Origin of the sequence: Priestia sp. TSO9 (assembly GCF_021029645.1) — a bacterium.
GTDB classification, from domain to species: domain Bacteria; phylum Bacillota; class Bacilli; order Bacillales; family Bacillaceae_H; genus Priestia; species Priestia megaterium_E.
The window spans coordinates 1,250,763-1,366,105 of record NZ_JAJEKD010000015.1; the positions used below are offsets into that span (position 1 = coordinate 1,250,763).

Below are 115,343 nucleotides of genomic sequence, written 5' to 3' on the forward strand. Positions count from 1 at the left end.
ATTTGTTTCTAGTGTTGAGACTGTCACTAAATGTTTCATATCGATTCCCTCCATTTTTGCTTTCCTCGCATTTCTTTATAAAAAACACCCTTTCTAACTTAGAAAGGGTGTAAGAAAACAAGCTTCGTCTATAACGCGCTTTTCACACACCCTTAGAAACCTCTCTGGATTTCAATTAAAAGGCGTTCTATGAAATTTTTCGTGCTGACGTTTGTTGAACGTTTTCTGCTTCTTTTATCTTCTCTTTCGGAAGAACTAGATTCAGCAGAACTCCCATGATAGCAGACAGTGCCATACTATCAACCTTTACATGTTCTGAGATATCTAAGTGTGCTCCTCCGATTCCTAACACTAAGATAATCGAAGCAATCATTAAGTTTCGTTTTGATCCAAGGTCTACCTTTGCATCCACCATCATGCGCAAGCCTGATGAAGCAATGATTCCGAATAAGAGAATTGAAATCCCGCCCATGACCGGCGTTGGTATACTTGAAATAAGAGCGTTGATTTTGCCGACAAACCCGAACAAAATCGCGAAGACTGCTGCTCCTGCTATCACAAATACGCTAAGCACCTTTGTGATGGCTAACACTCCGATGTTCTCACCGTATGTTGTATTTGGCGGTCCGCCGATCAGCGCAGCAAGCATAGTTGCTACTCCGTCTCCTAAAATCGATCTGTGCAGCCCTGGCTTTTCAATATAGTTTCGATCCACAATCTTATTTAAGACGAGAATGTGTCCGATATGTTCTGAGAGTGTTACGACTGCTACAGGTACCATGATAAGCACAATCCCCAGTGAAATGGACGGCGTGTATGTGACAAACGGCACGTAGAAGTGAGGTACTTCAATCCACTCTGCTTTCACTACCTTTGAAAAGTCTACCAATCCTTGTGTATAAGCGAAGATGTATCCACCGATAATTCCCATCAGTACCGGAATCAGGCTGATAATGTTTTTAAAGAAGATTGAGCAAGCAACTGTTATCGCTAGTGTCACAAGCGCAACCATCAGGTAAGTTAAGCTGTAATTTCCTTTTGCATCGTTCATTGCCATGCCTACTGCTGTATTAGCTAGTCCTAAGCCTATAACCATAATAACTGGTCCTACTACAACCGGAGGAAGAAGCTTCATAATCCAATTAATTCCTGTTCCTTTTATAATCAAAGCGACGATTCCATAAACAAGTCCGGCTAAGAAACAGCCAACCATCGTTTCTTCAGGTCCAAACGAAGCTTTTGCGAAAATGATTGGCGTGATGAATGCGAACGATGAACCAAGATAAGAAGGAATTTGACCTCTTGTAATGAGCAGGAAAGCAAGCGTTCCTACCCCGCTTGAAATCAAAGCAATTGCCGGGCTGAACCCGACTAGGAACGGCACTAATACCGTCGACCCAAACATTGCAAACAAATGCTGTAGACTCAATGTTAACCAATTTACTGCTTTTGGTTTATCATGTATATCAAGTACAAAATCTCGTTGTTGACTCATATGTTTTTCCTCCTATCACTATTAAAAAACCTCTTTACGCAGAGGCAAAGAGGTTTTCAGTATACAAGGAAGACGCTATACCGCAGTATAGTTTTCCTTGTATAGTGACCCCCCTTTTGCAGCCTCACGGGACTACCATTTAAAAGGGTATATAATTTATTTTTCGTAAATAGACACATGGTCTTTTTCGTCTACTTCCATTAAATGCACCGCAATTTTTTCACTTTTAGCTGTCGGTACGTTTTTGCCAACATAGTCTGCTCGAATGGGCAGCTCGCGGTGCCCTCTATCCACTAAAACAGCCAGCTGAATGAGTTCAGGTCTGCCGATATCAATCAGTGCATCAAGTGCTGCTCGAACCGTACGGCCCGTATATAACACATCGTCTACTAAGATGACGTTCTTATTTGCAATATCTGTCGGAATATCTGATCCTTTTACGAGAGGCTCATCATTGCTTGTCACTTTCGATAAATCATCTCGGTAAAGCGTGATGTCTAGTTCTCCGACTGGCAATGTATTTCCTTCAATTTGTGCAATTCGTTCTGCTAAACGTTTTGCGATATAAATACCTCGCGTTTTAATCCCCACTAGCACACAATTTTCGATTCCTTTATTCTTTTCAATAATCTCATGTGCAATTCGAGTTAAAGCGCGGCGAATAGCCTGTTCGTCAAGTACGGTAGCTTTTACGTTCACTGTTTTTCACCTCAAGTTGTTGACATAAAAAATCCTCTTGCCTTGAGGCAAGAGGATTTGGTTTTAGACATATTTCTTCAAAAAGGCTATAAGTATGCCTTTTCTTCACCGTTTCCTTCTCAGCCTCTCTGGACTGTTCTTAAAGGTTCTTATTAAGTTAATACAAGTATGCCATCACTTATGGCAGTTGTCAACTTCTTTTTTCAATAAGCTCTAGCATCTCATTAAACTCTTTTGGAGCCGGTGCTTCAAATTCCATATATTCATTTGTACGAGGGTGAATAAAGCCTAATACACCGGCATGAAGCGCTTGTCCGTCAATCGGAAGCGTTTTTTTCGGTCCGTACTTCGGATCCCCGGCAAGCGGAAAGCCAATATACTTCATATGAACGCGAATTTGGTGTGTTCGCCCCGTTTCTAGCTTACATTCGACCAGTGAAAAATCTTTAAAACGCTGCAATACAGTAAAGTGCGTCACTGCATCACGGCTGTTTTCATCAGTCACCGTCATGCTTTGGCGATCTTGCTTATCTCGGCCGATTGGCGCATCAATTGTACCGTGATCGTGCGCAATTACTCCGTGAACGATAGCTTTATAACGACGCGTCACTGTTTTAGCTACAAGCTGACTAACTAGTGATTCATGAGCTAAATCATTTTTTGCGATCATAAGTAAACCGGATGTATCTTTATCAATTCGATGAACGATACCAGGGCGCATAACGCCGTTAATACCGGATAAATCTTTACAGTGAGCCATTAGGCCGTTTACAAGCGTACCGCTATGATGACCAGGAGCTGGATGTACAACCATACCGCGAGGTTTATTTACAACAAGCACATCTTGATCTTCATAATAAATATCTAAATTCATTTCTTCCGCTACCACATCAAGCTCTTCTAGTTCCGGCACTTCAATAATAATAGCGTCTCCTGTTTTACATTTATAGTTTCCTTTAACGGTTTTATCGTTCACTTTTGCGTGACCTTCTTTAATCCATTGCTGCACTTGTGAACGTGACCATTCTGCATTTACAGTCGAAAGTACTTTATCAATACGTTCTCCCGCTTGTTCTTCATTTATAACTATTTCAATTACATTCATTCTTTGTGCTCCTTCTTCATTTTCCCTTCAAACAGCGTCATAATAAACATGATGATTACTCCGACGACAAGTGCCGAATCAGCTACGTTAAAAATCGGAAAATCATACGTAAAGATGTATGTATTTACGAAATCAACTACTTCTTTACGGACCACTCGATCAATAAAGTTTCCAATGGCGCCGCCTAACATTAATGCTAGCGCAATACCGAACCATTTATCTTGTTTTTTGAGCTTTTGAATATAAATTATTAAACCGACTACCACAACCACCGTAATGAGATAAAAGAACCACATCTGTCCTTGTAAAATCCCCCACGCGGCTCCTCTGTTACGATGAGAGGTAATGTAAAGAAAGTTTTCAATTACGGTGATGCTTTGTCCATAATACATTTCTTTTACAATCATCCATTTTGTTACCTGATCAATAAGTATAACAGCTAAAGCGATAAGATAATAAAACACAAACGTTTTCCTCCCGCAATAAAATCAAACGAATCCATACTAAAGCATTTTAGCACATAATTCATTTTTTTTCTCGCTTCTCACCATAAAACAAATAAATCTTCATTTGTGCGGGCCGTCGGCATTACTTTTAATTTATGAATAGACATCACTTCGCCAGTTAGTTCATCAATTCCGAACGCACCAACGTCCAGCTTTGCTAACGCGTGTTCTACATCTTTTAAATCGGCTTTAATCATTTCTATTACGTAACGTTCCTTTTCATCTATATAACCAGATTGTTCTGTAGCATATCTCAATAGGCGATCTTGTAATTCTTCTTTAATAAGAGCTAATTCCTGTCCAATGGAAAGATAATTTTCATACATGCAAACGCCTCCTGTGCTGATAAGATGAAGTATTAATGATGTTAGGTTTACCGAGTTTTCCATCGAATCTACAACACAAGTTTTTCCTAAGGCTTTAAATGCTTTATACCATTGTATTTGGGAATTTCGTACAGCAAAAAACACGCCCAAAAAGGACGTGTTTTTGTTAATTACTGCTGAACGTAGTGATTTTTTACAACATCCGCACAGCGTGTACATAAAGTCGGGTGATCTTGATCTTCGCCAACTGTTGGTGATACAACCCAGCAGCGCTCACACTTCTCACCTTCTGCTTTACTTACAACAATTGAAGCATAGCTGAATTTTTGTGCTTCAGCAGGCGCTTCACCTTCTGCCACCTCAAGATCTGAAACGATGAAGAGTTGACCTACATTTTCAGAAATAGATGCTAACAGTTCTTTCGTATCTGCTGTTGGATACAGCGTTAATTTTGCTTCTAAAGACTTACCGATTACTTTTTCATTACGAGCCTGTTCTAGCGCTTTTAATACTTCATCACGAAGCTCCATGAATGCATCCCATTTCTCTACTAATTGATCTGCTCCCTCGATTTCTTGAACCTCTGGCATATCAACTAGCTGCACGCTTTCTTCCGTTAAATTTGGAATGTGAACCCATACTTCGTCTGCTGTATGAGAAAGAATTGGCGACACTAATTTCGTTAACGATAATAACGTTTCATAAAGGACCGTTTGAATGCTGCGGCGCTCTACATTATTTTCTGCTTCGATGTACAATACATCTTTTGCAAAGTCCAAGTAGAATGAACTCATATCAATCGTACAGAAATTATGCACTGCGTGATAAATGCTTGAGAATTCATATGAATCATAAGATTTTTTCACTTTATCAATTAATTTGTTCAGCTTCACAAGCATGTAGCGGTCTACTTCACGAAGGTCTTCAACAGCTACAGCATCAGTTGTTGGATTAAAGTCCGCTAAGTTTCCTAGTAAGAAACGGAACGTGTTGCGGATTTTACGATATACTTCTGCTACTTGTTTTAAAATGTTATCAGATACACGAACATCAGCTTGGTAATCTACAGAAGCTACCCATAAACGTAAAATATCTGCACCTAGTTGTTTCATTACTTTTTCTGGAATTACAACGTTTCCTAATGACTTACTCATTTTGCGACCTTCACCGTCTAAAGCAAATCCGTGGCTAAGTACCCCTTTATAAGGTGCTTCACCCGTTACAGCTACGCTTGTAGAAAGACTTGAATTAAACCAGCCGCGGTATTGGTCAGAACCTTCTAAATACAAATCAGCCGGACGCTGTAAGTCTTCACGTTCTTCAAGAACAGCTTGATGTGAAGAACCAGAGTCAAACCATACGTCCATGATGTCTGTTTCTTTTGTGAAGCGGCCATTTGGGCTTCCTTCATGAGTAAAGCCTTCCGGAAGCAAGTCTTTTGCTTCACGCTCAAACCATACGTTTGATCCATGTTCTCTAAATAGATTTGATACGTGTTCGATTGTTTCGTCCGTAATGATTGGCTCATCATTTTCAGCATAAAATACTGGAATCGGAACGCCCCATGCACGTTGGCGAGAAATACACCAGTCGCCGCGGTCACGCACCATGTTATAAAGTCGCGTTTCACCCCAAGTAGGCACCCATTTTGTTTTTTCTACTGCTTTTAATAAATCTTCACGGAAATCTTTAATAGACGCAAACCACTGTGCCGTTGCACGGAAAATTGTTGGTTTCTTTGTACGCCAGTCATGTGGGTATGAGTGGGTAATGAAACTTAATTTTAACAGCGCGCCTTCTTCTTCTAGTTTGTCTGTAATCGGTTTATTCGCTTTATCATAGAATAATCCTTCAAATCCTGGTGCTTCATTCGTCATATGACCCTTACTGTCGACTGGACAAAGAACTTCCAATCCGTATTTTTGACCAACGATAAAGTCGTCTTCCCCGTGTCCCGGTGCTGTATGAACACACCCAGTACCAGCATCCGTTGTTACGTGATCGCCAAGAACAACTAATGAATCACGCTTGTAGATTGGATGCTCAGCTACTACACGCTCAAGTTCTGAACCTTTTACCGTACGAACCGTCTTATAGTCAGCCCATTCAATTTCTTTAGCAACTGTTTCAATCAGTTCAGTTGCTACTACATATTTTGCTCCATCTGCTTCAACTACGCTGTACTGAAGCTCAGGATTGACAGCAATCCCTTGGTTAGCTGGCATTGTCCATGGTGTTGTCGTCCAAATGATGAATTTTTCATCTTGTTCAAGCACACCTTTACCATCTTTTACGTTAAACGCTACGTAAATAGAAGCTGAACGCTTATCATAGTACTCAATTTCCGCTTCTGCTAAAGCAGATTCACTTGAAGGGGACCAGTACACAGGTTTTAACCCTTTGTAGATGTAGCCTTTTTTCGCCATGTCACCAAACACTTTGATTTGCTGCGCTTCGTACTGCGGCTGAAGCGTTACATATGGATTATCCCAATCTCCGCGTACGCCTAAACGCTTGAACTGCTCACGCTGGCCGTTTACTTGTTCCCAAGCATACTGTTCGCAAAGCTTACGGAACTCAGCTACCGTCATTTCTTTGCGGTTTACTTTTTTATTTTTTGTTAAAGCTGTTTCAATTGGCAAACCGTGTGTATCCCAGCCTGGTACATAAGGTGCGCAGAAGCCTGACATCGACTTATAGCGAACGATAAAATCTTTTAAAATTTTATTTAATGCATGTCCCATGTGAATATCGCCATTCGCATATGGAGGTCCGTCATGCAAGACAAATAGCGGACGGCCTTCCGTACGTTTTTGTACTTTTTCATAAATATTCATTTCAGCCCACTGTTCTTGCATTTTAGGCTCGCGGTTCGGTAAATTTCCACGCATCGGAAATTCAGTTTTTGGCATCAATAATGTATCTTTATATTCCATGTTTTACCCTCCAAAAAAAAACGTAAATTTCATATCTTTTTGTACCATAACAAAAAGACCTCCTCATCCCAAAAAGGGACGAGAAGGCCTCCCGCGGTACCACCCTAGTAGATTTGCTGCACGCAAATCCTCTTTGCATTCGTAACGTGAATAAACCGCCACTGCTTACTATCATCAGTTCAGCAATGGTACTCTAGGGTGATTTTCACTTTTTTGTTTGTTATCGAGCTCGCACCATCCTCGATTCGCTTTGACAAACTAAAAAAGCTACTGTCCCTGTCTCCGTACTGTTTGATATGAAATTTCATCTGTTACCAAATTATATGACAACAAAACGTGAGAAGTCAAGATGATGTCTTGACTAGTCAATTTTTTCTTCTAGCGCTGGCATCTCATAATCCATCAACTGATCCCAGTCGTCGCTGTTTAACATTTCAAGCTGTGCTTCGATTAACATTTTGAAACGAGTTCTAAATACTTTAGACTGCTTTTTCGTCTCCTCAATGTCCATCGCAATTTTACGAGACTTAGACAGTGCTTCATTAATAATACGGTCCGCATTTTTTTCTGCTTCTTTTATAATGAGCTTCGCTTCTTTTTCAGCGTTTCGCTTCACATCTTCCGCTGCTTCTTGAGCAATTAAAATTGATTTATTTAACGTTTCTTCGATGTTAGTAAAATGTCCAAGACGATCTGTTAATTCAGATACTCTTCCTTCTAACTCCTTTTTATCACGCATGACCAGCTCATAGTCTTTAATTACTTGGTCAAGAAACTCATTTACTTCATCTTCATCATATCCGCGAAATCCGCGATTAAACTCTTTGTTATGAATATCCAAAGGGGTTAAAGGCATCTAGGCCACCTCCGTGTTGTCTCATTACGTCATTAGTAATGGTTTATTCGACATATTTTTAAAATTTCCTGCTAGTAGATTTCTTTATTTCTGCTTTCCTACAACAATTCGCCATTTTTCTTTTTTGGTTTTGCCTTCAAGTGAAACGATACGACTTCTGCCGTGACCACGAAGTGACAAAATATCACCTTCATGACATTCAAAAGAAGGCTGTTCAATGACTTTAAAATTCACTTTTACCGCTCCATTTGCAATAAAAGGCTGGACTTTTTGTCTTGATAAATTGTGAATGGTCGACAGCAAAACATCAAGCCTCATTGAAGAAACTGTATAAATGTGTTCAATCAGCTCTTCTTTTACCACATGCAGCTGCTCTCTTTGAATAGAAGAAAGTGAAACTTTGGCTTTTCCAATTGATGTTAAATTCATCTCAATATAAGAAGAAATTTCCTCTGCAGCTACAAGCTGAATATCGTCTCCCGCGACCAAAATATCTCCAAATTTTGAACGGCGCAGTCCTAAGGACATCGCCGAACCAAGAACTTGAGGATGTTCAATTGTCACAAACTTTTTAGGATAATTGAGCTCGTACATACGCAACTGAAAATCTTCGCTTTGAGGTACATAGTAATCCGGATATAGCAGCGCACGCTTGCGTTCAGCAAACGGTTGTCCACCATCAAATGAAACTTGAACCTCTCCTTCAGTCCCGACAATAGCCGTCACAATCTGCTGCTCTCTTGGATCTAAAAAGTCCGTTAATTTTGGGCTGTATTGATGTAGGACATCTTCTTTCCACTGAAGAACCTGGTCAATAAATCCATGTTCTTCTTGCCTAAAATGTTCATAAATAGACATATTATTACTCCTACTATTGGTATGTAAAAAAGGAATCCAGCGATTCCTTTTTAAATAAATCCAACCATACTGTGAAGTGAACGTACCCCTGCTTGCGCAAATCGTAGTAAAAAGATTGCAACAAGAGGTGAAATATCAATCATGCCAATAGGCGGAATGATTTTACGAAAAGGCTCTAAGTAAGGCTCACAAATACTGCCAAGCAGCTGACCAAACTTAGATGCCCTTACATCGGGTACCCAAGACATCAAAATGTAAATAATCAGTGCCCATGAGTAAAGCCCAATTAATTGCCCAAGAATCCCAAAAACGATGTCCAAAAACTACCACCTCTTTACGTTTGTTGTATCGTGTTCTCCCATCATATCTGAAATGCTTCCGCTTACGTCTACATTATCAGGTGTACATAAAAAGATGTCGGTTCCAATTTTTTGAATGTCCCCGCCTAAAGCATAAACTGTACCACTTAAAAAGTCGACAATTCTCACTGCTTGATCTCGTTGAATGCGCTGTAAATTAACAACTACGACTTTACGATTTTTTAAATGATCCGTAATTTCTTGTGCTTCGGCATAGACGCGAGGTTCGCAAAGCATCATTTTTGATGATTTTTGAACGCTTTGCAAGCTAATCACATTTTGCTGCTGATTCAGCTGCTGACTAGCTTTCGCTGCTGGTCTCGACTGCTGTACAGGCTCTTCTACCGACTCTTCTTGTTCGTAATGTTCTTCTACATATTCAGTATCGTCATCAAGAGCAAAAAAACTTCTAAAGCGATTTTTCATACTCATCTTGAATTACACCTCCTTAACGTTCATTCCCAACTAACGTGGTTCCTAGTCGAATGAATGTCGCTCCTTCTTCAATTGCAATTGCATAATCGTTTGACATTCCCATTGATAGCTCTGTACACGGTGCATATGGCAAGTTTAGTTCTTGTATACGACTCTGCAATTTTTTTAGACCTTGAAAACAGCTGCGAAGCGTAGACTCGTCATCTGTGTGAGGAGCCATGGTCATTAATCCGACCACTTGAATATTTGCAAATTCTTCAAGTGATTGAATAAATGGAATTACGTCTTCTACAGCAAGGCCATGCTTGGATTGTTCTTCGGCAACATTAACTTGTACAAAACATTTTATACGATGTCCTGCACGTTTATCAATTTCTTTTGCTAAAGATAATCGGTCTAGTGAATGAATATAGTCAACTTTATCAATCATATTTTTTACTTTTCTTGTTTGTAAGCTTCCGATAAAATGCCAGGTCGCTTTCTTACCGATTGATTCATACTTTTCTAGAAGACCTTCATCCCTGTTTTCTCCGAGATGTAAAATGCCTGCATCCACTGCTTCTGCTGCTCGTTTCGTAGAAACGTATTTTGTTACAGCAATCAGCTCTACATCTTTTTGATTTCGATTAACTTTTTTACACGCTTCAGCAATTGTTTGTTGAACTGCTTCTAGATTTTCACTTACGCTAGCTGTCACTATGTAATTACTCCTCCTTAAAGCCTATGAAGTTAAACATGCGTCCTGTTTTCCCTTGGTCGCGGCGATGTGAGAAGAACAGGTCATCTTCACAGCTTGTACAATACGACGATGTTAAAATTCGTTCCGGCAATACGCCTGCGTTTTGAATCAGCAGCTTATTGACTTTTTTTAAATTAAGCGCGTATTGTCCAGGGCTTACTTCTTGATATCCATTTTGGCCAACCGCTTCGTTTACTTGCGTAATGACACGGTTATCGACAACATAACAGCAATCTTCAATCGAAGGTCCAATCGCCACGTAAATATCTTCAATCGGAACATTTTCTTGCTCTACCCAACGTCGAATCATATTTCCTGCAATATCTTTCACTGTTCCCTTCCAACCGGCATGAGCTAGACCAACTAAATGGTGATCAGGCGCATAGAAGTACAGCGGAACACAATCTGCATAACATAAAGCTAACAAAATATCAGATTCATTTGTATAAATGCCATCCGTTGCTTTTATGCCCTCTTCGTACTTGTAGATTCCTTTTGCACAGTCGGCTTTTGTTACTTTTTGAACAGTTGCTTCATGTACTTGTTCAGCACATACAAAGCTTTCAAAAGACATGTCTAGTTCGGCTGCTAAAATTTTTCTATTTGTAATAACATCTTCTACGTTATCGTTTACGTGAAGCCCTAGGTTAAAAGAAGCAAATGGAGGTTTACTCACACCACCATTTTTTGTGGTGAAACCAGCAACAAGCATATCATTCTTTTCTACCCAAGGGCTCAGCCACATAAACGAGTCGTGATGACTTTTTTTTAATGGCTCAGGATTCATGTATGTGACACATCCCTTGTTTCATTTGTTCTCACATATTGTACCACAGATTGCTAGGTGCTGTTGACAAAAAACTAATTCTCTTCAGGCTGAAATGCGTCTTTATAACGTACTAAAATGACATCAGAACCAATTTTCACAATATTTTTCCACGGAATAACAATTTCATCATCTTTTCCAAAGAAGCCCAATACACGAGAGCCCCCGATAATGACGGCCTGTATTTTTCCCGTTGTTAAGTCAATATCAATATCCCCTACATTTCCAAGTTTTTTGCCATCAGCTACATTCACTACATCCTTCAGCTGGAATTCTGAAATCTTTAACATGCTCTCTCCCCCTATAGCCAACTTTATTCCTTAGCCTATATATATTTTCAAATTTTCATTTCATGAAGGAAAAGCTTATTTTTTCTCTGCCATTCTCGTTCTATAGGCATTTTCTTCACTAATTACACAGCTTTTCATCAAGAGACATTCTCAACGAGTAGCTAAAAGTCCTCACAGTAATAGGAAATCTGATATGAATATCTTTTGGTCATGTATTATACATTGACACATACAAAATAAGCACCGCGTCTTTTTTTATAGACACGATGCTTATTAAGTTGAACATCAAATAAAGTGAATGGTATTAATTGTATGAACGCGAGCAGCTGCCAGTTTAAATAGCTTTTGTTAACTTTGAATATTTTTATTCATCTGTTTAATAGCAGCTTTTTCTAAACGAGAAACCTGCGCTTGAGAAATACCAATTTCTTCAGCCACTTCCATCTGCGTTTTACCTTGAAAGAAGCGCTTTCGTAAAATTAGTTTTTCTCGCTCGTTCAATCTTCTCATACCTTCTTGCAAAGCAATTTCTTCAATCCAAGTTGAATCACGGTTGCGTTCATCACTTAGCTGATCCATGACATAGATTGGGTCTCCACCATCATTGTAAATAGGTTCAAATAGAGAAACCGGATCTTGGATAGCATCTAAAGCAAACACAATTTCTTCATGGGGCACTTCTAGGACTTTTGAAATTTCCTCAGCTGTAGGTTCCTTAGATGTTTCACTCATAAGCCTTTCACGAACTTGAAGAGCTTTATAAGCAATATCACGAAGGGAACGAGAAACACGGATTGGATTATTGTCACGTAAATAGCGGCGAATTTCCCCTATAATCATTGGGACAGCATATGTAGAAAACTTCACGTTTTGACTTAAATCAAAATTGTCAATGGATTTCATTAATCCAATACACCCAACCTGAAATAAGTCATCAACAAATTCTCCACGATTGTTAAAACGTTGAATCACGCTGAGTACGAGACGTAAATTTCCGCTTACTAGCTTTTCTCTTGCTGTTCCATCCCCAGCCTGCATTTGTTTAAACAACTTTCGCATTTCTTCATTTTTTAACACGGGAAGTTTCGAAGTATCTACTCCACAAATTTCTACTTTATTTCTTGTCAACTCTTTCCCTCCTAACAGGAGATGATGTTCTGAATTCAGTATCTCCTCCGAAGGAAAAAATATGCACTTTTACAATTCTGACAATTCTACACTAAAAAAGCTGATGGTATAAGATGCTTATCAGCCCTTATACCATCAGCTTTTTTACTTAAACCATTTTATTAAATTCTTTTCGCAGCCGTTTAATAATTCGTTTTTCAAGCCTTGAAATATAAGACTGAGAAATGCCTAGCATATCAGCTACATCTTTTTGTGTTTTTTCTTCTCCGCCGGCTAGCCCAAAGCGAAGCTCCATAATTTGCTTTTCACGATCATTTAATTGGTGCAGTGCTTTCAACAAAAGTTTTCGATCTACATTGGCTTCCAGGTCTTTTGTGATGATATCTTCTTCGGTTCCCATCACGTCAGATAATAACAGTTCGTTTCCATCCCAATCAATATTTAACGGCTCATCAAATGAAACTTCAGATCGAATTTTATTGTTGCGGCGCAAATACATTAAAATTTCATTTTCAATACAGCGAGAGGCGTACGTCGCTAGCTTAATTTTCTTTTCAGGATTAAACGTGTTTACTGCTTTAATTAAACCGATGGTGCCGATGCTAATTAAATCCTCAATATTGATTCCCGTATTTTCAAACTTGCGGGCAATATAAACAACCAGTCGCAAATTACGCTCAATCAATAGTGAACGGGCTGCTTCATCTCCTGATGGGAGTTTTTTTAAGAGAACTTCTTCTTCATCTTTTGTTAAAGGTGGTGGAAGAGCTTCACTTCCTCCTATATAATACACTTCATCTGTTTTTAGCTTAAGTTTAATTAATAATTTGTACCACCATAATTGAAATCGAATTCGATATGTAGCCATTCTGTATCCTCCTTTATTTGTTCACACCTTTTACGATGCGGAACTTACTTCGCCAATAACAATGAGCTTCGGATGAACAATACATTCATATTGCTTCTCCACTGAAAGCGTTGTATGACTAATACCTACTAATACTTTAGTGACTTCAATCGTATTGGACTGATGCACCAGCCTTACCATATCTGGCTTTAGAGCAAGCAGCAGCTGATTGGCTTGGCCCACGCTTCGATAAGGGACAAAGCGGACTTTTGAATACCACTCTTGATCAATATCTTCGCTGTGTGAAAAGGATTGGACATTTTTGCTTAATTCCATTAAGCCTTCAGGCAATATTTCTTTTAAAGAATCTGCTGTAACAATCATAACCGGGGTTTTCGTCAGCGGATCTACAAGCTGGTTTCCACTATCAATAAGTCCTTTCATCGACAGCGTCTGTTCGTTTAAAATAACTTCCACATCTACCAGCTGATCAAATGTAATGTTTTTCATTCGCAAATCATCAACTCGTGCTTTTGAAAAATAAGATAATAGCGGAAAACCGATAAGAACAAATATCCAGCTAATAGGATCACCAAACTGTGGAGATTTTGTATCAACCATTTGATTAAGAACAAGAAACTGATCTTGAAATAAAAAGTGAACGCCCATTAACCCTCCACCAACAACAAAGGTTGCAAAATAAAACGTTAATAAATTCTCAAAGAAAAAGCGCAGTCGTTTGTAACCAAACGTCATCAATACCATAAAAAAAGAGAATAAAATTTTAATAGCAGGATGAACCATGAGATGAGAAAAAGGCGTAAACATAAGAAGGACAATTAATGAACCGATAAAGCCGCCAAGCAAAAGCCGCCACCACTTGTAATTCCGTTTAAGTACAACTGCACATAACATTAGTAAAATCGTATCTAACCCAAAATTCAGCATCCATATTAAATCTAAATAGATTGGCAATGTTTATAACCTCTCCATTCTTTCTGAATTTTTCTGTTAAAAATTAGTATATAGTACATCCTATTAGAAAGTCTGTCAGTTCATGCCGAGAAACAAGCAGTATTTTTGAGGAAATCATTCGATATTTGTCACACCACTTTTAGAAAGAAAACATAAACCCTTTGAAGGCATCATATTGACCATGTCGAATGTTTTTTATATTCTTTTTGATTTTTCTAGATTCATTGCATAAAAAAAGACCTCTGTATAAAACAGAGGTCTTGGCTTTTTATTTTCTTAGCGTCTACGATTACGGTTTCGTAAGAATGTTGGAATATCTAGCGCATCTTCAGACTGTGGCTGAGATGGACGCGTATATTCTTGCTGTACAGGTTCTTCACGCTTTACTTCACGCTTCGGCTGGGGAGCCGGCTGCTGTGTCGATTGCTGCATGCGATTCGCGGATAACGAAGGACGACCTGGTTTTGGCTGTGATAAATCTTGGTCACTAAAGCCAGTTGCAATAACTGTAACAACAATCTCGTCTTTTAGGTTTTCGTTAATAACAGATCCAAAGATCATGTTCACTTCTTGGTCAGAAGCCGAAGCAACGATATCTGCAGCTTCTTGTACTTCGTAAAGACTTAGGTTTGTACCGCCTGTGATGTTCATTAATACACCTTGAGCTCCATCGATAGATGTTTCAAGAAGTGGACTTGAAATAGCTTTTTTAGCCGCTTCAGCAGCACGGTTTTCACCAGTCGCAATACCGATACCCATAAGGGCAGATCCTTTGTTAGACATAATTGTTTTCACGTCAGCGAAGTCTAAGTTAATTAATCCAGGAACTGCGATTAAATCTGAAATACCTTGCACACCTTGTCGCAATACGTTATCCGCTTCACGGAACGCTTCTAGCATTGGCGTGTTTTTATCAACGATTTCTAATAAGCGATCGTTCGGGATAACAATCAGCGTATCCACTGCTTCTTTCATTGACGCAATACCGCCTGCTGCTTGAGTAGAACGCTTACGGCCTTCAAACGTAAACGGACGAGTAACAACACCTACCGTTAGTGCTCCTAGCTCACGAGCAATTTGGGCAATGACTGGAGCTGCACCAGTTCCAGTTCCTCCACCCATACCAGCTGTTACGAAAACCATGTCTGCACCTTTTAGTGCTTCTTGGATTTGTTCCTTACTTTCTTCAGCTGCTTTTTTACCAACTTCTGGATTAGCACCTGCACCTAATCCTCTTGTTAATTTAGCGCCGATTTGCATTTTTGTTTCAGCTTTTGATAAATTTAATGCTTGTGCATCTGTATTAACTGCAATGAATTCTACACCTTGGACGCCATGTTCAATCATTCGGTTAACCGCGTTGTTACCGCCGCCTCCGACACCGATTACTTTAATCGTCGCTAATTGGTCTACACTTGTATCAAACTCCAACATGATAGTTCCTCCTAATTCTTCGAAATTACCAATCCGTAACGTTAATCAAAGAAGTATCCAAAAAACTTCTTCATTAAATTTTGGTCATTTTTCTTTTTCGGCTGCTCAGCTGATTGTTGCGGCTGCTGTGGTTTCGGGCTAGGTTTGATCATTTCTTGCTCAATCGGCTCTTCTTCCACAACTGGCGCTCCAATTTCCCGGCCTTGTATTTTAGCATTTTTGTATGCAAATTTTATTAATCCTACGCCTGTTGTATAATGCGGCTCACGTACTCCAATATAATCAGGCACTGCTATGCGCACGTTATTCTTTAAAATTACTTGAGCTAGCTCAAGGATACCAGGCATCGCTACTACTCCGCCTGTTAAAACAAATCCTCCTGGAATATCTTTGTATCCTAGGCGATTTACCTCCTGCGTAATCATATCTAAAATCTCTTCTAATCTAGCTTCAATAATATCAGAGATTTCAAGCTGATTAAACTGCTGATGCTGATCGCTTCCAATGATCGGTACACTAAATACTTCTTCTTCAGAAGCATGATCGTAGAAAGCATGTCCATGCTTTATCTTAATATTTTCCGCATCTTCAGTCGATGTGCGAAGGCCAATCGATAAATCCTTGGTAATGTGCTCTCCGCCAACAGCTAGTACATTTGTTACTTTCAAATGTCCTTGGTCAAAGATCGCAACGGTTGTTGAACCTCCACCGATATCTACCAGTGCGACACCTAAGTTTTTTTCATCACGAGATAATGCAATTGAACCAGCGGCTAGAGGCTGTAAACAAATATCACTGATTTCTAAACCAGCTCTTTCTACACAGCGTAATAAGTTATGTAAAACCGTTCTAGATCCCGTTATGATTGTGCCTTCCATTTCTAAACGTACCCCAATCATACCTCTAGGATCATTAATACCTTCTAAGCCATCTACAATAAATTGCTTTGGAATAACATCAATGATTTCACGATCTGGTGGGATAGACATGACTTGAGCAGCATCAATTACTCGATGAATATCTTCGTTTGTAATTTCACGATTCTCGCTTGACACGGCTACTACTCCGTGACAATCCTGTAAAAATACATGATTTCCGCTTATGCCCACTACAACCTTTTTAATTGTAATGCCTACCATTCGTTCAGCTTGTTCTACTGCTTTTCTAATAGATTGAACTGTTGCATCTATATCAACGATAGAACCTTTTTTTAGTCCGTGTGATTTAACATTCCCTACACCAATGATATTCAATGAATCGTTACTCATCTCTCCGATGATTACTTTCACACTGGATGTACCGATGTCTAAACTAACGTATATTTCATTGCTGTTCATTCTTTGGCACCTCCTTTTTCTTTCTGCACATGTCATCTTAATAAATTAAGAAGAACAACAATATTAATTTTTTATTATATGAAAATATTCAACAAATACATCTGTTTCCCTTTTGTAAAATCAATTTTTTTCAAGTTTTTCACAGACTTTATCTCTTTCAAAGAACAAAACGTTCTGGTTTTGACTTTTTTTTAGATTTAAGCCTAAAATCCACTGAAAAAAAGCTATTTAACTACAAGTCTACACTAAGATGTACACTGAGAAAAGCGAAACTTACCTAGAACAAATATTACATTTCCATTTCACAGCAACGGAGAAGAAAATCATATGTATGCAGAATACTTGCATGTGATTATACAATGTACGAGGGCTAGTTTGCCAGTCTCAGCTCATCTATTTCCTTTAATTAACACTTATAAAAAATAATTACTGCTTGCTCTTTTTATAAGGTTTAAATGCATATCCTTCTTCTAAATCAATAATACCTTTTTGATCATCACTCAATTTACTTGCAATAGCTGGGTAATGAACAATTTTATCAGAGAAGTTGCTAATTTTCCCGCTTACTTCACGCGTATCGTTCATAAACACCTCGATGTGAAGAGGTTCTGACTTTGTCGGCGCGTAGTAAATCTCAGAAATAGCCCCTTTTATGCTCTTAGGCGTTTTAGCTAATTCTTGAACCATGCTTTGTATAGCGTCTCCGTCTTTCCAGTCAATTAGCAGCGGAGCGTCGGATGACACTTTCTTAGCACTTACTTCTTTTAAAACTTTTCCATTTTCATTCACAGGGAAATATTTATTCCCCGAGGTTACATATGCAATTCTTGCGTACTCTTTTACGTCGATTACGACCTTATTAGGAAATGTTTTGTGAATGACAGCTTCCTTTACCTCAGGGTTTTTTTCGACTTTTTCTTGAATTCGATCAGCATCAGCTTTCCAGTAGCTGGTTTTTTTGGACAGACCACTCGCTTTGACAATATCCTTATCACTTACATGTTTATTCCCTTGTACTTCAATGTTAGAAACATTACTCAAAGAAGATTGAGAATATACAATAAATAAAATAAGGATGAAAAAGAGTGATAAATACAAAATAAGCCGTCTATTTGCTTTTTGCTTTCGCTGTTCTTGCAGCTTCGGTACCCGATCTTCTAAAACAATTAACTTACCTTTTTCCATTTTTTTCACCCTTATCCATTTGAGAAAATAAACGAAGAATTACCATCTATTTATTTCCAATCTTTGCTTCATGAGAATATCCCCATTATAGCATAGAATAAACACATAAAAGCTACCTTTTCACGCATAACCATACAGCGACAGGCTGAGTAATTAGCGGCCGATAATCTCAACTTCTGTATGAATATCAATATCGAATTTCTCTTTAATTGTTTTCTTAACATGAGCAATTAAATTCAGCACGTCTGAAGCCGTTGCATCTCCTGTATTGACAATGAAGTTCGCATGCTGCTCACTAATTTGCGCACCGCCTACTGAGAAACCTTTTAAGTTGGACTTTTCGATTAAGTCTCCTGCATAATTTGGAAGCGGATTTCTAAAAATACTTCCCGCACAAGGGAAATTCCAAGGCTGTGTTTCGCGGCGATAGTCTTTATTTTTCTGCATGACCGCCACAATATCATCTTTCGTTCCCTTTTTCAAACGCAGCACGGCTTCTACACATACTCCAGGACGGTCTTTTTGTAGAATTGAATGACGATACGAGAATTGAAGCTCTTCATTTGTCAGCCACTCAAGAGTGCCATCTTCAAATAAAATCAGCGCTTTCTCGACTACATGAGACATATCAGAACCATGGGCACCTGCATTCATATAAACAGCGCCTCCCACAGATCCAGGAATTCCACTTGAAAACTCCAGTCCAGACAGACCTTGTTTTGTAATAACTGTTGCAAGCTTGATGCTAGGGTATCCCCCACCTACAGTAACCGTCTCTCCATCTACTGTTAAATCATCTAATCCGGCTCCGAGCTTAATGACCACGCCTTCAATTCCCTTATCAGAAACAAGAAGATTAGATCCTCGACCAATCGCTCTCCATTTCACGCCGTGTTTTTTAATAATATCCATCGTAACTTTTAAGTGATCAACAGAATCAGGTTCTACAAGCACATCTGCTGGACCACCAATTTTCATTGTTGTATGTTTTGCTAGCGGTTCATTTTCACGAACCTTTCCAATATTCGCTTCGACTAACTCTTTTACTAACGCTTCCATAAGAACCTCCTAAAACCCTCTTTGCTGTTATAAAACTTTCATGTCAATGCGCCCTTACTTCTAATGCATAAGAATAATAAGAACAGATTCATAACTAAGCAGCAGCACCTTGTAAGATACATTTTTTCTACGAAGGCACTCTATTCTGTTGTCAATTTCATCATTTTTATTTATCGTATGACATTCACCCATAGAATGTACGTTCATCTGCTATATAAAGTAATTTTGATTGTTTTTTTATCGTTTTTCATTTAGAAGTTAAACACATGCTGACAGTCATAAAAAAACGCTACGCTCATAAGTGCACATACGTTCACCTACTCACTAAGATAAAACATTTAACCTTACACATCATACCATAGTTGGACTCAAAATTGGTTATCACAACATTACATTTTAAAAACATTTCATACAAAAATATCATCTACCTGTAAAAAATCGAAAATAAACCGCCAACAAAATCCGGCGTGCACTTGGATTTAAGATGACGGTTTACTTCAGTAGACCATTGCCTACTTGACATTATACAATTTTTTTCAATTAATAGCGAGAATATCTACTAACATTTAACAAAACTCCAACTGCTGCCAGCATGAGCGTCAGCGATGATCCGCCGTAGCTTAAAAATGGAAGCGTAATTCCCGTAACAGGCATAAGACCTGTTACCACGCCTATATTAATCATGACTTGAATCGCAACCATTGAAATAATTCCTAAGGCTAAAAACGTTCCGTAAAGATCAGGTGCTCCGAGCGCTACTTTAATTCCTCTCCAAAGCAATAAGCTAAACAAAAGTAGAACGAGTGTTCCACCGATGAAACCGAGCTCTTCTGCCAGAATAGCAAAAATAAAATCAGTTTGAGGCTCCGGCAAATAAAAGAACTTTTGTCTACTTTGCCCTAACCCTAATCCAAGCAATCCCCCCGGTCCAATTGCATAAAGAGATTGAATGATTTGAAACCCGCTTCCAAGCGGATCTTCCCAAGGATTTAAAAATGAGGTGATGCGTTTAATCCGATAAGGAGCCGATAAAACAAGTCCTGCAAAACCGGCAACGCCAAGCAACCCAAGACCTGCAAAGTGACTTACTTTTGCTCCTGAAACAAAAATCATGACTAAACAAGTTCCAACAAGCACCGTTCCAGTTCCTAAATCCGGCTGCATCATAATAATGCCAAACGGTAAGAAAACCAATAATAATGCAGGTAACATTCCTTTTCTAAAGGATGTAATTTTCTTCTGGTTTTCTGATAAATATTTCGCTAAAAATATAATCATAGCAAACTTCATAAATTCTGAAGGCTGAATCGAAAACGCTCCAACACCTATCCAACTTTGCGACCCATTTCGTACTAGCCCTACTCCCGGAATCAATACAAGTACCAGCATAACAAAGCAAATGATTACAATTGGCTTTGCCCACGTACGCCACATCCAATAATCAATATTCATGATGACAAACATCGCGCATACTCCAAGCCCTGCAAATAAGAGCTGGCGTTTAGCAAAGAAAAAAGAATCATTAAACTTGTATGTAGCCCATACCGCACTTGCGCTGTATACCATAATAAGGCCGATGGTTAGCAAGGAAAGCGTAACGATTATGAGAAAAAAATCTGGGGTAGACCTTTTTGTCGACACTGTCACACACCTCTAAAAATAGATTAGGGCTAGTGTATTTTCTAGGTGTTTAGACAAGCCCTTATTTCAGTTTATGCACAGATTCAATAAAGATGTCACCACGTTCTTCAAAAGTTTTAAATTGATCCCAGCTTGCACAAGCAGGAGATAATAAAATAACATCTTCTTCATCTGAACAAGCATATGCTTCTGAAACTGCTTGTTTAACATTATCGACACGTTTTACAATTTGTATTCCCGCTTCTTTTGCTACGCGTTCAATTTTAGGAGCCGTTTCACCAAACGTAATAACAGCTTTCACATTTTTAAACTCTTCTTTTAAATCATCAAACTCATTGCCGCGATCGAGTCCACCTGCAAGTAAAATCGTCGGCTGCGAAAAAGCGGAAAGAGCTACTTTTGTAGCAAGCATATTCGTAGCTTTAGAGTCATTATAAAACTTACGTTTGTTGATTGTCGTGACATATTGAACGCGGTGTTTAACACCAGCAAACGTTGTGAGCACGCGGTAAATAGCTTCATTTGAACAGCCGTACAGCTTCACAACGGATACAGCTGCTAAAATGTTTTCTTGATTATGTTTGCCTGGCAGCACCACATCTTTTAAGGACATCACTTCTTCATCTTTAAAGAAAATGGTTTCGTTTTTAATATACGCTCCTTCTGTCGTTTGAGCTGTAACAGAAAAAGGTACTTTTGTCGCTTTAACATCTGCACTAGCTTTCATCACTAGCTCATCATCCGCATTAATAACGGCAAAGTCTTCACTTGTTTGATTGTTAAAGAGATTTGCTTTCGCTTTGATATATTCCTCTTTGGTACCATGATAGTCTAAGTGAGCATCAAACAAATTCAATAATAAAGAGATTTTCGGACGGAATTTTTCAATTCCCATCAGCTGAAAAGAAGAAAGCTCCGTTACAATTACATTGTCCTTTGTTGCTTTTTGCGCCACTTCACAAGCTACTGTTCCAATATTTCCAGCAATCAACGGCTGCTTTTGATCTTCTTCTAACATTTTATAAATTAGCGTTGTTGTTGTTGTTTTCCCATTGCTTCCCGTAATTCCGATAAAAGGCGCTTCGCTAATTTCATAAGCCAATTCTACCTCTGTTAAAATCGGAATATTTCGCTTTAATGCTTCTTGCAATAGAACATTTGAATACGGAATCCCAGGGTTTTTTACAATAACATCCGCTTTGTCTAAAAGCTCAAGCGGATGATGTCCACAGACAACTTCAATGCCCGTTTTTTCTAATTCCTGTGCTGCTACGTTCTCTTCGTACGGTTTTTGATCATTAACGACTACTTTAGCACCAAGCTGTTTAACTAACTGAGCGGCTGCTAAACCGCTCTTGGCTAATCCTAAAATAAGTACTTGTTTACCTTGATACGTATTGACTGATTTCATTTAAATCCACACCTCGATATAAATTCCAAGCATTGCAAATAATAGTCCTACAGCCCAAAAAGTCATAACTACGCGCCATTCCGACCAGCCGCTTAGCTCGTAATGGTGATGAAGCGGGCTCATTTTAAACACACGTTTTCCTGTTGTTTTGAAAGATGCGACTTGAATAATAACAGATAGTGTTTCAATAACAAACACACCACCGATAATAACAAGCAAGAATTCCATTTTCATTAAGACAGCCACCGTAGCGATTGCTCCTCCTAGCGCTAAAGAACCCGTATCTCCCATAAATACTTTTGCAGGATGGGCATTAAACACTAAAAATCCTAACACAGCTCCTACTACAGCAACTGAGAAAATAGATAGTTCAAACTGCTCTGCATTCCAGGCAAGAACTGCAAATGCACCAAAAGCAATCGCACTTGTACCAGATACAAGTCCGTCTAATCCATCCGTTAAGTTAACCGCATTTGAAAAACCAACAAGCCAGATGATAAGGAAAACAACATAAAACCAACCTAAATCGATTGGGTCTTTAATTCCTGGAATCGTCACTTCAGTTGAAAACTCAAACTGTCTTGCAATAAAGTAAAAAATAATTGAAATGACAACCTGACCTAAAAACTTTTGTTTGGATGTTAATCCAAGGTTACGCTTTAACACTACTTTTATAAAATCATCTAGAAATCCTAATAAACCAAATCCGATTGTGACAAATAATAATAGAAACGTCTTATATGTAAGTTCTGCATACTGATTGACCATAATAAGAGTTGCCACAATAATAGATAATAAAATCATGATACCGCCCATTGTAGGTGTACCTGATTTTTTCTGGTGAGATTTCGGGCCTTCATCACGAATACTTTGACCAAACTTTAATCTTCTTAAGAAGGGAATAAAAATCGGCGACAATACAACCGTAATCAAAAAGGCTACGCCGATTGTCAATAAAATTGATTGTTCTAGCACGATGTTCCCTCCTTAACTTCCAACTCATTCCGACTCATTTTGTTCTCTACCCATTTCATTACTACTTTCGCTCCTCAATCATTTTGCGTGCTACTTCTCGATCGTCAAAATCGAATACTTTTTTACCAATAATTTGATAGGTCTCGTGCCCTTTTCCAGCAATGACAATAACATCATCTGCATGCGCTGTTTCCACTGCATAGCGAATAGCTTCTGCACGATCAGCAATCGTCACATAGTTATCTGTATCCAAACCTTCTTCCATATCTTTTAAAATAGCCAATGGGTCTTCACTTCGTGGATTATCAGATGTCAAAATAGCTTGTGTACTGTATTCAGCTGCAATTCGAGCCATGATTGGTCGTTTCGTACGATCTCGATCTCCGCCACAACCAACAATAACATATATATTGCGTTTTGCGAATTCTTTTACAGTTTTTAACACGTTCTCTAAGCTGTCCGGCGTGTGGGCATAATCAACGATAACCGTAAAATCTTGCTCCGCATCAACCACTTCAAAACGCCCAGACACGCCTTCTAACACTTTTATTTCCTCGACAATAACTGACAGAGGGATACCTGATACTAAACATGAAGCCGTAGCCGCTAATACGTTGTAGACGCTGAATTTCCCAATAAGCTTCATCTCTACACGAACCGTTTCTGTCGGTGTTGTCAAGTCGAACGTTGTGCCGCTGTTTGTAATTTGAATATTGGTTGCACGAATATCACTTTCACGGTCAATGCCATAGGTAATCACTGTAGCAGCCGTGTTTTTAATATATTCCTCGGTTGCCGCATCATCAGCATTAAGAACAGCAAATTTAGGACGATTATGGTTATAAGTGTTTCCTAACTGTGCAAATAGCAACCCTTTCGCACGACGATAATCTTCCATTGTATGATGATAGTCCAGGTGATCTTGCGTTAAGTTACTAAATACCGCAACATCAAAGTCGCACCCGTGTACGCGTCCTAAGTCAAGTGCATGAGATGATACTTCCATCATCGCTACTTCTACATTCTCCTCCACCATTTGGTGAAATGTTTTTTGGAGCGTCAGCGATTCAGGCGTTGTGTTTTTCACATCATAAGACGTATCACCAATACGAATTTCGATCGTTCCAATTAGACCCGTCTTTTTATGTTGTGATTTAAAGATATGCTCAATTAAATGTGTAATTGTTGTTTTTCCATTTGTGCCTGTTACACCAATTAAATGCATTTTTTGTGTGGGCTGATTGTAGAAAGCATCCGCTAGCACTGCCATTGCTCGTTTTGTACTCTTCACACGTACAACAGGCACTTCTACATCCACAGGCTTCTCTGCTAAGATTGCTACTGCCCCTTTTTCCACAGCCATCTGTGCAAAGCTATGGCCATCAACTGTATAGCCGTCTATACAAATGAACAATGCTCCAGGCTTAACTTCTCTTGAATCCATTTCAATTGACGTAATATCAATATTCTGTTCAGGAAGCTGAACAAAATCATGTAAATGTGTTAGTAGTTCTCGTAAATCCATTCCTACCATGTCCTCTCTATTTGTAAAGTGAAACGTTTGTTATAAGACGCTATGGCAACTATTCTTCTTTTTCTAGCACCTAACCTATTACATTTTACAGAAAAAGAAGCCCGGAGGGAACACCCCCAAGGCTTATTTGTTGATTTCATGTTCACACGCAGAGTAACCTGCTGATTATCATGCAAGGAAGAATAATGGTTTATAGAGATTTTTATTTTCCCATATAAATTCTAACCGTTTCGCCTTCTTTAACTTTCGTTCCGGCTGCAGGAGACTGCTTGACCACTTTATCTCCTTCGCCGCTCACATCTAATTTTAAATTAAGTAGCTGTTCTTGTAACTCTTTTTTTGACATTCCTACGACATTTGGTACTTTTATCATTGGTGTGTCCAGCCACGTTAACTCTTTTTCAATTTGTCCTTTACGCGGTTTAACGTCCATCACACGCAAACTGTCTTCAATCATTTTACCTACAATCGGAGCTGCTACAACTCCACCAAACTGAATGGTGCCTTTTGGGTTATCAACCGCAACATACACGACAATTTCAGGGTTATCTGCTGGTGCAACGCCGATAAAAGAAACGATGTGATTGTTTTTCAAATACTTTCCATTTTGAGCTTTCTGCGCAGTACCCGTCTTTCCTCCAACGCGGTACCCTTCCACAAAAGCTCCTTTTCCGCTTCCTTGTGCTACTACACTTTCAAGAGCAAAACGCACTTGCTTAGACGTTTCCTCGGAAATAACTTTTCGCTTAGCAACCGGCTTATGACTGCTTACAACTTTTCCGGTAGTTGGATCTACCCACTCTTTGGCAATATAAGGTTCATAAAGCGTTCCACCGTTTACGGCTGCTGAAACAGCAGCTACCTGTTGAATAGGCGTAACAGCAACCCCTTGCCCAAAAGCTGTTGTAGCTTGTTCAACCGGACCTACGCGCTCAAGCGGGAACAATATCCCTTTTGCTTCCCCTTGTAAATCAATACCTGTTTTTTGACCAAAGCCAAATTCTTTAATGTATTTGAACAATTTCTCTTTTCCTAAACGTTCCCCAAGCTCCACAAAACCAGGGTTACATGAGTTCTGTACAACTTCTAAAAAAGACTGCTGTCCATGTCCGCCTTTTTTCCAGCAGCGAAGTCTCGCTCCGCCAACTTCCGCGGCTCCATCATCGTAAAATTGATCTTTTAGTAAATCCACTTTCTTTTCTTCAAGAGCAGCTGCCAGTGTAATAATCTTAAACGTTGATCCGGGCTCATATACGCTCCAGATTGGAAGATTGCGATTATACACCTCAGGCTTCACATTTTTAAAATCCGTAGGATCAAAGCCCGGACGACTTGACATACCTAAAATTTCACCGTTTTTAGGATTCATGGCAATGGCAATCATACCATCTGGATTATAAGCTGTCTGAGCATTATCCAACTCACGCTCCATGATCGTTTGCACACGTGAATCAATGGTCAATCTCAAATCCAGCCCGTCCACAGGTGCTGTGTAGTCATCGGCTATATTGGGCATCTTTTTACCTTTAGCATCCGAATACAATTTAACTGAACCTTTTTGTCCTTTTAGCTCTTTATCATAATATAATTCAAGGCCTGTTAACCCTTGATTATCTACTCCCGCAAAGCCTAATACATGCGACAAATAACTTCCAAACGGATAGTACCGCTTCGAATCTTCAGCTATATATACGCCTTTTAAATTTAAATTTCGCACTTCATTTGCTTTCGCATGTGAAATTTTTCTTCCTTCAGGACGCAAATATACGCTAGAAGAAGCTTTTGTTATTTGTTCATATACTTTTTCTTTCGATGCTCCCAGCACTTTTGCTAACTTTTCAGCCGTAACAGCTGGATTTTCAACTTGTCTTGGCATAACTAAAACGGTCGGTGCACTTTTATTTGTAGCTAGTGCCACATCATTGCGATCTAGTATCTTTCCTCTTTCAGGTTCAAAAGGAATATTCCGACTCCATAAGTCTTTGGCTTTTTCAGTTAGCGTATCCCCAGTCAGCAACTGTACATATCCAAGCCTTGTATCAATAATCAAAAACACAATAAAACCGACAAACAAAACAATGGCTAGCCTTTTACGAACTGTGACTCCTGATACCCGCATATATTAGAACCTCCTCTGAATCGGCTCGTTCCAATATATGCTTGTACAGGATTCACTAGAACTTAATTTCTAGTCAAGTTGCTTATCGTCTTTTTTACTATCAGACTCACTTTTTTCCGTTTCTTTTAACTTATTTAACGTGCTTGAAAATTCTTTAGGCGTTTCAAGTTCCACTTTCAGATACGTTCCTGCTTTTAACGGATCGCCTGCTTTAATACTTTGACTTACAACATAACCATTTTCAAGTGCGCTAGGTCGAACGTTGACAAATTCACTAAAGCGAATAACATCACGATGTGAAAAACCTGTTAAATCAGGCATTGTGGCTTTTCCATTTGTCTTAATGAACACGCGTTGACCAGTGACAATGGTATCGGAAGTAGGTGATTGGCTTTCTACCGTATCTCCTTTACCTATTACAACAGGAACAAGTCCTTTTTGTTTTAAGTCTTTCACAGCACTGTCAACTGATTCGTTAACGTAAGATTTAAGCGTAATTTCTGAATCTACCTTTTTCTCTTCTGTTTTCTTTCCGTCTTCGTCTGTTTTTTCAGGCTCCACCCCTAAGTACTGCAGGCTGTTTTTCATCACCGGATTAAATACGGCTGTAAGCGGTGCAGTACCCGTCTCTTGAGGCGTGAGAGTTGGATTTTTAACGGCTACATAGACAAGCAGCTTTGGATCTTTAGCAGGTGCAAAGCCCATAAAGGAAATGAAATTTTTCCCGTGTCCATGCAAGTAGCCTCCGTTAGGACCAGGAATTTGAGCTGTTCCCGTCTTTCCAGCGACATCATATCCTTCAATTGCGTAAGGTTTCCCTGTTCCGTCATCAGAAGAAACAACGGTTTCTAAAATATCTAGCGTTTCGTTCGCTGCTTTTTTAGAAATAGGTTGTCCTACTACGGTAGGTTTTGTTTTCTTAATCGTTCTCTTATTTGTTTCATCGACTACTTGTTTAATCACGTAAGGCTTCATCATTTTCCCGTCATTTGCAATCGCAGTAGCCGCTTGAATTTCTTGAATAGGCGTAAAAGCAGACGCCTGTCCAAACGCAGTGGTTACGCGGTCTCTCGGGTACTTCGTCACTAACTTGCTAGAAGCTTCGTTTGGCAAGTCAATTCCTGTTTTATCCATAAAGCCAAACTTGTCCAAGTATTTATACAAACGGTCGGTACCTAATTTTTCGTTGGCTAAAATGGCAACCGCTACATTTGAAGACCTTTGAATTCCTTCATTAAATGTAATAGCTCCCCAGCCGACTCCGCCGTTGTGGTCATTAATCGGAACGCTGTTTTTCGTTACTTTATAAGATCCCGACTGATAGCGGTCTTCGCCGTTATAGACGCCTGCATCAATCGCGGCTGCTAGCGTAAAGATTTTCATTGTTGAACCAAGTTCATAGCTGTTTTCAACAAACGGATTACGGTAAGAAGTGATATCACGAATATTTGGGTCAAATGAAGGGCGGTTTGACATCGCCAAAATTTCACCGGTTTTGGGATTCACTACCGTTGCCATTAGCTCTTCTGGTTTATATTCTTTAGCGGCCGCTGTCATTGCATCCTCTAAAAACGTTTGAATTTTTTCATCAATCGTAAGCGTGACGCTGTCTCCATTTTTCGGAGCTACAATTGACTCTTTTGGATCCGGAAGCTTAATTCCATTTTTAGCAGCTTCGTATTTTACATATCCATCTTCTTCAGAAAGCTGCTTATCAAATACTTTTTCGATTCCCATTTTCCCTACGATTTTACCCGTATCATCTTTTTGTGCGTATCCTAAAATACTTGAGGCGAATACACCGTTTGGATAGAAGCGCTTCGAATCGCGTAAAAACGTGATGCCTGGGAGATTTAGTTTTTCAATTTTTTGCTTTAGCACGTTATCAATGTCACGGCCTCCGGGGCCAAGTTCGACTTGGAAGACGTCTTTAGACATCATTTTTTCAAGTTTAGACTCATCCATCTTCAACAATGGGGCTAATTTTTCAGCCGTTTTTTCAGGGTCTACTACGTGCTGCGGGTGATCTTTGTCTTTTGTTTGTTTTTTATCTAAAATCGCCACAACCGTATAAGCACCCGTGTCTTGGGCGATTGCTTCTCCGTTTCGATCGTAAATCGTACCGCGCTGTCCTTCAATTTTGGACGTTCGCGTGTGCTGTTTTTGTGCAATTTCGGCTAAAGCTTCTCCATTTGCTTTACCCGTCGCTTGGATGTAAAAGAACCTGATGGCTAATACAAAAAAGAGCAATGCAAATATTAAAATTAATATTGCTGCTCCTGTACTAATATTGCTATTTTTTCTTGGCGTAGTCATCGCAATTAATCGTTAACGACTTTTACGTTATTTTCATTCAATTTTAGTCCAAGTTCTTTTGCTTTTGTCCAAATACGATCGTATGCACTTAACTCTGTTACCTGTAGTTTTAACTCATTGTTTTTTGCTTCTTGCTTGTCAATCTTTCCATCAAGTGATTGCACTTCTTCACTGATGCTATAAAGCGAAGATTGATTTGAAATGATTTGCACAGACCCAAACAGCATGAGTGCGACAAATCCCGAATACACAATTTTTTCACCAACCGTGATTTTTCTTTTTGTCTTCCGAACAACTTGACGTACCGTCTTTTGCTGCTTCTGCTGCTGATCTTGCTCTCTTACTTTGTATGCTACATTGTTCATTCTCGTCCCCTCCTCTTTGATTAAACCCTTTAATTACACTAATTTCTCAACAATTCGAAGCTTTGCCGAGCGCGCGCGCTTATTTTCTTCTATCTCTTCTTCTGAAGGTAAAATAGGTTTTCTTGTAATAACTTTCATTTTAGGTTTAAATTCTTCTGGAATAATTGGCAGTCCATGCGGAAGCTGCGGAACCGTACTTGCATTTTTAAACGCAACTTTACAAATTCGGTCTTCAAGTGAGTGGAAGGTAATAACACTTACACGTCCACCTTTTTTGATCACATCCATAGACTGTTCAATTGCATCTTCAAATACTTGAAGCTCATCATTTACAGCAATTCGAATAGCCTGGAAAATTCGTTTTGCCGGATGTCCACCCGTTCTTCTAGCTGGCGCTGGAATCCCATCTTTAATAAGATCAACCAGCTCTAGCGTTGTTTCAATTGGTTTAGACTCTCGATATGCTTCAATTTTGCGGGCAATTTGTTTCGAAAACTTTTCTTCTCCGTATTGGAAAAAGATTTTCACAAGTTTTTCATAAGGCCATTCATTTACTACGTTGTACGCAGAAAACATTGAGTTTTGATCCATGCGCATATCAAGCGGGGCATCATGATGAAAGCTGAACCCTCGCTCTGGTGTATCCAACTGAGGAGACGAGACTCCGAGGTCAAATAATACTCCATCTACTTCTTCAATTCCATGTTTCATTAGCTGCTCTTTTAAATAGCGAAAATTACTTTTGATTAGAATAACTCTGTCTAGATACGGGGCCAATTTCTCTTTTGCATTTGCCAGAGCGACATCGTCTTGATCAAACGCAATTAATTTCCCTTTTTCTGATAGCTGTTTTACGATATATTCACTATGACCTGCTCCGCCAAGCGTGCAGTCGACATATACTCCATCCGGCTTAATATTTAAGCCTTCCGCTGCTTCTTTAAGCAAAACAGTTGTGTGATTAAACATTATGACACCTACTTCTTTCTAAACTACTTAGTTATGTATACAAAAAGCAAAAAACGGTGTTTTTCTTTGATATATATACACGTTTATATTATATATCAAAGTTCAACATTATTTCAGCTATTTATATAAGAATTAAGTAGAATTTTGTCTTTTTGTCACAAATAGTGTCATTTTGTTAAAAGTAGGACATATTCGTAGAATAAAATGTAAGGAATATAAGGTTTTTTTGCGCAATTAGAAATAAATACCTTATAAGGATTCAATTGGTTGATATTCACCTTGTAGACTTTTTCTCTTTTCCAAAATAAAAATCCTGCTTTTCAGCAGGATTTTATTAGACATAACAGACTTTTAACTGGTGATTTAATTCGACTTCAGCACTTAGTAAATCTGACACAAATTGCATACCATAACCATTTAAATAATACATAATATTCCACATGCGTTCTTGTGGAGCGTTGTAGGGACGAAGAGCAAGTTCAACTTGAGCATATTTTGAATGCTTCACATCGTGCTTAATTAGCTGTTTGGATTCGACAATCTTTTGAATGGTTTCAAACTGCTTTTGAATAATCGCTCGATTTTTAAGCATGACTTCATCGAATGTTTTGTCTTCTTTTTGAATATTTTCACGAAGAGTTTTATGAATTTTTTCGAAATCTTCTTTCGCTTTTTCAAAATACATTTCATATGGGTTGTGAACTTCTGTCTTAAGCCAGTGCTCCCTCTCTGCATCTACGCCTTCGTTTACTACGTTCGAAAGGTCTAACTGAAGTTCATCCATATACTTCTCGATATGTCTTTCTACGATTGCATAGGATAACCTAGGGACCACGGGAGGCATTTTAAAGCTAAATAAAGAAAATGCTTTTTCAAGCTCTGCCCAATACGCTACTTCCCCCGGACCTGCAATAAACGCAAGGGTAGGAAGTAAGTACTCCTGCATAAGGGGTCGAGTCACAACGTTGTTACTAAGAAGCTCCGGCGTTTGTTTAGCAATTTGAACCAGCTCTTCTTTAGACAGCACGAGTTCATTTTGCTTTCCAACAAACTGCTTTTGTTCTGCATCTCTTTCTAAAAGTACTCTATTTTCGTTGTGTGAATAAAAGAGATGAGCCGTTTCTTCTCCCACTTCAATCATTCGTCCGTATTGTTTTTGAATCTCTGTTTGCTGTTCCATAACGGCTGACGATAATTTGTCATTTTGTTCAATTAACGTCACAAAGAAAGAAGATTCAATGCTGCGTACTTCTTTAGAAGCTGCATCCATTAAAATAAGACCTGACTCTGCGAACATTGTGGTAACCAAATGAGCAAAGAAATCGACATAGGTACGTGATTTGTCTAACGCCTCTAAAACAAGGTGTAATACCTGGTTTGTATGCGCCGTTTCGTTAAACGTTTGAAATACATCACGAACCCAGCTTCTACAGGCTTCATGGTCTAGTTCGATTTGAGAAACCATTTGCTTTTTCTTTAAAGAATGCTTTAACGTTTTCTTTAAAAGCTGGTTTTTATGCTCTGTGTATACATGGTTGATCTCAGCAAAATCATGATCTTCTCCAGCAATCCAAAATACCGGAAGCACGGGCACGTTTAAAGCTTCCTCTTGTTGTTTAGCTAGGAGCACAATTGAAATCACTTTATGAATGGTGTACAAAGGACCCGTAAGCAGCCCCGCTTGCTGACCTCCAACGACCACTACGCTGTTAGGATCTTTTAGCTTTTCAATATTTTCAATCGTCTTAAAAGATGCTCCGTAGCGCTTATTAAAATTAAGCAGATACTCAGCAAGCTGTTCTCTTGGATAAGACTGCTTTTGAACATCCGCTAAACGTTTTTCATATACGTCTTTTTCGTGTATATTATAATGAAAAAAGGAAAGGGCTTGCTTTTCACCTTTTATGTAATCGTTCGTTAGTTTGTTTCCCGCCTTTAAAGAGACGTCTGTAATCTCCATGAAAGAACTTCCTTTCTTTTCCTAATACTTATATTCTCTACATATAGCTTCATTATCCATAATGTAACTGCTCACGTCTAGTAACATGCTTTACAGAGAGGAAATACGAAAAGCGATTCCACCTATATTTAATACAATATGTGCAATAAGAAACAAAACAAAATTCATCCGAAAGAACCCTTTCGCAATCAGCTTCATTTCTAAGTCATGTTTGACCTTCCAATGTACAAACATCATAATCATTGCTACAACTAAAAGGACTAACGCAATCAACCACAAAAAAGAGTGCCCGAAAATTTCGACAGCTGCATAATGCACGGACAAAATAAGAAAAACCGTAGTAATGTACGTTGCTATGTGGACAGATTTCCTTTTATTTTTCGTCAGTTTGCGTAAAAGCATGTATAGAATAAAAAAACCAACGAGCGGCAGAGTGACAAACGTCGCAAAAACTCCAGCAATAAAACTTCCCATGTTAATCACCCTTTTCTTCTTCGATTCCTTTTATTGACCCATATAAAAAGTCAACAATAGGCGTCGACGTTCTTTTTTCAGCAGCTTGTGTTTGAATATAGCCTAAAATAGCATCAATTTCTGTTTGCCGCCCCTCCTGTATATCTTTTAGCATAGAAGATTGATTTGTACTCGTGCGTGAACAAACCCCCAGCGCATTTTCCCAATAATTAAAAGCTGAATCCAGTTTTAACACAGCGGCAATCTCTTCAAACAATAGACGCATCGTTTTATAAAAGTAGCTGTTATGAATCAGCTGCCCATTTTTCACCCGATACAGCGCCGTAAGAGGATTGATGAGCGCATTTACAACTAATTTCTTCACCAGCATCGCATACCAATCTGCTTCAATCACCCAAGGAAAATTTACAATTGGCAAGATAGACTCCATTTCTCCTCTGTACGAAGCAATACGGGTTGTTCCTATTCCTGTATGATGGACGCTATCCATATTGGTACGCATTGCCCCGTGTTCAACTGTACCCAAATAGAGAGTGCGCTGCGGGAGATTTTTAAGAATTTCAATATGGCTCATACCGTTTTGGATAAACAAAAGGGGAGTATGTATAGTAAGGGTTTTGATAAAAGGAATAATCTCTTTTAAATGATACTGTTTTACAGTAATAATGATTAAATCTGCTTCTTTTATGTGTTTTTCCAGAGAGATAGCACTGACTTTTTTAGTGTGATGTTCCTCTTGTCTATGTAAGGTAATTCCATTATCGTTAATACACTTTGCTTGAGTTTTTGTTTTCGTATACAAGGTTACATCATAACAATCTGATAAATACGCGCTAAACAACAGACCTAATGATCCGCCTCCAATAATACCTATAGTTTTCATCGTATTTTTTGTTCCTCTTTCCATTATTGAGTTTCATTTTAGCAAAAAAATGCTTTGAATTAAATGCATTCTTAAAATTTTACCTATTCATATAGCCCGTGTGATTAAAAATCACCGGGCTTATTGTAAATTATTTAAAGTGATCCCGTTTTTTTCTATTATACGGGATACACCGGATGTTTACGACGGCTAAAGGTCACATTCTTTGTTTCATATAATCGAAAGCGGTCAATTAAAGTTCGACGCAGTTCGTTAGCAGGAACGATGTCGTCAATAATAAGTTCAGAAGCCAGCGTATAGATATCGATGTGTTCTTTATACTCCTGCTGTTTCTGTTTAACAAACATAAACCGCTCTTTCGGATCTTCAATTTCATTAATTTTATTAGAATAGACGGCATTTACTGCCGCTTCAGGACCCATTACGGCAATTTGAGCAGTAGGTAATGCAAGGCAGCAATCCGGTTCAAAAGCTGGACCAGCCATAGCGTAAAGCCCTGCGCCATAAGCTTTGCGCATGACTACGGAAATTTTAGGAACTGTAGCCGAACTCATCGCTGCAATCAATTTTGCACCATGTCTAATGATGCCTGCTCTTTCTACTTTGGTTCCAATCATGAATCCAGGTACATCCGCTAAAAATAGCAAAGGAATATGGAAGGCATCGCACAGTTGAATAAATTTTGCTCCTTTATCTGCTGAATCTACAAACAGCACTCCTCCTTTGACCTTCGGCTGATTGGCAATAATCCCTACTACTTTTCCATCTATTCGTGCAAGCCCTGTTACCAATTCGGCGGCAAACAGTTTTTTCACTTCAAAGAAGCTCCCTTCGTCAATAAGGGTATCAATTGCTTCATAGATATCAAATGGAACATTTTGATTCTCCGGAATTAGTTCTACTAAATCCTTTGTCTCCTTAGGCTCTTTAGCTTTTTGTACTTTAGGCTTCTCTTGATAGTTTTGTGGAAAGTAGGTTAAATAAGATTTGGCATAGGAAATAGCTTCTTCTTCAGAATAAGCTAACACATCTCCACATCCGCTAACGCTGCAGTGCATATGTGCTCCTCCCATTTCTTCTAGCGTAACCTTTTCTCCAATAACAGCTTCGGCCATACGCGGCGAACCTAAGTACATAGAAGCGTTTCCATCTACCATCACAACAATATCACAAAATGCAGGGATATAAGCCCCTCCAGCTGCTGACGGACCGAAGAGCAAACAAATTTGAGGAATGACGCCGGAAAGTTTTACTTGATTGTGAAAGATCCGTCCAGCTCCTCGGCGGTTTGGAAACATATCTAATTGATCCGTAATACGCGCTCCTGCAGAATCCACTAGGTAGAGCAAAGGCACATGCAGTTTTTCTGCTACTTCTTGAATCCGAATAATTTTCTCTACTGTTCTGGCCCCCCAAGATCCTGCTTTTACAGTAGAGTCATTAGCCATTACACAAACCGTTTCACCGTTTACTTTCCCAATTGCAGTTACAACACCGTCTGCCGGCAACCCTTCGGCTTTATTATTTGCAAACATGCCGTCTTCTTCATATTTCCCGTCATCAAATAAAAGGGCTAAACGATCTCTTACAAAAAGCTTCTGTTGTTTTGCAAGTTTCTCTTTGTACTTCTCCGCGTTGCCACGCTCTACTTTTTGACGATTTTCATCATATTTTTTCTGAGATTCACCTGTATGTATCATGATATCTCTCCTTTATGAGTTATGAAATAGTCACCAAAACGTCGCCTTCGTTCACAAAATCCCCCACGGCTATATGGACAGTCTCTGCAATACCAGCTTGATCGCTTTCAATAGGAATTTCCATTTTCATAGATTCTAATACAACAACAACTTCTCCTTTGGCTACACTTGCACCTTGCTGAACAAACACATTAAATACCATGCCTGCCATTGTCGCTTTGATTTCACTCATTGTGGTGCTCCTCCTTTATTTAATACGGTTGATAATAACGATGTGTTATAGGTGCCTTTTTCATATAACTCTTCATTTAACAACTGCTTAAATAGAGGAATATTCGTTTTGATTCCCTCTACAACAGCTTCTGTAAAATATGATTTAGCTAGTTCAATTGCATTTGAACGCGTACGACCAGTAATAATAACTTTTGCAATCATTGGATCATAAAAAGGTGTAACCGCATTCATATCACTGTAGCCGCTGTCTACGCGCGCATAGGTTCGCTCGGGCAAGTGATAACCCGTAATTTTTCCCGGAGCCGGTAAAAAAGTAAACGGATCTTCTGCATAAATTCGAAATTCAATGGCATAGTTATTTGCTGCTATTTCCTCTTGCACACGTGGAAGCTTTTCTCCGCGCGCAGCTAAGATCTGCCACTTAACTAAATCGACCCCTGCAATTTGCTCGGTGATCGGATGCTCAACTTGCAGCCGCGTGTTCATTTCAAGAAAATAAAAATTTTCGTCTTCATCCACAATAAACTCCACCGTACCTGCATTATAATATCCGATTGCTTTAGCCGCTTGAACGGCTTGGTTTTGCATGGCTTGTCGCGTACTTTCTTTTAAAGAAAGCGCAGGGGCTTCTTCAATCACTTTTTGATTTCTTCTTTGTACGGAACAATCGCGTTCAAAAAGATGAACGACATTACCATGCTGATCTCCAAACACCTGTACTTCGATATGTTTTGCGTTTGTGATAAGCTTTTCAATAAACATTCCTTCTTGACCAAAATATGCTTTTGCTCTTGCTTTTGTGGAGGCATACACTTGTTTTACTGCTTCTTCGTTATCGCAGCGCACCATCCCAATTCCGCCGCCGCCTCCGCTTGCTTTTAACATAACGGGATATCCAATTAGACTCGCTACTTTACAAGCCTCTTCAACTGACGTCACATCGCCTTCGCTGCCAGGGACAACAGGTACACCCGCTTCTTTCATCGCGGCACGAGCAGCAATTTTGTCGCCCATCATCGAAATGATTTCGGGAGAAGGACCGATAAAACAAAAACCTTCATCAATCGCTCTTTTAGCAAATGCACTATTTTCCGATAAAAATCCATATCCAGGATGAATGGCATCTACTTTTTCTTCATGACTAATTCGCAGCAATTCTTCTACATTCAAATATGACTTTTGCACAGGAGGCTCTCCAATTCGACGTGCTTTTGTAGCTGCTTGAACATAAGGAAGCTCTGCATCTGCATCGGAATAGACAGCCACCGTTTCAATGCCCATTTGTTTGCATGTATGAATAATACGAAGAGCAATTTCTCCTCGATTTGCAATCAGTATTTTTTTCACCTTTCTCTCCCCTTTCCTCAAATTTCTACTTTCCCCCATATAATTCTACAATAATTTTAAAACTCCTCTACAATTTTTGAAAACGCTTTCTATTTGAATCTTGCTTTCCTTTTGCTTCCTTTCTAAAAAGTGATGCTTATAGTAATGTATTCTTCATATTTAACTGAAAGAATTCATTTTTCCTTATGCGCATTGAATATTCGTTCACCAATCATGAAAACAGAATATTTTGTATTTTTGTTATATAATATTAGATGAACGAACCAAGCCAGTTCGTTTGTCTAGCAAGGAGACATAACAAGGGGGATATGGGATGAATTACGAAGTGAAGCATTTAAAAATTAATTTTAAAACGCTAGAAGAGTTCAAGAAATTCAAAGAATATGGCATTCAAGAACTTTCAATGCTAGAAGAATTACATGCCAAAATTTCCGATAATGAAATAAATTCTCCGTTTTACGGTATTTATTTTGGAAATAGCTTAGTGGCTCGGATGAGTCTCTATAAGCGAAACAAACAGTACGATCAATATTTCGAGCCGCCTCAAACGTATATTGAAGTGTGGAAACTCGAAGTGCTCAGCGATTTTCAGCGCAAAGGATTGGGTCAAACGCTCGTTGAATACGCCAAATCCTTTCAATTACCTATCAAAACAAGCCCACGAGTAAAATCTAGTGATTTTTGGTCAAAAATGGGGTTCGTACCTGTAACATATGATATCGATCGTGATTTGGGAGAAAACCCTCTTATTTGGCTACCAAACGGTGTAAGCGAACAAAAATAAACAGCTGATTTCCAGCTGTTTATTTTATATCTATGTGGTATATATGATCAACATGAAGTAGGGAGCATTCAAACTGTCGCTTTACTTTTGAACTTTTTCTAAATTTAAATTTTTATCCACTTGAAATTTCACTTTTCTACTTTTTTCATCCTCTTTTAATACAACCATTTTACGAGCCCTCTCCATAATTTCAATAAGAGCTTTATAGTCATCTTCCACAATTAACAAGTTGTTTTGCAAAGCTTTTTTTTCTTTTTCCAAAATCGTTACTTTCTCTTGTAAACGTTCAATCTTTTGCTGCAGTTCTTCATTAGCTTCGAGAAGCTCTGACGAGTGCCTTTGCCCTTGATCTACATTTTCTAAATATTTAATTACCTCATTAAGCGAAATATGTTTCTCTGCTTCCATATATGATAAGCGTGCAGGCTGCTCGTCATCTTTTGAAAGAGTTCTTGCTTTTAATTCTTTTCTCTGTTTTTTCGCAAGATCAATACCAGTCTTGTATTGTTTGCGCACAAAAGAATTCCAGCGGAAGCCACAAGCTGCTGATGTTCGTGTAAGTTTCTTCCCCACTTCTTCAAATGCAGCTAGCTGAGTGCCACCTTCACGTATATGACGCAGTACAATTTCTGCGAGTAATAAATCTTCATCATGAGTCCATGCATCTTGACGAGAAGAAGTCATTTTTCTATCCCTCCTTATCCGTACTTATTAAATGAATATGCACCTACTAGATAAGATAGACTATTGTTCCTCTTCTCAATCAAGAAAATCTTTCATATACTTTGAAGCAAAATGGGAAACCCGTGATTCTTTCATCTTTCGCTTATTAACTATATTGCTATGGAAATGCAGTTCATAACTATGTTTTTTTAACGATGACCTTTTGAACCGCTTCTTCATGCTCAGGCGACTCCCACAATATCGAGCAGCGATGAATTTCTTGTTCCATCCGATTCCAAACCCGGCTTTGCTCCCATTTCTCAATAGCGATTTCTTTGTAAGCTTGCAATACCTGGGTCGGTTTATGAGTGATAGGGGCTAACCACTCCTCACACCTCATAGTTAGCTCTTTAAACGACGTGACATAGGAAAGAAATCCAATTTGCTTTGCCCGTTCTACTCCATACAGCTGAGCACTGTAGATCATTTCCATCGCTTCTTGATAACGCAGCTTTTCAAGAAGAATGGTTCCTCCTCCCCAGCCTGTTGTAATTCCTAAATTCCCTTGAATAAAGCCCATTTCGCTATGTGTTGCACTTATACGAAAGTCACATGCAATCGCAAGTTCACATCCTCCTCCAACCGATGTTCCATTCAAAAGGGCAACTGTGGGTTTTGGGAGTGTTAAAATCTCATAAAGAATTTTCCCCATTTTCGTTAACATTTGAGACGCCTCTTTCGAAGTCTTTAGCTCATGAAATACACTTAAATCTCCTCCACTGCAAAATGCATCTGAACCAGCACCTGTAATTACAAAAGCTTTTACTAACTGATCATGTTTCACATAATCTACAGCTTGCTGCAGTTCATTCATAACATCATAATCAATAGCATTACGCTTTTCAGGACGATTAATCACAAACGTAGCAATGCCTTGGCTTGTAGTAAACAACTCGCTTTTTTTCATGCTTTTTCCTCCTTATAGACAAGGTATGAATCCTTTTACAACAGTAATTGTTTATTTAAAAAGAGTTCTTGTTCTATAAGAAAAATCCTTCTCTCCCAAAGGGCAGAGAAGGAAAAAAGGCAAAAAAAATAAAAGACCCTCTTAGAGGGTCTTTTATTTAAATAAGCAATTATTTGCTTACTACGTCATTTCCTTTGTAAGTACCACAAGCTTTACATACGCGGTGTGATAGTTTCATTTCACCACAATTTGGGCACTCTACCATACCAGGAACTTGTAATTTAAAGTGCGTACGACGCGTTCTTTTCTTCATTTTAGATGTTCTTCTAAAAGGTACAGCCATTATTCCCACCTCCTTAAAAGAGTTTTAAAATCATATGAAGGCCCGAAAGCCGGATCTTCGCATTTTTATTTCTTTTTGTCTTTAAAGAAATTTTCGAGTACGGCTAAGCGGGGATCTACTTTTTCCTGCTGTTCTTCTTCGGTAACAACTTCCCAGTCTTTTCCTGACTGTGGAGCTGCTCCTGCCGCTTGCTGATTTTCACTAAATACCTGCAGAGGAATTTCAACAATAATTAACTCTTGAATCAAAGGTTGTAAATCAACCGTTTCTCCCTCTACAATGCGTACTTCAGCATCTTCTTCATAATCAGCATTCACATTCAATAAAAACGTTTCAGTTGCGTTAATTTCAAACGGATACGGAACGTCAACTAATGTACGAGCACAAGGCAACGTCATTTCTCCTGAGATTTTAAGGTGAAACGTTACTTTCGAAGAGCTAATGTCGGCTCTTCCTTTCACATTTACATCTGACATTCTACGAATTTGAGGATCAGCATTCATAAACTCTTTGCCGTCAATCACTTCGTCAAATGTTAGACCTTTATTTTGCAACTGATACAATTGATGTATTGTCCATTTCATTGTTAATCACCTCAAGGCAACAAAGGTTATTATAGCTTTCACAAGATTATTTGTCAATATTTTTTCTTTACACTATAATGTACTTAAATATGCTTTTTTGTAAAAATTTCTTACTTTCATAAAAAAATGTTTTTAAAACAAAGAGCTAGACTAAAAATAATAAATTAAAAGGAGACATTATGCAAGCAGTTGGAATAATTGTCGAATATAATCCTTTTCATAATGGACACGCTTATCATCTGCAGCAAGCGAAACAACAAGCCGGAGCAGATTGTGTGATTGCTGTGATGAGCGGGCACTTTTTGCAGCGCGGAGAGCCTGCTCTTGTATCGAAATGGTCCCGCACAAGAATGGCTTTAGCCGCTGGTGCAGACTTAGTCGTTGAATTACCCTATGCTTTTTCTACTCAAAAAGCTGAAACATTCGCAAGCGGCGCTATTTCTATTTTAGAATCCCTTCACGCTGACTTTGTATGCTTTGGCAGCGAAAATGGCAATATTGACTCATTTACCCGCACCGCTGATTTGCTCGAAGCTCACGAATCAGAACTATCCGCTTTAATTCAACAAGAGATGAAAAAAGGGAACAGTTATCCAAAAGCAGCTTCCAATGCTTTCTTACAGCTTTTTACGGAGGCTCCTATTGATCTATCTCAGCCAAATAATGTGCTTGGAATGAGCTATGTAGCTGCCATTAAAAAACAGCATGCATCTATTAAACCATATACAATCACTCGAATTCAATCACATTATCACGATGATTCCCTATCTTCGTCTTTTATTTCAAGCGCTACAAGCATACGTAAAGCTATTTTTGACAGCAGCAGCCATGGGGATCTGAGCAAGCACATGCCAGTTAGTACAGCAAATGAATTAGCAGCTTACAAGCAAGCATACGGACAGTTTCATCATTGGGAGCATTATTTCCCATTTTTGAAATACAAATTATTAACTACTCCGCTTTATGACTTACAGCGTATTTATGAAATAGAAGAAGGTATTGAACACCGGCTGCTATCTTATATTTCTTCAGCTACTTCATTTGAAGATTTTTTAACAAAGGTTAAAACGAAGCGATATACGAGAACCCGTTTACAGCGCATGTGCGTTCACCTTTTAACCAATACAACAAAAAGTGAGATGCAACAAGCTAATCCTTACATTCGCTTATTGGGAATGTCAAAGACAGGACAAGCCTATTTAAACACAATTAAGAAAAAGCTGTCCCTTCCTATTGTATCCACTGTCTCGCAATGTAAACTAAAAGAAATTGATACCGATATTAAAGCGACACATGTTTATAGTATGCCGTTTCAAGAGCCTCTGCGCTCTCAGTTTATGAAACAAGAATATACGCGGCCTCCTATCATTTGGCCATAAAAAAATCGTCTGCAAGAGACGATTTTTTTATGGTTTCAGCTTTTCTAAATACGTTACGGCATCCGAAAATGAATCTACGGGTACAATTTTCATATCACTGTCTATTTTTTTAGCTGTCTTCACTGCTTCCCGGTAGTTAGAGCCCGCAGCCCCTTTTTCATTTGGTGCAAAGAAAATTTCTGCTCCTTCTTTATCTGCGGCTACAATTTTTTGCGAAATACCTCCGATTGGTCCTACCTCTCCTTTATCATTGATAGTCCCTGTACCTGCAACACGATGGCCTTTTGTCATGTCCTCTTTAACAAGCTGATTATAAATTTCAAGCGAGAACATCAGTCCCGCTGAAGGCCCTCCTATTTTTTCAGTATCAATATGTATATCGGGCTTAACTTTTAGTTCTTGGTTCGTTTCTAAGGCAATTCCTAGGCCTACTCGCTTCGGCTCGTCAGGGAATGCTTTAACTTTTAGAGTATGTTTGCTTTCTTTGCCATCTCTTTTTACATAAATTGATACTGAATCTCCTGCTTTTTTAGTCGATACGTAGTTGATTAAGTCCTCAGCAGTTTGAATTTTTTTCTCGTCTACTTTCGTCACTACATCTCCAACATGAAGTTTTCCATGTGCAGGCATATTTTCTACGACATATGTAACATATACGCCTTTATTGAGATAAGAAACGCTCTTTCCAGCTTTTTCGTATGCGACTGAAATAGCGGCATTTTTTGACGTATCCATCATATGTAATTGCCTTGTCGAGTAATCTTCATCGCTTTCACCTTGCTGCAAAATTTGCTTTGTAGGGAAAATTTCATGAAAGTCCTGTATTTTCGCAAGACCATATGAAAGAGGAGTTGCTCTGCCCATTCTTACAGTTGTCAGCATAAACGTCCCTTTTTCATGGTATCCATCTTCTACTTTAATAATAGGCGCAAGTTCTTCTGCCATTCCAGGCTTTGTAATGTAGTACGGCAAAGGATAAAAACAAAGCATTGCCACCACTGCAATAACAGCCAAATATACCAAAATTCTAATTCTAGATTTCACTTTTTTTGTTCTCCTTCCAATGATCAATTGCTTGCAGGATAGAAGGCAACTGCTCATGTGCTGCTTGTTCACCAATTGAAATCATTTCTTGAATGTTTGTAAACGCTCTGGAACTAAAAGTATCGAGATTAGGACGAATCATAATGTCTGAAGCAATGGTCCGATGAGCTACTAGCTCATCTTGCAAAATATCTAAACTTTGCATAATGACATCAAAAATAGAGCTGATTTCTGCATTCACTTTCGCTTTTGATACATCGACTCCAATGACAATATCAGATCCCATTTCTTTTACAACCGACACAGGAATACGGTCTACTACCCCGCCGTCTACAAGCAATCGTCCATCAATTACTTCGGGAGCAAAGATTCCTGGAATTGAAATGCTTGCTCTCACCGCTTCAGCGATAGGTCCTTTTTTAAACACCACTTTCTCTCCTGTTTTCAAATCTGTCGCTACAATGGCAAACGGTATAGATAGCTGTTCAATAGTTCTATTTTGCGTAAAGGTGCGAACCAACGATTTTACTCTGTTGCCCGTAATAAATCCCATTTTAGGCACGGTAAAATCCAAATAATACTTTCGTTTGAACGTTAGCGCCATTTTATAAAGAGTTGCCAGTTCAATACCTGACGCATATAGTGCACCAACTAAAGCTCCCATGCTGCTGCCAGCTAGAAAATCAATAGGAATGTTATTTTCTGTTAGCGTTTTGATTACTCCTAAATGTGCAAAACCTCTAGCTCCACCTGAGCCTAACGCAACTCCTATTTTTGGGCTTTCCACTTTACCTGCCCCCTCGTTTTACCTTATAGACTTCTAAAAATGTAAAAACATTTGATGAGCTTCTCTATCATTGTTGCCCTGTCTTCGGTAGGACTATTCTTCATTTTGTATTTGTTCATTTAGTATGAAGCTAAAGATATGTTTTGCTCAATACACGGTGGTTATTAAGCATTATACTATACTGAAGGTTGTTTTAAGAAATTCTTGCTCTTCGCTTGCTGCGTATACGTTTTTTTACTCCTTGACTATCTTAGAAGTGCATTGATTTATGTATATGAATTGTATTTCCAAATGTGACAAGACGCCTTTTTATTCAGTATGAATTTATTTTCTCCTTACTCACAGGCATAAAGTCGATGCATAGCTTCGTATATTGATATATAGAAGAACTTGTACATTTGCCTAAAACTCCTCATTTCATTCATATCAAAATGACGTGAGCTTAGAAAAGGAGATGAATCGTTCATTGAATAAATCGATGGTGAAAACACTTCTGCTCGGGACGAGCGTAACGCTTCTCGCTATTGCGCTTATTGTATATCCAAAAGAAGCGCTAGAAGGTTCAGTAAGAGGTCTCAACACATGGTGGAAGGTCGTCTTTCCTTCTCTGCTGCCCTTTTTTATTGTTTCAGAAATGCTTATTGGGTTTGGCGTAGTGAAGTTCATTGGGATCTTATTAGAGCCGTTTATGAGGCCTTTATTTCGAGTACCTGGAGTAGGGGGTTTTGCTTTAGCAATGGGCATGGCTTCTGGGTTTCCTTCAGGTGCAAAAATCACTTCCCGGCTGCGTCAAGAAAAGCAGCTAACAGCTATCGAAGCTGAAAGACTCGTATCATTTACTAACTCATCTAACCCTATTTTTATTTTTGGAGCTGTGGCAGTTGGCTTCTTCCACAATCCAGCTGTCGGTATCATATTAGCTCTCTCACATTACATAGGGAATATTTGTGTAGGATTGGTGATGCGTTTTTATGGATCAGCAAAACCGAAAGGACAAGTAACTCAAAAACCTTCTTTATCGTTAGCTTTTCATGAAATGCATAAAACGCGTTTAAAAGATAAGCGCCCTATTGGGAAGCTTCTAGGAGATGCGGTTACTTCTGCTGTTCAATCTCTCTTAATGATTGGCGGTTTTATCATTTTATTTTCTGTATTAAACAAACTTTTATATGTTACTCATATCACGGCCGTTTTAAGCAGCGGTCTAGCTTATTTATTTTCCCTCTGTCATATAGGGACTGAACTGAGCCTCCCCTTTATTTCAGGGCTTTTTGAAATCACGCTAGGAAGCCGTCTAGCAAGTGAAGCGCCTGACACGCTGCTGTTTCATCAAATTATCATCGTTAGCTTTGTATTAGGCTTCAGCGGTTTCTCCGTTCAAGCACAAGTGGCTAGCATACTCGCAGAAACAGATATTCGATTTTTTCCGTTTTTTATTGCACGCATTTTTCACGGCTTTTTTGCGGTAGTATTCACTATCTTTCTATGGGGTCCTCTTCGAGAATCCATTACTACTTTTCAAGCATCAGAAGGAGCACTGCCGGTTTTTTCTCACTTGGAGCCCGTTACGATTCTATCGCAGTGGCTAAACGTGTACGGTCCGCTCTTAACGATTTTTACGCTATGCTGCTATATTTATATATATTCAAAACGAACGTTTCTTCATCGTTCCTAGTAAAAAAAGAACGTGACGTTTTCTTATCGGCAAAGAAAACGTCACGTTCTTTTTTATCTTATTTTTGAGACAGCTGTTCAAATTTTTCCGCAAGCGCTTCTCTAACAGGGGGAGGAACTAATTCAGAAATATTCCCGCCATATTTAGCTACTTCTTTTACAATACTAGAACTTAAAAACGAGTATTGATTATTTGTCATCATAAATAACGTTTCGATCTCTTTATCTAATACGCGATTTACAGATGTGATTTGCATTTCGTACTCAAAATCCGATACCGCACGCAAACCTCTTAAAATGGTCTTTGCCTGCTTTTCTTTTGCATATTCCATTAATAATCCGCTGTACGACTCGACTACCACATTAGGAAGTGATTTTGTTACTTCTTTCAGCAAAGCTACTCGCTCTTCCCCTGTAAATAGAGGACTTTTTGAAGAGTTATTTAAAACAACCACATAAATCGTATCAAATACATTTGCGCCTCGTTTAATAATATCAAAATGTCCATTTGTAACTGGATCAAAGCTTCCTGGACAAACAGCTATACTACCCATACGTATCCCCTTTCTACATCTAACAGCTCATTGATTTATTCAACTGATTCTTCTTTTTTGTATGTATAAATAGAAACACCAATGATACCGTACGTTTCGCTTTTTATTTTTTCAAATAAACCAATCTCATTATCTAAATGTACATCATGAGAATGCTCCGCTACAATAATTCCTGTTTTTGCTAGAAGGTTTTCTTCACTTACCGTTTCGATAAGCGCTTTCAACTTTTGTGCTTTATACGGTGGATCAAGCAAAAGTAAATCGACAGTCAGCTCCCTTTTCTTTATCGCTTTCAGTGCACGTTCTGCATCATTTCGATACACTTCAGCGCGGTCTTCTAACCGGCAAGATGCTAAGTTTGCTTTAATCGTCTGAATCGCTTTGCCATCCCGATCCACAAAAATGACTTTATCTATTCCTCGGCTTAGAGCTTCAATTCCCAAGCCACCGCTTCCACCGAACAAATCAAGAGCTGTTCCACCTTCAAAAAACGGTCCAATCATATTAAAAATAGCTTCTTTCACCTTATCTGTTGTAGGGCGGGTTGAGTATCCTGGAACCGCCTTTAACGCATGGCCTTTATATAAACCTGCTACTACTCTCATCCTTATCACTACCTTACTTTTACTTCCTTATTCTTCATTATCCTAACATATTTTGAATTACAAAGACTAGCAAAAATCCTCAATTTATTCAATGCTGTATACATTCTGTGCAATAACCCAGCAGCTTGCTTTTATGCTGGACTTTTACGACCGTGTCCTTAGATACACTGATTCTTTTCTAGAAGATACACCTATGAAGATCATTCGGCATTTCGTTCATAGAAGATTTCCTTTACTTTAATATGTCATAATAAACGTAAATTTACCCTTTTTCTCTGTCATGTTATCAGTCTTTTATGTATTAAAAAGTGAATTTCACAAGACAGGTATATGAACGTTTAAAACGGACATACTGACTAGTAACAACATCATCTAACCGATGTTGTTGCCAACCGCGGAGAAGACTTACGTTTCCCCATAAGTTCTTCCTCCGGTTTCTCCTCTCCCTTTGCCTTCATCAAGGTGCTTGTAATCGCAGAGGTGATTACACCCTTTTATTGAAGGGCCCTACAATGAGTAGTTGTAGGGATTTTTTTATTTACTCTTAAAATATTCAATGATACATTAAACTACGTGAGTTTGCTTTTTTAATACATAAAGGGGGAAATACATATGATTCAGCGTTTTATTGAGCTCGGAGAAGGGTATTCAGATATTTATGAGCTGTTAGAGATTGTCAAAAGCAACAAACACCGTCTTGCTCATCTTATTATGCTGCGAACAGTAAAAGAAGATCGACAAGTAGCTTCTTTTGTCGCTGTCTTGCATCCAACAGCTGAAGCGAATTTCCAACCGCTTTACGTTTGCCGAGAAGGAATTGTTTTAAAACAAAACGACAGCAAGCGCGTTGAGTTATTTAAACAAGCTGCTAAGGAAGCGGGAAAAGAAATTGTGGTACTCGATGTCAAACCATCTACTACATTTCCAGAAACAGCACTATACTATCAGCACCTTATTGGCATTTTGCGAATGAACCGCTTTATTCCGCCAATGCAATAATCTCATCCCTGCCTATTCATTTGCTAAGGGCAAGTAAAATAAAAAAAGGAATGTACATCACATTCCTTTTTTGTTTAAATTCCTATCTTATAGTCATATTCCTTCGCCTTATCCGGCTTTGAATTTTCGAATTCTGTTTTTAAAAACGGCCGATAAGAAGGATCTACTTTCTTCACAAAAGGTAGAGACTGAAGTTTATGGATTGTTTTTTCAATGCCATCTTGGTTGCAATATAAGACAACATACTTTAATTCTTTAGATACGTAATGCACATTTCCGTACTTTCGCAATGCTTTTGCTTGCTTAACAGAATGCACATACGCCACAATTCCTTGACGTTCAACAAACATATTTAGTTCCCCTTTTGCATACGTTATATTGGTTTTCTTTATCATAAATTCTTTTATATGAAGTAGGTGCTTTATGTATGAATTTAGATGATATCTGGATGCTCTTTCTTACTCATTTTAACGAGCAGAGAGCTATTGAACAAGTCATTTTCAAAAAAATCACAAATATACCCTTTTTGTATATAAACACATCAATTGAGCGTAGAAAAATAGATGAGCTTCTAGAAGCTTCATCTATTTTTGCTACATCCAATACAAATGCTACGTGGCGCTCAACCTTTGTCAGAAGTCAGCATCTTACTTATGTTTATCAGCACAGGTTTTACGTTCCACAGCGTAAAATGGCCTGCTGCGGAAATTCCTGTGCTGATTGCGTTCGATTTATACAGTGAACGGCTTATGCGCTGCACCCACAGCTTCCACCAGATCCGCAGCCACCGCCGCAGCTGCTTCCCGTATCAAAAAACGGATTTCCCGTCGGTACTTTCACGTGCTCTGAAACAGCTTGACCAAGGATAACGCTAATTTCATCAAGCAGCTTTTGTAATTCATTTTCTGCTTTTTTGAACGCAGCGATTGTCGCGTGTAAATCAACTTGACGCTTTACATCACGTACTTGTCTCGTAATCGTTTTATAATCAGGATGATATTTTCCAAATCGCTGAACATCCTCATACTGTTCCTTTATTTTCACAAATTCAGCAATTAATGCCTGTGCATGTGAATCTTTATTTAATCTATATAAACATTGACGATAGTTCTCGGCTACGTCTGATTGTAACACCATGTTCGCTACGTGATCAGACTCATCGAGTAATTCAACAGTTCTCATTGTTGTCAGCATGGCTGTGCACCTCCGTTTTTATCTTATCACGTTTTGGATCTAAAGAAAAAGAACTTGCTAAAACAGCTTACACTGATTTACTACAAGTTCTACTTTTTAACTATATAATTTCAACCGTAAAGGTATTCCTCACTTGATAACTTTCTTCTTTAGATTTCATCAGTTCAATCGTAACAGCATGAGATCCTTTTGGAAGATCACTTAAAACAAAGGCTGCTTGCTTCACTTCTTTAAATGGTTTTCCATCTACTGTGATTTGAAGGAATCCACTCTCTGTTGAAAATGAAAACCCGCTTAGAATACATTCGACGTATACGTTTTGTCCTTTCACATGCTGGTGTACCATCAGTGAAGGTTTTGTATTCATTGCACCAAACGTTTCAGCTGCCCGCGGTTGAGAGGGAATTTTAGTTTCAGGTTTTGGTTTATCATGGTTGCATCCTAGTAGAGAAACTACACATAAGGCCGTCGTTAATAGTAAGCGCATAATACCATTCCTTTATCATTCGTTTCTCCATAGTGTTTACAAACTCTTCGTTTTTACTCATGACGTGCAAAAATCTCTGCATCGCTATGTATGCAGAGATCATTGATTTTTCATGGACTGAAACATATGAAACATCATGTTTGCCATTTGAATCGAATTCGAAAACTTTTCGACTTTATGAGGAATCGTTTGTTTGTAGTAGTGCTTGGATTCTAATTCAAATTTCTCGAGTTCTTCAGGATTTCTAGATAAACGCCGGTACCACATTGGCTGTTCACGAACGAAGTCGTTGAGTTTAGGACGAGACTGCATATACTCGTATATATCTTTTCTCATTGCGTTTAATCTTTCCTAAAGCCAAATGGATTCCCTGGCCCGGAAGCTGCTCCTCCACCGGATGGCTTAGATGGCTGAAATTGCTGCAGTACTTGTTGAATATTCGAAATAGCTGAATTTACATTTGTGATATGATTTTGCATTTGATTCAAGTCCATGTTTTTCAACGAGGATACAATTGTACCCATAATATCTTTTTTCTCTTCTGTTGCAGCAGCTGGTTCAGCCTTTGCACTTTCTTCTGAACGATATGCCTCCCACATTGGATCTTCTGCACCAAATAAATACCAATCTTCATAAAGCTCTTTCCACGTTTTTTGCTGCTTTCGAACCTGTTCTACTAATTTGGGATGTGATTTTACAAATTGTTTAAATTCCACAACGGACGGATGAAGCTCTCGTTTGGTTTCCTTCACAGTCACTCACCTCATACTTAAATATAGCCTACTATATCTTAGAAAAAGAGAGCTCGTTTCGTGCGCCTATTTCAAAAATTTTTATAGCTGTTTTTTTGAAGAAGCACGAACTGTGAACCAGTATGTAATGAAAATAGATAAAATGCTTAGCCAAAATGTAAAATAACCAATTTCAGACATATACGCATTGAGCATGCTGTATCTTGGCATCATAGAAAAAACGTAATCAATGATATCATTATGTACAGCCCATACAGCGGCAACAGCTATATGCCATAATTTAATCCGGTAAAACGGTACGTATAAAAGCCCTTGAAAAGCCATTGCTGCATGAGAAGCCATTAACATAAGCATCATCCAATCAATGTATCCTGTTAACACATAGACCAATACATTCATTACGACGGCCCAAATCCCGTATTTAAACAGCGTGATCATCGCTAAAGCTTCAAACAGTGAAAAATGCTTTCCAAGTAAAAGACCGATAAGTACAATAACAAAAAACAAGCTTGCCGTTGGACTATCAGGCACAAATAATAAAAACTTCTTAGGCGTTTCCGCTAATTGACTTCCATACCAAATATATCCGTAGATTGTTCCTAGTATATTCACAATCAGCAAAAGCGTTAAAAAACGCTTATCTTTTAAGGTATACCATAACCAAGCCATTTAGAAAGTCTCCTTTACATTTAATCTCTTCTTTATTATGTACAGTTTTTGAACAATAGCAAGCACCGATCTCACTGATGTAAAACACAGCATTAAATAAATTCAAAAAAAAACCAGCCCTTTGGCTGATTTTCACTATTCTTTCCCTAAGTTGCCGACAAATTCCGAGAGCGTTTTCAATTCTTTATCTGAACCTTTGAAAACACCTTTTGGCATATTGCCTTTACCATTTTTTGCGATATTGGCGATTTCTTCAGGAGATAAATCAATGCCTGTTAAAGCCGGAGCTGCAGGACCTCCCTGTAAGTTATCACCATGACAGGTCAAGCACGTTTGCTCTTGCATGATTTTGTAGCCTTCTGAATTTTTGTCAATCGCTACTTCTTCTCTAATTTTCCCTTGCTCTTCACGCGCTTTCCAATCCACCTGTGTCGCTGACTGCCACGTTAGGAAAAAGACTGCTGCTATAGCCAAAAGCATGAATCCTGTTGCAAACGGCCTCTTAGCTGGTCTTCTTTCTGGCCCTCGATCAATGAACGGAGCAAGCATTAATGCGCCAAATGCAATGCCTGGAATAATAAATGCACCTATAATATTATATGGACCAGAAGCAAATGAATATTTAAGCAATTGATATAGGAACAAAAAATACCAGTCAGGAAGAGGCAAGTACCCCGTATCAGTCGGATCGGCAATACGTTCAAGAGGAGATGGATGAGCGATGGTTAAACATAGATAACCGATTAAAAAAACTGCCCCTACCATCCATTCTTTTAGTAAAAAGTTTGGCCAGAATGCTTCTGTTTTCCCTGGAAATTCAGAGTAATCTTTTGGAATATTGGGTTTTCGTTCTGCAGGAACACGTGAATCTCCAACAAACTTCATCCCTTTACCACGATGCATGTTCTCCCTCCTTTTTCTCACTGTTCTAGTGAAAGTACTAACAACGGAGTATGTGCTTGATGCATATGATGACTAGTGTGATTGAATACTTGAATAAAGCGTATAAAATTTTATAGTGGTCCTGAAATGCCTTGTTTACGAATCATTAAGAAGTGGGCACCCATTAAGCCAAGTAGAGCTCCGGGTAAAAAGAATACGTGAATGGCGAAAAAGCGAGTTAGTGTTTGAGCACCAACGATGTCTGGATGTCCTGAGAGTAATGTCTTCACTTGCTGGCCTATAATTGGTGTGGATTCGGCAATTTGCAAACCTACTTTCGTTGCAAATAGCGCTTTCATATCCCACGGCAACAAATAACCTGTAAAACCTAAACCTAACATAACAAAGAAAATTAACACACCCACAATCCAGTTTAACTCGCGGGGTTTTTTGTATGCTCCTTGGAAGAAAACACGAAGTGTATGTAAAAACATCATGACGATAACCAAACTTGCTCCCCAGTGATGCATACCTCGAACAATTTGTCCGAAAGCGACTTCATTTTGCAGATAATAAACGGATTCCCATGCATTTTTTATATCTGGTACATAATACATGGTTAAAAACATGCCTGATAAAATTTGAATAACGGTAACAAAAAACGTTAATCCACCAAAACAATACACAAATGCTGAAAAGTGATGTGCGGGATTTACGTGCTCTGGCACTTCATGATCGGCCACATCTCGCCATAAAGGAGTAATATCTAGCCGTTCATCCACCCAGTCATAGATTTTGTTCAACATTTTCTATGCCCCTCCTTGTGGTTTGGCTTTTCCTAGATATAACGTACCGCCTTTTACTTTTTGAACGTATACATCTAACGGTCCCATCGGTGGTGTCCCCGGTACATTTTTACCGCTTTTTTCATACATTCCCCCATGACAAGGGCAGTAGAAACGGTGTGGATAGTTTTTGTCCCCAGCCCAGTTAACCGTACAGCCTAAATGCTTACAAATTGGTGACAGCGCGACGATTTCACCTTTATCAGTTTTGTACACCCAAGCCGATCTTGGCTCTTCTGATTTATGCCACGCATCCACTTGCTTGATTTTAAAATCGACACGTTTCGGCTCTTTTGTAATGTCTTTAACCTGCGCTACAGCTACTAAATCCTGACCCGCTTCTTTTTCTAAAATTGGATCTACTGCAAAGCGCACCATTGGCATTAACATTCCAGCAGCCATGAATCCCCCTACACCAGTGAGCGTATAGTTTAAAAACTGTCGTCTTGATACCCGATCACCCATGCTTTTCCCCCCTTTAAAAAAGTTCAGTCCAGAGAATTTTGGACACATGATGGACCATTCTATTAAACTAGGACATAATCATGATATATTAATATTTCTGGAAGGTCAATACAATAAAAACCTAAAACATGGAAATAATCTTTATTTTTCTAAATTTTTCGTCATTATTTTGTGTGCGCTTCCATTACTTATTCTACAGTCTTTTTAAACACTCCATTTCTCTACAAAAATCGGTAAGAGCTGTTGAACTTGTTCATGTATGAGCGTATACTTATGCGACTCATCTATATGCTCAAGCGGTAAAGCAGGTATCCAAATGCAGTACGCCCCTATTTCTTTTTCATACTGCAGCCAGTCTCGGTCGCTAGTAAGCACAAAAAGATGTTTGACTTCATTGTCATTTATATGCTCATTCCAACGAAGTAATGTTTCATAAACAGCAGCTACTCCATCTTTTTTTAAGTATGTAAAACTAGGTGTTAAAATCACTCTTCCTTTAAATTGCCTTTCTAACTCTTCAGTAAGAGCAGTCGTATATTCACTCATAGATGCCGTAAGCTTTAAATCTTCTCCGAAATCAATTGGAATGAGCGGAACCAATACGGTATCAACATAACTTTTGGATTGTAGATACACATCCATTTCCTTGGCCTGAAGCTTCAACTTCCTTCTCCTCTCAGCAAGCTCCCTAAAGCTTGTCTTATTTATATTCCAAAATGAATAAGAAGATAAAAAAAGAGATTGACCTTTTTCTAAGAAGCTAGCCAATCCCTCGTTTATCTACTGTACATAATGGTTATTTAAATATTCGCTTAAGCGCTGAAATTCCTCTTTGTCATTTTCATCTAATGCTTTATCAATTAGTTCCATGATTTTTGATCGCTGAAACTTCTGAATAGATTCTTCCAATATTTGCTCAGCTAATACTCTGTCTTTTTCATTTGTTTGATTAGCTTTTGGCATATACGGATTGTCTTCCAGTACAGCCACATATTGAGGCGATGAATACAACGATCGGAAGTTTAATTGAATATAAATGTCTTCTTCTCGATTCAAACGAATATCATGAAATGATTTTTCTGCATCGGTTGTCATGATATTTTCTTTATAAAAACGAAATGGAGGGTCTTCCACACAGTGCGTAGACATCACCATCCCGCGAGGACAAAACTGTGCTTGTTCAACGAAGTGAACTCGTTTCATCAATTGATCATGGCTCATCAAATAATTTAAAATCCATACACATTCTCTGCGCTTCAGCTGATAATTCGTTAAAAACCAGCGAACAAATTCTTTTTTCTCGTTGACAGTAACAGGGGTCGTCATATTCTCACTTCCCTCCTCTGTGTTTAAACTCTCAGTTAAAACACCTTTTACAGTTATTTATTCCACACGGCAGCAATAAAATCCTCTGAACTATTATTTATTCTTCTAATTGAAATAATATGTCTTGAATTTCATCTACTGTTGGATCCATTGCTAATAAGGCTTGGAAAATCCCCTTCGCTTTCGAACGCTGTCCTTCTTCTAATAAGAAGTAGCCATACTCTTCTAAAAACGCATACTCTTCTTTAAAAACAGTGTATGCAGATTCGTAGTATTTTAGCGCTTCTTCATAATTTTCTAATTCCTGGTGAGCTTTTGCTAAATCCCATTCAAAATGAGGGTCATGCTCATTATATTCTTTGGCGTGCTCGATATTCTCCACTACATCTTCATATCTCTCTTGACTCATATAAAGTTTAGAGAGAGTTAAAATGGCTTCAATATACCCTGGATCTAGTGCAATCGCTTGTTGAAATGCCGATTCAGCCTCTTCTTCTAGACCGCGCTTTAATGCTATCTTCCCTTTAAAAAAGTAAAGTTCTTTTTGAAATTCATCCTGCGCAATACCTTCGTTGACAGCCACCGCAGCCTCTTCTAGCATCTCTTCATGTTCATATGATTTTGCTAAATATAAATAAAGAGAATGGTACTCACGGTCTAGCTCTTTTAGTTCTGTGAACTTTTCAATAGCGGTCTGATAATGACCTGCTTGATACGCTGAAATCGCATATTCAAATAGTGTGTTAATCTCAAGCTTATCTTTTAGCGCTTGATCAAAGTAAGGAAGAGCTTCTTCGAACTGGCCGATACCTGCTAAACTTTCAGCTAATCGCTGACGAAGATCCGTGCCGTTAAATTCTTTTTCTGTTTTTAGCAGCGTTTGATAAAAAGGAATCGCCTTTTGATAAATTCCTTGACTGCTGTAAAATTCACCGAGCCCAAAATCTATAACCGGCTCATTTGGAAGCATTTTTTTCGCTTCCATTAACTTTTGCTCACTTACTTCACTAAGGCCTTGCATTTGATATAAGTCAGCTACAAGAAGCAGAGCTGGCACGTAGTTATCATCTTCGCTGCTAATTTGATTTAAAATATGAATCGCTTCTTCTTCTTCTTCTAAATCGATAAGCATTTCAGCTTTTAATAAATACAGCTCGCCTTCTTCTGGGTATTTAGCGATGAGCTCGTCTATTAAAGGCAGCGCATCATTTACTAGTCCCCACTCCTGAAGCTGTTCAGCCATTAAAAATTTTTCTTCGTCTGTAGCTTTGTCTTTCAATTCATGAATAAGGGCAAGACCTTTTTCAATTTCATTGGATTCTACGTAACCTATCGCGCGGTCTAATTCTTTCACACACAATTCTCCTTTATTATTACATTCACTTTTTATATAAAAATAAAACGAATTAATTTTCTATTTTTCCAAACCGAAGCAAGAACACATGCTTCTATACACCATGATAAAATAGTTTGAGCGTTTGTTCAACAAATCAATTTGAATACGCTTACATTTTTCGAATAAAAATCCGAACGAGTTTGATTCTCTATCAAGAATATCAATTCATCGTTCGGATTTTCCTTCAACCAAAATGCGCTTGTTCCAGCCTCTTTCTTATTCGCTTAGTTTATCAAGATCTTCAAAGAAAGTAGGATAGGAGACGTGAATAGCTTCACTTCTCATTAGTGTTACCTCTCCCGTTGCAATGGCTGCTGCGACCGCAAGCATCATTCCAATTCGATGATCTCCATAGCTGTCTACTTCACCGCTTTTTAGAGCAGTCTTACCTTCAATGATGAGGCCATCAGCTGTTGGAGTAACAGAGGCACCGAGCTTGCTTAACTCCGTTGCAACCGTATCGATACGGTTCGTTTCTTTTACTTTTAATTCTTCGGCATCTTTAATAACCGTTTTCCCATTCGCCTGAGTCGCCAAAAGAGCAATCACTGGAATTTCATCAATTAAACGAGGAATTAAATCCCCCCCAATTTCAATCCCTTTCAACTGAGACGTTTCAATCGCCAAATCGCCAATAGGCTCTCCATTTTGAATACGTTCATTAGAAATTGTAAGACGTGCACCCATTTGCTGAAGCACATCAATAATACCTGTTCTTGTAGGATTGAGTCCGACGTTTTTCAAAACGATTCGGCTGTTTGGAACAATGGCTCCTGCAACAAGAAAGAACGCGGCTGAAGAAATGTCACCAGGTACGTATACATCCGTTCCGCGCAGAGATTGTCCTCCTTCAATGCTTACAGTCGTTCCATCTACCTCTACGTCTACTCCAAAGGCGCGAAGCATACGCTCTGTATGGTCACGTGATGTAAAAGGCTCGGTTACTTTTGTTGTGCCTTCTGCATGAAGTCCCGCTAGTAAAATCGCTGATTTTACTTGTGCACTTGCTACAGGAGAATGGTAATGAATTGCTTTTAAAGCGCCTCCTCGAGTCGATAAAGGCGTATATTGGCCGTGCTCACGCCCATCAATCTTTGCACCCATAGAGCGCAGGGGCACCGTAACGCGGCTCATAGGACGCTTGGCAATCGACTCATCTCCAATTAGAGACGTATGAAATGGCACACCTGCAAGAATTCCAAGCATTAAACGAGTAGTCGTTCCTGAATTTCCTACATCTAGGATGGAAGCAGGTTCACTTAACCCTTCGATACCTTTACCTTCGACTTCGACATACTCGCCTTCTCTTTTAATCGATACGCCCATCTTTTCAAAACACGAAATCGTACTTAAGCAATCTTCCCCTGCTAAAAAATGATTAATTGTTGTTTTCCCCTCTGCCATGGCTCCGAACATCACAGCTCTGTGAGAAATCGATTTATCTCCAGGAATAGAAATTTCTCCTTGGAGAGATGAAAGATTCGTTTTTAATTGTTTTCCACTCATTTCATTCACGCCTTTCATACATTAAGAAATAAACGTCTGATATTGATGCTGATGGAGACACGCTCTTGCCCGCTTTCTATCTTCCTCTGTTTGAAAGCTCAAACGTAATACTCCGTATATGTCTTCTCGTGTTTCTAAAATTCGAATGTTTGTAATACTGATTTCATCTTCTGCTAAATAACCCGTTACTTCTGAAATAATCCCCGGATAGTCAGGAACATCCACATAGAGATCATAAAAGGATGGAATCGCTCCTTTGGTTCGTACAGGAAGCTGATCTCTAAATTGTTTTGCTTGTGAAAAATATGTATAGATATCGTTCGCGTCTTTTCGTTCGATCATATTTCGCACGTCGTTCATTTCTTCAAGCCAGTGGTCAAACATTGAAAGAAGCGCATCCTGATTATGAAGCAAAATATCTCTCCACATCGCTGGACTGCTTGAAGCAATACGTGTAATATCGCGAAACCCTCCAGCTGCAAGCTGCGAAACTAGCTGGTTGTCTTGTTGGTAATATTCTGCTTGATGAACAAGGCTTGCAGCAATAATATGAGGAAAATGGCTGATGACACCCGCTAATTTATCATGTTCTTTTGGTGACATCACAATAATTTTAGCTTTTGTACCACTTAGCAATTCCTTTAAACTGTCCAAAGCCTCCGAAGAAGTAGAAGATGAAGGTGTTAATACATACATGGCATTTTCAAACAAATGAGCTTTAGAAGCAGCTACTCCGCTTTTATGAGACCCAGCCATTGGGTGGCCGCCGATAAACTCAATGCCTTTAGCAATAAGAGCTTCCGCTGTCTTCACTACCTCTTCTTTTGTACTTCCTACGTCTGTGACGATAACAGACTGTTTGAGCGTAAAACGTTCTAACTGTTTTAGCACTTCCGCTGCTTGAGTAACCGGAATAGCAATAACAATATAATCCGCTTGCTCAGCGCCTTGTTGCAAAGAAGAAGCCGCTTGGTCAATTACACCTAGGGTTTTGGCAAGCTCCAGCTGCTCTTGATTAATGTCAAAACCTATTACATCAAGATGATGATGCGTCTTTTTTATATTAAGCGCCAGCGATCCTCCAATTAACCCCAGGCCTATAACAAAAACATTTTCTGTCACTTTCCTTCACCTCATTGTACATATGAAGATGAGAGTGTGAAATCACACTCTCATCTTTTACTATATTGGGTATTAAGCTTTCGCCGCTTCTTGACTAACAAACTGCTGAAGCAATTCAATGATTTGTTCATTTTGTTCTTTCGTTCCCACCGTAATACGAACGGAAGTTGGGAAGCCTAATGCATTCCCTGAACGGACGATAAATCCGCGCTGCAATAAAAATTGGAACACTTCATCGCCTTGACGGCCAAAATCAATTAGAACAAAGTTAGTGAAAGAAGGATAATAGTTTAAGCCGTTCTTATCACAGAAAGCATAATATTGCTGCAAGCCTTCTTCATTTTTCTTTTTACACTCTTCAATGAACGCTTGGTCTTCAAGAGCAACGATTGCTGCTTTTTGAGCCATGCGGCTTGTATTAAAAGGTTCACGAGCCGGCTCAATTTTTTGTAGCAATGATTCGTTTGCAATACCGTAACCAATGCGCAAAGAAGCTAGGCCGTATGCTTTTGAAAATGTGCGAAGTACAATTAAGTTTTCGTATTCATTCAAAAACTCTACCGTATTCGGATAGTCGGCTTGATCTGCTGCATACTCAAAATAGGCTTCATCCATAACGATTAATGTATGCTTAGGAACTTGTTTCATAAAAGAAATTAACTCATCGCCCTTCACATACGTTCCCGTTGGGTTATTAGGGCTGCATACCCACACAATTGTCGTATTTTCATCAATTGCACGAAGCATAGCATCTAAATCATGATCTCCGCCGCGCAGCGGTACTTCACGGATTTCTGCACCTTCAATTACGGCATTGTGCTTATATTGAGGAAATGACGGCGTCGGCATGACAGTATTTGTATCAGCCGATAGCAAAGCTCGGCAAATAATTTGAATGACTTCATCAGACCCATTTCCAAAAATCAGCTGATCTTGCTCTACGCCTACGTGCTTTGCTACTGCTGCACGCAGTTCAGCTGCATAGCCGTCTGGATAAAGCGCCATATTTTCGATTTCTGTAGCAATCGCCTCTTTTACTAAAGCAGAACTGCCGTAAGGATTTTCATTAGACGCTAATTTTACGACGCGATCTAAATTAAATTCACGCTTTACTTCTTCAATTGGCTTACCTGGTTTATATGGAGATAAAGTTAGTAATTGTTCTTTTACCTTCAACGTGTTACACCTCGCATTTTTGTATAGGCGAAACGATGGATGCAACATACTCCTCAATTTGATTTAATCCGTCTCGGCGTGTATCCTTATTTAAAAGAACTTGTTCAAGCTGGCCAATTTTATTAACAATTGCACTTCCAATTACAATGCCGTCGCTATGTTCTTTTAACACCTCTACTTGTTCACTTGTTGAAATTCCAAAGCCGACGGCAACCGGTATAGAAGCTGCTGCTTTTACATCTTCTAAAAAGGTGCCAATATCAGCTGGCAACGTAGAGCGAACCCCAGTAACGCCTAAAGACGACACGCAGTATAAGAAGCCCGTTGCATCTGCAGCGATTTTTTGAATACGCTCTTTAGATGTAGGAGCAACCATTGAAATGTACGCAACTTTATTTTCAGCGGCAAGCTCCCGGATACGGCCACTCTCTTCGTACGGTAAATCCGGAATTAGCACTCCATCTATTTCATTTTCTCGCATTAACGCGAAAAAGGATTCTAAACCTAATTGTAACACAGGATTAAAATAGGTAAAGAGAATTACCGGTATTTTCACACCTTTTTTTCTCATCACCGATACAAGCTTAATGGCTTTTGAAATAGACATACCGCCAGATAAAGCTCTTTTGGACGCCTCTTGAATAATTGGACCATCTGCTAAAGGGTCGGAATATGGTACGCCCAGCTCTAAAATAGAAGCACCTTGCTTTTGCAAAGCCAAAGCAATATCCACCGTTGCATCTTCATGAGGATCTCCTGCTGTAATAAATGGAATAAACAATGTTTCATGTTTAGGTAGTCTCGCTTCAAACGTATTCATGTTCTTCTTCCTTCCCTTCTAGCAAGTTTACTAATGTATGAACGTCCTTATCTCCTCGACCTGACAAGCAAATTAAAATTGTTTCTTCTTTCGTCATGCTTTTAGCCAGTTCAAATGCTTTTGCCAGCGCATGAGCGGACTCAATAGCGGGAATGATTCCCTCTGTTTTCGCCAGCAGCTGAAGAGCTTCAATTGACTCATCATCCGTTACACTTTCATATTCTACTCGTCCAATAGATGAAAGGTGAGAATGCTCTGGACCGATACCTGGATAATCCAAACCTGCTGAAATAGAATAAGGCTCTGTAATTTGACCATTTTCATCTTGAAGTAAATACGTGAGCGTTCCGTGGATAACACCTTTTGTGCCTTTAGCCATTTTAGCAGCATGAAGAGCTGTATTTAGTCCTTTCCCCCCTGCTTCTACCCCAATCAAGCGTACATTCTCTTCTTTAATAAAATCATAGAACATACCGATTGCATTACTGCCGCCTCCGACGCATGCCACGACAGCATTCGGAAGTTTTCCTTCTACTGCTGTAAACTGTTCTTTTGCTTCTTCTCCAATAATTTTTTGGAAATCTCGAACCATTTTAGGATAAGGGTGCGGTCCAATGGCCGAACCAATTAAGTAAAAATGATCTTCACAGTGTTGAACCCAGTAGCGAATTGCTTCATTTGTTGCATCTTTTAGCGTTTTTGTTCCAGAAGTTGCAGGAATGACTTCCGCTCCTAGAAGCTTCATGCGAAAAACGTTCAACGCCTGACGTTCAATATCTTCTTCTCCCATGAATACTTTGCATTCCATTCCGAACTTTGCAGCTACTGTAGCTGTGGCTACCCCGTGCTGACCCGCTCCTGTTTCAGCAATAATTTTTGTTTTGCCCATTCGTTTAGCAAGTAAAATCTGTCCAATGGCATTATTGATTTTGTGAGCACCCGTATGATTTAAGTCTTCACGTTTTAAATAAATTTTTGCCCCGCCGAGCGTTTCGGTAATATTATCAGCATATGTTAAAGCCGTTGGTCGCCCAGAGTAGTTAACAAGTAAAGATAGATACTCATCTTTAAATGCCGGATCTTTCATTGCTTGATTCAAAGCTGCTTCTACTTCTTCAAGTGGTTTCATTAATGTTTCAGGTACGTATTTTCCGCCAAATTCACCAAAGCGGCCAAATTCATCAGGATGATTGTATGTCATAGTATGATCTTCCTTTCAATCTCTATAATTTTTGTATAGTCCTTCGTTCCATTTGTTTCAATACCGCCAGAAATATCAATCGCCCCAGGCTTATAGGGTAACAAGTTCTCAATGTTACAAGCATTGATTCCTCCAGCAATAAAGCATTTTTTACCTAACCTTTGGGCAGCTGATTCATACTGAGGAACGAAGCTCCAATCAAAAGCGACGCCCGTTCCTCCAAATTGTTCTTTAACCTTGCTATCAATTACATACCCGTCAGCTTCTTCATATACATGCATTTGCTGCAGCGTTTCTTTATTGTGAGGGAGCGCTTTCCACACTTCATATCCACGCTGCTTTAACTGACGTACCTCCGCAGCTGTTTCTTGCCCGTGGCACTGAATTACATCTAAATTTGTTACGAAGGCAATTTCAAGTATTTGATCTACCGGCGTATTCACAAATACCCCTACTAGTGAGACTTGTTTTTTTATTTCATCCGTTACAAACTCATTTACTCGTTCAGGCTTTACATATCGTTTACTTTTTGGGTAGAAAATAAAGCCAATGTGAGTAGCAGCCGACTTTTCGATTAAAGCTATATCTTGTTTTGAGCGAATCCCACAATACTTAATAAGCATATTCACTTTCCCCAAACAGCTTTTCAATCGCTTTGGTTTGATTATCCTGTCTCATAAGCGATTCCCCTACTAAAATAGCTTTTGCTCCCGCTTCTTTTACGTAGGAAACATCCTCGTATAAGTAAATGCCGCTTTCACTCACTAACAGCTGATCTTTCGGAACATGTTTAGCGATTTCTTTGGTCTGCTGCAAGCTGGTTTCAAACGTATGAAGATTTCGATTATTAATTCCAATAATCTTCGGGGTAAATACAGCTAGCAGCTTTTCAAGCGTTTCTAGAGAATGCACTTCTACTAAACAATCTAACTCTTTTTCGGCAGCTTGAAGATAAAGCTCTTGCAATTTTAATGGTTCAAGTGCTTCTCCAATGAGTAAAATAGCATCAGCACCGATTCTTGCACTTTCTTCCACTTGAATGGAATCAATGATGAAATCCTTGCGAAGCACAGGGATAGAGACATGCTGTTTAATGTCACTTAAAAACGTTCGATGTCCTTGAAAATAGTGCTGATCTGTTAACACAGACAAAGCATCTGCTTTCCCTTTCTCGTAGGCTTTAGCAATTTCCACAGGCTGAAAATTCTCTTTTATTAATCCTTTAGAAGGCGAGGCTTTTTTCACTTCTGCAATAAGAGCCAGCTCTCGATTCGGATTTGATAAAGCGTCTAAAAATGATCGTTTTGCAACATTTTGCTGTTCGGGTAACTGTAGGTTTTGAATTTCTTCTTTTTTTGTTTCAATAATTTTATTGAGCATGTTCAACCACCTTTTTCGATTTCAATCGTTGTAATTGCGTGTATGCAGCACCTGATTCAATTGTTTCTAAAGCTACAGCTACTCCTTCTTCAAAAGTAGAAACGTTTCCGCTAACGTAAATAGCTGCAGCAGAGTTCAACACGACTGCGTTTTTAGCAGTTACATTGCTTTTATTTAAAAATAGCGATTCAATAAGCTCGGCACTCGATTTTGCATCTTCTACCACTAAGTCTTCAAGCTTCCCTCTCTGTAAGCGTACATCCTCTGGTGCAAGCGTATATTCTGTAATGACATTGCCCTGTACTTCTACAACGTCCGTTACATCAGTGGCACTGATTTCATCCAAACCGTCTCTGCCTGCAACCAGAAGGACGTGGTTAGCTCCAAGTACAACAAGCGCTTCTGCTAATTTTCGTGCAAGCTCAATGGAATAAACGCCAATTACTTGCTTTGTGCAGTTAGTAGGGTTTGCTAATGGACCTAATGCATTAAAAACCGTTCTAAATCCTAATTCCTTTCGAGTAGCAGCAACGTGCTTCATAGCTGGATGATAAAGCGGCGCAAACAAAAAGGACATGTTGAGGTCAGCCACCGCATTTTTCACTTCTTTTTCATTTCCTTGAATCCATATATCCAGATGTTCTAACACGTCGGCACTTCCGCTTTTAGAAGATACGGCGCGGTTCCCGTGTTTCGCAACCTTTACTCCGGTAGCAGATGCCACAATCGCACTAGCCGTCGAGATATTAAACGTAGAGGCCCCATCTCCTCCGGTACCGCATGTATCTACTACGTTTAATTCTTCTAGAGAAATAGCATTCATATTATTTTTCATACCTCGGACAAAACCGACAATTTCATCGACGGTTTCTCCTCGGTACGTTAAGATGGTTAGCACGCTAGCGATTTGAGCTGCCGGGACTTTACCGTTCATAATATCATTCATAATTTTTTCTGCTTCTTCCGCTGAAAGTGACTCACCGCGCAAACACTTTTTTAACAATTCTTTAAACATATACATCCTCCTTTTTATCGTAGATGTCTTGGGCCAATTGAATTGTTTTGATTAAAGCGCTGGCTTTATTGCGGGTTTCTTTCCACTCAAGCTCCGGTTTTGAGTCAGCAACCACTCCTGCTCCAGCCTGGATATAAGCGGTCTGGTCTTTCAAAAGAATGGTCCGAATCGCAATGCACGAATCAATGTTTCCATCAAATCCGAGATATGCTACGGTTCCTGCATATACATTTCGCGCAACTGGTTCAATTTCATTTAAGATTTGCATCGCTCGCACTTTTGGAGCGCCAGATACGGTACCCGCTGGAAATGCAGAAAGCAGCGCATCAATGGGATGTACTTTTTCGTCAAGGCGCCCTGTCACTTTAGAAATCAAGTGCATGACGTGCGAAAAGTTAACCTGCTGCATTAATACTGGTGTTTGGACACTTCCATACTGTGCAACTCGGCCGATGTCATTTCTTGCTAAGTCCACGAGCATATAGTGTTCTGCCCGCTCTTTTTCATCGTTAATTAAGTCTTCGTATAAGCGCGCATCTTCTTCTGCATCCCTGCCACGTCTTCTCGTTCCTGCAATCGGATGAATTTCTAAATGGCCGTTTTCAATTTGAATCAACCGCTCAGGAGAACTTCCAATTAGCTCCACGCCTTTTACTTTCACGTAAAATAAATAAGGAGACGGATTAACTAATCGCAATACTCTGTAAATATCAAATCCAGCTACGGTCGTATCAATTTGAAATCTCTGCGACAATACGGCTTGAAAAACATCTCCGCTTTTAATGTATTCCTTAATTTTTTCCACATCTTGCACAAATTTATCTTTTTGGTATGACGATGTCACGCCTTCAAAGCTAACTTCGCGCTGCTCGCTTTCAAACATCATTGGCTTTTCTTTCACCGTCTGCGCTATTCTTTCAACATATCGATTGATCTCTGCTAAAGCTTCACCGTATTTTTCTTTTTTCTGCTGCTCTTTGTCTTGCTCATCAAGCTGAATGTAATGAATCACCATAAGCTCTTTTATTTGATGATTGTACGCAAGCATCGTTTGACAATAGATAAAGTGAAAAGTAGGCATGTTCAAATCATTTTGGGCATGTACGTTTACTTTTTCAATTTGCGATACTGCGTCGTAGCTGATAAACCCTACTGCTCCTCCTTTAAAAGGAAGTGCAAGGTCTGGTACTTTCACTTTCAGCTCTTGCTGAATTTTACAAAATACCTCTTTAAAGCTGTCTCCTTGCAGCATAGGCTGAAGCTGCTTGTTTTTTGCTAGATAGGTTCCGTTTTCTTCCTCGACATACAAAAATGGATTTAAGCCAATAAAAGAATAATTGGACCATGGTGATGATTCATCATTACTTTCAAGCAAATATACGGCTTCATCTTTTACTTGTTGAAAAAGATCAACAGGTGTCATGCTATCGATAAATATTTTTTTTATAATTGGAATGGTTAAATACTCTGTAGAGTCTTCTAAAAAAGAAGTATACGTGTTCGTCATATCTTTCAATCCTCCATTTCATGGAGAATGAGAATAGATGAGGTTATATAAAAGAGGATATAATAAATAAACCCAAAGACACATCAAAAATGGGCCTTTGGGTATACGAATGGTAAAATTCACTCAACTAAACTCTGCTCAACTGTCTCATTCTCGTCTACCCTAATCTCAACTAAACTGTCTATTGTTTTCTCATAACTAAAATCTCTAAACTAACTTGTTACCAATTGTAGTACGTTTCAAATTCATTTGTCAACTACTATCTACTTGGCTTTAGACGAAACTAAGCTTTAAGCTCTTCATTCAGCAGTTTAAGAATCACTTCATCTTCTACTTGCTGAACAAAAGGCTTGCCTATGCCTTCAAGCAGTACCATGTGAACATTGCTTGATTTAGACTTCTTGTCCGCTTTCATTCTTACGAGCAGTTTTTCAGCTGAAAGATGGTTTGGGACAGACGTCTTGTAGCCAAATTTTTCAAACCATTTCGCAATGTCGTCCACAGGGAACTGACTTTTTCCAAGAACATTGCTGACTTTCATAGCAAACAGCATACCAATCGCTACGCCTTCTCCGTGGCTGATTTGTCCATAGCCGCACTCTGCTTCGATCGCATGACCTAGCGTATGTCCAAAGTTCAGATGGGCGCGAACGCCAGCTTCTGTCTCATCTTCTTTTACAACAGATGCTTTGACTAAAATACCGCTTTGAATAGCATAAATTAATTTTTCATCTTGTAAATCAGTCAGCGATTGTATATTTTGCTGAAGCCATTTATAAAATGCTTCATCGTGAATAAAAGCGTGTTTAATCACTTCTGCAAAACCGGAACGCCATTCTCTTTCGGGAAGCGTTTTAAGAAGATCAATATCATAAACAACCGCTTCAGGCTGATAAAAAGCACCAATCATATTTTTCCCAAGCTCATGATTAATGGCTACTTTACCGCCTACAGCACTATCGTGAGCAAGAAGCGTCGTTGGCACTTGAATAAAAGAAACACCTCTCATATAAGTAGCGGCTACAAATCCAGCTAAATCGCCTACTACCCCTCCGCCAAAAGCAATAACGAGCGCATTTCGATCAAGCTGCTGCTCGAGCGCAAATGTCTGACAATCGTAGTAATGTTGAAATGACTTTGCATGTTCACCGCTTGGCACTACGTATTTAGCCACTTTAAACTGCGTCTCAATCGCTTTTACAACCGCTTCTCCATAATATGAATCTACGGCTGAATCGGTGATGATTAACACGGACGACAGATTAGGTTTTACACTCTCGATAATAGAAGGCAGCTTTTCAATTAATCCATTTCCTAAATAAAGAGGATATGTTTTGGATAAAGTTTGAATATCAATTTGCAACATTAAAACTCCCTCGCATGTGCACGCATTTTCTCAATATTTTCAGCAATTAAATCAATTCGGTCTTGTCCAAACTGTTCGATTAGCGCATCAGCCAATTCCCAAGCTACAACGGCTTCTGCGACAACGCTTGCCGCCGGCACAGCGCAGCTGTCTGAACGTTCGATGCTTGCCTCGAAGGCTTCTTTTGTTTCAATATCAACACTTTTTAACGGCTTGTAAAGCGTTGGAATAGGTTTCATTACACCGCGTACTACAATTGGCATACCTGTTGTCATGCCGCCTTCAAAGCCGCCTAAGTTGTTTGTTTTACGGGTATACCCGTTCTTTTCATCCCATAGAATTTCGTCATGAACTTCGCTTCCTGGTCTGCGAGCCGCTTCAAAGCCAATCCCAAACTCAACGCCTTTAAATGCATTAATGCTCATAACAGCTGCAGCAATCTTCGCATCTAATTTACGATCGTAATGAACATAGCTGCCTACTCCTGCTGGCACGCCTTCAATAATAACTTCTACTACGCCTCCGATAGAGTCGCCGTTTTTCTTAGCATCATCGATTGCTTGCATCATGTCTTTCTCAACAGCTGAGTCAAAACATCTTACTGGGGAAGCTTCAGTGACTTCTTGAAGTTCCTCTAAGCTTTTGTATTGAGGCGGATTTGCCTGTACGCCGCCAATTTCTAATACATGTCCAGCTACAGAAATCCCGAACTGAGCAAGAATTTGACGAGCCACAGCACCTGCTGCTACCCTTACAGTTGTTTCGCGAGCTGAAGAACGTTCTAATACATTTCTCATATCGCGATGACCATATTTAATAGCGCCGTTTAAATCGGCATGCCCTGGTCTTGGTCTCGAGATTTTACGCTTTACTTCTTCTGACTCTTCTTCAGAAATTGGCTCGATGCCCATAATTTTTGTCCAGTGTTTCCAGTCGTTATTTTCTACCGCTAACGTAATAGGAGATCCTAGCGTATAGCCGTGGCGGACACCGCTTAAAATTTCCGCTTGATCTTTTTCAATTTGCATACGTCTTCCGCGACCATGACCTTTTTGTCTTCGCGCTAAATCTGTATTGATGTCTTCGGCTGTTAAAGGAAGCCCTGCCGGAACACCCTCTAAAATAGTAGTCAATTGTGGACCATGTGATTCTCCTGCTGTTAAATATCGCATAATCGTACCTCCGCTTAATATGTATTATTCGTCAGAATTTTTCCATTTTTAAATATGACTATACCATACTATAACATAAGAATGTACAAAAAGTTTCACCTCAGCTTTTAAGAAACCGCTTCTGGTTGTCTCGATTAAATGGTCTTTACTTTTCTGTAAAAAAACGTATCAGCCGTTTCAAATCCATACTTTTGCGGAGTAAAAACCTGTTCTGTGCTACCTACAAATAAGATGCCGCCAGGTGCTAAAGATCTGCTAAATTTTTCATATAAAGCATGCTTTGCTTCATCTGTAAAATAAATAAGCACATTTCGACAAACAATCAAGTCAACGTTTTTTGGAAAAGAGTCTGACAGTAAGTTATGTTTCTGAAAAACAACTGTTTTTTTGATTTTTTCATCTAATAAGTACCCGGTTCCTCTTTGTTGAAAGTACTTATTTTTCATCGAAACAGGCATTTCCTGAAGTGAACGTTCATCATAAAAGCCTATTTTTGCTTTTTCGATCACTTTTTCATCCAAATCAGTCGCCAATATAGAAATACGCGAAAGAGGAAAAAATGTTGATAAAACCATCGCTAGTGTATATGGCTCTTCCCCTGTTGAACAGGCAGCGCTCCACACTTTCAGGTCTGTTTTTCCTTTTACAAGAGTCGGTAAAATTTTTTGCTCCAATATATCCCACCGCTGATAGTTGCGATAAAACTCTGACACGTTAATCGTCATCCGATCTAAAAACTCCTCAAGCAGTTCGTTATTACTGTTCATTGCTCGGTAATATTCAAAAAAACTAGAAAAACCCTTTTTTTCATATAGGGAGGTAAGGCGGCGTTGCATTTGAGACTGCTTATATAGTGATAAATCAATGCCTGTTTTTATTTTTATTTTCTCCACAAACGCGTCGTATTCATCTATCATTTTTGACTCTCCTTTCTTATTTCTATACGTTGATGCTATATAAAGAAATAAAACCTTTATATATGCTTATCTTCTTACTAATATATCGGAATACATTGTGAAAATGTTTATGTAGAGAGATATTCGCAATCAATAGCCTAGGACCTATTTATAAAAACAATAAAAAAGACGAATGAAAATTCATTCGTCTCCTTGCGCTATCTAAATTAGTAAATCCAAGCGTCTGCGTCTTTTTTATAGAAAGTCAGCTCTTCACTTTCAAAGAATAAGCTGATTTCACGCTCCGCACTTTCTGGTGAATCTGAGCCGTGAATAATATTCTTATCGACAATCAGTCCATAATCACCTCGAATAGTTCCAGGAAGCGCTTCTTGAGGGTTAGTTTTCCCCACCATTTGACGTGATACTGAAATCACGTTTTCACCTTCCCATACCATAGCAAAAACTGGACCTGATGTGATAAATTTCACTAACTCACCGAAAAAAGCTTTCTCTTTATGTTCACCGTAGTGTGTTTCAGCTAATTCCTGCGAAATATGCATAAGCTTAGCTCCGACTAATTGAAAACCTTTTTTCTCAAAGCGAGAAATAACCTCACCAATAATGCTTCTTTGTACCCCATCTGGTTTGACCATTAAAAACGTTTTTTGTATCATTTTACTCTCCACCCCTGAAGTTCATGATATGTAAACAAGTTTTGAAAGCGCAATCACACCTCATGAAGATATTAACATTGTTTCGAGCAGTTTACAACTTATGAAAGTAAATAAATCAAAATTTCCGTTTTCCAATGTACTTCGCAATTTGATGCAGCGTTTTTTTCGCCTTGTTTGGCGGCAGTTCTTCTAAAATGCTCATCGCTTTTTGCAGATAACGATCGCTCATCTCAAATGAACGTTCAATGGCGTTAGAAGATTTAATATCAGAAATAATTTCATTGATCAGCTCTTGCTCATATTCCCTCTCGAAAAGCTGTTCTACTTTATCTCGAAACTCAGCATTTTCAATGGCATACAAAACTGGCAGCGTAATATTTCCTTGCAGTAAGTCGCTGCCAACTGGTTTCCCAAGCTGTTCTTCTGATGAGATAAAATCTAAAATGTCATCGGTAATTTGAAATGACATTCCCACGTAATATCCAAACCAAAATAAACGTTTATGTATATCTTCAGGGGCTCCCGCTGCAATTGCACCTAACTGACAGCTTGCAGCAATTAGCAGTGCCGTTTTACGTTTAATTCTACGCAGATACACGCGTAAGTTTTGGTTTAGGTTGTATTTGTCCTTAATCTGTTCAATTTCACCGAGCGTTAATTCCACCATCGTATTAGATAAAATTTTATGTGCTTCCACATCTTTAACCTCACTCATAACTTCAAGCGCACGAGCAAAGATGTAATCCCCTGTATACATAGCAATACGATTGTCCCATTTTGCCTTAATTGTTGGTTTTCCGCGTCTCTTATCAGCGTCATCAATAACATCATCATGAACAAGAGACGCCATATGAATCAGCTCAAGCGCTACTGCCACGTGTTTGATTTGGTCGATGTTGTAATGCCCAAATTTAGCTGCCAACAAAACAAATACAGGGCGAATTCGTTTCCCCCCTGCTTGTAAAAGGTGAAGAGAAGCATCTGTGATAAGTGTTTCATCGGTATGAACAGTTTGTTCAAGTTCTTTCTCAATAAGGGTAATATCCGTATTCAAAAAAGCGTACATCATTTTTAGTTTCATTGGACTCACCTTGCATTATATATTCATTCTTTACTCCTTATCCTACAGGCTGTTGCACCTGTAGGACAAGCTTTTTCTCTTTTATCGTTTGTACCCTAGATGCATCGCTGCTACTCCACCTGTGTAAGATTTCACTTCAACATCTGTCAAACCGGCTTCACGGAACATATCAGCCAATTGCTTTTGACCTGGAAAGTCCCTAGCTGACTCTTGAAGCCATGAATATTCATCATAGCTTTTAGCGACCATCTTTCCAAGCGCAGGCATAATATACTTAAAATAAAGCAAGTACATTTGTCGGTAGCCGATCATCGTGGGCTGAGACGTTTCAAGGCAAACCACTTTTCCGCCAGGTTTCACGACGCGCTGCATTTCCTTTAACACTTGAAGGTAATCGGGCACGTTGCGCAGTCCGAATCCAATCGTTACATAGTCAAATGAATTATCTTCAAAAGGAAGTTCCATTGCATTGCCATGTAGTAAGGTAATATTTGAAAAAGGTGAGTTTTTTACTTTCTCTTCACCAATCTTTAGCATATTCTGACTAAAATCCAGGCCAACTGCCTCTCCTGTTTCTCCAACTGCTTCCGCCATAGCTAGCGTCCAATCCGCAGTTCCGCAACAAACATCTAAAGCTTTTGTTCCTTTTTGAACATTCATTCGCTTCATCGTATCTTTGCGCCATGCCTTATGACGCTGAAAACTAATAACAGAATTCATTTGATCATAATTTTTATATATTTTTTCAAATACGCCATGGACACGCTGTTCTTTTGATTGCTGCATATCTCTATCCTTCTCCTACGACATTTTTCAGCACTTCTAAGCTAGATGTAAGTTCATCTAAGTGCTCTCTTAAAAACTCATTCATCACAAATTCACTTCGTAAGTATCCTCTAACAATGTTTACAGACTGTTGAGTATACGAATAAAGGTATTCTTTTATTTGTTCTTGATTCATACCAATTTGTTTGCAATAGTTTAGCAAGAGAGTAGGCTCTTTATGCTGTAATGACTTTAATTGCTTTAATATCCCGTTCAAATACGCTGCATGTTTTAAAAGTTCTTTCCACTCTTCACGTTCAAAATAGTCACATAAGCATCTTACAAACGATGATTCTGCTGCTAAAAAACTATTCATAACGTCGTGTGGATTAGTAGAGCGATTGTTATAAATGTGTATCTTAGCGATATTAATTTCTTTAATAGCAGATGCTATAACTTTCATTAAATTCAGCTGGTTGCTTTGAGCTAAATAGTAATAGTACAGGCCGCTGTAATAATCTCCGGCCAAAACTACCAGCTGCCGCTCATGCAGCTTTCCTTCATTTCCGCTAACATTTTGAGTGGAGACTAGATCGTGGGTATCAAGTGCGGTTTGAACGAGCATCACAGATAGCACAGAGCTGTTCTTTTTTTCTTCTTCCATTGAAAGAGTATCTAAGAACGAACACATGTACAGTAATCTATTTTCATCAATACGCGGATGATGAATATATTTTTTTACATATGGATGACTTAATTCAACATGAAGCTGTTCTTTCATGTTGGCCACAATATCATAGATGGTTTTTACGCTCATCATCCTTGTCTCCCTTTCCATCACTATTTGTTTAAAGTTCTTTTAACTCCAAATCGATAGTGTCAATTATAACATAATTACATTATAAAATATCCTTTAAATTCTTTTGAAGCTTTTTCACGGTTTAAATCATTTAGCTGCTCATCCGCTTGAATACCGTTCATCTACATACCATCTGGATTCCTTAGACAGTAATTTAAGATATTGCTTTTAGTTTCACCATGTTTTTCCTGTTCTTATTCATTTATTTTAAATATAAATAAAAGCAGGAAAATCCCTGCTTATTTTTTCGTATCGGATTCAATTTCTCCGTGAACAGTCTGAATGACGGCTTTGCCACGAATTTTAATTGCGGATGTATGCTCAGTAAACTGCGCAATCATTACTTCGCCTTTATCTAGTTTTTCTGAATGATGAAATCGCGTATCTGCTCCTCGCGTTAAGCCAATTACGTTAACTCCATCTTCGACCGCTTTAATGACAATATACTCCGGCGTTCCTTTTTGTGTCATATTCTCTTCTCCTTCATCATCCACATTATGATTTAATCAGTGATAAAACTTCAGCTCTAGAACTTGCATCGTGTTCTAACACTCCGCGTACAGCAGAAGTGATTGTCATAGCTCCAGGCTTTTTAATGCCTCGCATGGTCATACACATGTGCTCTGCTTCCACTACTACCATGACCCCGTGCGGCTCTAATGTTTCTACAATAGAATCCGCCACTGTAGATGTAATTCTCTCCTGAAGCTGAGGACGTTTCGCAACAGCTTCTACCGCTCTTGCCAGCTTACTTAAACCGGTCACTCGTCCGCCTTTTGGAATATACGCAACATGAGCTTTTCCGTAAAAAGGCACTAAGTGGTGTTCACACATAGAGTAAAAAGGAATATCTTTTACAAGCACTAGCTCTTCATGGTCTTCTCCAAAAACTGTTTTAAAATGCTCTTTTGGATCTTCATTCAACCCGGAAAAGACTTCCTCATACATTTTAGCTACTCGCTTTGGTGTATCTAATAATCCTTCACGGTTTGGATCTTCGCCAATTGCTTCTAAAATTAGTCTCACGGCTTGTTCGATCTGTGGTTTATTTACAGATGACATGTTGTTGCCCTCCAATTCGTTGCATTACGACTTTATGAAAAAAATTCTAGCATATGTATATACCAAAGGCAAAAAAGAAAGGTCGCAAATGTGCGACCTTTCAAAGCTCTTCATCAACGGCTATGAATAAAGCCATTTTATGTAGATATTATTTTACAGCATCTTTAAGAGCTTTACCTGGTTTGAATGCAGGAACTTTGCTAGCAGGAATTTCGATTTCTTCGCCAGTTTGTGGATTGCGTCCTTTACGAGCAGCACGTTCACGTACTTCGAAGTTACCAAAACCGATAAGTTGAACTTTGTCCTCAGCTTTTAAAGCTTCTAAAATTGTATCGAAAACAGCATCAACTGCTTTTGTAGCATCCTTTTTTGAAAGCTCACTTGCTTCTGCAACAGCATTAATTAATTCTGTCTTGTTCATGCCATTCACCTCCTCCCAAAATCGGATCATATAATAACTAAAAACCTTGTTAGAAAAGGAATCTAGTAATTCGTTATATCTCATTCTTTAACAAAACAAATGGATATTATACATAACCTATGTATCGACAAGCCTAATCATAAACGATTGAACTAAATAATTCAATGTTTTTCATTCATCTGCCGTATGTATGTAGTGAAAACAGTATGATCGATCGATTTCTGTTAAAAGATTAACATATTGAACAAGGCATAGCAAGCAGAAAATAACGCAGGAATAGGATAACCACGCGATCTATCACAATATATGTAAAGTTTTGTATGATCTATCCAAAAAGAAGAGGCTCCTTTATGAGGAGCCTAACGTTATATTCTTATAAAATAATCGCGATTAAACCTCCGGATCCTTCGTTAATAATCCGTTCTAGCGTTTCTTTTAACTTATATCGCGCATTTTCAGGCATCAGCGACAGCTTTCCTTGAATCCCTTCTCTTACGATTGAACTTAGAGAGCGGCCAAATATATCTGAATTCCAAATTGAAAGCGGATCATCTTCAAAGTCTTGCATCAAATAACGAACTAATTCTTCGCTTTGCTTCTCCGTTCCGATAATCGGCGCAAATTCTGATTCTACATCCACTTTAATCATGTGTATAGAAGGTGCCACTGCTTTTAAACGAACTCCAAAACGCGATCCTTGTCGAATAATTTCAGGCTCATCAAGGCTCATATCCGAAAGCGAAGGTGCAGCTACACCATAACCCGTTTGTTTAACCATACGAAGGGCATCAGAGACTTGATCGTACTCGGTTTTTGCATGAACAAAGTCTTGCATTAACTGCAGCAAATGATCTCTTCCGCGAATTTCTACTCCCACGATTTCTTTCAAAATCTGGTCGTATAAGTCATCTGGAGCGTATAAGTCAATTTCGGCAATTCCCTGCCCCATCTCAATTCCGGCTAATCGAGCCTGATCGATGAACTCAAACTGGCTAAATTGCTCTACTACCCGTTCAACGTCTCTCAGCCTCTTAATATCTTTTACCGTTTCTTTAACGGCTTCTTGATAGCTTTCACGCAGCCAATGTTTATCTTTTAAAACCATTACCCAGCTTGGTAGATTAACGTTAACTTCTAATACAGGGAACTCGTAGAGTGCTTCTCTTAATACGTTCATCACATCAGTATCGCGCATGCTTTCCACACTCATCGCTAATACTGGAATATCATATTTTTCATTAAGCTTTGCACGAAGCTTTTCTGTATCAGGATGATATGGCTGTACGGTATTAATAACCATGATAAATGGTTTGCCTACTTCTTTTAACTCATTAATGACGCGCTCTTCTGCTTCGACGTAATCTTGACGAGGTATATCTCCAATTGAGCCATCTGTTGTAATGACGACACCAATCGTTGAGTGTTCTTGAATTACCTTTCTCGTTCCAATTTCAGCCGCTTCGTGAAATGGAATTGGTTCTTCATACCAAGGCGTATTGATCATTCGAGGTCCGTTTTCATCTTCGTACCCTTTAGCCCCAGGCACCGTATATCCTACACAATCTACTAACCGTATGTTAACTTCTAGCCCGTCATCTACCAAAACATTAACTGCTTGATTCGGTACGAATTTCGGCTCAGTTGTCATAATCGTTTTCCCAGCTGCACTTTGTGGTAGTTCATCTTGTGTGCGAGCTCTTTCTGCCTCGTTCTCGATGTGAGGCAGGACCACCAGCTCCATAAATTTTTTAATAAATGTAGATTTCCCTGTTCGAACTGCTCCCACCACACCTAAATATATATCGCCTCCTGTACGTTCAGCGATATCTTTAAATACATCCACCTTTTCCAAAAGATCCCCTCCGATCTATGAGTTCATGGAATATGACATCCATTGCGAGAGTAAATTAGGACACTATATAGTTATGACGTTGTCCTATTAAAATATGACTTTTGATAGAAAAATTTATGATTTTTTTCATGCACATGCTGACTTAGTCATTCTGATTATCATTATTGGTGTACAAGAAAGAGAAAACCCCTTCTCTCTGAATATTATTCAAGGAGAAGGGGTTCATGACTTATTTTTTTAAAAATATTGGTTCATTCTTATCGTTGACTGTATAAGGAAGAGAGTAAGCAGGTACAAAATCACTGTTTTCCACAAGGAGCTTTCGTATATCTTCACCAGGTTTGTAGGAGCTTTTATGCTTTTGAATGGCATCATACAAATCAGGACGATAATCTACAAATACATCTCCCTGTCCATTAACAATTAAAGAAAGACTATTCCCTGTATATGGGCTAGTAACGACAGGAGGCTCTTTCATATTCAATTTTTTATAATTAATAGAGAATACGCCGGGAGCGATGACGTCTTTAAACGGTACGTACCCTTTATGATTTTGACGGTATATATTCAAATGTACGTTAACATCTTGAATCGTATCCGCCATCCGTAAGTCTAATAATTTAACCGTGGGGTTTGTTTCTGCATCCACAAGTACGTACGCAAATATCCCTCCGCTTTCATACGAATTCCCAGGTGCGTCTTGCATGTATCTAGGAACTATTTTCGTAAAGTCAATTGGATATTTTTGATAAATCGGCGTGTCCATATCTTTCGTTTTTATTGGCAATAAGCCTCCGCTTTCTTGTTTAAATTGATCAACCGCCGTTTGCACGGAAGCAACTTGATCTTTATAAGGAACTTGATTTTGAGACATTCTTTCCGCCGGGTACAAACAACCGGATAATACAAAAATGGTTAACCCAACAATAGACGTTAGCATGAATTTTTTCATTTTCCTCACCCTACCATATGTACATTAAGCATCTGTCGGCCCGCTCAATACAACAATTACCATAATAAGACCTGCTACAATCATAAGCGAATAGGCAATGAAAGCGAGTACAATTTTACCAATGCGGTTTGTAATTTTATAACGACTAAAGTAAATAGAAAATACCGAAATGAACATAAATACAATGGAACCCAATGAAATCCACATCTTTAACAAACCTGGCGACAAATTGCATCCACTCCTTTTTTCACCGTTATTATAACATAAGGACTTATAGTTAAGATGAATATTGATAGAACTTTCTAAATTCACTATTTATTTACCTTCCAGTAACTCAAGCTCTATAGTAATTACTTTCCTATTAAATTGACAAATTCCTGCTTTTTCACATAAAAAAAATCGAAGCGAAGGGGGCTCTTCGCTTCGATCATAACTAAATATTCCCATACTAACAGTTCTACTCATCTTTATTTACACGTTATTTTATGCAAGTAAATGATTTTGGGTATCACCAATTGCCTATTTTTTCATATTTCTTTGCACTTAATTTAATTTTTCTCCTAAAACATTCGCTAAATCTTCCATTTCATGTGTTTTAGTACGAGACATAAGGGCGTCTACTGCATCTTTTGCCTTCACATCATTAAACAGTACATTATATAAAGCATCAGCAATCGGCATTTTCACGTCATATTTTTGAGATAGCTGGTAAGCTGCTTTCGTCGTGCGTACACCTTCTACAACCATTCCCATATTTTCTAATACTTCGTCTAAATTTTTGCCTTTTCCAAGAAGATTACCAGCGCGCCAATTTCGAGAATGAACGCTTGTACACGTTACAATTAAGTCTCCAATCCCGGTCAAACCTGAAAACGTCAGAGGATTGGCACCAAGCACAGTACCTAAGCGAGCGATTTCAGCTAAGCCACGAGTCATAAGAGCAGCCTTCGCATTGTCACCATATCCAAGTCCATCCGTGATACCAGCAGCAAGAGCAATAATATTTTTTAACGCTCCCCCAATTTCCACACCAATCACGTCAGGATTTGTATAAACACGGAAGTACTGCTGATTATTAAATAAATCCTGCACTTTTTCTGCTGCTTGTATATTTGTTGAAGCTGACGTCACGGTTGTCGGCTGCCTTCTACTTACTTCTTCAGCATGACTCGGACCTGATAAGACAACGATGTCTTTTGTATCAATTTCTTCTTGAATCATTTGAGATATACGTAAAAGAGAATCCGGTTCAATTCCTTTACTTACATGAACAATTGTAAACAGTTCATCGGTAAGGGATTTTAGCTGCTGCAACACTTCACGAATGGCCTTCGTTGGAACAGCTAAAATAAGGGTTTCAACACCTTCTATTGCCTTTTCTAATGACGTAAAACCTTTAATCTGATGAGGAAGCTCTACACCAGGCAAATATTTTTCATTCTGATGCGTCTCGTTAATTTGATCAATGACTTGTTGTCTATGTCCCCAAATGCGAACATCGTGTCCATTTTCCGCCAATACGAAAGCTAATGCAGTTCCCCAGCTTCCTGCTCCTAGTACAGCTATTCTTTCCACGCCGATCACATCCTCTGTTATTTTCTTGGTCTTGCAATAATTTTAATTGGAGTTCCTTCGAATCCAAAAGCTTCACGAAGCTTATTTTCTAAGAAACGCTTATATGAAAAATGCATTAGCTCAGGATCATTTACAAACACAACAAAAGTTGGCGGCTTGATCGCTACTTGAGTTGTGTAATAGATTTTTAAGCGGTTGCCGTTGTGAGTAGGCGTAGGGTTCATTGCTACTGCATCCATAATCACATCGTTTAAGATGCTTGTTTCTACACGCACCGCATGGCTTTCGCTTGCAAGATCAATCATTGGCAATAGCGTATGCGTACGTTTTTTCGTTTTAGCTGAAAGGAATACAATTGGAGCATATGTTAAGAACTGAAAATGCTCACGTATATTTTCTTCAAATTTTTTCATTGTTTTCTCATCTTTTTCTACTGTATCCCATTTGTTCACAACGATGACAACAGCTTTTCCAGCTTCTTGTGCATAACCAGCAATTTTCTTATCTTGTTCAATAATACCTTCTTCAGCATTTAATACAATTAAGACAACATCTGAGCGTTCAATTGCCTTTAATGCGCGCAGTACGCTGTATTTTTCCGTACTCTCGTACACTTTTCCACGTTTTCTCATTCCAGCTGTATCAATAACAACATATTCTTGATCTTCTTTTGTAAACTTTGTATCAATGGCATCGCGTGTCGTGCCGGCAAGATCACTGACAATAACACGATCTTCACCTAGAAGAGCATTAACTAATGAAGATTTTCCTACGTTAGGACGACCAATCAATGAAAATTTAATGACTTCTTCTCCGTAATCTTCGTCTTTTTCTTTTGGAAAGTGCTTAGCTGCCTCGTCTAGCAGGTCACCTAAACCTAAACCATGCGTTCCTGAGATTGGGAACGGTTCTCCATATCCTAGTGCGTAGAAATCATAGATTAATTCTCTCATTTCAGGATTATCTACTTTATTAACAGCTAGGACAACGGGCTTTTTGGATTTATATAAAATTTTCGCCACTTCTTCATCAGCCGCAGTAATTCCATCGCGTCCATTCACTAGAAAAATGATTACGTCCGCTTCATCAATTGCAATTTCTGCCTGCTGTTTGATCTGTTCTAAAAATGGTTCATCTCCAATATCAATACCGCCAGTATCAATAATGTTAAAGTCCAAATTCAGCCACTCACCTGAACTATAGATACGATCACGAGTTACACCCGGAATATCTTCTACAATAGATACTCGCTCTCCTACAATTCGGTTGAAAATTGTTGATTTTCCTACGTTGGGACGACCAACAATCGCAATAATTGGTTTTGGCATACGATTCTTCCCTTTCCTTGATCTTTTTTATGTATAGGCAACCAGTCTTTAATCGACTAAAGGTATTTATCTACATGTACAAATAAATAAGATCATTCGTTTTTCAAAAATTGAGGCCATGCAGCGTGGCATGACCTCTACTAATCGATCATAAGCGATAAAGCAGGCTTTTTATCAGCTCTATTTTACACCAAGCTGATTAACTGCCTATCCGCTGAATAAGCATTACTCTTTCAATCAAACAATTTTATCAAAAATCACCGGTAACAACAATATAATTTTACGAAATCTCTTCTTCTATTTGTAAGTACTTTGCTTTTGCCTGTGAGACTTCAGCACGTACAAATCTAAATAAGCAGAGAAATAAACCAGCATCTCCCAAATAAACATAGATCCTACTGCTGTTGCTAAAACGTCGAGTGTCCGAAGAGACCCTACTTCATAAGATGCAATATCTCGAATGACAACTGCGTATAAAAAATCTCCTCCAACTACACCTAAAATGATCGCTGCGAATCTTTTTTCAGCATCTTTAATCACCATAAAGCAAATATATAAGATAAGTCCAGTCAAAATCCACTTACGATCAATAAAAATCCACACAGGATCATAGAGCTCAAGTAAACAAAAACCAGCATAGGCAATTATTATAATGCCGCATACCATAACATAATATAACTGCTGAAACCTGCTGTAGCCTGAAGCATAAATACACGCTACCCCCACTAAAAACAAAGCGGTGTAGCTACATGAAAACTGAGCCGTATGCATGTTCATTCCGCTTAGGAGTATACTGATTAATATAATGGCTGCTACCTTCCAACGCCTAGGTGTTTTGGGCATAAGAAAAGTCGCAACAATCCATCCCATCCACGAAAGCCAATAAAAGAAAATTCCGTCCACTGAATATGGCACCTCCTCTACCTGTCATCAGTATGTATCAATTTTGGAAAACTTAATCGGAGTTTTAGAATAGACCCCCTTATTTTGGACAACCTATCAGAAAAAAGGAGGGAATATAAAATGGGAAAAGATCGTCAAGAGAAAAAATTAAAGGAATCAAAACGAGTTGAATCTGACCGTGATCAAGGACTTCACTACCCGGGAGCGACAAGCTTGCAAAGTCCTGAAGAAGCGCGCGAGTTAAATGATCATAAATAAAAAAATGCGCTGACTAAGTCAGCGCATTTTTTTATTTTAAAACTGGATGTGAAATAGAATAGGAACGTTCTTTCTTTCCTGTAAACAAAAAGAGAACTCCTCCCACTAACAATAGTGCTCCTGACAAATAAAATCCGAATTCCATACTTCCAAGTTTATCTGCAAAATATCCGGTAATGTAAGGTGCAAAGATCGATGACAGCATACCGCTGAAGTTGAAAAAACCGTACACTTTAGAGTACATGGACGATGGAGTAATATCCGCCATATACGAAATCAAAATCGGATCTAATGCTAATTTCCCTATCAGACCGTACACAATTAAGCCGATTAATAGCCAAGAATAACTCTCTGTATAGGGAATAAAAAATTGACATAAAGCGCCCGCTACTGACAAACTCACAATTAATGCTTTTTTATTTGCAATTCGATCAGATATATATCCAAAGAAGATTGCTCCTGGAATAGACGCCCACGGTACTAAAGATGCTATAATGCCTGTTTGAGACCCTTCTAAGCCTCGCGAGTGCTGCAAGTAATACGGAAGCCACGTCAGCATCCCAAAAAATCCGTAAAGAGAGCAGAAGATTAAAATGTATACGAAAATATGATTTCTTGTAAATAATACTTTTAGCGACTGCTTTGTTTCTTTATTTGGCGAATTTTTTTCTTGATCCCTTTGCTTATCTTTTACAAAGAAAGCTATTAAAATAGCTATTACTATAGTCGGAATAGCAAATAAGTAAAAAGTAAACTGCCAGTTTTTTTCTAACGTATATGTAATGTATGTAGAACCGATAAAACCAAGTGATATACCAAAAGCCATTCCACTATTGATGAGCGCAGACACTAGACCTCGGTATCGTTCGGACGTGATGCTTGAAGAAATTCCGTATTGTGAGCCATAATACGTTCCTTCTCCAAGTCCTGTCAGCGCCCGCATGAGTAAGAACATACCGAAAGTAGTCGTAAGTCCTGTGAAAAATGTGGCAACTCCAAACAAAATGTATCCAGCCACTAAGATCTTAACGCGCCCAAATCGATCTGCCAAAAAACCCGTTGGAATTTGCATAGCTGCATACGCTGCAAAAAATACGGTAGACATTAGCCCAAGTTCAGCTTTATTAAGATCCCACTGTGCACCGATATCTCCCATAACTGGAGATAAAATATTACGATCTGCATACATGAAAACCCAGCCTAAAAAGAAAAGAAAAATTGTAAATATAGGATGTCCCTTTTTCATTATGTCACCTCTTTTTTCTGATTTTTCTGTTTATTTAACTTATTATAAGTGGCTAACGTTTGGGATTTCATGCTTTTTGTCACTTCTTCTGCCAACATTTTTTGTTTTTTTAAATGAAAACGCGATCATTCATCTTTTAAAGAAATAAAAAAGCATGCAGTTAACTGCATGCTTTTTTATCATCTGTTATTAAATGTATCTATGGAAACATTTCGCTGAGTCAGCCAGCTATGGGTGTCCCCTGTAATAACTAGAGGCATTTGCTGAAGCTTAGCAATAGAAGTTGCTCCTAGCGCAGCCATGATAAACGTTAACTCCTCATGCAGCTTGGCTATCTCTTCTACGACTGCTTCTAAACCAGACTTCATTAAAATGGATAGAAAATATCCTGCCATTCCCGTTGCAGAAGCTCCTAACGCAATAGACTTAGCAATATCCATAGAGGTTTGAATACCTCCTGAACCAATAATGGACATACCTTCTACGTGCTGAGATACTTCCGCTAAAGAAGCTGCTGTGGAAATTCCCCAATCATTAAAGAAGTGAAAATGTTTTGCTCGTCTTTCATTTTCGATTTTCGAAAAATTGGTACCGCCGTACCCACCAATATCAACGATTTCAACACCAACATCTTTAAGTTTTTGCACTGCTTGAGCGCTCATCCCAAAACCTACTTCTTTGACAATTACAGGAACGGTTACTTCCCTTACAATGCGTTCAATACGACGTAATGCATCGGTAAAATCACGATCTCCCTCGGGCATAACCAGTTCTTGTATAACATTTAAATGAATTTGAAGTCCATTTGCTTCAAGCATATCAACCGCTTTTTTAGCTTGTTCCACTGTAGCTTCACTGCCTAGGTTGGCAAAAATAATTCCGTTAGGGTTTTCTTGACGCACTACTCTGTATGATTGTTCTTCCTTTTCATCTTTAATCGCAGCCATCTGCGATCCAACGGCCATTGCTAATTCACCATGATGAGCAATTTGAGCAAACGAACGGTTAATCCGTTCCGTTTCTTGTCCGCCTCCACCCGTCATAGCATTTATAAAAATTGGCGAACTTAACAAAAGTTCGCCAATTTTTGTATCAATATGAACATCGTGCACGCCTGTATTTGGTAAGCTATTATGAACGAAGCGAATATCATCTAGCCCGTGCAGCCTATGCTGTCCCGTTTGAATCGCATGATGAATGTGATCAATTTTACGTTTTGCTCTGCTCACAAATCATCACCATTACTTATCTTAATTTTTTTAATTGATCCCCAATCATATCACCTAATTGGAAACCTTTGGACTCTTCTTGTAATTCATAGTCACCATAATCTTCTTGTTCTTCTTCCTCAAGATCACGAATGCTCAACGAAACGCGTCGTTCTTGTTCATTCACATCAAGTACTTTTACCGTCACTTTTTCACCTTCAGAAAGTACTTCATGCGGTGTCCCGATATGCTTATGGGAAATTTGAGAAATGTGTACAAGCCCTTCTACTCCAGGTAGAACTTCCACAAAAGCTCCAAAAGATACAAGTCTTCTAACGGTTCCATCTACTACATCACCTTGGCGAAGCTTCGTAGAAATGTTGGACCATGGACCTTCTAACGTATCTTTAATAGATAATGAAACACGCCCCGTTGATTTGTCAACAGACAATACTTTGACTTTCACAGTATCTCCCTCAGCTACTACGTCTGAAGGTTTTTCTACACGCGTATGTGAAAGCTGAGAAATGTGCACTAACCCATCTACTCCGCCTACATCTACAAATGCTCCAAAGTCTGTTAAGCGCTGAACGGTTCCTTCTAAAACCTGACCTTCTTTTAATGACTCAAGAACATTTTCTTTTTGTTGTACAAGCTCTTCTTCTACAACTGCACGATGCGAAAGGATCACGCGGTTTTTTTCTTTATCTAATTCTACTACTTTGACTGTAAGAGTTTGATCTTGATACTCTGCAAAATCATCAACGAAATGAGTTTCAACAAGAGAAGCTGGAATGAACCCTCTTACACCAATATCTACTACTAATCCGCCTTTGACAATTTCCTTGACTACCGCTTCAAACACTTCACCTGAAGAAAGTTTTGCTTCTAAACCATCCCATGCTTTTTCAGCATCTACAGCCCGTTTAGATAGCACAAGCAAATCGTCTTCCACTTTAATTACTTTCGCTTCGACTTCGGCACCTTCTTGGATTACATCGCCTGCTTTTTCAATATGTAAGCTCGCTAATTCACTAATTGGAATAATACCGTCTAGTTTGCTGTTAGGTACATCTACATACACTTGCTTTTCTTCTACTTTTGTAATAGTACCTTTTACTGTTTCCCCTACTTCTAATGACGTTACCTCTACTTGATTCATATCTTCTGTCATCGTCTTTTCCTCCTCCAATATCCATCTACAATATGTATTCCCTTGTAAGAGTTCTTCACTCTTTTAGCTCATCATTATTGTATATAGCTCTGTATAGAAAAAACTCTCTTTGTTACTAACTTCTAATAAATAGAATCTTTTGTCAAGTCATAAGGTTACAAACTATTGATATTTTTCAATTAATTCACCAATGCTTTTCATAATAACTTCGGTTACTTCGTCAGCTGATGCTTTTCGTTCGCGAAGCTCATCCATCTGAATTGGCGGTCCGTACACTACTTTTAACCTTGCAAAACGCTTATATGGACCAATAACAGCGCAAGGCACAACAGCTGCTTTTGAACGCAAAGCAAAAAAGCCTACTCCAGCCATCCCTTTTCCTAATTTCCCATCTTTACTTCTTGTTCCTTCGGGAAATAATCCAAGTACTTTCCCTTCTTTTAAAATCTTTAACCCTTGCCGCAAAGCTTCGCGATCTGCCATCCCGCGCTTTACAGGAAATGTTTCTAACTTTGGCAGAACAGTCTTCAGAAAAGGTGCTTTAAACAGCTCTGCTTTTGCCATAAACGAAATAGGCCTTGGACATGTCACACCTACAGTAGGCGGATCTAAGTTGTCAATATGATTTGAACAAAGCAAAACTCCGCCTTCTGAAGGGATATTTTCTGCACCGATTACTTCATAACGATAAACTGGTGTTAAAATGCCTTTTACAATGGCACGTGCAAACATATAAAAGCTCAAAATCATCCAATCCTTTCTTTTGTAATAGAAAGTATTTTTTCTACAACTCCTTCAATCGATAAAGAAGTTGTATCGATTTCAATTGCATCTTCAGCTTTTTTAAGAGGTGCTACTTCGCGCTCAGAATCCAACTTGTCTCTGCGGGCAATTTCTTCTTTTAAACGCTCTAAATTTGATTCAAAACCTTTTTTTATGTTTTCGTCATGGCGTCGCTGTGCTCTTTCATCCACAGACGCTAATAAAAAGATTTTAACTTCTGCGTGAGGAAGCACGTGTGTACCGATATCACGTCCATCCATTACAACGCCTCCATCTTTAGCAAGGCCCTGCTGTCTCACTACCATCTCTTTGCGAACTGCACGATGTTTTGCTACGATGGATACAGAGTTAGTTACTTCTGCGGAACGAATTTCACTTGTAACATTCTGTCCATTTAAGATGACTACCTGTCCAGATTCAGACGGTTTTAAATCGATTACTGTTTCGTTAAGCAAATGCAATAGCTCTGCTTCATTTTGCAAATCTACCTGGTTTTTCTGCGCTTGATACGTTAGAGCACGATACATCGCTCCTGTATCAACATAAATATATGATAAGGTTTCTGCTATAATCTTTGCCACTGTACTTTTCCCAGCAGCTGCAGGACCGTCAATTGCGATTGAAATTTGTTTTTCCATAAGTGCCTCCCTTAATTTCAAAACAGGAACAAACCACTTTCATCTTTTATACAATGAGCCATTTTATATGAAACGTTTATAAACGAAAAAAAGAGCAGGGGGTCTTCTCCTGCCTGGTGTTCACTGCATGCTTCTTTCCTAGTTATTCTACCATACGTCCGACTACTGGTCGAATGTTTCAATAATTTTATTAAAATTATTTTTGCTCACTCCCTCATACTGAATAACCTTTGAGAAATATGTACTGTGACTGCTAGATAATAAAATACATTGGGCAATTATTAAAAACACAAATTGAATAACCACTAATTTAATTAAAATTCGTTCTATTCGATTCACCTTTTTTCTCCTTTTGTAAGAAGTAATATCTTTGCTTACAGTTTAGGAAAGAGAAGTTTTTTTTATACGCTAAAGAAGACCTTTTCTTCTTAGGTCAAGCTGACGCTTTAAGGTATAACGAATCATCATTTCCTTCGTTTGTTTTTCCATATCCATAAATTTAATAGATAGCTGACCTACTTTACAAGAAGTCGGGGCGGTAATTCGTACAACTTCCCCTTTTAATTCAAGATGCTGCAAAGCTCCCTCACGATTAGGAAGACTTAATCGTACAACAACCGAATCTTTTTCATTAAAAAGCAGCGAGTGATGGAAGGAGCCGGCTATTCCACCTGCACTGATGTTTTTAGTCATGATTTCCATTACGTCCTGCTGTTCTTGTTCACTTTCTATCACCGCCTTCACTGTAAGCGGCACACGGAAAAAATTTCTTCTTTGGATAGATTTCAACTTTTTATCGCCCGGGTAAAAGAGCTTCACAACAGGCATGCCTTTTATTTCACGCCCTGTTACTTCAGTTGGAAAGGTATATACATTTTGATCATATCCAATAAACGTAGCAAGCAATTTTGTACCTTTTAGTAAAAAAGCACTTCGCTGCGTTTCTTCATTTAGCGGATAGCTAATATAAATCACGTCTTCCGTAAACTCAACTACTTTACATCGATATGTTTGTTGTAATATAGACTCTCTGTGCCCGCTCTCTAACGTCAACCTCATTCCCGCTTTTATCATCTTCTCTCTCCTTCAGTTCCACTATATACACTTTTTCCCTTTATTTAAACATAGTCAAATATATTTATTTTGTAAATATAAATTAGTCATTTAGACTCAATAAAATATCACAAAACACAAAAAACGGTGTCTATAGACACCGGTTTTTATCAACTTTACACTTCATTATATAAAGGTTCTGAGTTTTGCAGTTTTTCAACTTTTTCTTCAAAACCCGTATCAGCATTGATGAAAATACGATACGTATCATTTTTTATTGTCCCTAAAAACTCATAGCATAGCACTTCTTCGTTTAAATCATTCGTAATGATTGCCAAGCGGTCTTCCATCACTTTTACATTCGAGTTCAGCTTGGTTTTTGCCTGTTCTTTCGAAATTTTAGGTTTTGGAATATCTCTTGTACGATGTTTTAATAAGAAGTCTTTAGCTGAGAAACCAATCACAGATCCATCTTCTAAAGACATTTTCATTTTAACTGAATCCGGATAAATCCGAACTCCACTTTCCGTTTGCTCTACGAATGTAAAAACTCCCATGTTATCATATTGAGCGCTTTCAGCCATTACTAGGCTTTCAAAACGATGATCTTTTAAAAACTTAGTCGCTTTGTTCATAGCATCGTTTAAACTAATATTTTGTTTTTTAATATCTCGATCTTCGAGCACCCAAAGCGGATATCCACCTTTTTGTGTAATATCCATATACGTCTCTTGTTTAGTCTTTGGATCTGTAATGGTTAAGCTGTACACCTCATAATCGGCATCTTTTCCGCTCTTTACAATATGAATTTGTTCATTTCCTTTTAAATTCAAAAACGAACGCGCCACTTGTTTTGCAACATCTTCACTAACTTCTCTGCCTTTTAATTGATGAAAAGCATTTTTTTCCTGCTCATTCGTTGCATTCATAACGCCTAAATCTGTTTCGGCAAAAGAATCCATACTTTTTTCAACGGTTTTTAATCCGTCAATAATCGTATTGTCCCCTTGCTTTTCTTTTGTAGCTAAGGCTAGCTCAACATCCATCCAGCGCAAGTTATTATCAATGACTAGATGCTGTACTTGGCGCATTTCATTTTGAATTTCGCCTGACTGATCATAAAGCGAATTTAACGTTTTATACTCTTTATCTGTTAGGGGGGATTTGCTTAAATCCCTTACCGCCACTTTATACGTAAAGTCACCAACATCTGAAAGAAACTCTTCTGTTTTATTGAACGGTAAAAGCGATAAAGGCAGCTGTCCTACATTATTATGAGCTTCAGAAGTTAAACGCCATACTTCTGCAAGCGCGGGCGAAAGCTGATCTCTCGAACTCATGGCGAGCGTGCCACCGATTTTATCATTTAATAAATCTAGCTGATATGACAGATCATGAAATGCTCGTTGATACGTATTCTCGGCTTGAAGCAGCACAGCATCTTTTTCTTGATGTTCGCTGTACCCCCAATACCCTACACCTACAACACCAATAGCTAATAATACAATTAAAATTGTTCGAATCATGTTTCCTTCACCTCTCTTTATCGACAGAAAATGTGTTTCCCAATTTGCTTAATTTGAGGACGTGACCAAATCCATGCGCTTGTTGCTGTATCCGGATTAAAGTAATAAATAGCATTCCCAGTAGGATCCCATCCGTTAATCGCATCCATAACCGCTTTTTTAGATGTTGGATTGGGTTCAAGCCAGATTTGCCCATCTGCTACGGCAGTAAATGCACGCGGTTCAAAAATAACTCCAGCGACTGTATTTGGAAATGACGGACTGTTAACTCGGTTCAAAATAACGGCCGCTACGGCTACTTGGCCATTATATGGTTCACCCCGTGCTTCACCATGCACGGCATTTGCCATGAGCTGAATATCATTTTGTGAAAAACCGCTCGGTACATTCACCGCTGTTGGCTTTTGTGCTTTTTCTTTCTGTTGCTCAGAATTTCCTTTAGACGTATTACGCTGCGGCTGACTGGCAGGTTTTTTTGCCTGAGAAGATCCGCTTTGTGCTTTTTTCTGGCCATTGTTCCCGCTGCTTTTCCCACTACGGCTTCCTTTAGACTGTTGATCAAGAGGCTGACCGCCATAGTGCGTAAACTTATTCCCTTTTCTAATTTGATTTTTCACATAGTTTTCGTGATATTTTGTCGCGTTGGCTAATTTAATCTTTGTTTGCCAGCCTGCTAAACCGTCAATCTTTTTAATGCCAAATTCATATTGAAAATTGCGCAGTGCCCAGTATGTGCTCCATCCAAATACACCGTCAATTTTCCCATTATAATAACCTAAATACTGAAGTCTCGACTGCAGCTCAATAACGTCATCTCCAACTGCTCCGTGTTGAATGACTTGATTTGAAAACGCGTGAGCGGCCTTTGGACTCACAACGGACGCTGCAATAAATGAACATATGCATATGAGACATGCATACTTTTTAAAACATCGAAATGATAACATGACAAAACCTCCTACATCGTATGTAACTGATAAGATGATAGGAGTATTTTTTGTAAAGGTTGTTTTTTTATACAAGATGCGCAAAATTTACCGAAATGAAAAAAACTCAGCTCGTAAATCTCTCAAAAAAGATTTACAAGCTGAGCCTAGACAATCGATGGCTGTTTGGCCTTTTTTACTTTTCTTAATGCCAGCCACCATAAATAAATCATAAATGGAATAATAATAAATACCCAATGATCCATTGTTTTTAAAATATAATCATATGTTCCATGTAAAACGAGCGGCGCAAATACGGAGTACAGCGTCCACTTCGTTTTTTCCTTTCCTTCAGAAAACTTTGCTTTCCCTAAATAATACCCCATAATGACGCCGAATAAAGCATGACTAGATACGGGTAAAAAGGCTCTTCCTAGCGCTGATTCTAAACCATTTGCAAATAAATATAAAATATTTTCAACGGTAGCAAAACCTAATGAAACAGCTGCCCCGTAAACAATTCCATCATAATGCTCATCAAATTCCACATGCTGATAAATCGTGAAATATAAAATGAACCATTTGAAAAATTCTTCTAAAAAGCTTGTCGTAAAAAATGCTTGAAGAAAAGGTGATTGAAAAACGTGTTCTTCACCAAATACATATTGAATAAACATAATTGGCAAAACAAGCATTGCTCCAAAAATAAATGTTTTTAATACCATTGAAATAGGCTCAGTTTCATATTCATCTTTCAAATAAAAAAAACTTAACAATGCCAATCCTGGCGCAATGCCTGCAGATACAATCGCCAACATAAATAGCGCCTCATCTCCTCTATTTTTTTTAATAGTAACATGTTATCTTTAGGATGAAAATCTCCGTCTATAATGTCCTTATCTTTATATGTAAATGCTCACATAACTTGCTGTCGATTTACAAAGCCTAACAAAGACCTTAAACAAGTATACCAAAAAATGTATCATACTTATATGAAAAATTGAAAGGAGCTCTCTATGAAAACTGTTTATATTCTTCACACCGGCGGCACAATCTCTATGAAAGAAGACATGGCAACTGGATCGGTAACACCAGATATTCAAAATCCGCTTCACCGCTCCACATCATCTGTTTCAAGTATGGCCAATGTAATCGTAGAAGAAGCATTTCATCTGCCTTCTCCTCACATTACTCCTAAGGAAATGCTTATACTTTCAAAGAAAATACGCGATAAAATTAATGAAGGCAAGATTGATGCAGTCGTGTTAACTCACGGTACGGATACGCTGGAAGAAACCGCTTATTTTTTAGATTTAACAGTGCATACAGATATTCCAATTGTCTTAACTGGAGCCATGAGATCAAGCAATGAAATTGGTTCAGACGGTCCTTATAATTTTATATCTGCGGTTCGGGTGGCTATTAGTGACGGTGCAAAAGGAAAAGGTGTCTTAGTTGTGATGAACGATGAAATTCATACCGCTGAAAATGTGACCAAAACCCACACAAGCAACGTGGCGACATTTCAAAGTCCCCAGTATGGGCCAATAGGATTAATTACAAAACGCGGCGTATCTTTTCACCACATGCCTACAGAACATGAATTTTATCCTGTTAATCAAATAGATAAACAAATCACTTTATTAAAAGCTTATGCAGGAATGGACGACCACTTGTTTCAAGCAGTGGCTTCAATGAATGTTGATGGACTTGTAATTGAAGCCCTCGGTCAAGGAAATCTACCTCCTCTCACAATTCCAGGCATTCAATTGCTTTTGAAGCGAAAGATACCCATCGTGCTCGTTTCTCGCTGTTTTAATGGAATTGCTCAAGATGTATATGGATATGAAGGCGGTGGCAAGCAGTTGAAAGAGATGGGCGTTATTTTTTCAAATGGCTTAAATGGTCCTAAAGCACGCATTAAACTGTTAGTTGCTCTCCAAGTAACAACGAATCATGATGAGCTGCAGCAGCTATTTAATCATTAGTAAAACAACGCATAGAAGCCTATGCGTTGTTTTTATTGATAATATGAGAAGCAATGGATTTCCCATGAAAACGTCCATTTTCGATAAAAATCTCATTAGCATTGTTTCCTGCAGCAATCACACCAGCGATATAAATTCCTTCCACGTTTGTTTCCATCGTCTCTTCGTTGAAAGAAGGGCGGCCTGTTTCAGCATCTAATTCCACACCCATTTTTGTTAAGAAAGAATGATCAGGATGATAGCCAGTCATTGCAAAAACGAAATCGTTACGAATCGTAGATTCTTTCCCTTCCTGCTCATATGTTACCGTTTCATCCGTTATCTTTGTTACATGAGCATTAAAATGCATCCCAATTGTTCCATTTCGAACCAGCGCCTCAAATTCAGGCAATATCCAAGGTTTTACGCTAGGGGAGTAATCTGAGCCACGATAAACAACCGTCACCCTTGCATCACACTTCACCAATTCCAGAGCTGCATCGACGCTAGAGTTTTTTCCGCCTATAACGACTACATCTTTATCAAAGTACGGATGCGCTTCTTTGAAATAATGAAATACCTTTGATAACTCTTCACCAGGAACATTCATATAATTAGGATGATCGTAATAGCCCGTAGCTATAATGACATTCTCCGCTTCATACGTCTCTTTAGATGTTGTGACATTAAATTGGTTTTCCGCTTGTTTGTCTACTTGCAAGACACGTTCAAACGGCTGAATTCGAACTTGCTTGCGCTTCACCACTTCTCGGTAGTAAGCAAGAGCTTGGTTGCGCACAGGCTTACGATTTTCCGTAATAAAAGGGACATCCCCAATTTCTAGTTTTTCACTCGAACTAAAAAACGTTTGGTGGGTCGGATAGTTATAAATGGCATTCACGATATTTCCTTTTTCAATTACAAGGGCATCAATACCTGTATGTTGAAGCTCAATAGCTGCTGAAAGGCCGCATGGTCCTCCGCCAACAATAATTACTTTTTCTTTCTTCATGCCTGTCACTCCTTCAGTTGTAAACGCACCTTTTTTTATTTTAACGCAGTGTAAAACAAAAAAATCTCCTCATTAATGATAGGAGATTTTTTCTATTTACGCAATTGTTCTGCTGTTCTGTTTTTAAATCCAGCCTCTGAAACGAGAGCCTTCCGCCATTTTTCTTACGCCTATCATATAAGCAGCTAGACGCATGTCGACTTTTCGAGTTGTAGAGGTTTCGTAGATGTTATTAAATGATTTAACCATTACTTTTTCAAGCTTTTCTTCTACTTCTTCTTCCGTCCAATAATAACCTTGGTTATTTTGCACCCATTCAAAATAAGAGACTGTTACACCGCCGGCACTTGCCAAAACGTCTGGAACTAATAAAATTCCTCTCTCTGACAAGATGCGCGTTGCTTCAAGAGTTGTTGGTCCATTTGCTGCTTCTACTACAATACTCGCTTGAATGTTATGGGCATTTTCTTCTGTAATTTGATTTTCAATCGCAGCTGGAACTAGGATATCACAGTCAAGTTCAAGCAGCTCTTTATTGCTGATTGTATTATTGAATAATTTCGTTACTGTACCAAAGCTATCGCGTCGATCTAATAAATAATCAATGTCTAAACCGTTAGGGTCATGCAGCGCTCCGTACGCATCGGATATCCCTACAATTTTAGCGCCAGCGTCGTGCATGAACTTAGCTAAAAAGCTTCCTGCATTTCCAAACCCTTGTACTACTACCCGTGCACCTTGTAATTCAATGCCTTGTTTTTTCGCTGCCTCACGAATACAAATAGTTACTCCTTTTGCAGTCGCTGTTTCACGTCCGTGCGAACCACCTAAGACAAGGGGCTTTCCAGTAATAAAGCCCGGTGAGTTAAATTCATCAATCCGGCTGTATTCATCCATCATCCAAGCCATAATTTGTGAATTTGTAAACACATCCGGCGCTGGAATATCCTTTGTTGGTCCAACAATTTGGCTAATCGCACGAACATATCCGCGGCTTAAACGCTCTAATTCTCCAAAAGACATATTTCGAGGATCACAAACAATTCCACCTTTTCCTCCACCGTAAGGAAGGTCAACGATTCCACATTTTAAACTCATCCATATAGATAGAGCTTTTACTTCTTTTTCAGTTACGTTTGGGTGAAAACGAATTCCACCTTTCGTAGGACCAACTGCATCGTTATGCTGCGCTCGGTAACCTGTAAAAATCTTAACTGATCCGTCATCCATACGAACAGGAATTTTTACTGTCATCATTCGTAATGGCTCTTTTAATAGTTCATACACTTCATCAGGATAGCCTAGTTTTTCTAACGCTTTATGTATCACTGTTTGTGTAGATTTTAAAACATCATGCTTCTCTTCTTGACTATTTTTACTGTCTTGCATCTTGTCGGCTACCATCTGTAAACCTCCTAAAATGTATCGAAAATTATTCGTTTTTAATTGAATGGTGCTTCTTTCATGACATAGTATACACCCTTAGTTTTACATTGCAAAGGAAAATATCGAACTTTTAGTATTTTTTGTGTTCTTCCAAGAAAACGCTTCCAATAACTTTACAAGGTATGCTACAATGTTTTAAGTCTGCCTCTTTTCTAGTATGCTTTAATCGTCTTAAAAAAATAAAAAACACCCGGTGATAAAGAGCACTTTCAACAACTTTGTACAAGCTGAAAGTGCAGCCACTCTTATTTTAATAAAAGTGTTTTATCCTTCACGGGTGTAATTATTTCAATTAAACAGTTAAGAAAAGACAGAGTTAATATACTCCAGAGCTCTCTTTTCTACTAACATTTTTCCATATTCATTTACGCGGTGCTTTGTAATTGTAGAGGGATTTCCATACTCCGCCAAAACCGCAATCATATTCCCAACTTCAGCCGGTGACAGCATGTGATAATCCAACAGCACGTAAAAACGTTTTTCAAATGAATAGAGCACGCTATCCGTATCGTAAAAGTTTGACATGCGTTTGGTCAGCTGAATGACATCTTCAAATGAATCAAACTCAAAAAACATGTCTTCGCTTTCATCTAGCATGACCTGCATTTCAATGAAGTCCTCGAACTCGTCTTCATCGAACTCACCGTAGCTGGTTTCTTCTTCATACTGCTTCGTCACAAATACAACCATTCCCTGTGCTTGAAGTGAAAAAACTTCTACCGAAAGAGAATTTGTAGGTTCAAAGTTCAGTTCTTGAGAAGCTTGCTCTATCATCTCACGAAAAAGCTGTTTTACTTTGAATGTATCTGTCCATAGATCTTCTTTTGTTAACCCTCTTTCTTTTAAATCATCGTAGGTCAAAAAAACTTTTAGCTTATTATAGTTTAATCGTTCAAGCCTCATTAGCGTCCCTCCCCGCTTGCACTCATAACCACATGGTTCGATAATGCAGTATATGTATTTTTTGGAAAACGGTTCGTGATGTTTACTTACGAGTTTACAGGTTTATGATAGGAAAGACAAGCTATTCTCAATCAATTTCTGCTAATTTTTTTGTTAGCCAGCTGTTCCACTCTTCTTTCGTATTTCCTAAAATAAACGGCTGAGCCTCGTCTTTTCTTTTGCTATCTAAACCATCAAACACATAACCGCCTAATCCTACTTTGAGATGCGGGAATTTCTTTATCATTTGGTTCGTCAAATTTAGTGTTTTCTCGGCATTTTCCATCATTGTGCATGACATAAATAAAAACGTTGGGTCTACTTCTTTAACAATTAACTCAACATCTTTATCTTCAATGCTGCTTCCTAAATAAATAACCTCAAACCCTTTACGGCGTAAAAATAGCGTGAAGACTAGGAGTCCCACTTCATGTGTCTCATTAGGTCCGCATACAGCAATCGCTTTAGGCAATAAGCCATTTGAAGGCAGCGAATAAAAAATCATGCTGATACGCGTTTTTAATACTTGGGTCGTATAATGCTCATGAGCACTTGTAATTTGCCCTTTTTCCCACATATCTCCAACCGTCACGAGTAGAGAACCCAAAATATCAATAACCACTTTTTCTACCGAATACAGGCTAAAAGCATGATTAATTAAATCCTGTGCTTTTCCTTCTTCAAAAGATAAAAGCATCGTTAACAGCTCATCCCTAATTTTTTGAGGGGAATCTACTTCTCCTTCTTCTTCAAAGGTTCCTACTGTACTGCTTTCCGTTTCTAATAACGAAACCGCTTGACTGATGGTAAAACCTCCGCTCACTTTTTCCGTGAGCCATTTTAATTTCCGCAAGTCTTCTTCTGTATATAACCGATGCCCGGATTCATTGCGGACAGGATTTAAAATTTGATAGCGTCGTTCCCATGCACGCAAAGTTCCCGGCTGGATTCCGACCATATTTGAGATGGCTTTAATATTATACTTCCCTTCGTGAGCCATACGTAACCTCCAACTACTCTTCGTGAACTGTATCTATTAATTGAATTATAGGATAAGTTATCCTGTGTGTAAAATTTGTATATGCTATGTAAAGAGTTTGTTCAAGGCTATTCTTTCCTTTTTAAAGTGATATAATGCGTTTGAGCTCTAGCTTGTAAACGGAGAGGCAAAGAGGTTGTACCATATCCGTTACTCACAAAAAGAGGAATCTTTCTTTTTTCTTTCAGCCCTCCTAATTCATACATACCCAAATTAAATAAGCGTATCTGTCCCCCGTGTGTATGCCCGCTCAAAATTAAATCTACTTTTAATTCTTCATCTACATAATAGATAACATCAGGATTATGGCTTAGAAGAATGGTAAGCTGCTCAGGTTCAATGGAAGAAACAGCTCTCTTTAGATTCATCTGACCTTCTGATAAATCATCTACCCCTGCAAAGTGGCATGTAGTACCATCTTTAGAAACGGCAAAGACATGCTCATTTTTAAGGGCAATAACTCCTTCATCTTTAAGCATCTGCTTCAATTGCAATTGATCTACTTCGTAATCATTATTTCCCCACACAAAATAGACGGGTCCTAGCGTTTTAAGCTGTTGAATATTTTGACGAGCCCGCAATAAAGGGACTCCTCCTTCTAGTAAATCACCGCCTATGATCACAAAATCTACTTCGCCCGGTATTTTTTCCAACAGCTTCGACGAAACTGTTCGCTTATGTATATCCGATATAAAAAACAGGCGCAAAGGCTGCTGATTTTCAGGAAATCTTGATAAATGAATCGTTCTTTCTTCCACATATGTACGATGAGCTTCTGAAAACATAAAAATCAGCAAGCCTATGCCTAACGCTAAAACCATTAAAAGAATAACCATATATTCTCCTTCTTTTCATTTTATACCCGATGTGTTTCTGTTAAAGAAGAAAGGGCATAAATTATCGCAATTGTTAACAAACCTACTACTTGATAAAGCGCAATTGCACTTAACCATAAAATTCCTATCACACATAGACATGAAACAAGGTATTCATGCCAATTTACCTTATAGCCTTTTAGAAGCAACCGACTTTGCAGAAACACTTTACGAACTGCCGCTGACAGACAAAAAAGAGCCGTGAAAAACAAGATTATAATACTAAACACATCTAACGGATGTAAAATCATTTGAATAAGTAAATAGGTTAACGAAGCTTTTGAGCCTACAGCCGTTAAACTGCTGATATAATAACTGCATAACCACGCAGCCAGCAAGTTAAACCAATCCCTCACAAAAAAACCCCCTTCACTAAACTTCTATGTAAAAAGAGGCTTTTTCATGCGATTCTATTTGTTTTCATGATATAAATTAATTCCATAGGTTGACTGCATCCAGCGGAACGTTTCTTTTCGGTGCTCCCATGTTTCAGGCGTCGCCCATAGCTCTTTGCTTCTTTTAATAATCTCACAGCGCAAATCTTGGAAAGTCTTTTCTGCTTTCTCGCTTTTTTTCTGCAGCTGTACAGTATAAAAGTAAAGTGAGACGGTAAGCAATAGAAACATCAAATGTCCCATGTTGCCTAACAAAAACGAAAAAAATTCGCTAAACGTCGTAAAAAAACCGCTTTGAAATAGGAAAAAAAAGTAGCTGATAACAGCCGTTACACTGGCTAAAAACAAAAGCTTCCATTTTTTCTCTTTAGCTTTCAGCTTATTGACTGTCTCTTTTCTTTTAATAACGCTCGCTAATATATATTGAAGTGTTTCATCGCTCTCAAAGTCTGTCACTTTGTTTTCCATCATTCCACCCCCCTCGTATGCTAGTACAACATATGAGGGAACATAAAAGATTATGTGGGTAGCACTGAAAATAATGGCTGTTTCCTTAACCTTTACTGCATTAGTTCTTCTGGCTGTGCAGATTCCCCTTTTGATTTTCGTATCTGCAGGCCCAATAAAAAATCAATGAGAAAATGAGTAAAAATCGTGACATACAAATTTTCAGTCCACCAAAAAAGTAACCCTATTAAAAAGCTTAAAAACACAACCGAAATAAAAAGAAACCACTTTTTTAAATATCGAATGTGAACGAGTGCAAATACAATACTCGCCCAAAAGAGGCCAAACTGAACTTGTATAATCCCTCGAAATAATATTTCTTCTGAACATGCAACGATTAGGCAAATAAGGATCAGATGAGGAACAGAACGATTAGCAAATAAACGTTCATTGATCCCTCCGTCATCGTATAAATGCTCAGGTACGCATTTCATTAGAAGTATATCTCCTCCTACTACCAAGAGAGCTGTTCCTCCCCCGTACAATAAAATAGAAGACCAATCCAGCTGAAAAAACTGCGAAAAGGAATTCCATGAATCGAATGTAAAAAAACCGATGCCTAAAGCAATGAAGCAGATGAGCAGCTGTGTTACATATAAATTTTTAACTAGCTCTGCATCTGTCATGGATGAAATAAGCTCTTGCTGTGATTTTGCCATTATATCTCTCCTTGACGAAGCAAACGAGCTAATTCTAATTCCCAGCCTTGAAATGTCCATTGCTCCTGCTCACCATTTGTTTTTTTATAGTTTTCTAAATTCAAACCGCAGCAATCGCAACAATTCTCAAGCTCTGATTTTCCCGTTTCATCGAAATAGCCAAGCAGCACGTGACGACGGCATTCTTTTGTCTCAATAAACCCCTTCATCGCACGATACTTGTCATATTTGTTTCGAAGACGTTTATTTACAGCTGCAACAATCGTTTCATACATCGATTCAGGAATTTTCCAGGGTTCAACATGTTCATTTTTCACTACATTTTCTCTGTACAAATAATAACGAATAAATCGCCAATGTGTTTCTTGAACACCCACTGTATAAAGAAAGTGAGACTCTACTTGTTTTAAAGGAATGGCCTGATCATGGTTTCGTAAATACGACAAGCAGTATAAGATGGTATCTGAAGAAGGAAGCTCAATTTCAAGTAAAGAATGAGCAAAATCATCGTCTCCTTCAGCATAAAGCAAGATCGCAATACTGTTTCGCTGATCGCGTCCACTTCTTCCAATTTCCTGTACATATGCTTCTAGCTGCGTAGGTGTATGAAAATGAATAACAAAGCGAACATTCGATTTGTTAACCCCCATTCCAAATGCACTTGTACAGCAAATGATATCAAGCTGATTTTCTAAAAATTGCTGTTGAACAAGCATTCTTTCATTCGGTTCCATTCCTCCGTGGTAATACTGCACTCGCTGTATCCCATTTTCCTTTAGAAGCTGTGTTAATGCTTCTGTCCAAGATCGGCTGGAACAATAGATAATTCCCGGACCTTGCAGTTCACTAACGTACATCAGTAACTTCTCTTTTTTTTCTTCAATACTTGCAACAAAATCAACTTTCATCGCAATATTACTTCGATTCATGGAATAGATGTGCTCGTTGACAGCAGGAAGCGATAAGTAGCGCTTAATATCTTCCACTACTTCCCTAGTCGCAGTTCCCGTTAGTGCCAGACATAGCGGACTGCCAAGTTCCTTCCATATATCTCCTAGCTGTAGATAATCTAAACGAAAATCATGTCCCCACTGAGAAATACAGTGCGCCTCGTCCACAACGAAAAGGCCTACCTTTGCCTGCTTTAATGCTTCTACTACAAAACCATTTTGCAAAATTTCAGGAGATGCATAAATAAAACGATAAAAAGCTAAATTTTTTAGCGCTCGTTGTTTTTCTTCTTGTTGTAGGAAACTATTTAAGGCAATAACTCGCTTTTCTCCGCTTGCCTTTAGTTGTTGAACTTGATCTTCCATCAGTGAAATTAAAGGAGATACAATCAGCACCGGTCGGTTCAACAAATAAGCTGGGAGCTGATAGCACAATGATTTCCCTGTTCCTGTAGGAAGAACCGCTAACACATTATGACCTGTTAAAATATCTTGAATAATCTCTTTTTGTCCTAGTCGAAATTGGCTATAGCCAAATTGTTTCTGTAGAAGTTGTTCTATCTTCACATCAAACACCACTTTTTTTAGTATCAGGTAAAATGTTTTGCTAATACGAGACGAATCTGAAAATAGGTAACGTCGTCTTTTACTTCTTCTTTTATCACCTTTAATTTATTTGTCCGCAAACCTTCAAAGGCTGCGATAATTTTTTCCTGCTGCTTAGGCGATACGTATGCATCGATTGAAAAAGATGGAACAAACAGAGCTAATTCTGCAATATGATCTTCAATGGTACTTTCTTTTAAACGCCTTATATAAGCAATTTCTTCAAGCGTCTTGCCTTTTTGAAGCCAGCTATACGTTTTTAACGTCGAGCTTGTCAAAGGCAATTCTAAATATAGATCACGTAAAAAAGAAGAAAGCACGTGAAAGCTTTCATTATTTTTACTCACTTTTTCAATGATATGGTGAATAACCCCTAAAAGTTGAATATGAACATAATGCTCATCGAGTTCATATTGATATGCTAACTGATTTTTTGTAAAGCCGACTCTTTGGTATCCAGTCAGCTGCAAAACAAAAAGAGACGCATCCCGTTCCGTACAATCTTTCAAGCACGTTCGGAGCTCCTTGAATAGCTCGGCGGCTAACTCTTGACGCGTTTGCTTTTGAGACATAATATACGTTTTGACCCATTGAATGACCTCAGGATTTTTGGAGATGGGTAAAAACCCTTTTTGAAAATACTGTAGGTTTGATAAGGTCTGAATGAACAAAGTGATTCTTGCTAAAAATAATTGAGTACTGCTTGCGAATTTCCATCCGTCTAAAGCTGGATGAAAGGGTCGAGCCGTCAGTTCATCTTCAAGGCGTGCTTGTCCCTTATCTGTCATCACATACTTTTGATTTTCAGTTTCTTCAATATACTGCTGTTCTTTTAAATATGCAACGCAGGTTTCAAAAGACCGTTTATCTAAGTAAACAAATGACTGAAAAAGAAACGAAATTCCAAAAAATTTTCCGTCTTGAATCGTTTGAGCTGACTTTTTACCTGTTAATAAATGATAAATACCATAGGCGGTTCGCTCACCTTTTAACTGTTTTATACAAAATAAAATGCTAACTTGAATATAATTCAAAGGTGTCAACTTCCTTTCTCATTCATTGTACCAAAAGTGACCAATAGCATGTGAGATAAAGGCTTTTCAGCTCTTTCCTTTATGTATCAAAACGTTTGGGTAAGTGAAGAAACCTTGATTTGATAAGCATTCTCAGTGACTTTTCTATTGAAAAGTTTTATAAATCATTTTACAATGAATAAGGAGAAATTTCACTCTTGATTCGCGAAGAGATTATATAATGAGAAATTTTCGAACACTTTACAGGAGGTCTTGTTATGCCAAAATATACAATTGTTGATAAAGATACTTGCATCGCATGCGGCGCTTGCGGAGCAGCAGCACCAGACATTTATGATTATGATGATGAAGGTATTGCATTCGTAACATTAGATGATAACCAAGGTGTAGTAGAAATTCCAGAAGATCTAGAAGATGATATGATGGATGCAATGGAAGGCTGCCCTACGGATTCAATTCGCGTAGCGGATGAAAAATTCGAAGGCGATGCTAATAAATTCGAATAAGTATTGAGCAAACCTGTAGTGTACATGCTGCAGGTTTTTTTATATATAAAAATCGCTCTCACCGGGAGAGCGATTGAATTAAACAGCAATGCGACGTGTGATCCATTGCTTCATTTTTGAAAACAATAAGACAAAGATAACCCCTGTTGCTGCTCCTTTTATTAAGTTAAACGGCAAAATACCTGCAACGATATATTGACGTGCTTGTTCACTAGACATTTCTGGCGATTGCAAGAAGATTGTATACGCTGGTAAGAAGACATAATAATTTAAGACAGCCATGAGTACCGTCATTACCACCGTACCCGTAACCAAACCTATCGTTACGCCTTTAGCCGTTTTAAATCGGTTGAACATATATGATACAGGAAGAACGAACAGCAAACCAGCCACAAAGTTCGCCACTTGACCAACTGGAACCCCTGTAGCACTTCCTTGAATTAAATAATTCAATAAATTTTTTATTCCTTCTACTATAACAGCAGCCATCGGTCCAAATATAAGTGCTGCTACGAGTGCAGGAATTTCGCTAAAATCAATTGTTAAAAACGGAGGCAATCCAGGAATTGGAAAATTAATCATCATTAAAATATAAGCAATACTACTTAACATTCCTAGTATGACCAGCTTTTGAGTTTTCTTACTTTGTTGCATCTTGCCTCTCTCCTTCTTTGTGATCCACTCTTCAAAGAAGAAAGGTTCAACTTTATATCCCCACGCAAAAACCTCCCAACAAATGATTCGTTGAGAGGAGACATGGCAGGCATATTTAATAAACGTTCATCACATTAGGTTTTGAACGCTGAACCTCCACCTTCTCCCATCCAGACTGTACTGTCGGCTTTGGAATTTCACCAAATCTGCTCGTATGTATTACATATAAGCTCGCGGGCTCAAAACAATTTGTTTTTTACCGCCGGTCGGGAATTTCACCCTGCCCCGAAGATAGACCAATATTTAATTATGAATTTATTATATGTTATCTCGAATTAAAAGTAAATAAAGAAGTTCTTTAATTCCTATTAATTTGATGTATTTTATAAACTTCATTTCTGTTTTTATATGTAAAATAAGGAAATAAGTGCATAACAAACAGCAATATGACATATTTATAGTTTCAATTTTACGTTTATAATGGCGTATTTGATAACTAATCGTAAAGTTTAAAAAATATAATTGACAGAATTTTTTTAACATGGTAAATTATCAAATATTTGATGATAGTAAAATCCAAGGGAGATGTTCACGTCATGTATAATGTATTAGTAGCTGATTCAATTAGCAATGAAGGTCTTGCTCCACTACTTGAAGCTCCTCATGTGAATCTTACGCGAAAAAAAGTTGAAGAAGTTGAGAATGATTTGCATACGTACGATGCGCTTTTAGTACGGAGTGCTACGACGGTTACAGAGGATTTGCTGGCAAAAATGCCGAATTTAAAAATTGTTGCCCGTGCTGGAGTAGGTGTCGATAATATTGATATTGAAGCCTCAACCAAACGAGGGGTTGTCGTTATTAATGCGCCGAACGGAAATACCATTTCAACGGCGGAACATACATTTGCTATGATGGCTAGCTTGCTTCGGCATATTCCCCAAGGAAATGCTTCAGTTAAAGCGCGCGAATGGAACCGCTCAGCATTTGTTGGAACAGAGCTTAATCGCAAACACCTGGGCATTATCGGATTTGGACGAATTGGCTCAGAGCTTGCCAAACGCGCAAAAGCCTTCAATATGAGCGTTCACGTTTACGATCCTTTTTTAACATCTTCCCGAGCTGAAAAGCTAGGCGTAGAACTATTATCCCTGGATGAATTACTAGCAGCAGCGGATGTTATTACCGTGCACACTCCCCTTACGAAAGAAACAAAGGGATTGCTGAATCATGACACGTTAGCCAAAACAAAGAAGGGCGTGTTTTTATTAAACTGTGCACGCGGCGGGATCATTGATGAAAAAGCCCTAGTTCATTATCTAGAAATTGGCCATGTTCAAGGTGCAGCTATTGACGTATTTGAAGTTGAGCCGCCGATTGATAACCCTTTGTTACATTTTGATCAAGTTATTACAACTCCCCATTTAGGAGCTTCTACAAAAGAAGCCCAGCTTAACGTTGCTGAAGACGTGGCACATGATGTTTTGCGTTTTCTAGAAGGTAATCCTGTAAGCTCATCCATTAATTTACCGACGCTTTCTAAAGAAGTTTTTGAAAAAATTCAGCCGTTTACGAGCCTTACTAAACAAATGGGAGCTATTTTATCTCAATGCATGCGAGAACCTGTTCAGCATATCTCTATCTCCTACGGAGGCACAGTGACGGATTTGGAAACCACTTATATTACACGGAGCTTATTATCAGGCTTTTTAACTCATCGTATCGACTCACCTGTTAACGAAGTCAACGCTTCTATGATTGCCAAAGAACGAGGAATTACATTTGGTGAAAAAACATCGGAAGATACGCAAGGATATTCCAATATGATTGACGTTACCGTAACAGGCGAACAGCGTACATTTACCATTACGGGCACCTATATAGCAGGCTATGGACCTCGAATTGTTAATATTGATTCGTTTGATATTGATTTTTATCCGGAAGGACATCTTCTTTATATCCGTCACAGTGATCAGCCCGGAGTTATTGGAAGTGTAGGAAAAGTACTTGGAGATTTACGTATTAACATTGCTACCATGCAGGTAGGCCGTAAGCAAAAAGGCGGAGAAGCTATTATGATGCTTACGTTTGATAAACTTTTAGATGACTCTGTCATCTCTTCGTTAAAACAAACAAGCGAAATTGTGACCATACAGCGTATTGAATTGTGACATTGAAAAAAGAGCCTTAGCGGCTCTTTTTTTATGGACTTATTTTTAACACTTGTCCTGCATTTAACATCGTATTTTCTAAATGATTCCACTTTCTTAGCTGATCCATATCTACTTCATATTTGACTGCGAGCTCAGATAATGTATCTCCTTGATGGATAAGAATACAGTTATCAGAAGTCTGATGTAACTGCTGAAAAACCGTGGCAGCTAAATCGCTTTTTACGTATGCCGATAGTTTTTGCTTGTCCAATTTGGCAAGTGGGTTTACTGCATTGGTTTTATCCGGATTCCAACTTCCTTGATGAACTTCAAAATGCAAATGTGCACCTGAAGATCGCCCTGTATTGCCAACTCGTCCAATGTTTTGACCTGCCGCTACACGATTTCCTTCTGTAACAAAACGTTCCTCTAGATGAGCATAGACCGTTTCGTATCCATTTGTTTGTTTGATAAAAACAACCTGTCCATATGTATTTGAATAATAAGAGCGGCTCACCACTCCTTTTGCAACAGCATACACCTGTGTACCAACAGGTGCTGCTATATCAATTCCAAAGTGCTTGGCGTGACGTGAACCAAATATATCAGTTAAGACTCCTTCAACCGGCCACTCCCACTGCTTCTCTTCTGCTTTTACCATTTGCCCGCCCAAAAATAAAAGACCTATACACAATCCCATCACTAATACAACCAATATTCTTCTTAACACGTCAATCATGAAGAAAGAACCTCCTATGTAGATCATTGCACACAAAACATACTATATGCCAATTCCTTCTCTTTTAGACTTGTTTATAGAAAAAATAAAGAGATGTGATTCTCCACTGAATCACATCTCTTTGTTATTCTTATTATTTCAGACGAACAAACTGTTATTTAGCATGTGTTTACTTTGGCAGTTTGATAAAGAAAGTTGTTCCTTCATTTAATTCACTTTCAACCGCAATGATCCCTTGATGTGCCTCCACGATATTTTTGGCGATTGCAAGCCCAAGACCAGTTCCTGACTTCCCTCTCGTTCTGGCTTTATCCGCTTTATAAAATCGTTCAAATACAAATGGAAGATCTTCTTTCGGAATGCCTGCTCCTGTATCTTGAACAGAAAGATGGATTTCGGATTGACTTTTATCAAGATGCAGCTTTACTTCTCCGTAGTCATCCGTATGACGAATAGCATTATCAATTAAGTTTGTCAGCACTTGTTCCATACGGTCTGAATCAATCATCGCTTCAAATTCATCTTCTATTTTTCCATTAAGAGACAGTTTAATATGTTTTTCTTTAGCTAACCCTTGAAACTTACGCAAAACACGTTCTGTAAATTCAACCATTGCTACAGATTCTAAGTGAAGCTGCACATGTCCCGCTTCCATTCGCGCCAAATCTAAAAGTTCATTTACAAGCCGGCCCATACGGAGTGATTCATCATAAATCACCTGTGCAATTTCTTTCTTTTCTTCATCCGTACTTGCAATATCGTCAATAATAGCTTCACTATAACCTTGAAGCATAGAAATAGGTGTACGTAATTCATGAGATACATTTGCAATAAAATCTTTTCTCGATTTATCAAGTTTACGCTCTTCAGACATATCCCGTAGTACAGCTACAGCACCGCGAATTTTCGTTTGATTATAGAGCGGTGACATTAAAATGACCCACGTTTTCCCTTGAATTTTTAATTCTGCACTTCGCTCTGTTTCAGTCTCTACTACCGTTTGAAACAAATGGACGACGTTTGCTGGAAGTTCAGGCACCTGCTGGTTGTTGACATCCTGCTCGTAATACCAAGTCTGAAGAAAATGCTCCGCTGGGGGGTTGGTAATTAAAATCGATCCGTCTCTACTAAACGTAATAACACCGTCTGCCATACTGCTTAAAATACTTGAAAGCTGCTCTTTTTCCTGATTAAGCGCATTGAGGTTAAACTTTAACTGCCTGCCCATTTGATTAAAAGCAATCGCTAACTCTCCAATTTCATCGTGAGTTAAAATAGGTACTTTTGTATCAAAGTTGCCTTTTGTTACTTCAAATGCCGCCTGCCTCATTTTTCTAAGAGGCGCTGTAATTCGAGTAGATAAGAAAAAAGCAAAGATAGTAGTTAAAATAATAGCAATACCTGCAGCCAATAAAATGAACTTAGTCGTATATTGAGCGGGCTCTTCAATTTCAGAAAGAGATTGATACAAATAAACGCCGCCTGTCGGTTTGTTATCTTTCATTAAAGGTACGCCGACAACAAACATTAAAGGCTCATCACTCGTGTCTTTCTTTGTGGTCATGTACATTTTTTCCCGTATTACTTTACCTTTTTCAACCACTTGATTTAGCTGATCGTTTTGCTTCACAATGGCCGAAATAGCTTTCTTATTTTCTTTATCAGGATGTGTGGAATGCCAATAAAAATCGTTATCTTGAACAATAACTACACTTGCTTGGTCTGCAAGTTCACGAGCAATGGATAGTCCTAATTTTTCATCGTCCGTTTCCTGCACAATGGTAGAGATTTTAGCAGCCGTTTTAGTTAAACGGTTTTCTGCATCTACAACATGATAATTTTCAAAAAACTGAAGCAATAAAATAGTCAAAATAAATAAAACAAGCGTGACGAGCAATAGGATAGTAAACCATAGTTTACCAACTACACTTCTCCAAAACATCAGTTATTTTCAACCTCAAATTTATACCCTACTCCCCATACGGTTACAATCATTTTCGCCGCTTGTGACGATACACGATTTAACTTTTCACGCAAACGCTTGACGTGCGTATCTACCGTACGAAGATCTCCAAAGAAATCATAATGCCATACTTCACGCAGCAGCTGCTCTCTGTCGTATACTTTATCTGGCGTTTTTGCGAGATAGCATAATAATTCATATTCTTTTGGAGTTAAGTTAACTTCTTTTCCGTCTGCTGTAACGCGATGTGCATCATTATCAATCGTTAAGTGATCAAAGACAATAAGATTTTTCACGCTTGTTTCTGGTTGAATAAACGTTGCTTGAGAAGAACGTCGAAGCAGTGCTTTTACGCGAAGAACCACTTCTCTTGGGCTAAACGGCTTAACGATATAATCATCTGTACCTACTTCAAACCCTTGGACTCTGTTTACTTCTTCCCCTTTAGCTGTAAGCATGATAATAGGAGTTGCTTTTTTCTCCCGAATTTGTTTACAAACCTCAATACCATCTATGCCGGGCATCATTAAATCTAATACAATCAAATCATAATCTATGTGTAACGCTTTTTCGATTGCTTCATGCCCATCTGCTGCTTCTTCAATGATGTATCCTTCTTTTTCCAAGTACATTTTTAACAATCGTCTAATGCGATCTTCATCGTCTACTAGCAGTAATCTTTGTTCGTTTTGCATGTATTTTCAACCTCCTAGTCTTAGTGTACAAAAAAAAACCGGCGAGTTCTACTTATGATACCCAAACAATGTGACAATTCGTGAACACCTTTACGAAAAACAGCTGTTTTTACCAAAAAGAGGTTGAGACGCAACGAAATCCATCTAGCCTACAGACAAACAAATAAAATAAAGAAGCTAGTAGAGATCGCTTGTTCCACCGCTGTTGATTTCCGTGCAAGTCTTGGCCTTGCCCTCCAATCAACCGCTAGAAGCCCCTACATACATGAACTCTACGTTCACCATTCCAATAAAAAATCCGAACGAATGAGATTCTTCATCAAGAATCTCAACTCATCGTTCGGATCTTTCTTCAACTAAAATATCTTCGTTTCAGCCTCTATTCTATTATTAAAGGTTACGCATATGAATGTAAACCTGCAATAATTAGGTTCACAGCCACTAAGTTGAACATAATGATGGCAAACCCGCCAACTGCCAGCCAAGCTGATTTTTCACCGTGCCACCCTTTCGACAGCCGAAGATGAAGAAAAGCAGCGTAAAATAAAAAGGTGATCAGCGCCCACACCTCTTTAGGGTCCCACCCCCAAAAGCGCGTCCAGGCCATCTGAGCCCAAATCATAGCGAAAATAAGTGCTCCTAGTGTGAAAATAGGAAATCCAATCGCCACTGCTCTGTAGCTTACTTCATCAAGCAAATCGCTGTTTACCTGCTTCACAAGCGGCTGCAGCGCAGCTCCAATTCGCTTCCGTAAAATAAGACGAATCAGCCAATATAAGACGAATCCACTGGCTAACGACCAAATGACCGTATTTAATTTTTTAGCATTGATAATAGCCGGCATATCAATAAGCGGCTGTATATCGTTCCCGTCTGTCCACTCACTTTGATGCGGCCCCACTAGCGGAACCATATGATATACGACTTGCTCTTGTTCTCCACTTTTATTAACCCAATTAAATGATGATTCGTAGTGAGCCGCATTAAAAGCCAGCGTCACCGCTACAAACCCAAGCGTACTAATAAGCGTATACAGGATGAATTCCAGCCAAAATGCTTTTTTATTTCGCTTGGATTGGTCAATCGTTTTGATTAAATAAATCAATCCTGCAACAAAGCTAATGGAAAGCACAGCTTCACCCGTAGCTGCGGTTGTAACATGAATATGCAGCCAATTCGTTTGGAGAGCCGGTATCAGCGGCGTAATTTCAGTTGGAAACATGCTTGCATAAGCAATGATCAAAAGAGCCACCGGCAATGCAAAAAGTCCAAGCATGCTAAGACGATAAATAAAGTAAATAACAATAAATGCGCCAACAAGCATCATGCCAAAAAACGTCGTAAATTCAAATAAATTACTAACAGGAGCGTGGCCTGATGCAATCCATCTTGTAATGAAGTAGCCAATCTGTGCAATAAAGCCGATGATGGTAACCGCAATTCCAAACGTTGCCCACTTTGTTTTCTTTTGAGCTGCTCGCTTATCTCGAATAGCCCCTCCGAAAAAAAAGGTTGCAACTAAATAAGCAATAAACGCCACATACAGTAAATTACTACTTATACTCGCGTAATCCATGCTTTTTCCTCCTATTTTGTTTCTTTATCATTTTGGTCCTTTAACTGTGTAAGAGATGTTGATTCTAATAAACCATTTAGTTCTTTTTTAAGACCATACCAGTTTTTATTTGTATGTGCGGCCAACCATATCTCGTTATTGACTTTTTGAATCCACATGCGGCGATGATTCCAATACATCCCTTGAATCACACCAATCATAAAGATGGCTCCGCCAATTCCTAAAAACCAAAGCGTATAGTCTCTGCGAACGGTTAATCCCGTTACATTTTTCGTCTCCACACCAGCAAAGGTCATTTTATAATCGTTATTTCCTAGCGGCTCCAAGTTCTCTCTAATTCCAACAAAAGCAACTTCCCCTTTTTTATGCTGAGGCGTAATCATTTTAAATACAAAAGCCGGATTGTTAGGCACTCTGGTCTTTGTATTTGGATTTCCTTCATCATCAAAGAAAAAGTCTGGAAAGTAACTCATGAGCTTGACTTTATATCCGTTTTTTAAATCATATGTTTCTTTGGGATTATGTAAATCTACTGTAAGTGAACCAACGTTTCTATTTGCATTTTTATCTGTTAAATGGAAAGACATAGAGCTAAACTCATTTAACTTGAAGTCCACTTGATACATGGCATATCCTTCAAACTTAAGCGGCTGATTCACACGAATCTCTGAATCTTTTATTTTCTTTAACTTTGGATCTGCTCCCGGTATAAGCTTTCCTTCGCGCTTATACAAACTAACATCCGCTTCATATTTTTTGGCTACTTTATTATTCCCTGCACGATCAATTGCTTCTTGAAACACGGCGCTTTCGCTATCTTTATCATACGTTTCAACAGTAAAACGATGGTTTTTCAAAAAATACTCTCCGTTCGTCCCAGGAATAACTTTTGTTTCACCTTCACGGATCCAAAGAACTTCATCTATATACATACCTGGTACAAATCTAAGCATAGCACCTAGTAAAAAGATAATGAGACCGATATGATTAACGTATGGACCCCATCTTGAAAAGCGTCCTTTTTCAGCCAGCAGATTGCCGTTTTCTTCACGAATAGAGTATCTTCTTTTTTTGATCATGCTTTTTACATGTTCATAATCTTGATCCGTCCACGATGATGAAGTGCTATATAAACGCTGTTTTTTTAAGAAGTTTGGATGTTTTGTTACACTCTGCTTTTTTAGAGCTCGGTACAAAGGCACTACTCGATCTAAACTGCAAATGACTAACGACATTCCTAAAGCAGCAATTAAAAGCAAGTACCACCACGATTCGTAGAGATGATGAAAACCTAACTTATAATAAAGCTCTCCTGTCCATCCATATTCCTTTTGGTAATACTCATCTGCTGTCATATTAGGAGGTATGTAAGCTTCTTGAGGATAAATGGTTCCGACTGCAGACGCAACAAGCGTTACAATAATGATCCAAATACCTACTTTTACAGAAGAGAAAAAATTCCATATTTTATCGATAACTGTTTTATTGTACGTTTGCGATCGCCTTGCGCTTCCTTCATAACGCATATCCACTAATTTATCAGTTGCTTCTTCTGCAATAGGCTTACCACAGGCTTCACACAAAATCGTACCATGCGGGTTAACGTGTCCACATTCACATTTTACGTGTTTCATTGTCAACACTCCCTATGGTTTAATTTCTTCCATATATTCTTTTATTTTAGACTCTTCCAATCCCCCAATAAAACTGTCTACAATCTTTCCGTTTTTATCAATTAAAAATGTAGTCGGCAGAGGATCTATTCCGTATGCACCCAAAACTTGTGAATCTTTATCCATCAAAATTGGAAAAGATAGCCCATACTGTTTAGCAAACTGCTCTACTGCTATATTCGTTTCTGCAACGTTAACAGCTAGAATTTCAACACCTTGCTTTTTATATGAGGCATACTGCTTTTCCATCGCCGGCATCTCTTGTTTACAGGGCTTGCACCATGTTCCCCAAAAATTCAAAAAAACTCCTTTGCCTTTGTAATCTGATAGCTGATGAGTTTCTCCATTAACATCTCTTAACATAAAGTCAGGTGCCTTATCTCCGACCGATACCTTTTGTTTATCAGCAAAAAATTGAGCATAAAGGGTATATCCAACCGCGCACAGCAAAACTGCCAATATAACTGTTCGAATAATCAAGCGCTTTTTTTTCATGGCACGAACTCCTTTTAACCGCTTTCAATACGCTTTTTTCTACCATTATATCATTTTTGTGGTAGTGGCTTTCCAATAATATTTCGACGTTTTTGTGAAGTCTTCCTCTCATTCTACAAGTTCGACATTTTTTCAAAAAACCTTGCTTGTTTTTCTAATTCACGACATTTTTCATAAAAAAAACAGGTAAGTGAAAATTACTTACCTGTTTGAGACATTGAATATAATTGTTTGACTTCATGCGCTGTAAGCTCACGAGCTTCTCCTGCATTTAATCCGCGTAAATCTAAAGGTCCGTAGCGTTCACGTTTTAATTTTAAGACAGAATGCCCAATTGCATCGAACATGCGACGTACTTGACGATTTTTCCCTTCGTGAATCGTCAATTCTACAATTGCCGTCTGCTTGCTTTTATCAATAGAAAGAACTTTTGCACGAGCTGGTGCTGTTTTTCCGTCCTCAAGCATCACACCGCGCTGCAGCTGTCTGATTTTTTCACGACTTGGAATTCCTTTAATTTTAGCCACATACACTTTGTCCACTTCAAATTTAGGGTGCATTAGCTGATTAGCAAATTCACCGTCGTTTGTTAAAAGAAGTAAACCCGACGTATCATAGTCCAGACGTCCAATGGGATAAATTCTTTCTTCTACATGTGGAAAGAAGTCAACGACTGTTTTTCTTCCCTTGTCGTCGTTAGCAGCTGAAATGACGCCTCTTGGTTTGTATAACATAAAATAAACGGGCGCTTCGCTTTCTACCGGCACTTCGTCTACTTCAATTTTATCGTTAGGACCTACTTTCGTGCCCAATTCTCTTACAACTTTTCCATTTACTTTCACTCGGCCTTGGCCGATTAATTCTTCAGCTTTACGTCTTGATGCTACACCTGCGTGAGCAATTACTTTTTGTAATCGTTCCATTAACACTTCACCTCTTGTAACATCTTACTTGTTTACGAAGTAATACACAAGTGTATTTGCCACTCAGAGGTAGAATTTTCGATTTCTTACCGACCAAACACAAGGATTACAATGACAACTGAGGCAATAATTCCTACCAAATCTGCCAGTAAACCAACCTTCAGTGCATCTCCCATTTTTTTAATGCCAACCGCTCCAAAATAAACCGTTAAAATATAAAATGTGGTATCTGTACTTCCCTGCATGGTCGATGCCAAACGACCGATAAAAGAATCAGGTCCGTATGTAGAAATTAGATCCGTCGTTATACCAAGAGCAGCCGTTCCAGATATCGGTTTGATAAGAGCTAAAGGTACAATTTCAGCCGGAACGCCGACTGCTTGCAGCATAGGTTTTAAAACAGATAAGAAAAAATCAAGGGCTCCTGAAGCTCGAAAAATAGAGATGCTCACTAACATGCCGACTAAGTAAGGAATGATGGAAAAAGCAATTTGTAATCCGTCTTTCCCTCCCTCTACAAACTTTTCATACGTAGGAATTTTTTTATAGGTTCCATAAAGTAAAATACATCCTACGATAAGAGGAATAAACATCAATGATACTTGATTAAGCATAGTCATTTTCGTTTCCCCCCTTTTCGTGTACGTCGATAATAAAAGAAGCGATCAATGATGATAGCTCCTATCGTAGCTACAACAGTTGCTAAAAGCGTGGTACCGACAATTTCAGTAGGATTAGCCGAGTTATACGTAATTCGAATGGCAATAACTGTGGTTGGTATAAGTGTTAAACTGGTTGTGTTAAGTGCTAAAAGTGTGATCATAGAACGGCTTGCTTCGTCTCTATCGTCGTTTAGCTTTTTAAGCTGCTCCATCGCTTTAATGCCAAGAGGAGTTGCCGCATTCCCAAGTCCAAACATATTCGCCATCATATTGGACAATATGTACCCTAGGGCCGGATGATCTTTTGGAACATCAGGAAAAAGTCTTGTAATGATGGGTCGAAACAGTTTCGCTAACTTGTCGAGAAGCCCTGCACTTTGAGCAATATTCATCATCCCTAACCAAAAGACCAGCACGCTGATTAACCCAATGCTGATGGTCACTGCTTCGCCAGCTCCTTGAAAAATTGCTTTGTTTACATCACCAATTTTTCCATTTATAATCGCAAAAACAATTCCAATAATGGTCAGCAGCATCCAAATAATATTAACCATCTGTTTTGGCTCCAGACTGAATAAACATTAATCGCTTCACCTTATCAAAAAAACCTTTTTGCTGCTCGGACTGCTTTTCGAAATAAATTGGAACACTGTCAATCGTCTCTCCACTTCTATAAATATCGAGCTTTCCTACCACATTTGGAACTTCCCCTGTTTCTTTCCACTGCTTTTTAGGCTGAATTAACGTTGTTTTTACTTCTACAGAGCTTTGTTCTTTCTTGGTGAGCGGATAGACGACATTCCGTTTAATATACAGCTGATCTTTATAGAAAGAATCCTTTATATCTGCCAATTCGCCTTTTGCAGCCAAACTGGTCATATCATATTTATCAAATGCATTTTCATACATGGAAATGTGATCGTTCCAATCATCTGGCGCATTAATCGTTACGGCGATTAAATCCATTCCATCTTTTGTAGCAGTTGTCACAAGCGTTCGTTTTGCTAATTTTGTATATCCTGTTTTTCCGCCAGTACAGTATGCATATAGTGTTGTAAGCAGTTTATTTTTGTTTTTCCACACTCGATCCCATTTCTCTTCAGGGTGCTTCATTCGATAGACTTTTGTTCCTGAAATCTCTTTGAAAATTTTATTATTCATTGCATAGCGCATGAGCAGAGCCATATCGTGCGCGGTTGAGCGATGATTTTCATGATCGTCTAATCCATGCGGATTTTGAAATGTTGTATTTGTCATGCCAATTTCTTCTGCTTTTTTATTCATCAAATAAACAAATCCATCTTCGCTTCCTCCAACGGCTTCTGCGATAGCTACAGCAGCATCATTACCTGAACGAAGCATCAAGCCATATACTAAATCTTTTAATTTTATTTTTTCACCTTCAACTAAATACACAGAAGAACCTTCAACACCAACTGCGCTGTGGCTCACGGTAACTATTTTATTTATTTTGCCAGATTCAATCGCCAGTATTGCTGTCATAATTTTTGTAATGCTAGCAATTCGGCTAACTTGATCTGCATTTTTAGCATATAACACTCTCCCTGATTTCTGTTCCATCAAAATAGCACTATGAGCACTTACGCTCCCCGCTGCAGATGATATGGAAGGCCAACCGCTGAGACATAGCAATACAATAAATAGATAGATGATACTTTTTTTGCTTCTTTTCATGTCATCCCCGTCCCTCTACCTGTTTGTACAAGTTTATGCTCGTCTTTTTTGGTTATGAATGAAAAGATTTGTCCATACAAAAAGAACATAGAAAAAACTCTATGTTCTTTTACATTTTCACTTCATTTCTTGAAACGATTGAAAAAACAAATCTGCTTCTTGATCGGTTCCTTCTTGTAATAAATCTTCTGGAAGCGGCGGCAGCCCTTCGATACTTTTAAGGCCAAAATAGCCTAAAAATTCTTTTGTCGTTCCGTATAAGATGGCCCGCCCTGCGCCTTCCGCTCGTCCCACTTCCTTTAATAAAACCTTTCCAATTAAAGTTTGAAGAGGCCTTTCCGTTTTCACTCCGCGAATCTCTTCGATTTCAGCTCTTGTAATTGGCTGCTTATACGCTACAATAGCTAACGTTTCAAGTGCTGCTTGTGATAATGATTGATTAGCGGGGGCTTCTACGAGCTTCTCAATATATGGTGCATACTCTTTTTTGGTGACAAGCTGATAGGCCCCTCCTATTTCAACAAGTGTAACTCCTCTGAACTTACACTCCTGCTCTAAGCTCTCCAAAGCACCTTGAATGTCTTCATGAGGCTTTTCTATAATCTCAGCTAACCGGCTAATGGACAGACCTTCATCACCAGAAACAAAAAGTAAGCTCTCAATAATAGCCTGTAGATTATTCGTTGTCATTCCTCTTCATTCCTTTCTCGATACGATACATAAAGCTCGTCTAGATTGTGCTGCTGTTCCACAACGATTTCATTTTCTTTCATTAGTTCCAGCACAGCTAAAAACGTTACAACAATATGATCACGCTCTTGATAAGGAAACAGCTGATAAAAACTTTTTTTCCCTTTAAAGGCTTTTAATTCATTCACAATTTCACTCATGCGCTTGTCAATTGGAATGTCTTGCCTTGCTATTTTCGTCTGCATAGGCTTTTTGTTTTGCTTTCGTTTCATCAACTTTTGAAAAGCACTTAGCATATCATACAGTGATATATCCAA

122 protein-coding genes, 1 riboswitch and 1 other annotated feature (2 of these 124 cut by a window edge) are annotated in these 115,343 nt (G+C 38.7%); of the genes, 9 read left to right on the top strand and 113 right to left on the bottom strand.

Features of this window, described 5'->3' with window-relative positions:
• From LJC66_RS21610 to LJC66_RS21780, 35 genes are all read right to left on the bottom strand, one after another.
• Positions 1–39, bottom strand: partial view of an aspartate carbamoyltransferase catalytic subunit gene (locus tag LJC66_RS21610; protein WP_230933516.1) — the 5' end (the start) only. The gene continues 900 nt to the left of window position 1, outside the view; 39 of the gene's 939 nt are visible here — the first part of the coding sequence; it begins with the start codon at positions 37–39; its stop codon lies beyond the left edge, outside the window.
• A 148-nt stretch (positions 40–187) separates the two neighbouring features.
• Entirely contained in the window at positions 188–1,495 is a 1,308-nt protein-coding gene (locus tag LJC66_RS21615; protein ID WP_034649161.1) for a uracil-xanthine permease family protein, read from the bottom strand.
• Positions 1,496–1,651: 156 nt separating this feature from the next.
• Entirely contained in the window at positions 1,652–2,194 is a 543-nt protein-coding gene (pyrR, locus tag LJC66_RS21620; RefSeq protein WP_013058940.1) for a bifunctional pyr operon transcriptional regulator/uracil phosphoribosyltransferase PyrR, read from the bottom strand.
• Positions 2,195–2,384: 190 nt separating this feature from the next.
• On the bottom strand, positions 2,385–3,299 hold the full coding sequence (locus tag LJC66_RS21625; protein ID WP_230933517.1) for an RluA family pseudouridine synthase: 915 nt from the start codon (positions 3,297–3,299) through the stop codon (positions 2,385–2,387).
• Positions 3,296–3,763 (bottom strand): signal peptidase II, encoded by a 468-nt coding sequence (lspA, locus tag LJC66_RS21630; protein WP_013084844.1) that lies wholly within the window; start codon positions 3,761–3,763, stop codon positions 3,296–3,298. Before lspA ends, LJC66_RS21625 begins: the two co-directional genes overlap by 4 nt.
• An 80-nt stretch (positions 3,764–3,843) precedes the next feature.
• Positions 3,844–4,131, bottom strand: a complete 288-nt coding sequence (locus LJC66_RS21635; RefSeq protein WP_013084845.1) for a conjugal transfer protein TraR — start codon at positions 4,129–4,131, stop codon at positions 3,844–3,846.
• 170 nt (positions 4,132–4,301) lie between these two features.
• The gene (gene ileS / locus LJC66_RS21640) at positions 4,302–7,067 is read right to left on the bottom strand and encodes an isoleucine--tRNA ligase (protein WP_230933518.1); all 2,766 of its coding nucleotides are present in this window, start codon (positions 7,065–7,067) and stop codon (positions 4,302–4,304) included.
• A 71-nt stretch (positions 7,068–7,138) separates the two neighbouring features.
• Positions 7,139–7,359, bottom strand: a binding site (T-box leader).
• 69 nt (positions 7,360–7,428) lie between these two features.
• Complete coding sequence (locus LJC66_RS21645) at positions 7,429–7,923, bottom strand: DivIVA domain-containing protein (protein ID WP_013058945.1); 495 nt, start codon at positions 7,921–7,923, stop codon at positions 7,429–7,431.
• Between the two features lie 84 nt (positions 7,924–8,007).
• Positions 8,008–8,781 carry a YlmH family RNA-binding protein gene (locus LJC66_RS21650; RefSeq protein WP_195695965.1) on the bottom strand — a complete coding sequence of 258 codons (774 nt, stop codon included), beginning with the start codon at positions 8,779–8,781 and terminating at the stop codon, positions 8,008–8,010.
• Positions 8,782–8,831: 50 nt separating this feature from the next.
• The gene (locus tag LJC66_RS21655; protein ID WP_014458382.1) at positions 8,832–9,101 is read right to left on the bottom strand and encodes a YggT family protein; all 270 of its coding nucleotides are present in this window, start codon (positions 9,099–9,101) and stop codon (positions 8,832–8,834) included.
• A gap of 3 nt (positions 9,102–9,104) precedes the next feature.
• Positions 9,105–9,572: a cell division protein SepF gene (locus LJC66_RS21660; protein WP_195695964.1), complete on the bottom strand. Its 468-nt coding sequence runs from the start codon at positions 9,570–9,572 to the stop codon at positions 9,105–9,107.
• A 16-nt stretch (positions 9,573–9,588) separates the two neighbouring features.
• Complete coding sequence (locus LJC66_RS21665; protein ID WP_195695963.1) at positions 9,589–10,272, bottom strand: YggS family pyridoxal phosphate-dependent enzyme; 684 nt, start codon at positions 10,270–10,272, stop codon at positions 9,589–9,591.
• A gap of 7 nt (positions 10,273–10,279) precedes the next feature.
• Positions 10,280–11,101 carry a peptidoglycan editing factor PgeF gene (gene pgeF / locus LJC66_RS21670; RefSeq protein WP_195695962.1) on the bottom strand — a complete coding sequence of 274 codons (822 nt, stop codon included), beginning with the start codon at positions 11,099–11,101 and terminating at the stop codon, positions 10,280–10,282.
• A 74-nt stretch (positions 11,102–11,175) separates the two neighbouring features.
• Positions 11,176–11,430 (bottom strand): YlmC/YmxH family sporulation protein, encoded by a 255-nt coding sequence (locus LJC66_RS21675; RefSeq protein ID WP_013058951.1) that lies wholly within the window; start codon positions 11,428–11,430, stop codon positions 11,176–11,178.
• A 348-nt stretch (positions 11,431–11,778) separates the two neighbouring features.
• Positions 11,779–12,558, bottom strand: a complete 780-nt coding sequence (sigG, locus tag LJC66_RS21680; protein ID WP_013058952.1) for an RNA polymerase sporulation sigma factor SigG — start codon at positions 12,556–12,558, stop codon at positions 11,779–11,781.
• Between the two features lie 148 nt (positions 12,559–12,706).
• A complete protein-coding gene (sigE, locus tag LJC66_RS21685) occupies positions 12,707–13,426 on the bottom strand; it encodes an RNA polymerase sporulation sigma factor SigE (protein ID WP_013058953.1) in 720 nt (239 codons plus the stop codon).
• Between the two features lie 30 nt (positions 13,427–13,456).
• A complete protein-coding gene (gene spoIIGA, locus LJC66_RS21690; protein WP_013084851.1) occupies positions 13,457–14,380 on the bottom strand; it encodes a sigma-E processing peptidase SpoIIGA in 924 nt (307 codons plus the stop codon).
• Between the two features lie 276 nt (positions 14,381–14,656).
• Entirely contained in the window at positions 14,657–15,814 is a 1,158-nt protein-coding gene (gene ftsZ / locus LJC66_RS21695; RefSeq protein WP_013058955.1) for a cell division protein FtsZ, read from the bottom strand.
• Between the two features lie 41 nt (positions 15,815–15,855).
• Positions 15,856–17,151 carry a cell division protein FtsA gene (gene ftsA / locus LJC66_RS21700; protein WP_013058956.1) on the bottom strand — a complete coding sequence of 432 codons (1,296 nt, stop codon included), beginning with the start codon at positions 17,149–17,151 and terminating at the stop codon, positions 15,856–15,858.
• A gap of 426 nt (positions 17,152–17,577) precedes the next feature.
• Positions 17,578–18,336 carry a cell division protein FtsQ/DivIB gene (locus LJC66_RS21705; protein WP_050689676.1) on the bottom strand — a complete coding sequence of 253 codons (759 nt, stop codon included), beginning with the start codon at positions 18,334–18,336 and terminating at the stop codon, positions 17,578–17,580.
• 153 nt (positions 18,337–18,489) lie between these two features.
• Positions 18,490–19,395, bottom strand: coding sequence for a UDP-N-acetylmuramate dehydrogenase (gene murB, locus LJC66_RS21710; protein ID WP_013058958.1), 906 nt, complete (start codon positions 19,393–19,395; stop codon positions 18,490–18,492).
• 540 nt (positions 19,396–19,935) lie between these two features.
• Complete coding sequence (spoVE, locus tag LJC66_RS21715; protein ID WP_050689678.1) at positions 19,936–21,036, bottom strand: stage V sporulation protein E; 1,101 nt, start codon at positions 21,034–21,036, stop codon at positions 19,936–19,938.
• A gap of 61 nt (positions 21,037–21,097) precedes the next feature.
• Entirely contained in the window at positions 21,098–22,447 is a 1,350-nt protein-coding gene (gene murD, locus LJC66_RS21720) for a UDP-N-acetylmuramoyl-L-alanine--D-glutamate ligase (RefSeq protein WP_013058960.1), read from the bottom strand.
• The gene (gene mraY / locus LJC66_RS21725) at positions 22,448–23,422 is read right to left on the bottom strand and encodes a phospho-N-acetylmuramoyl-pentapeptide-transferase (RefSeq protein WP_013058961.1); all 975 of its coding nucleotides are present in this window, start codon (positions 23,420–23,422) and stop codon (positions 22,448–22,450) included.
• Between the two features lie 61 nt (positions 23,423–23,483).
• On the bottom strand, positions 23,484–24,947 hold the full coding sequence (locus LJC66_RS21730) for a UDP-N-acetylmuramoyl-L-alanyl-D-glutamate--2,6-diaminopimelate ligase (RefSeq protein WP_230933519.1): 1,464 nt from the start codon (positions 24,945–24,947) through the stop codon (positions 23,484–23,486).
• A 211-nt stretch (positions 24,948–25,158) separates the two neighbouring features.
• On the bottom strand, positions 25,159–27,075 hold the full coding sequence (locus LJC66_RS21735) for a stage V sporulation protein D (RefSeq protein WP_013084856.1): 1,917 nt from the start codon (positions 27,073–27,075) through the stop codon (positions 25,159–25,161).
• A 69-nt stretch (positions 27,076–27,144) separates the two neighbouring features.
• Positions 27,145–29,391: a penicillin-binding protein gene (locus LJC66_RS21740; protein ID WP_195695960.1), complete on the bottom strand. Its 2,247-nt coding sequence runs from the start codon at positions 29,389–29,391 to the stop codon at positions 27,145–27,147.
• A gap of 5 nt (positions 29,392–29,396) precedes the next feature.
• Positions 29,397–29,756 carry a cell division protein FtsL gene (ftsL, locus tag LJC66_RS21745; protein ID WP_013058965.1) on the bottom strand — a complete coding sequence of 120 codons (360 nt, stop codon included), beginning with the start codon at positions 29,754–29,756 and terminating at the stop codon, positions 29,397–29,399.
• Positions 29,757–29,789: 33 nt separating this feature from the next.
• A complete protein-coding gene (gene rsmH, locus LJC66_RS21750) occupies positions 29,790–30,725 on the bottom strand; it encodes a 16S rRNA (cytosine(1402)-N(4))-methyltransferase RsmH (protein ID WP_050689682.1) in 936 nt (311 codons plus the stop codon).
• 334 nt (positions 30,726–31,059) lie between these two features.
• Positions 31,060–32,685, bottom strand: coding sequence for a bacillithiol biosynthesis cysteine-adding enzyme BshC (bshC, locus tag LJC66_RS21755; RefSeq protein ID WP_230933520.1), 1,626 nt, complete (start codon positions 32,683–32,685; stop codon positions 31,060–31,062).
• A 90-nt stretch (positions 32,686–32,775) separates the two neighbouring features.
• Positions 32,776–33,159: a DUF3397 domain-containing protein gene (locus LJC66_RS21760; protein WP_013058968.1), complete on the bottom strand. Its 384-nt coding sequence runs from the start codon at positions 33,157–33,159 to the stop codon at positions 32,776–32,778.
• A 1-nt stretch (position 33,160) separates the two neighbouring features.
• The gene (locus tag LJC66_RS21765) at positions 33,161–34,042 is read right to left on the bottom strand and encodes a 2-dehydropantoate 2-reductase (RefSeq protein ID WP_230933521.1); all 882 of its coding nucleotides are present in this window, start codon (positions 34,040–34,042) and stop codon (positions 33,161–33,163) included.
• Positions 34,043–34,200: 158 nt separating this feature from the next.
• Positions 34,201–35,742, bottom strand: a complete 1,542-nt coding sequence (locus LJC66_RS21770; protein ID WP_195695958.1) for an acyl-CoA carboxylase subunit beta — start codon at positions 35,740–35,742, stop codon at positions 34,201–34,203.
• A gap of 19 nt (positions 35,743–35,761) precedes the next feature.
• Positions 35,762–35,974, bottom strand: coding sequence for a biotin/lipoyl-containing protein (locus tag LJC66_RS21775; protein ID WP_013058971.1), 213 nt, complete (start codon positions 35,972–35,974; stop codon positions 35,762–35,764).
• A complete protein-coding gene (locus LJC66_RS21780; RefSeq protein WP_057243122.1) occupies positions 35,971–37,323 on the bottom strand; it encodes an acetyl-CoA carboxylase biotin carboxylase subunit in 1,353 nt (450 codons plus the stop codon). The genes LJC66_RS21775 and LJC66_RS21780 overlap by 4 nt, the downstream gene beginning before the upstream one ends.
• A gap of 313 nt (positions 37,324–37,636) precedes the next feature.
• On the opposite strand from LJC66_RS21780, the gene LJC66_RS21785 reads away from it, so the two are divergent.
• Positions 37,637–38,107 (top strand): N-acetyltransferase, encoded by a 471-nt coding sequence (locus tag LJC66_RS21785; protein ID WP_013058973.1) that lies wholly within the window; start codon positions 37,637–37,639, stop codon positions 38,105–38,107.
• An 81-nt stretch (positions 38,108–38,188) separates the two neighbouring features.
• Here the strand turns inward: LJC66_RS21785 and LJC66_RS21790 are convergent, their stop codons facing one another.
• From LJC66_RS21790 to LJC66_RS21805, 4 genes are all read right to left on the bottom strand, one after another.
• Positions 38,189–38,791 carry an RsfA family transcriptional regulator gene (locus LJC66_RS21790; RefSeq protein WP_230933522.1) on the bottom strand — a complete coding sequence of 201 codons (603 nt, stop codon included), beginning with the start codon at positions 38,789–38,791 and terminating at the stop codon, positions 38,189–38,191.
• A gap of 178 nt (positions 38,792–38,969) precedes the next feature.
• A complete protein-coding gene (locus LJC66_RS21795; RefSeq protein WP_013084864.1) occupies positions 38,970–39,737 on the bottom strand; it encodes an enoyl-CoA hydratase/isomerase family protein in 768 nt (255 codons plus the stop codon).
• A gap of 169 nt (positions 39,738–39,906) precedes the next feature.
• Positions 39,907–40,080 (bottom strand): 50S ribosomal protein L32, encoded by a 174-nt coding sequence (gene rpmF / locus LJC66_RS21800; RefSeq protein ID WP_013058976.1) that lies wholly within the window; start codon positions 40,078–40,080, stop codon positions 39,907–39,909.
• A 65-nt stretch (positions 40,081–40,145) separates the two neighbouring features.
• A complete protein-coding gene (locus LJC66_RS21805) occupies positions 40,146–40,664 on the bottom strand; it encodes a YceD family protein (RefSeq protein ID WP_014458367.1) in 519 nt (172 codons plus the stop codon).
• Positions 40,665–40,843: 179 nt separating this feature from the next.
• Here LJC66_RS21805 and LJC66_RS21810 point away from each other — a divergent pair, with 179 nt between their 5' ends.
• Positions 40,844–42,043, top strand: a complete 1,200-nt coding sequence (locus LJC66_RS21810) for a nucleotidyltransferase (RefSeq protein ID WP_230933523.1) — start codon at positions 40,844–40,846, stop codon at positions 42,041–42,043.
• A gap of 27 nt (positions 42,044–42,070) precedes the next feature.
• Here the strand turns inward: LJC66_RS21810 and LJC66_RS21815 are convergent, their stop codons facing one another.
• Together LJC66_RS21815 and LJC66_RS21820 are read right to left on the bottom strand one after the other, a co-directional pair.
• A complete protein-coding gene (locus tag LJC66_RS21815; protein WP_028410756.1) occupies positions 42,071–43,087 on the bottom strand; it encodes a SepM family pheromone-processing serine protease in 1,017 nt (338 codons plus the stop codon).
• Positions 43,077–43,874, bottom strand: coding sequence for a patatin-like phospholipase family protein (locus tag LJC66_RS21820; RefSeq protein WP_013058980.1), 798 nt, complete (start codon positions 43,872–43,874; stop codon positions 43,077–43,079). Before LJC66_RS21820 ends, LJC66_RS21815 begins: the two co-directional genes overlap by 11 nt.
• A 466-nt stretch (positions 43,875–44,340) precedes the next feature.
• Here LJC66_RS21820 and ylbJ point away from each other — a divergent pair, with 466 nt between their 5' ends.
• Positions 44,341–45,549: a sporulation integral membrane protein YlbJ gene (gene ylbJ / locus LJC66_RS21825; RefSeq protein WP_230933524.1), complete on the top strand. Its 1,209-nt coding sequence runs from the start codon at positions 44,341–44,343 to the stop codon at positions 45,547–45,549.
• 58 nt (positions 45,550–45,607) lie between these two features.
• On the opposite strand, the gene coaD is transcribed toward ylbJ, so the two are convergent.
• Together coaD and rsmD are read right to left on the bottom strand one after the other, a co-directional pair.
• Positions 45,608–46,102 (bottom strand): pantetheine-phosphate adenylyltransferase, encoded by a 495-nt coding sequence (coaD, locus tag LJC66_RS21830; RefSeq protein ID WP_013058982.1) that lies wholly within the window; start codon positions 46,100–46,102, stop codon positions 45,608–45,610.
• Positions 46,103–46,137: 35 nt separating this feature from the next.
• Positions 46,138–46,707: a 16S rRNA (guanine(966)-N(2))-methyltransferase RsmD gene (gene rsmD, locus LJC66_RS21835; RefSeq protein WP_013084870.1), complete on the bottom strand. Its 570-nt coding sequence runs from the start codon at positions 46,705–46,707 to the stop codon at positions 46,138–46,140.
• Between the two features lie 612 nt (positions 46,708–47,319).
• On the opposite strand from rsmD, the gene LJC66_RS21840 reads away from it, so the two are divergent.
• Entirely contained in the window at positions 47,320–47,706 is a 387-nt protein-coding gene (locus LJC66_RS21840) for a DUF7147 family protein (protein ID WP_230933525.1), read from the top strand.
• Positions 47,707–47,780: 74 nt separating this feature from the next.
• Here the strand turns inward: LJC66_RS21840 and LJC66_RS21845 are convergent, their stop codons facing one another.
• Complete coding sequence (locus LJC66_RS21845; protein ID WP_013058985.1) at positions 47,781–48,056, bottom strand: YlbG family protein; 276 nt, start codon at positions 48,054–48,056, stop codon at positions 47,781–47,783.
• 77 nt (positions 48,057–48,133) lie between these two features.
• Here LJC66_RS21845 and LJC66_RS21850 point away from each other — a divergent pair, with 77 nt between their 5' ends.
• A complete protein-coding gene (locus tag LJC66_RS21850; protein WP_028410753.1) occupies positions 48,134–48,448 on the top strand; it encodes a hypothetical protein in 315 nt (104 codons plus the stop codon).
• 5 nt (positions 48,449–48,453) lie between these two features.
• Here the strand turns inward: LJC66_RS21850 and LJC66_RS21855 are convergent, their stop codons facing one another.
• The 36 genes from LJC66_RS21855 to LJC66_RS22030 all read right to left on the bottom strand — a co-directional run bounded on the left by LJC66_RS21855 (position 48,454) and on the right by LJC66_RS22030 (position 80,358).
• Positions 48,454–48,900 carry a YlbF/YmcA family competence regulator gene (locus LJC66_RS21855; RefSeq protein WP_028410752.1) on the bottom strand — a complete coding sequence of 149 codons (447 nt, stop codon included), beginning with the start codon at positions 48,898–48,900 and terminating at the stop codon, positions 48,454–48,456.
• A gap of 100 nt (positions 48,901–49,000) precedes the next feature.
• Positions 49,001–49,387 carry a hypothetical protein gene (locus tag LJC66_RS21860; RefSeq protein ID WP_230933526.1) on the bottom strand — a complete coding sequence of 129 codons (387 nt, stop codon included), beginning with the start codon at positions 49,385–49,387 and terminating at the stop codon, positions 49,001–49,003.
• A 99-nt stretch (positions 49,388–49,486) separates the two neighbouring features.
• Complete coding sequence (locus LJC66_RS21865; protein WP_013058988.1) at positions 49,487–49,723, bottom strand: YlbE-like family protein; 237 nt, start codon at positions 49,721–49,723, stop codon at positions 49,487–49,489.
• Between the two features lie 5 nt (positions 49,724–49,728).
• Positions 49,729–50,139 carry a YlbD family protein gene (gene ylbD, locus LJC66_RS21870; RefSeq protein WP_013058989.1) on the bottom strand — a complete coding sequence of 137 codons (411 nt, stop codon included), beginning with the start codon at positions 50,137–50,139 and terminating at the stop codon, positions 49,729–49,731.
• 81 nt (positions 50,140–50,220) lie between these two features.
• Positions 50,221–50,808 carry a lipoprotein heptaprenylglyceryl N-acetyltransferase LhaT gene (lhaT, locus tag LJC66_RS21875; RefSeq protein ID WP_050689693.1) on the bottom strand — a complete coding sequence of 196 codons (588 nt, stop codon included), beginning with the start codon at positions 50,806–50,808 and terminating at the stop codon, positions 50,221–50,223.
• A gap of 135 nt (positions 50,809–50,943) precedes the next feature.
• Positions 50,944–51,711 (bottom strand): menaquinol-cytochrome c reductase cytochrome b/c subunit, encoded by a 768-nt coding sequence (locus tag LJC66_RS21880; RefSeq protein WP_013058991.1) that lies wholly within the window; start codon positions 51,709–51,711, stop codon positions 50,944–50,946.
• 110 nt (positions 51,712–51,821) lie between these two features.
• Positions 51,822–52,496 carry a menaquinol-cytochrome c reductase cytochrome b subunit gene (gene qcrB, locus LJC66_RS21885; RefSeq protein WP_013058992.1) on the bottom strand — a complete coding sequence of 225 codons (675 nt, stop codon included), beginning with the start codon at positions 52,494–52,496 and terminating at the stop codon, positions 51,822–51,824.
• Positions 52,497–52,499: 3 nt separating this feature from the next.
• Positions 52,500–53,000 (bottom strand): QcrA and Rieske domain-containing protein, encoded by a 501-nt coding sequence (locus LJC66_RS21890; RefSeq protein WP_013058993.1) that lies wholly within the window; start codon positions 52,998–53,000, stop codon positions 52,500–52,502.
• A 204-nt stretch (positions 53,001–53,204) separates the two neighbouring features.
• Positions 53,205–53,663, bottom strand: coding sequence for a YpiF family protein (locus LJC66_RS21895; RefSeq protein WP_230933527.1), 459 nt, complete (start codon positions 53,661–53,663; stop codon positions 53,205–53,207).
• A 117-nt stretch (positions 53,664–53,780) separates the two neighbouring features.
• The gene (locus LJC66_RS21900) at positions 53,781–54,326 is read right to left on the bottom strand and encodes a ReoY family proteolytic degradation factor (RefSeq protein WP_013058996.1); all 546 of its coding nucleotides are present in this window, start codon (positions 54,324–54,326) and stop codon (positions 53,781–53,783) included.
• 97 nt (positions 54,327–54,423) lie between these two features.
• Positions 54,424–55,686: a tetratricopeptide repeat protein gene (locus LJC66_RS21905; RefSeq protein ID WP_153255001.1), complete on the bottom strand. Its 1,263-nt coding sequence runs from the start codon at positions 55,684–55,686 to the stop codon at positions 54,424–54,426.
• 252 nt (positions 55,687–55,938) lie between these two features.
• Complete coding sequence (aroA, locus tag LJC66_RS21910; RefSeq protein ID WP_230933528.1) at positions 55,939–57,228, bottom strand: 3-phosphoshikimate 1-carboxyvinyltransferase; 1,290 nt, start codon at positions 57,226–57,228, stop codon at positions 55,939–55,941.
• 21 nt (positions 57,229–57,249) lie between these two features.
• Positions 57,250–58,350 (bottom strand): prephenate dehydrogenase, encoded by a 1,101-nt coding sequence (locus tag LJC66_RS21915; protein ID WP_195695952.1) that lies wholly within the window; start codon positions 58,348–58,350, stop codon positions 57,250–57,252.
• Between the two features lie 72 nt (positions 58,351–58,422).
• On the bottom strand, positions 58,423–59,526 hold the full coding sequence (gene hisC, locus LJC66_RS21920; RefSeq protein WP_230933529.1) for a histidinol-phosphate transaminase: 1,104 nt from the start codon (positions 59,524–59,526) through the stop codon (positions 58,423–58,425).
• 4 nt (positions 59,527–59,530) lie between these two features.
• Positions 59,531–60,346, bottom strand: a complete 816-nt coding sequence (gene trpA / locus LJC66_RS21925; protein WP_042991910.1) for a tryptophan synthase subunit alpha — start codon at positions 60,344–60,346, stop codon at positions 59,531–59,533.
• Complete coding sequence (gene trpB, locus LJC66_RS21930; protein ID WP_013059002.1) at positions 60,333–61,547, bottom strand: tryptophan synthase subunit beta; 1,215 nt, start codon at positions 61,545–61,547, stop codon at positions 60,333–60,335. Before trpB ends, trpA begins: the two co-directional genes overlap by 14 nt.
• Positions 61,544–62,170: a phosphoribosylanthranilate isomerase gene (locus tag LJC66_RS21935; RefSeq protein ID WP_014458353.1), complete on the bottom strand. Its 627-nt coding sequence runs from the start codon at positions 62,168–62,170 to the stop codon at positions 61,544–61,546. Before LJC66_RS21935 ends, trpB begins: the two co-directional genes overlap by 4 nt.
• Positions 62,160–62,927 carry an indole-3-glycerol phosphate synthase TrpC gene (trpC, locus tag LJC66_RS21940; RefSeq protein WP_014458352.1) on the bottom strand — a complete coding sequence of 256 codons (768 nt, stop codon included), beginning with the start codon at positions 62,925–62,927 and terminating at the stop codon, positions 62,160–62,162. Before trpC ends, LJC66_RS21935 begins: the two co-directional genes overlap by 11 nt.
• A complete protein-coding gene (gene trpD, locus LJC66_RS21945) occupies positions 62,917–63,942 on the bottom strand; it encodes an anthranilate phosphoribosyltransferase (RefSeq protein ID WP_230933530.1) in 1,026 nt (341 codons plus the stop codon). The genes trpC and trpD overlap by 11 nt, the downstream gene beginning before the upstream one ends.
• Positions 63,935–65,449 (bottom strand): anthranilate synthase component I, encoded by a 1,515-nt coding sequence (gene trpE, locus LJC66_RS21950; RefSeq protein WP_230933531.1) that lies wholly within the window; start codon positions 65,447–65,449, stop codon positions 63,935–63,937. The genes trpD and trpE overlap by 8 nt, the downstream gene beginning before the upstream one ends.
• Positions 65,450–65,732: 283 nt before the next feature.
• A complete protein-coding gene (gene aroB, locus LJC66_RS21955) occupies positions 65,733–66,815 on the bottom strand; it encodes a 3-dehydroquinate synthase (protein ID WP_230933532.1) in 1,083 nt (360 codons plus the stop codon).
• Positions 66,815–67,987, bottom strand: a complete 1,173-nt coding sequence (gene aroC / locus LJC66_RS21960; RefSeq protein WP_013059008.1) for a chorismate synthase — start codon at positions 67,985–67,987, stop codon at positions 66,815–66,817. Before aroC ends, aroB begins: the two co-directional genes overlap by 1 nt.
• A gap of 134 nt (positions 67,988–68,121) precedes the next feature.
• Positions 68,122–68,904 carry a CheR family methyltransferase gene (locus LJC66_RS21965; protein WP_230933533.1) on the bottom strand — a complete coding sequence of 261 codons (783 nt, stop codon included), beginning with the start codon at positions 68,902–68,904 and terminating at the stop codon, positions 68,122–68,124.
• 206 nt (positions 68,905–69,110) lie between these two features.
• Positions 69,111–69,560, bottom strand: a complete 450-nt coding sequence (gene ndk, locus LJC66_RS21970; RefSeq protein WP_028410739.1) for a nucleoside-diphosphate kinase — start codon at positions 69,558–69,560, stop codon at positions 69,111–69,113.
• Between the two features lie 115 nt (positions 69,561–69,675).
• On the bottom strand, positions 69,676–70,641 hold the full coding sequence (gene hepT, locus LJC66_RS21975; RefSeq protein ID WP_013084891.1) for a heptaprenyl diphosphate synthase component II: 966 nt from the start codon (positions 70,639–70,641) through the stop codon (positions 69,676–69,678).
• An 81-nt stretch (positions 70,642–70,722) separates the two neighbouring features.
• Positions 70,723–71,427 carry a demethylmenaquinone methyltransferase gene (locus LJC66_RS21980; RefSeq protein WP_013059012.1) on the bottom strand — a complete coding sequence of 235 codons (705 nt, stop codon included), beginning with the start codon at positions 71,425–71,427 and terminating at the stop codon, positions 70,723–70,725.
• A gap of 4 nt (positions 71,428–71,431) precedes the next feature.
• Positions 71,432–72,226 (bottom strand): heptaprenyl diphosphate synthase component 1, encoded by a 795-nt coding sequence (locus tag LJC66_RS21985; RefSeq protein WP_014458346.1) that lies wholly within the window; start codon positions 72,224–72,226, stop codon positions 71,432–71,434.
• A gap of 278 nt (positions 72,227–72,504) precedes the next feature.
• Complete coding sequence (gene mtrB / locus LJC66_RS21990) at positions 72,505–72,735, bottom strand: trp RNA-binding attenuation protein MtrB (RefSeq protein WP_013059014.1); 231 nt, start codon at positions 72,733–72,735, stop codon at positions 72,505–72,507.
• A gap of 25 nt (positions 72,736–72,760) precedes the next feature.
• Positions 72,761–73,327 (bottom strand): GTP cyclohydrolase I FolE, encoded by a 567-nt coding sequence (gene folE, locus LJC66_RS21995; protein ID WP_013059015.1) that lies wholly within the window; start codon positions 73,325–73,327, stop codon positions 72,761–72,763.
• Positions 73,328–73,475: 148 nt separating this feature from the next.
• Entirely contained in the window at positions 73,476–73,748 is a 273-nt protein-coding gene (locus LJC66_RS22000) for an HU family DNA-binding protein (RefSeq protein ID WP_013059016.1), read from the bottom strand.
• Between the two features lie 373 nt (positions 73,749–74,121).
• A complete protein-coding gene (gene spoIVA / locus LJC66_RS22005; RefSeq protein ID WP_013059017.1) occupies positions 74,122–75,600 on the bottom strand; it encodes a stage IV sporulation protein A in 1,479 nt (492 codons plus the stop codon).
• Positions 75,601–75,829: 229 nt separating this feature from the next.
• On the bottom strand, positions 75,830–76,552 hold the full coding sequence (locus tag LJC66_RS22010; RefSeq protein ID WP_217598367.1) for a hypothetical protein: 723 nt from the start codon (positions 76,550–76,552) through the stop codon (positions 75,830–75,832).
• 24 nt (positions 76,553–76,576) lie between these two features.
• Positions 76,577–76,780, bottom strand: coding sequence for a DUF2768 domain-containing protein (locus LJC66_RS22015; protein WP_195695946.1), 204 nt, complete (start codon positions 76,778–76,780; stop codon positions 76,577–76,579).
• A 315-nt stretch (positions 76,781–77,095) separates the two neighbouring features.
• Positions 77,096–78,127, bottom strand: coding sequence for an NAD(P)H-dependent glycerol-3-phosphate dehydrogenase (locus LJC66_RS22020; protein WP_050689707.1), 1,032 nt, complete (start codon positions 78,125–78,127; stop codon positions 77,096–77,098).
• Positions 78,128–78,144: 17 nt separating this feature from the next.
• On the bottom strand, positions 78,145–79,455 hold the full coding sequence (gene der, locus LJC66_RS22025; protein WP_014458340.1) for a ribosome biogenesis GTPase Der: 1,311 nt from the start codon (positions 79,453–79,455) through the stop codon (positions 78,145–78,147).
• Positions 79,456–79,752: 297 nt separating this feature from the next.
• Entirely contained in the window at positions 79,753–80,358 is a 606-nt protein-coding gene (locus LJC66_RS22030; RefSeq protein WP_230933534.1) for a YphA family membrane protein, read from the bottom strand.
• Positions 80,359–80,478: 120 nt separating this feature from the next.
• Between LJC66_RS22030 and LJC66_RS22035 the strand changes: the two genes are divergently transcribed.
• Complete coding sequence (locus LJC66_RS22035) at positions 80,479–80,616, top strand: YpzI family protein (RefSeq protein ID WP_016765475.1); 138 nt, start codon at positions 80,479–80,481, stop codon at positions 80,614–80,616.
• Positions 80,617–80,647: 31 nt separating this feature from the next.
• On the opposite strand, the gene LJC66_RS22040 is transcribed toward LJC66_RS22035, so the two are convergent.
• The 10 genes from LJC66_RS22040 to prsW all read right to left on the bottom strand — a co-directional run bounded on the left by LJC66_RS22040 (position 80,648) and on the right by prsW (position 89,988).
• Positions 80,648–81,862: an MFS transporter gene (locus tag LJC66_RS22040; protein WP_230933535.1), complete on the bottom strand. Its 1,215-nt coding sequence runs from the start codon at positions 81,860–81,862 to the stop codon at positions 80,648–80,650.
• 179 nt (positions 81,863–82,041) lie between these two features.
• Entirely contained in the window at positions 82,042–83,091 is a 1,050-nt protein-coding gene (gene fni / locus LJC66_RS22045) for a type 2 isopentenyl-diphosphate Delta-isomerase (protein ID WP_230933536.1), read from the bottom strand.
• 16 nt (positions 83,092–83,107) lie between these two features.
• Positions 83,108–84,244 (bottom strand): 30S ribosomal protein S1, encoded by a 1,137-nt coding sequence (rpsA, locus tag LJC66_RS22050; protein ID WP_153255014.1) that lies wholly within the window; start codon positions 84,242–84,244, stop codon positions 83,108–83,110.
• A gap of 162 nt (positions 84,245–84,406) precedes the next feature.
• The gene (locus LJC66_RS22055) at positions 84,407–84,994 is read right to left on the bottom strand and encodes a lysophospholipid acyltransferase family protein (protein ID WP_057233610.1); all 588 of its coding nucleotides are present in this window, start codon (positions 84,992–84,994) and stop codon (positions 84,407–84,409) included.
• Positions 84,991–85,665: a (d)CMP kinase gene (gene cmk, locus LJC66_RS22060; RefSeq protein ID WP_230933537.1), complete on the bottom strand. Its 675-nt coding sequence runs from the start codon at positions 85,663–85,665 to the stop codon at positions 84,991–84,993. Before cmk ends, LJC66_RS22055 begins: the two co-directional genes overlap by 4 nt.
• A gap of 162 nt (positions 85,666–85,827) precedes the next feature.
• Positions 85,828–86,004, bottom strand: a complete 177-nt coding sequence (locus LJC66_RS22065) for a YpfB family protein (protein WP_013059030.1) — start codon at positions 86,002–86,004, stop codon at positions 85,828–85,830.
• A 69-nt stretch (positions 86,005–86,073) separates the two neighbouring features.
• Complete coding sequence (locus tag LJC66_RS22070; RefSeq protein ID WP_047930819.1) at positions 86,074–86,739, bottom strand: flagellar brake protein; 666 nt, start codon at positions 86,737–86,739, stop codon at positions 86,074–86,076.
• 155 nt (positions 86,740–86,894) lie between these two features.
• Positions 86,895–88,244 (bottom strand): germination protein YpeB, encoded by a 1,350-nt coding sequence (gene ypeB / locus LJC66_RS22075; RefSeq protein WP_014458333.1) that lies wholly within the window; start codon positions 88,242–88,244, stop codon positions 86,895–86,897.
• Between the two features lie 17 nt (positions 88,245–88,261).
• Positions 88,262–89,191, bottom strand: coding sequence for a spore cortex-lytic enzyme (gene sleB, locus LJC66_RS22080; protein WP_230933538.1), 930 nt, complete (start codon positions 89,189–89,191; stop codon positions 88,262–88,264).
• A 146-nt stretch (positions 89,192–89,337) separates the two neighbouring features.
• Positions 89,338–89,988, bottom strand: coding sequence for a glutamic-type intramembrane protease PrsW (gene prsW / locus LJC66_RS22085; protein ID WP_230933539.1), 651 nt, complete (start codon positions 89,986–89,988; stop codon positions 89,338–89,340).
• A gap of 198 nt (positions 89,989–90,186) precedes the next feature.
• On the opposite strand from prsW, the gene LJC66_RS22090 reads away from it, so the two are divergent.
• Positions 90,187–91,158: an asparaginase gene (locus tag LJC66_RS22090; RefSeq protein ID WP_230933540.1), complete on the top strand. Its 972-nt coding sequence runs from the start codon at positions 90,187–90,189 to the stop codon at positions 91,156–91,158.
• 19 nt (positions 91,159–91,177) lie between these two features.
• Here LJC66_RS22090 and LJC66_RS22095 read toward each other — a convergent pair whose 3' ends face one another.
• The 10 genes from LJC66_RS22095 to LJC66_RS22140 all read right to left on the bottom strand — a co-directional run bounded on the left by LJC66_RS22095 (position 91,178) and on the right by LJC66_RS22140 (position 100,602).
• Positions 91,178–92,149 carry a YpdA family putative bacillithiol disulfide reductase gene (locus tag LJC66_RS22095; RefSeq protein WP_230933541.1) on the bottom strand — a complete coding sequence of 324 codons (972 nt, stop codon included), beginning with the start codon at positions 92,147–92,149 and terminating at the stop codon, positions 91,178–91,180.
• A 123-nt stretch (positions 92,150–92,272) separates the two neighbouring features.
• Positions 92,273–93,538, bottom strand: a complete 1,266-nt coding sequence (locus tag LJC66_RS22100) for a Glu/Leu/Phe/Val family dehydrogenase (RefSeq protein ID WP_374199259.1) — start codon at positions 93,536–93,538, stop codon at positions 92,273–92,275.
• A gap of 357 nt (positions 93,539–93,895) precedes the next feature.
• Entirely contained in the window at positions 93,896–94,498 is a 603-nt protein-coding gene (locus tag LJC66_RS22105; protein WP_013084906.1) for a genetic competence negative regulator, read from the bottom strand.
• Positions 94,499–94,625: 127 nt separating this feature from the next.
• A complete protein-coding gene (locus LJC66_RS22110) occupies positions 94,626–95,537 on the bottom strand; it encodes a MerR family transcriptional regulator (RefSeq protein WP_230933543.1) in 912 nt (303 codons plus the stop codon).
• Positions 95,538–95,644: 107 nt separating this feature from the next.
• Positions 95,645–96,412 (bottom strand): metallophosphoesterase, encoded by a 768-nt coding sequence (locus tag LJC66_RS22115; protein WP_230933544.1) that lies wholly within the window; start codon positions 96,410–96,412, stop codon positions 95,645–95,647.
• A gap of 20 nt (positions 96,413–96,432) precedes the next feature.
• Complete coding sequence (locus LJC66_RS22120; protein WP_230933545.1) at positions 96,433–96,807, bottom strand: hypothetical protein; 375 nt, start codon at positions 96,805–96,807, stop codon at positions 96,433–96,435.
• A 54-nt stretch (positions 96,808–96,861) separates the two neighbouring features.
• A complete protein-coding gene (locus tag LJC66_RS22125; protein ID WP_050688211.1) occupies positions 96,862–97,317 on the bottom strand; it encodes a DUF2663 family protein in 456 nt (151 codons plus the stop codon).
• Between the two features lie 89 nt (positions 97,318–97,406).
• Positions 97,407–98,012 (bottom strand): CPBP family intramembrane glutamic endopeptidase, encoded by a 606-nt coding sequence (locus LJC66_RS22130; protein ID WP_230933546.1) that lies wholly within the window; start codon positions 98,010–98,012, stop codon positions 97,407–97,409.
• Positions 98,012–99,529 (bottom strand): RecQ family ATP-dependent DNA helicase, encoded by a 1,518-nt coding sequence (locus tag LJC66_RS22135; protein ID WP_230933547.1) that lies wholly within the window; start codon positions 99,527–99,529, stop codon positions 98,012–98,014. Before LJC66_RS22135 ends, LJC66_RS22130 begins: the two co-directional genes overlap by 1 nt.
• Positions 99,530–99,552: 23 nt before the next feature.
• Positions 99,553–100,602 (bottom strand): YpbB family protein, encoded by a 1,050-nt coding sequence (locus LJC66_RS22140; protein WP_230933548.1) that lies wholly within the window; start codon positions 100,600–100,602, stop codon positions 99,553–99,555.
• Positions 100,603–100,859: 257 nt separating this feature from the next.
• On the opposite strand from LJC66_RS22140, the gene LJC66_RS22145 reads away from it, so the two are divergent.
• Entirely contained in the window at positions 100,860–101,108 is a 249-nt protein-coding gene (locus LJC66_RS22145; RefSeq protein WP_013059046.1) for a ferredoxin, read from the top strand.
• Between the two features lie 78 nt (positions 101,109–101,186).
• Here LJC66_RS22145 and LJC66_RS22150 read toward each other — a convergent pair whose 3' ends face one another.
• The gene (locus tag LJC66_RS22150; RefSeq protein WP_230933549.1) at positions 101,187–101,762 is read right to left on the bottom strand and encodes an ECF transporter S component; all 576 of its coding nucleotides are present in this window, start codon (positions 101,760–101,762) and stop codon (positions 101,187–101,189) included.
• A 154-nt stretch (positions 101,763–101,916) separates the two neighbouring features.
• Positions 101,917–102,059, bottom strand: a riboswitch (FMN riboswitch).
• A 299-nt stretch (positions 102,060–102,358) separates the two neighbouring features.
• Between LJC66_RS22150 and serA the strand changes: the two genes are divergently transcribed.
• Positions 102,359–103,933 (top strand): phosphoglycerate dehydrogenase, encoded by a 1,575-nt coding sequence (gene serA / locus LJC66_RS22155; protein ID WP_230933550.1) that lies wholly within the window; start codon positions 102,359–102,361, stop codon positions 103,931–103,933.
• A 31-nt stretch (positions 103,934–103,964) separates the two neighbouring features.
• Here serA and LJC66_RS22160 read toward each other — a convergent pair whose 3' ends face one another.
• The 12 genes from LJC66_RS22160 to LJC66_RS22215 all read right to left on the bottom strand — a co-directional run.
• A complete protein-coding gene (locus LJC66_RS22160) occupies positions 103,965–104,654 on the bottom strand; it encodes a peptidoglycan DD-metalloendopeptidase family protein (RefSeq protein ID WP_050688206.1) in 690 nt (229 codons plus the stop codon).
• Between the two features lie 169 nt (positions 104,655–104,823).
• Positions 104,824–106,596 (bottom strand): ATP-binding protein, encoded by a 1,773-nt coding sequence (locus LJC66_RS22165; protein WP_071270826.1) that lies wholly within the window; start codon positions 106,594–106,596, stop codon positions 104,824–104,826.
• On the bottom strand, positions 106,596–107,312 hold the full coding sequence (locus LJC66_RS22170) for a response regulator transcription factor (RefSeq protein WP_013059051.1): 717 nt from the start codon (positions 107,310–107,312) through the stop codon (positions 106,596–106,598). Before LJC66_RS22170 ends, LJC66_RS22165 begins: the two co-directional genes overlap by 1 nt.
• A gap of 397 nt (positions 107,313–107,709) precedes the next feature.
• Complete coding sequence (gene ccsB / locus LJC66_RS22175; RefSeq protein ID WP_195695938.1) at positions 107,710–108,888, bottom strand: c-type cytochrome biogenesis protein CcsB; 1,179 nt, start codon at positions 108,886–108,888, stop codon at positions 107,710–107,712.
• 11 nt (positions 108,889–108,899) lie between these two features.
• Positions 108,900–110,522: a cytochrome c biogenesis protein ResB gene (gene resB, locus LJC66_RS22180; RefSeq protein ID WP_230933551.1), complete on the bottom strand. Its 1,623-nt coding sequence runs from the start codon at positions 110,520–110,522 to the stop codon at positions 108,900–108,902.
• A gap of 12 nt (positions 110,523–110,534) precedes the next feature.
• Positions 110,535–111,056: a thiol-disulfide oxidoreductase ResA gene (resA, locus tag LJC66_RS22185; RefSeq protein ID WP_230933552.1), complete on the bottom strand. Its 522-nt coding sequence runs from the start codon at positions 111,054–111,056 to the stop codon at positions 110,535–110,537.
• A 197-nt stretch (positions 111,057–111,253) separates the two neighbouring features.
• Positions 111,254–111,979, bottom strand: a complete 726-nt coding sequence (locus tag LJC66_RS22190) for a pseudouridine synthase (protein ID WP_013059055.1) — start codon at positions 111,977–111,979, stop codon at positions 111,254–111,256.
• Positions 111,980–112,065: 86 nt separating this feature from the next.
• On the bottom strand, positions 112,066–112,599 hold the full coding sequence (locus LJC66_RS22195) for a spore maturation protein (protein ID WP_013084923.1): 534 nt from the start codon (positions 112,597–112,599) through the stop codon (positions 112,066–112,068).
• Entirely contained in the window at positions 112,596–113,195 is a 600-nt protein-coding gene (locus tag LJC66_RS22200; RefSeq protein ID WP_050688201.1) for a nucleoside recognition domain-containing protein, read from the bottom strand. Before LJC66_RS22200 ends, LJC66_RS22195 begins: the two co-directional genes overlap by 4 nt.
• Positions 113,188–114,336 (bottom strand): D-alanyl-D-alanine carboxypeptidase family protein, encoded by a 1,149-nt coding sequence (locus tag LJC66_RS22205; protein ID WP_230933553.1) that lies wholly within the window; start codon positions 114,334–114,336, stop codon positions 113,188–113,190. The genes LJC66_RS22200 and LJC66_RS22205 overlap by 8 nt, the downstream gene beginning before the upstream one ends.
• Before the next feature lie 117 nt (positions 114,337–114,453).
• Positions 114,454–115,026 carry an SMC-Scp complex subunit ScpB gene (gene scpB, locus LJC66_RS22210; RefSeq protein ID WP_230933554.1) on the bottom strand — a complete coding sequence of 191 codons (573 nt, stop codon included), beginning with the start codon at positions 115,024–115,026 and terminating at the stop codon, positions 114,454–114,456.
• Positions 115,023–115,343, bottom strand: the 3' portion of a protein-coding gene (locus tag LJC66_RS22215; protein ID WP_013059060.1) for a segregation/condensation protein A. It continues 435 nt past the right edge of the window; the window shows 321 of its 756 coding nt (coding positions 436–756); its start codon lies beyond the right edge, outside the window; it ends in the stop codon at positions 115,023–115,025. The genes scpB and LJC66_RS22215 overlap by 4 nt, the downstream gene beginning before the upstream one ends.

Coding starts and splice junctions, on each gene's coding strand:
- LJC66_RS21615 (WP_034649161.1), bottom strand. CDS start 1,495: ATGAGTCAACAACGAGATTTTGTACTTGATATACATGATAAACCAAAA.
- LJC66_RS21625 (WP_230933517.1), bottom strand. CDS start 3,299: ATGAATGTAATTGAAATAGTTATAAATGAAGAACAAGCGGGAGAACGT.
- LJC66_RS21635 (WP_013084845.1), bottom strand. CDS start 4,131: ATGTATGAAAATTATCTTTCCATTGGACAGGAATTAGCTCTTATTAAA.
- ileS (WP_230933518.1), bottom strand. CDS start 7,067: ATGGAATATAAAGATACATTATTGATGCCAAAAACTGAATTTCCGATG.
- LJC66_RS21645 (WP_013058945.1), bottom strand. CDS start 7,923: ATGCCTTTAACCCCTTTGGATATTCATAACAAAGAGTTTAATCGCGGA.
- LJC66_RS21650 (WP_195695965.1), bottom strand. CDS start 8,781: ATGTCTATTTATGAACATTTTAGGCAAGAAGAACATGGATTTATTGAC.
- LJC66_RS21660 (WP_195695964.1), bottom strand. CDS start 9,572: ATGAGTATGAAAAATCGCTTTAGAAGTTTTTTTGCTCTTGATGACGAT.
- pgeF (WP_195695962.1), bottom strand. CDS start 11,101: ATGAATCCTGAGCCATTAAAAAAAAGTCATCACGACTCGTTTATGTGG.
- LJC66_RS21675 (WP_013058951.1), bottom strand. CDS start 11,430: ATGTTAAAGATTTCAGAATTCCAGCTGAAGGATGTAGTGAATGTAGCT.
- sigE (WP_013058953.1), bottom strand. CDS start 13,426: ATGGCTACATATCGAATTCGATTTCAATTATGGTGGTACAAATTATTA.
- ftsZ (WP_013058955.1), bottom strand. CDS start 15,814: ATGTTGGAGTTTGATACAAGTGTAGACCAATTAGCGACGATTAAAGTA.
- ftsA (WP_013058956.1), bottom strand. CDS start 17,151: ATGAACAGCAATGAAATATACGTTAGTTTAGACATCGGTACATCCAGT.
- LJC66_RS21705 (WP_050689676.1), bottom strand. CDS start 18,336: ATGGAAAAAGGTAAGTTAATTGTTTTAGAAGATCGGGTACCGAAGCTG.
- murB (WP_013058958.1), bottom strand. CDS start 19,395: ATGGAAGCGTTAGTAAAAGAGTTAGTCGAAGCGAATATTGGAAAGGTT.
- murD (WP_013058960.1), bottom strand. CDS start 22,447: ATGAAATCAGTCAATACGTATCAAGGTAAACAAGTACTTATTTTAGGA.
- LJC66_RS21730 (WP_230933519.1), bottom strand. CDS start 24,947: ATGGATTTACGAGAACTACTAACACATTTACATGATTTTGTTCAGCTT.
- LJC66_RS21735 (WP_013084856.1), bottom strand. CDS start 27,075: ATGCGGGTATCAGGAGTCACAGTTCGTAAAAGGCTAGCCATTGTTTTG.
- LJC66_RS21740 (WP_195695960.1), bottom strand. CDS start 29,391: ATGACTACGCCAAGAAAAAATAGCAATATTAGTACAGGAGCAGCAATA.
- ftsL (WP_013058965.1), bottom strand. CDS start 29,756: ATGAACAATGTAGCATACAAAGTAAGAGAGCAAGATCAGCAGCAGAAG.
- rsmH (WP_050689682.1), bottom strand. CDS start 30,725: ATGTTTAATCACACAACTGTTTTGCTTAAAGAAGCAGCGGAAGGCTTA.
- bshC (WP_230933520.1), bottom strand. CDS start 32,685: ATGGAGATTACAGACGTCTCTTTAAAGGCGGGAAACAAACTAACGAAC.
- LJC66_RS21760 (WP_013058968.1), bottom strand. CDS start 33,159: ATGGGAAGTTTTATTGCTGGAGTTTTTGCGACGTTTGTCACTCTGCCG.
- LJC66_RS21765 (WP_230933521.1), bottom strand. CDS start 34,042: ATGAAAACTATAGGTATTATTGGAGGCGGATCATTAGGTCTGTTGTTT.
- LJC66_RS21770 (WP_195695958.1), bottom strand. CDS start 35,742: ATGATACATACAGGTGAATCTCAGAAAAAATATGATGAAAATCGTCAA.
- LJC66_RS21775 (WP_013058971.1), bottom strand. CDS start 35,974: ATGAGTGAAATCAAAGCGACAATGGCAGGCATGGTATTTAATGTGTTT.
- LJC66_RS21785 (WP_013058973.1), top strand. CDS start 37,637: ATGAATTACGAAGTGAAGCATTTAAAAATTAATTTTAAAACGCTAGAA.
- LJC66_RS21790 (WP_230933522.1), bottom strand. CDS start 38,791: ATGACTTCTTCTCGTCAAGATGCATGGACTCATGATGAAGATTTATTA.
- LJC66_RS21795 (WP_013084864.1), bottom strand. CDS start 39,737: ATGAAAAAAAGCGAGTTGTTTACTACAAGCCAAGGCATTGCTACGTTT.
- rpmF (WP_013058976.1), bottom strand. CDS start 40,080: ATGGCTGTACCTTTTAGAAGAACATCTAAAATGAAGAAAAGAACGCGT.
- LJC66_RS21805 (WP_014458367.1), bottom strand. CDS start 40,664: ATGAAATGGACAATACATCAATTGTATCAGTTGCAAAATAAAGGTCTA.
- LJC66_RS21810 (WP_230933523.1), top strand. CDS start 40,844: ATGCAAGCAGTTGGAATAATTGTCGAATATAATCCTTTTCATAATGGA.
- coaD (WP_013058982.1), bottom strand. CDS start 46,102: ATGGGTAGTATAGCTGTTTGTCCAGGAAGCTTTGATCCAGTTACAAAT.
- rsmD (WP_013084870.1), bottom strand. CDS start 46,707: ATGAGAGTAGTAGCAGGTTTATATAAAGGCCATGCGTTAAAGGCGGTT.
- LJC66_RS21840 (WP_230933525.1), top strand. CDS start 47,320: ATGATTCAGCGTTTTATTGAGCTCGGAGAAGGGTATTCAGATATTTAT.
- LJC66_RS21845 (WP_013058985.1), bottom strand. CDS start 48,056: ATGTTTGTTGAACGTCAAGGAATTGTGGCGTATGTGCATTCTGTTAAG.
- LJC66_RS21850 (WP_028410753.1), top strand. CDS start 48,134: ATGAATTTAGATGATATCTGGATGCTCTTTCTTACTCATTTTAACGAG.
- LJC66_RS21855 (WP_028410752.1), bottom strand. CDS start 48,900: ATGCTGACAACAATGAGAACTGTTGAATTACTCGATGAGTCTGATCAC.
- LJC66_RS21860 (WP_230933526.1), bottom strand. CDS start 49,387: ATGCGCTTACTATTAACGACGGCCTTATGTGTAGTTTCTCTACTAGGA.
- LJC66_RS21865 (WP_013058988.1), bottom strand. CDS start 49,723: ATGAGAAAAGATATATACGAGTATATGCAGTCTCGTCCTAAACTCAAC.
- lhaT (WP_050689693.1), bottom strand. CDS start 50,808: ATGGCTTGGTTATGGTATACCTTAAAAGATAAGCGTTTTTTAACGCTT.
- LJC66_RS21880 (WP_013058991.1), bottom strand. CDS start 51,711: ATGCATCGTGGTAAAGGGATGAAGTTTGTTGGAGATTCACGTGTTCCT.
- qcrB (WP_013058992.1), bottom strand. CDS start 52,496: ATGTTGAACAAAATCTATGACTGGGTGGATGAACGGCTAGATATTACT.
- LJC66_RS21890 (WP_013058993.1), bottom strand. CDS start 53,000: ATGGGTGATCGGGTATCAAGACGACAGTTTTTAAACTATACGCTCACT.
- LJC66_RS21900 (WP_013058996.1), bottom strand. CDS start 54,326: ATGACGACCCCTGTTACTGTCAACGAGAAAAAAGAATTTGTTCGCTGG.
- aroA (WP_230933528.1), bottom strand. CDS start 57,228: ATGAGTGGAAAACAATTAAAAACGAATCTTTCATCTCTCCAAGGAGAA.
- trpA (WP_042991910.1), bottom strand. CDS start 60,346: ATGAATACGTTTGAAGCGAGACTACCTAAACATGAAACATTGTTTATT.
- trpB (WP_013059002.1), bottom strand. CDS start 61,547: ATGACATACAATCATCCTGATGAATTTGGCCGCTTTGGTGAATTTGGC.
- LJC66_RS21935 (WP_014458353.1), bottom strand. CDS start 62,170: ATGCTTATTAAGTATTGTGGGATTCGCTCAAAACAAGATATAGCTTTA.
- trpC (WP_014458352.1), bottom strand. CDS start 62,927: ATGCTCAATAAAATTATTGAAACAAAAAAAGAAGAAATTCAAAACCTA.
- trpD (WP_230933530.1), bottom strand. CDS start 63,942: ATGTTTAAAGAATTGTTAAAAAAGTGTTTGCGCGGTGAGTCACTTTCA.
- trpE (WP_230933531.1), bottom strand. CDS start 65,449: ATGACGAACACGTATACTTCTTTTTTAGAAGACTCTACAGAGTATTTA.
- aroB (WP_230933532.1), bottom strand. CDS start 66,815: ATGTTGCAAATTGATATTCAAACTTTATCCAAAACATATCCTCTTTAT.
- aroC (WP_013059008.1), bottom strand. CDS start 67,987: ATGCGATATTTAACAGCAGGAGAATCACATGGTCCACAATTGACTACT.
- LJC66_RS21965 (WP_230933533.1), bottom strand. CDS start 68,904: ATGATAGATGAATACGACGCGTTTGTGGAGAAAATAAAAATAAAAACA.
- ndk (WP_028410739.1), bottom strand. CDS start 69,560: ATGATACAAAAAACGTTTTTAATGGTCAAACCAGATGGGGTACAAAGA.
- hepT (WP_013084891.1), bottom strand. CDS start 70,641: ATGAAACTAAAAATGATGTACGCTTTTTTGAATACGGATATTACCCTT.
- LJC66_RS21980 (WP_013059012.1), bottom strand. CDS start 71,427: ATGCAGCAATCAAAAGAACAGCGTGTCCATGGCGTATTTGAAAAAATA.
- LJC66_RS21985 (WP_014458346.1), bottom strand. CDS start 72,226: ATGATGAGCGTAAAAACCATCTATGATATTGTGGCCAACATGAAAGAA.
- mtrB (WP_013059014.1), bottom strand. CDS start 72,735: ATGACACAAAAAGGAACGCCGGAGTATATTGTCATTAAAGCGGTCGAA.
- folE (WP_013059015.1), bottom strand. CDS start 73,327: ATGTCATCTGTAAATAAACCACAGATCGAACAAGCCGTGAGACTAATT.
- LJC66_RS22000 (WP_013059016.1), bottom strand. CDS start 73,748: ATGAACAAGACAGAATTAATTAATGCTGTTGCAGAAGCAAGTGAGCTT.
- LJC66_RS22010 (WP_217598367.1), bottom strand. CDS start 76,552: ATGAAAAAATTCATGCTAACGTCTATTGTTGGGTTAACCATTTTTGTA.
- der (WP_014458340.1), bottom strand. CDS start 79,455: ATGCCAAAACCAATTATTGCGATTGTTGGTCGTCCCAACGTAGGAAAA.
- LJC66_RS22035 (WP_016765475.1), top strand. CDS start 80,479: ATGGGAAAAGATCGTCAAGAGAAAAAATTAAAGGAATCAAAACGAGTT.
- LJC66_RS22040 (WP_230933535.1), bottom strand. CDS start 81,862: ATGAAAAAGGGACATCCTATATTTACAATTTTTCTTTTCTTTTTAGGC.
- rpsA (WP_153255014.1), bottom strand. CDS start 84,244: ATGACAGAAGATATGAATCAAGTAGAGGTAACGTCATTAGAAGTAGGG.
- LJC66_RS22055 (WP_057233610.1), bottom strand. CDS start 84,994: ATGATTTTGAGCTTTTATATGTTTGCACGTGCCATTGTAAAAGGCATT.
- cmk (WP_230933537.1), bottom strand. CDS start 85,665: ATGGAAAAACAAATTTCAATCGCAATTGACGGTCCTGCAGCTGCTGGG.
- LJC66_RS22070 (WP_047930819.1), bottom strand. CDS start 86,739: ATGATAAAAGCGGGAATGAGGTTGACGTTAGAGAGCGGGCACAGAGAG.
- ypeB (WP_014458333.1), bottom strand. CDS start 88,244: ATGATTCGAACAATTTTAATTGTATTATTAGCTATTGGTGTTGTAGGT.
- sleB (WP_230933538.1), bottom strand. CDS start 89,191: ATGTTATCATTTCGATGTTTTAAAAAGTATGCATGTCTCATATGCATA.
- prsW (WP_230933539.1), bottom strand. CDS start 89,988: ATGTTGGCGATTGTATCTGCAGGCATTGCGCCAGGATTGGCATTGTTA.
- LJC66_RS22090 (WP_230933540.1), top strand. CDS start 90,187: ATGAAAACTGTTTATATTCTTCACACCGGCGGCACAATCTCTATGAAA.
- LJC66_RS22095 (WP_230933541.1), bottom strand. CDS start 92,149: ATGAAGAAAGAAAAAGTAATTATTGTTGGCGGAGGACCATGCGGCCTT.
- LJC66_RS22100 (WP_374199259.1), bottom strand. CDS start 93,538: ATGCAAGACAGTAAAAATAGTCAAGAAGAGAAGCATGATGTTTTAAAA.
- LJC66_RS22105 (WP_013084906.1), bottom strand. CDS start 94,498: ATGAGGCTTGAACGATTAAACTATAATAAGCTAAAAGTTTTTTTGACC.
- LJC66_RS22110 (WP_230933543.1), bottom strand. CDS start 95,537: ATGGCTCACGAAGGGAAGTATAATATTAAAGCCATCTCAAATATGGTC.
- LJC66_RS22115 (WP_230933544.1), bottom strand. CDS start 96,412: ATGGTTATTCTTTTAATGGTTTTAGCGTTAGGCATAGGCTTGCTGATT.
- LJC66_RS22125 (WP_050688211.1), bottom strand. CDS start 97,317: ATGATGGAAAACAAAGTGACAGACTTTGAGAGCGATGAAACACTTCAA.
- LJC66_RS22130 (WP_230933546.1), bottom strand. CDS start 98,012: ATGGCAAAATCACAGCAAGAGCTTATTTCATCCATGACAGATGCAGAG.
- LJC66_RS22145 (WP_013059046.1), top strand. CDS start 100,860: ATGCCAAAATATACAATTGTTGATAAAGATACTTGCATCGCATGCGGC.
- LJC66_RS22150 (WP_230933549.1), bottom strand. CDS start 101,762: ATGCAACAAAGTAAGAAAACTCAAAAGCTGGTCATACTAGGAATGTTA.
- serA (WP_230933550.1), top strand. CDS start 102,359: ATGTATAATGTATTAGTAGCTGATTCAATTAGCAATGAAGGTCTTGCT.
- LJC66_RS22160 (WP_050688206.1), bottom strand. CDS start 104,654: ATGATTGACGTGTTAAGAAGAATATTGGTTGTATTAGTGATGGGATTG.
- LJC66_RS22165 (WP_071270826.1), bottom strand. CDS start 106,596: ATGTTTTGGAGAAGTGTAGTTGGTAAACTATGGTTTACTATCCTATTG.
- LJC66_RS22170 (WP_013059051.1), bottom strand. CDS start 107,312: ATGCAAAACGAACAAAGATTACTGCTAGTAGACGATGAAGATCGCATT.
- ccsB (WP_195695938.1), bottom strand. CDS start 108,888: ATGGATTACGCGAGTATAAGTAGTAATTTACTGTATGTGGCGTTTATT.
- resB (WP_230933551.1), bottom strand. CDS start 110,522: ATGAAACACGTAAAATGTGAATGTGGACACGTTAACCCGCATGGTACG.
- resA (WP_230933552.1), bottom strand. CDS start 111,056: ATGAAAAAAAAGCGCTTGATTATTCGAACAGTTATATTGGCAGTTTTG.
- LJC66_RS22190 (WP_013059055.1), bottom strand. CDS start 111,979: ATGGAACGATTACAAAAAGTAATTGCTCACGCAGGTGTAGCATCAAGA.
- LJC66_RS22195 (WP_013084923.1), bottom strand. CDS start 112,599: ATGACTATGCTTAATCAAGTATCATTGATGTTTATTCCTCTTATCGTA.
- LJC66_RS22200 (WP_050688201.1), bottom strand. CDS start 113,195: ATGGTTAATATTATTTGGATGCTGCTGACCATTATTGGAATTGTTTTT.
- LJC66_RS22205 (WP_230933553.1), bottom strand. CDS start 114,336: ATGAAAAGAAGCAAAAAAAGTATCATCTATCTATTTATTGTATTGCTA.
- scpB (WP_230933554.1), bottom strand. CDS start 115,026: ATGACAACGAATAATCTACAGGCTATTATTGAGAGCTTACTTTTTGTT.